The sequence below is a fragment of the Vibrio sp. J1-1 genome (assembly GCF_021728395.1).
GTDB lineage: Bacteria > Pseudomonadota > Gammaproteobacteria > Enterobacterales > Vibrionaceae > Vibrio.
Genome location: NZ_JAKKCM010000008.1, coordinates 57,672 through 173,014 on the forward strand (window position 1 = coordinate 57,672; position 115,343 = coordinate 173,014).

At 43.1% G+C, this 115,343-nt stretch carries 90 protein-coding genes and 3 pseudogenes (2 of these 93 cut by a window edge); 53 read left to right on the forward strand and 40 right to left on the reverse strand.

Going from position 1 to position 115,343, the window contains the following annotated elements; translation table 11 throughout:
• The 3 genes in view from L3V31_RS14215 to L3V31_RS14225 are tightly spaced (at most 43 nt apart) and all read right to left on the reverse strand, a layout consistent with a single transcriptional unit that may run on beyond the window.
• On the reverse strand, positions 1–500 hold the 5' portion of the coding sequence (locus L3V31_RS14215) for an energy-coupling factor ABC transporter ATP-binding protein (RefSeq protein WP_237316713.1). 220 nt of this gene lie to the left of the window's left edge; only the first 500 of its 720 coding nucleotides appear in the window; the start codon lies at positions 498–500; its stop codon lies beyond the left edge, outside the window.
• Between the two features lie 43 nt (positions 501–543).
• Positions 544–1,242 (reverse strand): ABC transporter permease, encoded by a 699-nt coding sequence (locus L3V31_RS14220; RefSeq protein ID WP_237316715.1) that lies wholly within the window; start codon positions 1,240–1,242, stop codon positions 544–546.
• A gap of 6 nt (positions 1,243–1,248) precedes the next feature.
• A complete protein-coding gene (locus L3V31_RS14225) occupies positions 1,249–2,067 on the reverse strand; it encodes a substrate-binding domain-containing protein (protein WP_237316717.1) in 819 nt (272 codons plus the stop codon).
• A 320-nt stretch (positions 2,068–2,387) separates the two neighbouring features.
• Here L3V31_RS14225 and L3V31_RS14230 point away from each other — a divergent pair, with 320 nt between their 5' ends.
• The 3 genes from L3V31_RS14230 (at position 2,388) to L3V31_RS14240 (ending at position 7,605) form a co-directional block, all read left to right on the forward strand.
• Positions 2,388–3,839: a sigma-54 dependent transcriptional regulator gene (locus L3V31_RS14230; protein ID WP_237316720.1), complete on the forward strand. Its 1,452-nt coding sequence runs from the start codon at positions 2,388–2,390 to the stop codon at positions 3,837–3,839.
• A complete protein-coding gene (locus L3V31_RS14235; RefSeq protein WP_237316722.1) occupies positions 3,829–5,871 on the forward strand; it encodes a cache domain-containing protein in 2,043 nt (680 codons plus the stop codon). Before L3V31_RS14230 ends, L3V31_RS14235 begins: the two co-directional genes overlap by 11 nt.
• A 141-nt stretch (positions 5,872–6,012) precedes the next feature.
• Positions 6,013–7,605 carry an ABC-F family ATPase gene (locus L3V31_RS14240; protein ID WP_237316724.1) on the forward strand — a complete coding sequence of 531 codons (1,593 nt, stop codon included), beginning with the start codon at positions 6,013–6,015 and terminating at the stop codon, positions 7,603–7,605.
• Positions 7,606–7,922: 317 nt separating this feature from the next.
• Here L3V31_RS14240 and L3V31_RS14245 read toward each other — a convergent pair whose 3' ends face one another.
• On the reverse strand, positions 7,923–8,753 hold the full coding sequence (locus tag L3V31_RS14245) for a formate dehydrogenase accessory sulfurtransferase FdhD (protein ID WP_237316726.1): 831 nt from the start codon (positions 8,751–8,753) through the stop codon (positions 7,923–7,925).
• A 330-nt stretch (positions 8,754–9,083) separates the two neighbouring features.
• Here L3V31_RS14245 and L3V31_RS14250 point away from each other — a divergent pair, with 330 nt between their 5' ends.
• From L3V31_RS14250 to L3V31_RS14295, 10 genes are all read left to right on the forward strand, one after another.
• Positions 9,084–9,554 (forward strand): DUF3305 domain-containing protein, encoded by a 471-nt coding sequence (locus L3V31_RS14250; protein WP_237316727.1) that lies wholly within the window; start codon positions 9,084–9,086, stop codon positions 9,552–9,554.
• Positions 9,544–10,158, forward strand: coding sequence for a DUF3306 domain-containing protein (locus tag L3V31_RS14255; protein ID WP_237316729.1), 615 nt, complete (start codon positions 9,544–9,546; stop codon positions 10,156–10,158). The genes L3V31_RS14250 and L3V31_RS14255 overlap by 11 nt, the downstream gene beginning before the upstream one ends.
• 304 nt (positions 10,159–10,462) lie before the next feature.
• Complete coding sequence (locus L3V31_RS14260) at positions 10,463–12,124, forward strand: 4Fe-4S binding protein (RefSeq protein WP_237316731.1); 1,662 nt, start codon at positions 10,463–10,465, stop codon at positions 12,122–12,124.
• A 9-nt stretch (positions 12,125–12,133) separates the two neighbouring features.
• Positions 12,134–12,760 (forward strand): molecular chaperone TorD family protein, encoded by a 627-nt coding sequence (locus L3V31_RS14265; protein ID WP_237316733.1) that lies wholly within the window; start codon positions 12,134–12,136, stop codon positions 12,758–12,760.
• A 73-nt stretch (positions 12,761–12,833) separates the two neighbouring features.
• Positions 12,834–13,034: a transcriptional initiation protein Tat gene (locus L3V31_RS14270; protein ID WP_020333268.1), complete on the forward strand. Its 201-nt coding sequence runs from the start codon at positions 12,834–12,836 to the stop codon at positions 13,032–13,034.
• Positions 13,035–13,044: 10 nt separating this feature from the next.
• A complete protein-coding gene (locus tag L3V31_RS14275) occupies positions 13,045–15,900 on the forward strand; it encodes a formate dehydrogenase subunit alpha (RefSeq protein ID WP_237316735.1) in 2,856 nt (951 codons plus the stop codon).
• 11 nt (positions 15,901–15,911) lie between these two features.
• Entirely contained in the window at positions 15,912–16,520 is a 609-nt protein-coding gene (fdh3B, locus tag L3V31_RS14280) for a formate dehydrogenase FDH3 subunit beta (protein WP_237316737.1), read from the forward strand.
• A 14-nt stretch (positions 16,521–16,534) separates the two neighbouring features.
• The gene (locus tag L3V31_RS14285; RefSeq protein WP_237316739.1) at positions 16,535–17,587 is read left to right on the forward strand and encodes a formate dehydrogenase subunit gamma; all 1,053 of its coding nucleotides are present in this window, start codon (positions 16,535–16,537) and stop codon (positions 17,585–17,587) included.
• Entirely contained in the window at positions 17,571–17,987 is a 417-nt protein-coding gene (locus tag L3V31_RS14290) for a hypothetical protein (protein ID WP_237316741.1), read from the forward strand. The genes L3V31_RS14285 and L3V31_RS14290 overlap by 17 nt, the downstream gene beginning before the upstream one ends.
• 382 nt (positions 17,988–18,369) lie before the next feature.
• Complete coding sequence (locus L3V31_RS14295) at positions 18,370–19,590, forward strand: ammonium transporter (RefSeq protein ID WP_237316743.1); 1,221 nt, start codon at positions 18,370–18,372, stop codon at positions 19,588–19,590.
• A gap of 81 nt (positions 19,591–19,671) precedes the next feature.
• Here the strand turns inward: L3V31_RS14295 and L3V31_RS14300 are convergent, their stop codons facing one another.
• Positions 19,672–19,848, reverse strand: coding sequence for a hypothetical protein (locus tag L3V31_RS14300; protein ID WP_237316745.1), 177 nt, complete (start codon positions 19,846–19,848; stop codon positions 19,672–19,674).
• A gap of 120 nt (positions 19,849–19,968) precedes the next feature.
• Here L3V31_RS14300 and cobB point away from each other — a divergent pair, with 120 nt between their 5' ends.
• A complete protein-coding gene (cobB, locus tag L3V31_RS14305) occupies positions 19,969–20,691 on the forward strand; it encodes a Sir2 family NAD+-dependent deacetylase (protein WP_237316747.1) in 723 nt (240 codons plus the stop codon).
• A 66-nt stretch (positions 20,692–20,757) separates the two neighbouring features.
• Here the strand turns inward: cobB and L3V31_RS14310 are convergent, their stop codons facing one another.
• The 5 genes from L3V31_RS14310 to potA all read right to left on the reverse strand — a co-directional run bounded on the left by L3V31_RS14310 (position 20,758) and on the right by potA (position 25,956).
• Complete coding sequence (locus tag L3V31_RS14310; protein WP_237316749.1) at positions 20,758–21,795, reverse strand: extracellular solute-binding protein; 1,038 nt, start codon at positions 21,793–21,795, stop codon at positions 20,758–20,760.
• 236 nt (positions 21,796–22,031) lie between these two features.
• Entirely contained in the window at positions 22,032–23,063 is a 1,032-nt protein-coding gene (locus L3V31_RS14315) for an extracellular solute-binding protein (RefSeq protein ID WP_237316751.1), read from the reverse strand.
• A 106-nt stretch (positions 23,064–23,169) separates the two neighbouring features.
• Complete coding sequence (potC, locus tag L3V31_RS14320; protein ID WP_237316753.1) at positions 23,170–23,940, reverse strand: spermidine/putrescine ABC transporter permease PotC; 771 nt, start codon at positions 23,938–23,940, stop codon at positions 23,170–23,172.
• Entirely contained in the window at positions 23,940–24,800 is an 861-nt protein-coding gene (gene potB, locus L3V31_RS14325; RefSeq protein ID WP_237316755.1) for a spermidine/putrescine ABC transporter permease PotB, read from the reverse strand. The genes potC and potB overlap by 1 nt, the downstream gene beginning before the upstream one ends.
• Complete coding sequence (gene potA / locus L3V31_RS14330) at positions 24,781–25,956, reverse strand: spermidine/putrescine ABC transporter ATP-binding protein PotA (RefSeq protein ID WP_237316758.1); 1,176 nt, start codon at positions 25,954–25,956, stop codon at positions 24,781–24,783. The genes potB and potA overlap by 20 nt, the downstream gene beginning before the upstream one ends.
• A 342-nt stretch (positions 25,957–26,298) precedes the next feature.
• On the opposite strand from potA, the gene L3V31_RS14335 reads away from it, so the two are divergent.
• The 3 genes from L3V31_RS14335 (at position 26,299) to ttcA (ending at position 29,213) form a co-directional block, all read left to right on the forward strand.
• Positions 26,299–27,102 (forward strand): hypothetical protein, encoded by an 804-nt coding sequence (locus L3V31_RS14335; protein ID WP_237316760.1) that lies wholly within the window; start codon positions 26,299–26,301, stop codon positions 27,100–27,102.
• Between the two features lie 365 nt (positions 27,103–27,467).
• On the forward strand, positions 27,468–28,127 hold the full coding sequence (locus L3V31_RS14340) for a DUF2987 domain-containing protein (protein WP_237316762.1): 660 nt from the start codon (positions 27,468–27,470) through the stop codon (positions 28,125–28,127).
• A gap of 192 nt (positions 28,128–28,319) precedes the next feature.
• Positions 28,320–29,213: a tRNA 2-thiocytidine(32) synthetase TtcA gene (gene ttcA / locus L3V31_RS14345; protein ID WP_237316764.1), complete on the forward strand. Its 894-nt coding sequence runs from the start codon at positions 28,320–28,322 to the stop codon at positions 29,211–29,213.
• Between the two features lie 114 nt (positions 29,214–29,327).
• Here ttcA and uspE read toward each other — a convergent pair whose 3' ends face one another.
• The 10 genes from uspE to ccoN form a co-directional block, all read right to left on the reverse strand.
• A complete protein-coding gene (gene uspE / locus L3V31_RS14350) occupies positions 29,328–30,275 on the reverse strand; it encodes a universal stress protein UspE (RefSeq protein ID WP_237316766.1) in 948 nt (315 codons plus the stop codon).
• 180 nt (positions 30,276–30,455) lie between these two features.
• On the reverse strand, positions 30,456–31,202 hold the full coding sequence (locus tag L3V31_RS14355; protein ID WP_237316768.1) for an FNR family transcription factor: 747 nt from the start codon (positions 31,200–31,202) through the stop codon (positions 30,456–30,458).
• A gap of 90 nt (positions 31,203–31,292) precedes the next feature.
• The gene (locus tag L3V31_RS14360) at positions 31,293–31,970 is read right to left on the reverse strand and encodes a sulfite exporter TauE/SafE family protein (RefSeq protein WP_237316770.1); all 678 of its coding nucleotides are present in this window, start codon (positions 31,968–31,970) and stop codon (positions 31,293–31,295) included.
• 8 nt (positions 31,971–31,978) lie between these two features.
• On the reverse strand, positions 31,979–32,143 hold the full coding sequence (gene ccoS / locus L3V31_RS14365) for a cbb3-type cytochrome oxidase assembly protein CcoS (RefSeq protein WP_014231836.1): 165 nt from the start codon (positions 32,141–32,143) through the stop codon (positions 31,979–31,981).
• 15 nt (positions 32,144–32,158) lie between these two features.
• Entirely contained in the window at positions 32,159–34,522 is a 2,364-nt protein-coding gene (locus L3V31_RS14370; protein ID WP_237316772.1) for a heavy metal translocating P-type ATPase metal-binding domain-containing protein, read from the reverse strand.
• Between the two features lie 4 nt (positions 34,523–34,526).
• Positions 34,527–35,003 (reverse strand): FixH family protein, encoded by a 477-nt coding sequence (locus tag L3V31_RS14375; protein WP_237316774.1) that lies wholly within the window; start codon positions 35,001–35,003, stop codon positions 34,527–34,529.
• Positions 35,004–35,108: 105 nt separating this feature from the next.
• Positions 35,109–36,083 (reverse strand): cytochrome-c oxidase, cbb3-type subunit III, encoded by a 975-nt coding sequence (ccoP, locus tag L3V31_RS14380; RefSeq protein ID WP_237316776.1) that lies wholly within the window; start codon positions 36,081–36,083, stop codon positions 35,109–35,111.
• Positions 36,083–36,256 carry a CcoQ/FixQ family Cbb3-type cytochrome c oxidase assembly chaperone gene (locus tag L3V31_RS14385; protein WP_237316777.1) on the reverse strand — a complete coding sequence of 58 codons (174 nt, stop codon included), beginning with the start codon at positions 36,254–36,256 and terminating at the stop codon, positions 36,083–36,085. The genes ccoP and L3V31_RS14385 overlap by 1 nt, the downstream gene beginning before the upstream one ends.
• Positions 36,257–36,265: 9 nt before the next feature.
• Positions 36,266–36,886 (reverse strand): cytochrome-c oxidase, cbb3-type subunit II, encoded by a 621-nt coding sequence (ccoO, locus tag L3V31_RS14390; protein WP_237316779.1) that lies wholly within the window; start codon positions 36,884–36,886, stop codon positions 36,266–36,268.
• A 13-nt stretch (positions 36,887–36,899) separates the two neighbouring features.
• Complete coding sequence (gene ccoN / locus L3V31_RS14395; protein ID WP_176291519.1) at positions 36,900–38,327, reverse strand: cytochrome-c oxidase, cbb3-type subunit I; 1,428 nt, start codon at positions 38,325–38,327, stop codon at positions 36,900–36,902.
• A gap of 258 nt (positions 38,328–38,585) precedes the next feature.
• Between ccoN and L3V31_RS14400 the strand changes: the two genes are divergently transcribed.
• From L3V31_RS14400 to L3V31_RS14435, 8 genes and pseudogenes are all read left to right on the forward strand, one after another.
• Positions 38,586–38,942, forward strand: a complete 357-nt coding sequence (locus L3V31_RS14400) for a hypothetical protein (RefSeq protein ID WP_237316781.1) — start codon at positions 38,586–38,588, stop codon at positions 38,940–38,942.
• Between the two features lie 113 nt (positions 38,943–39,055).
• Positions 39,056–40,237: an FIST N-terminal domain-containing protein gene (locus tag L3V31_RS14405; RefSeq protein ID WP_237316783.1), complete on the forward strand. Its 1,182-nt coding sequence runs from the start codon at positions 39,056–39,058 to the stop codon at positions 40,235–40,237.
• Positions 40,227–41,957, forward strand: coding sequence for an ATP-binding protein (locus L3V31_RS14410; protein ID WP_237316785.1), 1,731 nt, complete (start codon positions 40,227–40,229; stop codon positions 41,955–41,957). Before L3V31_RS14405 ends, L3V31_RS14410 begins: the two co-directional genes overlap by 11 nt.
• A 376-nt stretch (positions 41,958–42,333) precedes the next feature.
• A pseudogene (locus tag L3V31_RS14415) lies at positions 42,334–42,670 on the forward strand (transposase); the annotation flags it as partial.
• A 182-nt stretch (positions 42,671–42,852) separates the two neighbouring features.
• Positions 42,853–43,266: a BPSL0067 family protein gene (locus tag L3V31_RS14420; protein ID WP_237316787.1), complete on the forward strand. Its 414-nt coding sequence runs from the start codon at positions 42,853–42,855 to the stop codon at positions 43,264–43,266.
• A gap of 153 nt (positions 43,267–43,419) precedes the next feature.
• Positions 43,420–44,829, forward strand: coding sequence for a hypothetical protein (locus tag L3V31_RS14425; protein WP_237316789.1), 1,410 nt, complete (start codon positions 43,420–43,422; stop codon positions 44,827–44,829).
• Positions 44,826–54,737, forward strand: a complete 9,912-nt coding sequence (locus tag L3V31_RS14430) for a hypothetical protein (protein ID WP_237316791.1) — start codon at positions 44,826–44,828, stop codon at positions 54,735–54,737. The genes L3V31_RS14425 and L3V31_RS14430 overlap by 4 nt, the downstream gene beginning before the upstream one ends.
• A gap of 247 nt (positions 54,738–54,984) precedes the next feature.
• A complete protein-coding gene (locus tag L3V31_RS14435) occupies positions 54,985–55,848 on the forward strand; it encodes a hypothetical protein (protein ID WP_237316793.1) in 864 nt (287 codons plus the stop codon).
• Positions 55,849–56,134: 286 nt separating this feature from the next.
• Here L3V31_RS14435 and L3V31_RS14440 read toward each other — a convergent pair whose 3' ends face one another.
• Positions 56,135–57,163: an IS110 family transposase gene (locus L3V31_RS14440; protein WP_237316795.1), complete on the reverse strand. Its 1,029-nt coding sequence runs from the start codon at positions 57,161–57,163 to the stop codon at positions 56,135–56,137.
• A 110-nt stretch (positions 57,164–57,273) separates the two neighbouring features.
• Between L3V31_RS14440 and L3V31_RS14445 the strand changes: the two are divergent.
• The 4 genes and pseudogenes from L3V31_RS14445 to L3V31_RS14460 form a co-directional block, all read left to right on the forward strand.
• A pseudogene (locus L3V31_RS14445) lies at positions 57,274–57,551 on the forward strand (diguanylate cyclase); the annotation flags it as partial.
• Between the two features lie 163 nt (positions 57,552–57,714).
• Positions 57,715–58,023: an IS66 family insertion sequence element accessory protein TnpB gene (locus L3V31_RS14450; protein WP_237316797.1), complete on the forward strand. Its 309-nt coding sequence runs from the start codon at positions 57,715–57,717 to the stop codon at positions 58,021–58,023.
• Entirely contained in the window at positions 58,023–58,391 is a 369-nt protein-coding gene (tnpB, locus tag L3V31_RS14455) for an IS66 family insertion sequence element accessory protein TnpB (RefSeq protein ID WP_237316799.1), read from the forward strand. Before L3V31_RS14450 ends, tnpB begins: the two co-directional genes overlap by 1 nt.
• Before the next feature lie 66 nt (positions 58,392–58,457).
• Entirely contained in the window at positions 58,458–58,700 is a 243-nt protein-coding gene (locus L3V31_RS14460; RefSeq protein ID WP_237316801.1) for a hypothetical protein, read from the forward strand.
• Between the two features lie 297 nt (positions 58,701–58,997).
• On the opposite strand, the gene L3V31_RS14465 is transcribed toward L3V31_RS14460, so the two are convergent.
• Positions 58,998–60,290: a hypothetical protein gene (locus L3V31_RS14465; protein WP_237316803.1), complete on the reverse strand. Its 1,293-nt coding sequence runs from the start codon at positions 60,288–60,290 to the stop codon at positions 58,998–59,000.
• Between the two features lie 1,079 nt (positions 60,291–61,369).
• Between L3V31_RS14465 and L3V31_RS14470 the strand changes: the two genes are divergently transcribed.
• The 21 genes from L3V31_RS14470 (at position 61,370) to L3V31_RS14570 (ending at position 95,585) form a co-directional block, all read left to right on the forward strand.
• Positions 61,370–63,121 carry a hypothetical protein gene (locus tag L3V31_RS14470; protein WP_237316805.1) on the forward strand — a complete coding sequence of 584 codons (1,752 nt, stop codon included), beginning with the start codon at positions 61,370–61,372 and terminating at the stop codon, positions 63,119–63,121.
• A gap of 2 nt (positions 63,122–63,123) precedes the next feature.
• Positions 63,124–63,831, forward strand: a complete 708-nt coding sequence (locus L3V31_RS14475) for an OmpA family protein (RefSeq protein WP_237316807.1) — start codon at positions 63,124–63,126, stop codon at positions 63,829–63,831.
• Positions 63,828–64,913: an HNH endonuclease gene (locus L3V31_RS14480; RefSeq protein ID WP_237316809.1), complete on the forward strand. Its 1,086-nt coding sequence runs from the start codon at positions 63,828–63,830 to the stop codon at positions 64,911–64,913. Before L3V31_RS14475 ends, L3V31_RS14480 begins: the two co-directional genes overlap by 4 nt.
• A gap of 16 nt (positions 64,914–64,929) precedes the next feature.
• Positions 64,930–65,268, forward strand: a complete 339-nt coding sequence (locus L3V31_RS14485; protein ID WP_237316811.1) for a hypothetical protein — start codon at positions 64,930–64,932, stop codon at positions 65,266–65,268.
• An 8-nt stretch (positions 65,269–65,276) separates the two neighbouring features.
• Positions 65,277–67,358: a chemotaxis protein gene (locus L3V31_RS14490; RefSeq protein ID WP_237316813.1), complete on the forward strand. Its 2,082-nt coding sequence runs from the start codon at positions 65,277–65,279 to the stop codon at positions 67,356–67,358.
• Complete coding sequence (locus L3V31_RS14495; RefSeq protein ID WP_237316815.1) at positions 67,358–68,014, forward strand: OmpA family protein; 657 nt, start codon at positions 67,358–67,360, stop codon at positions 68,012–68,014. Before L3V31_RS14490 ends, L3V31_RS14495 begins: the two co-directional genes overlap by 1 nt.
• Entirely contained in the window at positions 68,007–70,022 is a 2,016-nt protein-coding gene (locus tag L3V31_RS14500) for an EH signature domain-containing protein (RefSeq protein WP_237316817.1), read from the forward strand. Before L3V31_RS14495 ends, L3V31_RS14500 begins: the two co-directional genes overlap by 8 nt.
• Positions 70,023–70,175: 153 nt before the next feature.
• Positions 70,176–70,517 (forward strand): hypothetical protein, encoded by a 342-nt coding sequence (locus tag L3V31_RS14505; protein WP_237316819.1) that lies wholly within the window; start codon positions 70,176–70,178, stop codon positions 70,515–70,517.
• Positions 70,518–70,731: 214 nt separating this feature from the next.
• Positions 70,732–74,268, forward strand: coding sequence for a type I restriction-modification system endonuclease (hsdR, locus tag L3V31_RS14510; RefSeq protein WP_237316821.1), 3,537 nt, complete (start codon positions 70,732–70,734; stop codon positions 74,266–74,268).
• Between the two features lie 122 nt (positions 74,269–74,390).
• A complete protein-coding gene (locus L3V31_RS14515; protein ID WP_237316823.1) occupies positions 74,391–75,992 on the forward strand; it encodes an N-6 DNA methylase in 1,602 nt (533 codons plus the stop codon).
• Complete coding sequence (locus L3V31_RS14520) at positions 75,992–77,341, forward strand: restriction endonuclease subunit S (protein WP_237316824.1); 1,350 nt, start codon at positions 75,992–75,994, stop codon at positions 77,339–77,341. The genes L3V31_RS14515 and L3V31_RS14520 overlap by 1 nt, the downstream gene beginning before the upstream one ends.
• A 48-nt stretch (positions 77,342–77,389) precedes the next feature.
• Positions 77,390–78,262: a hypothetical protein gene (locus L3V31_RS14525; RefSeq protein ID WP_237316826.1), complete on the forward strand. Its 873-nt coding sequence runs from the start codon at positions 77,390–77,392 to the stop codon at positions 78,260–78,262.
• Between the two features lie 90 nt (positions 78,263–78,352).
• On the forward strand, positions 78,353–78,844 hold the full coding sequence (locus L3V31_RS14530; RefSeq protein ID WP_237316828.1) for a hypothetical protein: 492 nt from the start codon (positions 78,353–78,355) through the stop codon (positions 78,842–78,844).
• Positions 78,841–79,197, forward strand: coding sequence for a hypothetical protein (locus tag L3V31_RS14535; RefSeq protein WP_237316830.1), 357 nt, complete (start codon positions 78,841–78,843; stop codon positions 79,195–79,197). Before L3V31_RS14530 ends, L3V31_RS14535 begins: the two co-directional genes overlap by 4 nt.
• On the forward strand, positions 79,188–79,886 hold the full coding sequence (locus tag L3V31_RS14540; protein WP_237316832.1) for a hypothetical protein: 699 nt from the start codon (positions 79,188–79,190) through the stop codon (positions 79,884–79,886). Before L3V31_RS14535 ends, L3V31_RS14540 begins: the two co-directional genes overlap by 10 nt.
• 63 nt (positions 79,887–79,949) lie before the next feature.
• A complete protein-coding gene (locus tag L3V31_RS14545) occupies positions 79,950–80,819 on the forward strand; it encodes a viperin family antiviral radical SAM protein (RefSeq protein ID WP_237316834.1) in 870 nt (289 codons plus the stop codon).
• Between the two features lie 475 nt (positions 80,820–81,294).
• Complete coding sequence (locus L3V31_RS14550; RefSeq protein ID WP_237316836.1) at positions 81,295–83,967, forward strand: AAA family ATPase; 2,673 nt, start codon at positions 81,295–81,297, stop codon at positions 83,965–83,967.
• A gap of 5 nt (positions 83,968–83,972) precedes the next feature.
• Positions 83,973–85,265 carry an McrC family protein gene (locus L3V31_RS14555; RefSeq protein WP_237316838.1) on the forward strand — a complete coding sequence of 431 codons (1,293 nt, stop codon included), beginning with the start codon at positions 83,973–83,975 and terminating at the stop codon, positions 85,263–85,265.
• 115 nt (positions 85,266–85,380) lie between these two features.
• The gene (locus tag L3V31_RS14560) at positions 85,381–88,746 is read left to right on the forward strand and encodes an STY4851/ECs_5259 family protein (protein ID WP_237316840.1); all 3,366 of its coding nucleotides are present in this window, start codon (positions 85,381–85,383) and stop codon (positions 88,744–88,746) included.
• Positions 88,747–88,760: 14 nt separating this feature from the next.
• Positions 88,761–94,967 carry a DEAD/DEAH box helicase gene (locus tag L3V31_RS14565; protein ID WP_237316842.1) on the forward strand — a complete coding sequence of 2,069 codons (6,207 nt, stop codon included), beginning with the start codon at positions 88,761–88,763 and terminating at the stop codon, positions 94,965–94,967.
• A 390-nt stretch (positions 94,968–95,357) separates the two neighbouring features.
• Complete coding sequence (locus L3V31_RS14570) at positions 95,358–95,585, forward strand: hypothetical protein (protein WP_237316844.1); 228 nt, start codon at positions 95,358–95,360, stop codon at positions 95,583–95,585.
• Between the two features lie 332 nt (positions 95,586–95,917).
• On the opposite strand, the gene L3V31_RS14575 is transcribed toward L3V31_RS14570, so the two are convergent.
• The 4 genes from L3V31_RS14575 to L3V31_RS14590 form a co-directional block, all read right to left on the reverse strand.
• Positions 95,918–96,376, reverse strand: coding sequence for a hypothetical protein (locus L3V31_RS14575; RefSeq protein WP_025503240.1), 459 nt, complete (start codon positions 96,374–96,376; stop codon positions 95,918–95,920).
• Positions 96,377–96,473: 97 nt separating this feature from the next.
• Entirely contained in the window at positions 96,474–98,900 is a 2,427-nt protein-coding gene (locus tag L3V31_RS14580; protein ID WP_228072089.1) for a hypothetical protein, read from the reverse strand.
• On the reverse strand, positions 98,897–100,441 hold the full coding sequence (locus L3V31_RS14585; protein ID WP_237316845.1) for a hypothetical protein: 1,545 nt from the start codon (positions 100,439–100,441) through the stop codon (positions 98,897–98,899). The genes L3V31_RS14580 and L3V31_RS14585 overlap by 4 nt, the downstream gene beginning before the upstream one ends.
• Positions 100,425–101,879, reverse strand: coding sequence for a site-specific integrase (locus L3V31_RS14590; RefSeq protein WP_158127825.1), 1,455 nt, complete (start codon positions 101,877–101,879; stop codon positions 100,425–100,427). Before L3V31_RS14590 ends, L3V31_RS14585 begins: the two co-directional genes overlap by 17 nt.
• Before the next feature lie 381 nt (positions 101,880–102,260).
• Between L3V31_RS14590 and L3V31_RS14595 the strand changes: the two are divergent.
• A pseudogene (locus L3V31_RS14595) lies at positions 102,261–102,536 on the forward strand (phage protein); the annotation flags it as partial.
• 6 nt (positions 102,537–102,542) lie between these two features.
• Here the strand turns inward: L3V31_RS14595 and L3V31_RS14600 are convergent.
• The 9 genes from L3V31_RS14600 to matP all read right to left on the reverse strand — a co-directional run bounded on the left by L3V31_RS14600 (position 102,543) and on the right by matP (position 108,172).
• Positions 102,543–103,097: a hypothetical protein gene (locus L3V31_RS14600; protein WP_237316847.1), complete on the reverse strand. Its 555-nt coding sequence runs from the start codon at positions 103,095–103,097 to the stop codon at positions 102,543–102,545.
• Between the two features lie 36 nt (positions 103,098–103,133).
• A complete protein-coding gene (locus L3V31_RS14605; protein WP_237316849.1) occupies positions 103,134–103,493 on the reverse strand; it encodes a hypothetical protein in 360 nt (119 codons plus the stop codon).
• Positions 103,494–104,421: 928 nt separating this feature from the next.
• Positions 104,422–104,799 (reverse strand): PH domain-containing protein, encoded by a 378-nt coding sequence (locus L3V31_RS14610; RefSeq protein ID WP_237316850.1) that lies wholly within the window; start codon positions 104,797–104,799, stop codon positions 104,422–104,424.
• Positions 104,800–104,808: 9 nt separating this feature from the next.
• Complete coding sequence (locus tag L3V31_RS14615) at positions 104,809–105,279, reverse strand: GNAT family N-acetyltransferase (RefSeq protein WP_237316852.1); 471 nt, start codon at positions 105,277–105,279, stop codon at positions 104,809–104,811.
• Between the two features lie 100 nt (positions 105,280–105,379).
• Positions 105,380–105,856 (reverse strand): GNAT family N-acetyltransferase, encoded by a 477-nt coding sequence (locus L3V31_RS14620; protein WP_237316854.1) that lies wholly within the window; start codon positions 105,854–105,856, stop codon positions 105,380–105,382.
• Positions 105,857–106,255: 399 nt separating this feature from the next.
• Positions 106,256–106,825 carry a DUF2726 domain-containing protein gene (locus tag L3V31_RS14625; RefSeq protein WP_237316856.1) on the reverse strand — a complete coding sequence of 190 codons (570 nt, stop codon included), beginning with the start codon at positions 106,823–106,825 and terminating at the stop codon, positions 106,256–106,258.
• A 134-nt stretch (positions 106,826–106,959) separates the two neighbouring features.
• Entirely contained in the window at positions 106,960–107,280 is a 321-nt protein-coding gene (locus L3V31_RS14630; RefSeq protein WP_237316858.1) for a hypothetical protein, read from the reverse strand.
• A gap of 120 nt (positions 107,281–107,400) precedes the next feature.
• Complete coding sequence (locus tag L3V31_RS14635; RefSeq protein WP_237316860.1) at positions 107,401–107,712, reverse strand: DUF3634 family protein; 312 nt, start codon at positions 107,710–107,712, stop codon at positions 107,401–107,403.
• A gap of 10 nt (positions 107,713–107,722) precedes the next feature.
• Entirely contained in the window at positions 107,723–108,172 is a 450-nt protein-coding gene (gene matP / locus L3V31_RS14640) for a macrodomain Ter protein MatP (RefSeq protein ID WP_237316862.1), read from the reverse strand.
• Positions 108,173–108,383: 211 nt separating this feature from the next.
• On the opposite strand from matP, the gene L3V31_RS14645 reads away from it, so the two are divergent.
• Together L3V31_RS14645 and fabA are read left to right on the forward strand one after the other, a co-directional pair.
• Complete coding sequence (locus L3V31_RS14645) at positions 108,384–110,024, forward strand: Lon protease family protein (RefSeq protein WP_237316864.1); 1,641 nt, start codon at positions 108,384–108,386, stop codon at positions 110,022–110,024.
• Between the two features lie 70 nt (positions 110,025–110,094).
• On the forward strand, positions 110,095–110,613 hold the full coding sequence (fabA, locus tag L3V31_RS14650; RefSeq protein ID WP_237316866.1) for a bifunctional 3-hydroxydecanoyl-ACP dehydratase/trans-2-decenoyl-ACP isomerase: 519 nt from the start codon (positions 110,095–110,097) through the stop codon (positions 110,611–110,613).
• A 162-nt stretch (positions 110,614–110,775) separates the two neighbouring features.
• Here fabA and rmf read toward each other — a convergent pair whose 3' ends face one another.
• From rmf to rlmKL, 5 genes are all read right to left on the reverse strand, one after another.
• Positions 110,776–110,949, reverse strand: a complete 174-nt coding sequence (gene rmf / locus L3V31_RS14655; protein WP_014231881.1) for a ribosome modulation factor — start codon at positions 110,947–110,949, stop codon at positions 110,776–110,778.
• Between the two features lie 171 nt (positions 110,950–111,120).
• On the reverse strand, positions 111,121–112,851 hold the full coding sequence (locus L3V31_RS14660) for a DUF3466 family protein (protein WP_237316868.1): 1,731 nt from the start codon (positions 112,849–112,851) through the stop codon (positions 111,121–111,123).
• Between the two features lie 7 nt (positions 112,852–112,858).
• Positions 112,859–114,778 (reverse strand): ABC transporter ATP-binding protein, encoded by a 1,920-nt coding sequence (locus L3V31_RS14665; RefSeq protein ID WP_237316869.1) that lies wholly within the window; start codon positions 114,776–114,778, stop codon positions 112,859–112,861.
• The gene (locus L3V31_RS14670; protein ID WP_237316871.1) at positions 114,756–114,998 is read right to left on the reverse strand and encodes a glutaredoxin family protein; all 243 of its coding nucleotides are present in this window, start codon (positions 114,996–114,998) and stop codon (positions 114,756–114,758) included. The genes L3V31_RS14665 and L3V31_RS14670 overlap by 23 nt, the downstream gene beginning before the upstream one ends.
• A 16-nt stretch (positions 114,999–115,014) precedes the next feature.
• A protein-coding gene (rlmKL, locus tag L3V31_RS14675; RefSeq protein ID WP_237316873.1) for a bifunctional 23S rRNA (guanine(2069)-N(7))-methyltransferase RlmK/23S rRNA (guanine(2445)-N(2))-methyltransferase RlmL crosses the window boundary here: on the reverse strand, positions 115,015–115,343 show its final stretch. It continues 1,795 nt past the right edge of the window; the window shows 329 of its 2,124 coding nt (coding positions 1,796–2,124); its start codon lies off the right edge, out of view; the stop codon is at positions 115,015–115,017.

The following is a 115,343-nucleotide window of genomic DNA, read 5'->3' on the forward strand; positions in this document are numbered from 1 at the left end:
AGTGAAGCACTTGGTTCATCCATCAATAAAATCGACGGCTTTAAGATCCATGCTCTTGCCATAGCAACACGCTGCTTTTCGCCACCTGACAATACAGAGATATGTTCATCGGCTAAGGTTTCCAAACCTACCATGCGCAGCGCGTTGATAACTTGCGCTCGCTTATCTTTTGCGTTGTCGTGCTGATATTTCATGCCATAAACAACGTTTTCGTAAACGCTGCCGTCAAATAGGTAAGGAGATTGGTGGAGATAAATGACGTCGACACGACCATTTCGGCGGGTCAGTTTCTTCAGCCAGGTATCTTTCGGCGCGGCTACAGTACCAGTTGATGCTTTTAACAGGCCAGCGAGGATTTTCAACAGTGTTGTTTTTCCGACGCCGTTATCGCCTTTTAGATAAATCGCATCGTTTGGTCCAATTGTTAGTTCGGGAATGTGGAACAGCACGCGCTCTTTAAAGCGCATGGACAATTGCTCGGCGGTAATTTTTATAGTCATAGTACGCCTCTACATAGAATAGAAAACGAGTCGATCATTAGCTTCATGTTCTGAGGTAGCCTTTGCCTCTCATACTCGATAGAAAGAAGTTTAGTGCTAATGCTAAGGATAGTAATACAATTCCTAATGCAACACCTTGCGCAAAAGCACCTTTACTACTTTCCATTGCGATTGCTGTCGGTATATTACGCGTCACGCCCATAATGTTGCCGCCCACCATCATCGAACAACCGACTTCTGTAACGATTCGTGAAAAGCCTGCAATGACGGCTGCAAGTAACGGAAATCGCGTTTCCCAAATCATGGTTGCGGCGACACGCGGAAGGGATACCCCCAAAGTAATCGACGTTTCAATCATACGACGGTCGCTCGACTGCAGAGCACCATGCATCATCGAAACTAACACTGGAAAACAGATCAACATCTGACCAAATATCATCGCTTTCTGCGTAAACAGCATTTGCCAGCCACCCCAAGGGCCAGCTCTCGATAAAAGCATGTACAGCAATAAACCGATGACGACGGTTGGCACGGCTTGAAGCGTATTGACGATCGACAGTAAAAACCATTTACCACGAAAATCGGTGTACGCGAGCGCAAAGGACATCAGAATCGCCGGCAATACCACTAAAGATATTGCCGTAATAGAAACGCTAAAGGAGACCGCGACGATCTCCCAAAGCTCAGCATCGAAATTCACCAGCAGCTTCAGTGCTTCTAGTGTTGTTTCAGCAAGATCCATAATGCGCTATTTACTTTCCGCATTCGCCACAAACAGCGGTTTGCCGTTGAGACGAAAGCTGTTAATTAGTTCCTGCCCATGTTGGTTAACCAGCCAATCACTGAATACTTTAGCGCCTTTATGATTAATGGTTGGGTAACGTTCAGGGTTGACTAAGATCACCTGATAAGGGTTAAACAGCATTTCATCCCCTTGGAACAGGATCTCCAGATCCAATTTGTTTTGGTATGCCAACCAAGTACCTCGGTCTGTCATTGTGTAGCCTTGCATTTCTGATGCCATGTTCAGAGTAGGGCCCATGCCTTGGCCTACACTGCGGTAGCCACCAAAGTTTGGTTCAATTTTTGTTTGCGCCCAAAACCCCATCTCTTTCTTATGTGTGCCAGAATCATCTCCACGAGAAATAAAAGTGGCATCTTTATTTGCGATTTCTTTAAACACATCAAGAACGGTTTCGTCATCTTTGATCTCAGCTGGATCGGCTTTAGGGCCAACAATCACAAAATCGTTGTACATTAGCTTACGCGGCTGAACTCCGTATCCTTTCTCTACGAATAGGCCTTCTGCTTTAGGCGCGTGAGTCATCACCAAATCTACATCGCCATTTTCACCCATTTTGAGTGCTTTGCCGGTACCCGCAGCAATTATGTCGACTTTATAGCCCGTCTCTTTTTCGAATTCTGGAAGCAGGTAATCCAGCAGTCCAGAGTGGTAAGTGCTGGTAGTGGTTGCTAAGCGAATGTGTTCGCCATCTTGAGAGGAAAAAGCAGAGGAACTTACTAGTGTGATTGACGTTGCTGCCAAAGTTAGGGCAATTTTTTTCATTTTTATTTGTTTCCTTTCCAATGATGATTCGGTTTCTTTTACGTTTAACGCGTTAGAAGTTCCAAAGCGATCTTGATTGCTCAAATCACAAGCCTTCCTTGAGAGTCAGACTCAAAGAGTCCAACATATTGGCGACTTGGATACCCCTTATAGCAAACAAGATGCCAACAATATTCAACCTGAAATTGTTCTATTTATGCGCCATTTCATAGACTTGTTTGCATAAATTTTCTCACTGGTACAAAATGTCTCAGTTATTGAGGAGGGTACCCCTGTAGCGTTGGTACACTCTGTCCCACCTGAAACCGTCTGGGGTAAATATGTCTGTGCAACCCAATATTAGTACAAAGCAACAATATAACGCCTTTTCTGTGCTGGTCGTTGATGACGAATCAGGCATGCAAGCCATTTTAAAAAAAGCATTGGGTAAACTCTTTTCTCAGGTTGATACGGCTGGCTGCATTGAAGAAGCAGAGCAACTAAGAAGCTCGCGCCATTATGATTTGATTCTACTCGACATTAATTTGCCCGGCCGCTCGGGAATAGAGTGGGAGGAAGCGTTTACCGATGATGAAAAAAGAGCAGATGTCATATTCATGACCGGCTATGCCGATCTTGAAACCGCGATTCGTGCACTACAGCTTGGGGCTTCAGATTTTATTCTCAAACCTTTCAATCTCGATCAAATGCTTAAATCAGTAACCCGTTGTATGGATCGTCGATTGAATGAGCGTATGCAATATGCGATGAAACGTGATTATCAACGTTACAACAGCTCGGCAATCATAGGTGGCTCAGAGAAAACACGTCAGCTTAAGTTACTTATTAACCAGTTTGCACCATCACGTGCATCGGTATTAATTGAAGGGGAGTCGGGCACAGGGAAAGAGTTAGTTGCTCGTGGTATCCACCAGGCGAGCGGCAGAAGTGGCCCATTCGTACCCGTCAACTGCGCAGCGATAGCGCCAGAGCTATTAGAAAGTGAACTTTTTGGTCATACTTCCGGCGCGTTCACCGGTGCGAAAAAATCGCGTGAAGGTTTATTTAGAGTGGCCAATGGCGGAACGCTTTTCCTTGATGAAATCGGTGAAATGCCATTGTCGATGCAAGCATCACTTTTACGTGTGTTAGAGCAGCGTACAATCAGGCCAGTTGGCTCAGAGAAAGAAATAAGCATCGATGTCCGTGTTGTCGCCGCAACTAACCGAAATTTGCAGGAGGAAGTGAATCAGGGTAACTTCCGTAGCGATTTGTATTACCGCCTTAACGTCCTAAAGATTGAAGTGTGCCCACTTCGAGAGCGTAAAAGTGATCTCTTTGAGCTCATCCCTTTCTTCAGCAACATGTTAACCCGCGAGTTAGGAATGCCCGCCCCTAAGTGGGCGCATGAAGATATGGAAGCGATGAGCGAATACGATTGGCCAGGTAACATTCGTGAGTTAAAAAACCTGATTGAACGTTGCATCTTATTAGGTAAGCCGCCTGCTCATCATTGGCGAGAAGTAAACGGCTCGCACACCTTGCCAAATGTTTCTATGACCGTTTCACATACAGCCGAGCTTCCAACGCTTAAGGAAAGTAACGAGTTTTTAGGCGACGGTTATCCCAATAGCTGGACGCTTAAGGAAGTTGAAAAAGCGCACATTCAACAGGTGGTCACTCTACACGATGGTAACAAATCAGCGGCAGCGCGTGATTTAGGCGTGGCGCGCAAAACATTAGAGCGTAAGTATAAAGAGTGGGACGCAGAGGGTGAGGAATATGCCAACTGAGTGGCAGCAACACAAAGGATTATCTAAGTGGACGCACCGGTTTAAAAGCATGGTGCGTTATCGGTTGTTAATTCTGACGTCAGCGCCTATCTTTATGACGCTGCTTGCGTTGATTGCCATCACCATTTATTGGTCTATTCAATACACGTGGCAGAATGCGCTGCTTGATGTTTCCGAACGCTTGGGGGTTGCAGAAAATAGTGTCGAGCTGTTGCAACAAAAGCAAGCTAACTACGTTAGGGCGTTCGCAGATTCTTATGATTTTCACAACCGTATCAATCAAAATACGCCAGCGGAAGAGCTCCAGGCTTGGGTCTCGACTCAGAAGCATCGTTACGGGTTAGATTTTCTCTCTTTCCAACACATGAACTCAGTAGAAGACAAATTCCGCTTTATGGATTTGACTAAGCGGGAGTCGTTCTTCGATATATTGAATAAAGAAGAACTGGATCAACTTGACCCTGAACTGGCTAAACGGGCAGAGGTGCCTATCGTGAGCGAAGACAGTGGAACGGAAAACCGCGGGTTAGTAAGCCGAACGGTTATTCCTGTGTATAGTCGTTCTAACGATTTAATCGGCTTCTTGGACGGAGGATTACTCCTCAACAACAGTACCGTGTTGGTAGACCAGATCCGCGACCTGATTTATCCCAATGTAAATGACCGATTACGACCAGTGGGTACCCTGACACTGTTTCTGTCTGATTTACGTGTGAGCACCAACGTACCACTAGATAGTGAGCATCGTCTTGGCAGAGCGATTGGCACCAAAGTGAGTAACGAAGTGTCTGAGCAAGTGCTAAGCAAAGGTGAGATGTGGGTAGGCCGGGCTTTCGTCTATGACGCTTGGTATATCACGGCTTACCAGCCCATTAAAGACCAGTATGATAACGTGATTGGCATGCTATATACCGGGTATTTAATGTGGCCATTTGTGAAAGCGTATATGACGAACATCGCGGAAGTCAGTCTTATAACCCTGATGCTGCTTCTGATATCCGGAGTGATGGTGTATCGAGGTTCCCGCGATTTATTCCGACCAATTGAACGTATTCATAAGGTTGTAAAGCTGGTTCAACTGGGTAAAGAAAAGCGTATTGGACCTTTAGGGCTAAATGACGATCATGAGCTGGCACAATTGGCGAAGCAGTTCGATAACATGCTGGACGCACTGCAAGAACGAAAGATAGAGCTGAAGAATGCAGCCGCACAGTTAGAGTGTAAAGTTCAAGAACGTACGGCCAGTCTACGAGAAAAGACCCAAGAGCTAGAGTTACACATTCAGCTACTGAATCAAACCCGGGACAAATTGGTGGTTCATGAAAAGCTCTCTGCCCTCGGAGAACTTACTGCGGGCATTGCCCACGAAATCAATAACCCAACGGCGGTGATCCTCGGCAATATCGAACTCATTCATTTTGAACTTGGTGAGGATGCGAGTCGGGTTCAAGAAGAAATTGACGCCATTCACGTGCAAATTGATCGCATTAGAAACATCACCCGTAGTTTGTTGCAATACAGCCGACAGGGTGGCGTACAAGATGAGATCACCTGGCAGCATGTCAACCCGATCATCGATGAGAGTATTACCTTGGTTAAAACGGGAACGAAGAAGCGTGACGTTGAATTTGTTACCGACCTCCATGCTCATACTTCAGTCGAAATTAATCGCCACCATTTACTACAGATTTTGGTTAACTTACAGATGAATGCGATTCACGCCATGAACGGTAAAGGTAAGTTGGTCGTAACCAGCGATGACTGGATGGAAGGTAACGAGATCAGAGGTGCGGTTATCCACGTTGCAGACGAGGGCTGTGGTATCAAGCCAGAAAACGTGAGTCGTATTTTCTCTCCTTTCTACACAACTAAGCGTGATGGCACGGGCTTGGGGCTTTCTGTGTCTCAAAGTATTCTTAGCCAAACGGGTGGGGAGCTAAAAGTGGAGTCCGAGTGGGGCAAAGGCAGTGTATTCAGTATTTATCTGCCCAAAAAAGCTGATTTAATGCTCGAGGTCACCAACATCGCTTAATCAGTACTGATTACTTACCGTTATATGCATAAATCAAAGGTGTTCTGAATAATTAATAAAAACAAAACTTGCAGTGTGTAGCCTTAACAAGTACCGTTGCCCGGTTTTTATAAATACACTCAAATTGCTAAGGTAAAGGTTTTGATCTCCACAGCGAATATTACTCAACAATTCGGCGCTAAGCCGCTATTCGAAAACATCTCAGTTAAGTTCGGCGAAGGTAACCGCTACGGCTTAATTGGCGCTAACGGTTGTGGTAAGTCAACCTTTATGAAAATCCTCAGCGGCGAGCTTGAGCAAACCAGTGGTAACGTAAGTTACGACCCAAACGAGCGTGTTGCAAAACTGAATCAGGATCAGTTCGCATACGAAGAGTTCACGGTTATCGATACGGTAATTATGGGCCACAAAGAGTTGTGGGAAGTAAAGAAAGAGCGTGACCGCATTTACTCTCTTGCTGAGATGAGTGAAGAGGACGGCATGAAAGTCGCTGACCTTGAAGTTCAGTTTGCGGAAATGGACGGCTACATGGCAGAAGCAAAAGCCGGTGAGCTACTTCTTGCTGTGGGCATCCCAATGGAACAGCACTTCGGCCTGATGAGCGAAGTCGCTCCAGGCTGGAAACTTCGTGTGCTTCTAGCACAGGTTCTGTTTGCTGACCCAGATATCATGCTGCTTGACGAACCGACCAACAACTTGGATATGGACACTATCCGTTGGTTGGAAGATACGCTTAATGCGCGTAACTGCACCATGATCATCATCTCGCACGACCGCCACTTCTTAAACTCAGTATGTACCCATATGGCTGACTTGGATTACGGTGAGCTGCGTGTTTATCCTGGTAACTACGACGAGTACATGACCGCGGCTTCGCAAGTTCGCGAACGTCTGCTAAGCGACAACGCGAAGAAAAAAGCGCAAATCGCTGAGCTACAAACCTTCGTTGCACGTTTCTCTGCAAACGCATCGAAAGCAAAACAAGCAACGTCACGTGCTAAGCAAATTGATAAGATCAAACTGGATGAAGTTAAGGCGTCTAGCCGTCAAAACCCATTCATTCGTTTTGAACAATCTAAAGAGCTATTCCGTAACGCTCTGATTGTTGAAAACTTCAGCCAAGGCTTTGAACACGACCTGTTTTCAAACTTTAACGCTATCTTTGAAGTAGGTGAGCGAGTTGCGATTATCGGTGAAAACGGTGTGGGTAAAACAACACTGTTGAACACGTTGGCTGGTGTTCTTGAACCACGTACAGGCATGTACAAATGGTCTGAGAACTCAAACATTGGTTACTACGCGCAAGACCACGCGCATGATTTTGCAGAAGACTTAAACTTGACAGACTGGATGGGTCAATGGCGTCAGGAAGGTGATGACGAACAAGTAGTGCGTAGTTTCCTTGGTCGTATGCTGTTTGGCCAGGATGACATCAAGAAGTCGGTAAAAGTGCTATCAGGTGGTGAGCAGGGCCGTATGTTACTTGGTAAGATCATGATGCACAAACCAAACATGTTGCTAATGGACGAACCAACAAACCACATGGATATGGAATCCATCGAATCTCTAAACACGGCACTAGAACAGTACAAAGGCACCTTGTTCTTCGTATCTCATGACCGTGTATTTGTTGACTCGCTGGCTACGCGTATTCTTGAAATTCGTGACGGTAAAATCACAGACTTCAAAGGCACTTACTCTGAGTACCTAAAGTCGCGTGGTATTGACGGCTAATACAACGTCTAAAGCGAACCTTTAAACACTAAAAAGACCTCACAAAGAGGTCTTTTTTTACGTTTGTATGTCTAATCCTTAAATTGACCGGTTAGGTAAGCATAAATCCCAACCACAGCGAATGTAATAATCATCGAAACCATGATGCCACTTGGAGTAAGCAAAAAGTTCCAAAGCTGGTCATTGTTCATAGTTCACATCCTTTGTGAATAAACGGTATTAGCGATACTAATCGCAGTAAATATTGGCAATAAAAATACCCAATCACATATTGGCTGCGATCCATGTAAGTTTACACCAAACTTTGCGTTTGCGAATTATTCGTTATTACTGCCTTTTACATCAAACTGAATTTTTTCCGCGCCAGTGAACACTTGGAAACGCAACCCTTTTGCACGTGCGATCGTGGTAATACCGTATTGTCTGGCGAGATCTAACCCCATCTGGGTCACACCAGAGCGAGAAAGAAGAACAGGGATGCCCATTTGAGCCACTTTAATCACCATCTCGGATGTAAGGCGCCCTGTTGTATAGAATATTTTGTCATCGCCCGTTTCCTGATTTAACCACATCTCTCCGGCAAGCGTATCAACTGCGTTGTGACGGCCAACATCTTCCACAAACGACAGCACTTCGTTCCCTTTACAAATTGCACATCCATGCACCGCACCTGCTTTTCGGTATGTATCGTTGTAATGTGTCAATGCTTCAAGCGTTGCATAGATTTCTGACTGTTTAAGCGGTACTTGCGGAACCTGATAGTTCTCTAATTGTTTCATCACGTTTCCGTACATGGTGCCTTGGCCACAACCTGAGGTGACGGTTTTCTTTTTCAATGCGCCTTCTAGATGCTCGGTATTTTCTTTAGTGATCACTGCTGCCGAATGCGTTTCCCAATCAATAATGACTGACTCTATCGCTTCCGGATCAGATAAGAAGCTTTGATTCTTTAAGTAGCCCAAGACTAAGGCGTCTGGACGGGAGCCTATCGTCATCAGCGTCACAATTTCTTTCCAGTTCAGCATTACGGTAAGAGGTCTTTCGCAGGCAATCTGTTTCGTCAGCTTTTCACCATATTCGTCGTATACATCGACTTCGATAGTCTGCAGGGGATTTTCACTGGTTTTAATAATATTTGGTTTTACCACAGTCTTGTCCTGTTCAGGGAAGGAGCTACTCGCTCACAAGGGTTCTTCTGTTTAATAAGAGGTTGAATAGCAAATCTCATTCCAACATAGCGTTTGAGGAAAAAAATGCGAGTGATTCACTCTGCTTAATACAAAAATTGAGAGTTCGCAGGAATGACACATGCAACCCATTGAGTTTCGACTAATTTAGTATTTATATCTATCGCTTCTCTTAGTAGTACAGCGGTTAATTTGGCGCGTTTATTGCTTCATAAACCTAACGTGGTTTGAAAGCATAGGTCAGAATGTCCTTTTCGCCAATCAAATCAAATAAAGCAAGTTGGGTGAGTTATGTCGGACAATAATAAAGAGTTAGAAAACATATATGAGAAAACCGAAGATTCATGGCCTATCGGCGTAGAACTGGTTGAGCATGAAATAATTACAGGAGCCTGGGTAACCACCCAATGGCAACTAACACAATTTGTACTGACGCCTAATAATGAAGACACCACCGATATTTGTCTTCTCCAATTACACAGAGATGAACGTACTGATTACCGATTTAACCTTAGCTCTCAAACCCCAAAACTCTTTCTCGTTATGGATAACCTAGACTCCAATGAGAAGCCAGCGATACAGCTTCTCACTGCCTCTCAAGCCGTAGCTGCTCGATATATGGATGGAGACAATTTAGTTTTATCTAATGACATGCCATTACCGGTACAAGCGTGGATGGAGGCCTTTATCGGACGCCATGGAGAAATGCTAGAGTTGAAAGGTAAGAAGCGCAAAGGAGCGGGTAGAGCAAATGGCAACTAGTCATGATTTTTTAAGCCGTTGGTCAAAACGTAAGTTAGAAGAACCTCAAAGCACTCACGAAGACGCCGAACTCAGTGACGAGACAAATACGGATGCGGTAGAAAGTCCTTCTACTAATAGTGTCTCTGGAAAATATTTGTCTGAAGAGAACTCGGCGACAGAGGAAAGCGAAACGGCTGTTAACGTTGACGAGCAAAAAACCGAAGGGATGTCGATTGCGAACCTATTGGTTTCAGAAGCGTCAGAAAGCGTAAAAAAAGCCGCTTTGCGCAAACTGTTTTTATCAGAAGAGTTCAATGTCCGAGACGGGTTAGACGATTACGATGACGATTACAGTAATTTGAAGTCACTTTCAGAAGGTGTAGCAGAATCACTGCGAGACTGGGTGAAAGATAAAACTGAAGAAGACGCAACAATTGAAGACAATGAGGTGGCTGTGGTTCAAACAGAGGCTTCAGATGCTGATGAAAATGAGCAAGAAATCGTCGAACCTTCTCAAAATGAATCCGAACTGTATAAACATACAGTGGTAGATAAAAATGGCACTTCAGAGTCAGAATCGATATCAGAGCAAGTAGGACAAAATATACCACACAATAAATAGGTACATTTTGACTAAACACTTAAATGGCCGGGTGGGACATATTGTCTCATTCGGCTTTTTTGTTACATGAAACCAATCAAAAACCTAATAAGCCATTGAAAATAAACAAAATTAAAATTGGCATGACGATTGCTAATTGAGTGGTATTACCAATCTTCTTGTAAATGTATCGATTGACTGAGTTTTGCTATGAGCCCTGATGCTCCATACAAAACAGCTTATGTATAAGTTAATCAGCAGAATCTACCGCGCTAACTACAATGAAAGATGGAAGATTATCCATGTTGATAAATGGAAACGAGCAATGTTGAAACAACTATTAGAACAAACGACTTCCAGTAACGGTAAAGCAAGGCTATTTGCTTTTGAAAATACCATCGAGTTGACAAACCTGATCCCACCGACGGTGAGCTACGAAAGTGGCGGTAACACCTTAATTGTCGGTCCGACTGCGATCATTGAAAGTGCTGCTGCTCAATTATCACAAATGAACAGCCTTACGTTGCTGTCTACTGACGGAGAAAAGGGAACCCATAGTGCGCTTTACTATGCAAACTCAGTCCAGGTTTCTGGTTTCCTAGGTACATTTGAAGTACTTATTGAAAATAATGGTTCGACAAACAATCTAGCTAAAGTGGCGATTAATACGGATTGTTTTGACGTCGTTCTCGATCTTTGCCTTAACAGCTGTATGTCTGAAGAAGTACCTGCTCCGGGTTATTACCCAGTCGGTCGCGGTTACCCAAAACTGGCAGAAGCGTTGGAAGAAATTCCTACATTGATGGGGACATTTGATAAGCCGAAGTTTTTCCGCTTAGATACCGACTTGTGTGCGCACAGTTCTCGAGGCGTAAAAGGTTGTGAGCGTTGTGTTGATGCCTGTCCGGCGGGGGCGCTATCCAGTGAAGGTAGTCCGAAAACTGGGCATCGTATCGAAATAAACCCGTACCTGTGTCAGGGGGTCGGGACCTGTGCAACAGCATGTCCTACAGAAGCGATTCATTACGCACTCCCAAATCCAGAAGATACGCAAAAATTCATCGAACGTACGTTAGCCAATTATGAAAAAGCAGGTGGTGTCGATCCTATCGTGCTGATTTGTAGTTCACGCCATGAAACATACAACGTGATGGCTTTAAAAGCGCTTCCAGATAACGTCATTCCAATTGTGGTTGAAGAGCTTCCGTCTGTTGGTATCGATACGTGGTTTGCCGCGCTAGTAAATGGTGCGACCCAAGTTCTGTTTGCAGCTTCACGTTTTATGCCTCCAACTATTCTACGCGTACTCAATAGTGAAGTCGGTATTGCACAAGAGTTTTTAGATCAACTAGGTATTGCAAAAGAAACCATCGATATCCTGTATTTGGAGTCTCTGCGTGAGGGGGCACCGGCACTGTGTACGGATTCCTTCGACTTAGCGGTAGGAGAACTACAAGGTAATAAACGTCAGCGTCTTTTTACTGCGCTGGATGCGTTATCTGCATCGCGTATCCCTGTCGATAATGTCGTTGAATTACCGGGCAATGCGCCTTATGGCTCGGTTTCTTGTGAAAGTAAAGATTGTACCTTGTGCATGAGCTGTGTTGCTGTGTGTCCGACTCGCGCATTACATACTGATGGCCAGTCTCCATCACTTAAATTTATTGAACAAGATTGTATTCAATGTGGCTTATGTGAAAAAGCATGTCCAGAAAATGTACTTACGTTAACGTCTCGTATGAACTGGGTAAAAGAAGACCGTCAGAAAGCAGTCGTAATTCACCAAGAGAAAGCGGCGGAGTGTCTTCGTTGCCACAAACCTTTCGCACCTCAATCCATGATCGACATGCTGCAAAACAAGCTGCGTGGACATTCTCATTTTACTGATGAAGCCGCTATCAACCGTATCGCAATGTGTGAAGACTGCCGCGTGGCCGATATGTTTGAGTCGATGGCCTCTGACCCATTGCAACAACTCAAGTATTAGGAGCTCACAGTGGAAAAGCAGCAAGAACAAACACTGAGAACAGAAATATACCTGATCTTATCCGCGCTTTTTCGTAGTGCGCCAACGGAAGAGATGCTTGAGTTTCTGAAATCTCTGGAAGTGGAACCTTCAGCGAGTGCGATGCAGCAAGCATGGCTTGCACTTCAGCTAGCGGCTGAAAAAGCCGAGCGAGAAGCGATTGAAGATGAATATCAAGATCTCTTTATCGGTATTGGTCGTGGTGAAGTCGTTCCATTCGGATCATGGCACCGTACAGGTTCAATGATGGAAAAGCCGCTAGCGGATATTCGCCACGATTTAGATTTACTGGGCATTGAGCGCGCTGAAAACGTGAAAGAACCAGAAGATCACATTTCAGCACTTTGTGAAGTGATGGCCATGCTGACTGATGAAGAAGAGGGCTTGCAACAAGCCGTGTTTAACAAACATCTCGCCCCTTGGTTTAACGCATTCACTCGCCAGTTAGAAAATGCAGAAAGTGCAAACTTCTATAAACCAGCTGCTCAGCTTTGCAACGCATTTCTAACGCTTGAGCAGGTGCGGTTTAGCGAGAATACAAAGAGCAGTAAAGCCAAATTAAAAATTGATGTGAAAAACGTCACTGATTACGAGTAATCAAGCAGTACAAAGTCATATTGATAGAGAGGCATGATCCTCCAAAGATCTACCGGAAGGTAAGGAAGCAATGATGAAAGATAATAAAGAAATAAACTCAAGCCGTAGGGAGCTATTAAAAGGCTTCACAACCGCTGCCGTTGCTGGTGCTGTCGTCGCTGGAACCACGAAAGTGGCAAACGCGTCGGAAACGGTTGAGTCTTCTGAAAAAGACGTGAAGAAGAAAGGGTACCGTGAAACTCAACACATTCGTGATTACTACGACACACTTTAGGAGGTAAGAGATGAAACTTGTCAAACGCTCCGACAGTGTGAGCAAAGAAACCAACCAGCTTGGCGTTTCGCGTCGCGCATTTATGAAAAACACCTCATTTGCTGCTGGTGGTGCGGTTGTCGGTGCAAGTCTGTTTGCTCCGGGAATGATGAAAAAAGCGCAAGCGAAAACGGTCGACCCTGAAGCGAAAACCGAAGTGAAACGCACGATCTGTTCTCACTGTTCGGTCGGCTGCGGTATTTATGCGGAAGTGCAAAACGGGGTTTGGACTGGGCAGGAACCTGCGTTCGACCACCCATTTAATGCTGGTGGACACTGTGCCAAGGGCGCGGCTCTGCGCGAACACGGCCATGGGGAACGCCGTCTTAAATACCCAATGAAGCTTGAAAACGGTAAGTGGAAAAAGCTGTCTTGGGACGAAGCAATTGAAGAAATCGGCACCAAGGTACTGGATATTCGTAAAGAATCCGGCCCTGATTCTGTTTACTTCTTAGGTAGTGCGAAGCACAGTAACGAACAGGCATACCTATTCCGTAAAATGGCATCACTTTGGGGTACCAATAACGTTGACCACCAAGCGCGTATCTGTCACTCGACCACGGTAGCGGGTGTGGCAAACACCTGGGGCTACGGTGCAATGACAAACTCTTTCAATGATATGCATAACTGTAAGTCTATGCTGTTCATTGGCTCTAACCCAGCAGAAGCCCATCCAGTTGCGATGCAACACATTCTGATCGCAAAAGAGAAAAACAACTGTAAGATCGTGGTGGCGGATCCTCGTCGTACTCGTACTGCTGCAAAATCCGATCACTATGTCTCTCTGCGTCCCGGTTCAGATGTCGCTTTCATTTGGGGTGTTCTGTGGCATGTCTTTGAAAACCAATGGGAAGACAAAGAATTTATCCGTCAGCGTGTGTTTGGTATGGATGAAATCCGTGCAGAAGTCGCGAAATGGACACCAGCAGAAGTTGAACGCGTATCAGGCGTAAGCGAAGAAGACGTTTACCAGACTGCAAAACTACTATCTGAAAACCGCCCGGGTTGTGTTGTATGGTGTATGGGTGGTACTCAGCATACCACGGGTAACAATAACACTCGTGCGTACTGTGTACTAGAGCTTGCGCTAGGCAACATTGGTAAATCTGGTGGCGGTGCCAACATTTTCCGTGGTCACGATAACGTACAGGGTGCAACAGACCTTGGTGTTCTTGCTGATACATTGCCAGGCTATTATGGTCTTTCTGAAGGTTCTTGGCGCCACTGGTCAAAAGTTTGGGACATCGATTACGAGTGGATTAAAGCCCGCTTTGACGACAACGAGTATGGCGGTCAAAAACCGATGCACAGCGCCGGTATTCCTGTATCTCGTTGGATCGACGGTGTGTTAGAAGACAAAGACAACATTCGTCAGCGTGAAAACATTCGTGCCATGTTCTACTGGGGACACGCCGTGAACTCTCAAACACGTGGTGTTGAGATGAAAAAGGCGATGCAAAAACTGGATATGATGGTTATTGTTGACCCATACCCAACCGTTGCAGCGGTAATGAACGATCGTACTGATGGTGTTTACCTGCTTCCTGCTACAACCCAATTCGAGACTTACGGCAGTGTTACGGCATCTAACCGTTCTTTGCAGTGGCGCGATCAGGTTGTCGAACCTTTGTTTGAGTCAAAACCTGACCACGAAATCATGTACCTGTTGTCGAAAAAGCTTGGCTTCGACGATCTACTTTTCAAAAACATTCGTGTAGAAAACAACCAGCCTCTGATTGAAGATCTGACCCGTGAGTTCAACAAAGGTATGTGGACCATCGGTTATACAGGTCAGAGTCCAGAGCGCCTCAAAGCGCACCAGCAAAACTGGCACACATTCCATAAAACCACGCTTGAAGCAGAGGGCGGACCAATTAATGGTGAAACCTACGGTCTACCTTGGCCATGTTGGGGCACGCCAGAGATGGGGCACCCGGGTACTCACATCCTGTACGATACTTCTAAGACCGTTGCCGAAGGTGGTGGTAACTTCCGCACACGCTTTGGTGTGGAGTTTGAAGGTAAAAACCTGCTAGCGGAAGACAGCTACTCGAAAGGCAGTGAGATCAAAGATGGTTATCCTGAATTTACTGATAAGTTGTTAAAACAACTGGGATGGTGGGACGACCTGACAGCCGAAGAGAAAGTCGCGGCAGAAGGCAAAAACTGGAAGACCGACTTGTCTGGTGGTATTCAGCGTGTAGCTATCGCGCACGGTTGTATCCCATTTGGTAACGCAAAAGCACGTGCAATAGTTTGGACATTCCCAGACCGCGTACCCTTGCACCGTGAACCGCTCTACACCCCTAGACGTGACCTTGTAACGGATTATCCAACTTGGGAAGACAAAGAGGCGATTTTCCGTGTTCCAACGTTATACAAATCTATTCAAGAACAAGACAAATCTGGCGAGTACCCGATTGTTCTGACTTCTGGTCGCTTGGTTGAATACGAAGGCGGCGGTGATGAAACTCGTTCAAACCCTTGGTTGGCGGAGCTTCAACAAGAGATGTTCGTCGAAGTGAACCCGAGAGACGCCAACGATCTTGGCTTTAAAGATGGTGATGATGTTTGGGTTGAAGGTGCGGAGAAAGGCCGAATCAAGGTAAAAGCGATGGTTACTCGTCGTGTGAAACCGGGACTGGCGTTCATTCCGTTCCACTTTGGTGGTGAATTTGAAGGTGAAGATCTTCGCTCTAAATACCCTGAAGGTACACAACCATATGTAAGCGGTGAATCTGCCAACACAGCAACCACTTACGGCTACGACCCGGTTACCCTGATGCAGGAATCCAAAGTAACCCTATGTAACATTCGTAAAGCGTAAGGAGTCTGACAATGGCACGAATGAAATTCCTATGTGACACTAAGCGCTGTATCGAGTGTAACGGCTGTGTTACTGCATGTAAGAACGAAAATGACGATGCTCTAGAATGGGGCATACAGCGTCGCCGAGTCGTAACACTTAATGATGGTGAAGCAGGAGAAAACTCGATTTCCGTAGCTTGTATGCACTGTACCGACGCACCTTGTATGGCGGTGTGTCCTGCCGATTGTTTTGAGTACACTGAAGATGGCATCGTACTTCACAACAAAGATCTGTGTATCGGCTGTGGTTACTGCCTGTTTGCGTGTCCGTTTGGTGCGCCTCAGTTCCCTAAACAAGAAGCGTTTGGTGAGCGTGGCAAAATGGACAAGTGTACCTTCTGCGCTGGCGGTCCTGAAACTGAACCTGGTTCGGTTGAAGAACGCCATAAATATGGTGCAAACCGTATTGCAGAAGGCAAGCTACCTATGTGTGCATCACTGTGTTCAACAAAAGCCTTGTTGGCAGGTGATGCAGAGAAAGTCTCTGATATTTTCCGTCAGCGAGTTGTAGAGCGCGGCGCTAAGAATGCAGGTTGGACAGACGGAAATGATCTTTCTTACGATGCAACTAAAAGCTAAGTAAGGAGAGACACATGTTAAACACTTTAAAGCGTGCGTCTCTGGTAATGCTGTCAATTATGACAGCATTACTGCTGACTTTCTCAATGCCAGCGTCCGCAGAAGAGCAATCTTCCAAAGTCGTGCAGCAGGAGATGACACAACTAGCAGGGGCGGACTATTGGCGTCAGGTGAGACAGGGGGAATCAGGTTATACCACCTCCCAATCACCAGAGCATGGTGTGCTAATCAGTAAACCCGGCGAAACCTGGTACATCCTGAAAGAAAAATGGATGTCTCCAGCGGGTGCCATCGCTATTTTCGGTAGTATCGCGATGGTTGTGTTGGCTTATGTCTTTGTTGGGCCACTGATGCTAAGTAAGCCTCGCACAGGCAAAAAGATTAAGCGCTGGTCTCGACTGGATCGTGCACTTCACTGGAGTATGGCGTTTACCTTTCTCACTCTGGCGTTCAGTGGTTTGATGCTCGTCTACGGGAAACACTTCCTGAAGCCATACGTGCCTAGTGAGTTCTGGGGTTTCATCGTGATGCTGGCGAAGCAATACCACAACTATGTGGGACCGCTGTTCTTTGTCTTGCTGATGTTAATTCTGCTGAAATGGTGGCGTAAATCAGTCCCTAACATGACGGACGTACGTTGGTTCATGAAAATGGGCGGGATGGTTGGTAAACACAAAGGTACTCATCCATCAGCAGGCTTCTCAAATGGTGGTGAGAAAGCGGTTTACTGGTTGCTCATTTTTGTCGGTGCAATCGCTGCAGCAAGTGGTTTGGTTTTGGATTTCCCAATTTTTGATCAAACCCGCCGTGATATGGAGTTGTCTAATCTTATTCACGCAGTTTCGGCGCTTATTCTTATCTGTGGTTTTGTTTTCCACATCTATATCGGCCTGTTCGGTATGGAAGGGGCATTAGAAGGCATGGTAACGGGTGAGGTTGACGAAACATGGGCGAAAGAGCACCACGATCTCTGGTATGAAGAAGTCAAATCTCAAGAAGCAATGGGAGAATCAGACGAGGTTAACGCTACAGACAAAGGAGCGAAAGCGAATGAACAAACATCATAACGGGATTTGGGTAGCGTATATCCTGAGTTGCTTTACCCCGTTCACGTTTTTGATCTCAGGCGTTGTCGCTATTATCTATGCTGGCTATCGTTTGGACAAAGGTGAAGACAGTGATGTAGTTATCTCGCACTACTATGGGTTAATTCGTACTTTCTTCCTGTACCTCACGTTCTTTGTTGTCTTAATCGTTACCGTTGCTACCACGAATGGTGTGTTAAAAGGGGTCAGTGACTATTGGGTGCGCAGCACACTGTTAGATAACATCGCTTATGTTATTCCTTACATAGGCAGTGTGTTTGCTGTCGTCGCGATAGGCGTCTGGCTGTGGAGAATGATCCAAGGTATGCATCAATTACGTAATAACAAGCCGCACAGACCTTCTACAGGTCCTAACTTGTAAAACATCGACGACTTTAAACAAAACCGCCTAAACAGGCGGTTTTTTTATTGGGTCATTCATCACTAATAAAGATGCACCCGTTGGCAAAGTGAAATCTCAGTTGCATATAAATGTACATTTAATTAACAAAATGGTGCGCATTAATTTGGTGCAGTTAGCTATTTTTGGTGCATGTTATTGTGCGTTCGACTGTGCCTGAAATCATTCACAAAAACCAGCCGCACAATAAAAACAACGACTTAGTCTAATCTCATTAAACAAGGAAACTATTGGAACACTAATTGCTTTGTTAGACGCTTTACAAATTTGATTCACCATTTTGGTGATGGTTGATTTTCATTGCACAGGATAAGTGCGCACAACACTAACGGAGACAATCATAATGAGTGTAACAGCCGATCAGGTACATGGCGTTGTACAAACTCTCACACAAAGTTCCGACACTCTATTCTTACTGCTTGGTGCCATCATGGTTTTTTTGATGCACTCCGGTTTTGCTTTTCTTGAAGTAGGGACCGTACGCCAAAAGAACCAAGTTAACGCATTGGTTAAAATTTTGGCCGATTTTGGTGTTTCTGCCATCGCCTATTTCTTCATTGGTTATTGGATCGCGTATGGCGGTACTTTCTTTGCCGATGCGCAGACACTGTCTCAAGGTAATGGATATGAGCTTGTTAAGTTCTTTTTCTTACTAACGTTCGCTGCTGCTATACCTGCGATCGTCTCTGGCGGAATTGCCGAGCGTGCTCGCTTTTATCCTATCCTCATTGCGACATTTTTTACAGTAGGAATTGTTTACCCACTGTTTGAAGGCATCATTTGGAACGGTAATTTTGGTATCCAAGATTGGTTTGAAGCAAGTTTTGGCTTTGGCTTCCATGATTTCGCAGGATCAGTTGTTGTCCACGGAGTAGGTGGTTGGATTGCTCTCGTTGCCGTTATTTTCTTAGGCATGCGTAGAGGCCGAATTCGTGCAGGTAAACATACCAACTTTGCACCATCAAACATCCCGTTCTTGGCACTTGGAGCATGGATTCTTTGTGTTGGCTGGTTTGGTTTCAACGTGATGTCAGCTCAAGCTATTTCTGGGATCAGCGGCCTAGTCGCAATGAACTCATTGATGGCAATGGTTGGTGGCATTATTGCTTCGCTTGTCGCAGGTAAAAATGACCCTGGCTTTATTCACAACGGTCCTCTAGCTGGATTGGTTGCCGTATGTGCTGGTTCTGACCTTATGCATCCAATCGGTGCGCTGGTAACGGGTGCTATTGCGGGTGTGCTCTTTGTTTACCTGTTCACACATCTACAAAACAAAACCAAGATTGACGATGTGTTAGGTGTTTGGCCTCTGCACGGCATTTGTGGCGCATGGGGTGGTATTGCTGCAGGCATCTTTGGTCAAACAGCGTTAGGCGGGTTAGGTGGTGTTAGCTTAGTTGTTCAGCTGATGGGAACCGTACTAGGCATATCTATTGCCGTATTAGGTGCATTGGCTGTCTATGGTGCAATTAACGCGGTAACGGGCATTAGACTATCTGAAGAAGATGAATTTAATGGTGCCGACTTAGCTATCCACAAAATCTCTTCAACCAACGAAGACTAATTAGAAATTAAAAAGAGCGGTATTCAGCCGCTCTTTCTATTGATGTATCGTTCTTCTCTATTACGAGCGTATCAATGCGTTCTAGCAGTTTCCTTTTTTAGCTTGGCCAGGAGGACAGAACTTACCATGACCATCGTGCCTGTCATGATCATTGGTACCAACGCTCACTCTCACATCATCAATTTCCCCTTCCACATTGGTCAGTTGACAACCCGCTAAAGTCGTAAGCAAGACAAGAGCCAAAGATAGGTGTCTCATTGCTTTTCCTCTCAAAATAACTATTTATTATCGTTCATTACTACCATTGTCTAATCCATCTTACTACAGCTGTTATTGTTTCAGTGTTAAGCTAATGAAAAAGAACAACAAGGATCAGTTATGAATTTCCCGTATAGAAACATTGTAGTACTTACTGGAGCAGGCATCTCAGCGGAATCCGGAATACAAACATTTCGAGCCCAAGATGGCCTTTGGGAGAACCACCGCATTGAAGATGTGGCAACACCCGAAGGATTTGAGCGTGATCCCGACCTTGTTCAGGAATTTTATAATCAACGTCGTAAAAAGCTACAAGACGAGGCGATACAGCCAAATGCGGCTCATCTCGCTTTAGGTCGCCTGGAGGCCGAGCTAGACGGCAAAGTAACCGTCATTACGCAGAATATCGACAATTTGCACGAAAGAGGCGGGAGCCACAATGTCATCCATATGCATGGTGAATTGCTCAAAGCCCGCTGTAGTGAATCGCATCAGGTCATTGAACACACTGACGATATTGAAACGGGTGAACTTTGCCACTGTTGTCAAATTCCGTCCCAAATGCGCCCTCACATTGTTTGGTTTGGTGAGATGCCGCTGCGCATGGGAGACATTTACGAAGCGCTAGAACAAGCGGACTTGTTTATTTCTATTGGTACGTCTGGGGTTGTGTATCCTGCGGCTGGATTTGTACATGATGCAAAAATGCACGGTGCGCATACCATCGAAATCAACCTGGAGCCTAGTGCAATAGAAAGTGAATTTGAAGAAAAACGCTATGGAAAGGCGAGTGTGGAAGTACCAAAGTTGGTGAATGAAATTTTATCTTTGGAAGAAAAATAAAACCTTCTAAAACAATAAAAGCGGCCAATTTAGTTGGCCGCTTTTTTCTTTATGCTATGACTGGTATTAGTTGTTTACTTTTAGCTTTTGGAAGTACTCATCGTACATCACACTTGCTTCACCAACTTCATCTTGCCAAGTACCGCTGTCCATCACTTCTTGTGGAGGGAAGATACTTTGGTCGTTCACAAATTCTTTAGGAAGCAGGTCGTACGCGGTTTTAACTGGAGTAGGATAACCAATTTCCAGTGCAATCTTAGCCGCATTCTCTGGACGCAGCAGGAAGTCGATCATCTTATGCGCCGCTTCAATGTTCTTCGCACCGGCTGGAATCGCAAGGCTATCCATCCAGAAAATCGCGCCTTTTTCCGGCCAGATGATATCAATGTTCGCACCTTCTTCGCGTGCCATGTAAGCTGAACCATTCCAAAGCATGCCAAGAGAAACCTCACCCGCTAAGTATGGGTTTGCAGGAAAATCAGAGTTAAACACCAACACATTTGGCATTAGCTTTTGTAGTTCTTCGTAAGCCGCTTTGATTTCATCTGGATTTGTCGTATTCGGTGAATAGCCCAGCTTTGTTAATGCAATATGGAAAACTTCGCGAGAGTCATCCATCAGCATTAATTGACCTTCCCACTTGCTGTCCCAGAAGTCGTCCCATTTAGTGACCGTAGACTTATCCAACATATCCGCATTAATACCAATACCTGTTGCACCCCAGATATAAGGAATTGAGAAGTTATTGTTCGGATCAAAAGGCTTGTTTAAGAAGTTAGGATCAATATCGGCAAAGTGGGTTAACTCCTCTTTGTCGATCTCTTGAAGCATGCCTTCTTTACGCATTTTAGATACGAAATAGGTAGACGGTACTACCAAGTCGTAACCAGAACCTTGGGTTTTTAGCTTAGCGTACATGCTTTCATTAGACTCGTAAGTCGAGTAAAGCACCTTGATTCCAGTTTCTTTTGTAAAGTCTTCAAGAACTTCATTTGGAATGTATTCCGACCAATTGTAGAAGTACAGTTCTTGATCAGCCGCCATTGTAGGAGTAGCGAACAGAGCCGCGGCACATAGAGCGCTTGCGTAGAATTTACTTTTCATTTGTTTTCCGTTTTGTTTAGCGATTGGACAAATCAATACTAGTGGTAATGATCAAGTTGAACCAAATTGCATTAAGTACAATTCTGTTTATTTAACCCGATGCCTCTCATTCTATTGAGATGAAACGAGCCGAGCCAAATAAACGTAGCAAGGCATAATTATATCAGTCAATTACAAAAATAGGCAGCCATTGCTGCCTATTTTCATTTAGGGTGATTTGTCTTGGACAAATTCGATTACTGGCCAGCTTTTAGCTTTAGGAAGTAACCTTCGTATTTCACAGTCAGATCGCCAACGGCATCTTGCCACTCAACGCGGTCTAGGTCTTCTTGAGAAGGGAACAATGGAGCCACATCTTTAAACTTCTCATTCGACGCTTTCACTGCAGTCAGGTAGCCAGTGTCACGAGAAATTTGTTCTGCGATTTCTGGGCGTAGTAAGAAATCGATCATCTTATGCGCCGCTTCTACGTTTTTCGCACCAGAAGAGATAGCAAAGTTGTCTACCCAGCCGATACCACCTTCTTTAGGGAAGACCAGTTTAAGGTTAAGCCCTTCGTTTTGAGCTGCCGCCGCGCTGCCGTTCCAAAGCATACCAACACCAACTTCACCAGACATGTATGGCGCACCTGGGTTGTCAGAGTTAAAAAGCAGGACGTTAGGCATTAACTTTTGTAGCTCAGCATACGCTTCGTCGATTTGTTTTGGATCCGTTGAGTTGCCTGAATAACCGAGCTTGCGCAGTGCAATGTGGAATACTTCACGTGTATCGTCCATTAGCATCACTTGACCTTCAAGCTCAGGTTTCCATAGGTCTGCCCAACTTTGGAAGTCGTTTGGATCGTACATGTCGGTATTAACTGCTAGACCAGTTATCGCAACAACGTGAGGGATAGAGTAGTCATTTTTTGGATCGAATGGCTTGTCCAGATAGTTCTGGTCAAGGTTAGTGAAGTTTTTCAGCTTCGATTTATCGATCTTTTGTAGCATACCTTCATCGCGCATTTTCGCCACGAAGTAAGTAGAAGGTACCACTAAGTCATAACCTTCGTTATGAGTTTTTAGCTTTGCATACAAAGTTTCGTTCGACTCATAAGTTGAGTAGATCACTTTGATACCAGTTTCTTCAGTAAATTGTTCCAGAAGGTTACTGTTGATGTAAGGCCCCCAGTTCATAAATACCAATTCATTATCGTCCGCTGCCACTGAACCTGAGAACAGAGAAAGCGCACATGCACTACCAGCTAATAAAGTAGCCCATTTTTTCATTGACGTTAGCTCCAAACCAAACGTTGTCCAAACCATTTTGGACGATAGATAGAAAAACAGAATGATATGTAACCATTCTGTTTCGTGATGTTAACGGATGTTGATTTTACTTTACTTTTTCTCTTGCAAGCAACTGAGAAAGCACCACAAGTACCAAAGAAACAATCAACATAACCGTTGCTAGAGCATTCACTTCCGGTGAAATGCCCACTTTCACCATTGAGTAAATTTTCAATGGTAAGATTTCGTAGGTTGGGCCCGTCACAAACGAACTGATAATTACGTCGTCCAAAGACAGCGTAAAGCTCAATAGCCAGCCCGCAGCAACCGCTGGTTTCGCGAGGGGAAGAATTACCTTCTTCAAGATAACCCATTCACTTGCGCCAAGGTCCTTCGCTGCTTCCAACATTTTCACATCAAAGCCGTTCAAGCGGCTGTAAACCGTTACCACGACAAATGGTAAACAGAAGGTGATGTGCGCAATCAACAGTGTAAAGAAACCAAGCTGTGCACCCAGCACTAAAAACAGCGCCAACAATGAAATTGCCATCACGATGTCTGGTGACATCATTACAACAAACAGCATGCCATTTACTGCGCCTTTCCCTTTAAAGGAGTAACGGAATAGGGCAACTGCCGTCAAACTACCAATAATAGTAGCAGCTGTTGCAGAAAACACGGCAACATTTAGCGAGTGCCACGCGGCCTGCATCAGGCTGTCATTGTTCACTAAGGTTTCGTACCACTTAGTGGTAAACCCGCCCCATTTCATGCCAAATTTATTCGCATTAAATGAGTTCACAATAAGCACGATAATTGGCAAATACAAAAACGCATAGACCAGTGCCATAAAGCTAAATCTAACTGTGCGTCCCATTAGTCTAGCTCCACTTTCTTGTTCAATAACTTACCTGCTCGATAGTAGGCGTATAGCATAATTGCCATTGCAATGGTGAGGGCAATACTGGTTGCTGCACCAAATGGCCAATCACGTGCATTCAATACCTGGCTCTTAATGACGTTACCGATAAGCAAGTTCTTCGCGCCGCCGAGAAGGTCAGAGATATAGAACATGCCAAGCGCAGGGAGAAGAACCAACAAACAGCCGCCGATGATGCCTGGCATCGTCAAAGGCAGGATAACTTTTGTAATGGTCTGAAATTTGTTCGCACCCAAATCTTTCGCCGCTTCGATGTAGGTGTTGTCCAGCTTCTCGATTGCCGAATAAAGCGGCAGAATCATAAATGGAAGCAAGATGTACACGAGACCAATCATTACTGCTGTTTCGGTATACATGATTCGTAGAGGCTTATCGATGATTTCCATTGCCATCAGCGACTTATTCAAAATGCCTTGAGTACCCAAAACAATCTTCAAGCCGTATGTACGGATCAACGAGTTTGTCCAGAAGGGTACAATCACCAAAAACAGCATAAACGGACGCCATTTCTCTGGCATTTTCGCGACGATATACGCAAATGGGTAACCAATCACTAAACACAGTAACGTCGCGATGATCGCCATGTAGAACGAGTGCATGAGCACTTTCGCGTACAGCGGATCGAACAGACGAACGTAGTTGTCTAATGTAAAGGTAAGTTCGATTAGGTTCGCTTCGTCACGCGTTAAGAAACTGGTACCAATAATCATCAGGTTAGGAACCAACACAAACAGTGTTAGCCAACCAACAATTAGGGTAATGATCGCGTTCTGAAGATTAATCTTCTTGGTTATCATTGAGGACAACCTCCCAGCTCTCAACCCAAGTGATAGCGACTTTTTGGCCAAGTGAGTGGTCCACGTCGGGATCATCTTCGTTAAAGAACTCGCTAACCATTACGCGCATTCCTGAATCCAGTTCAATAACAGAATCTAGCGTCATACCTTTATAGGTACGCTCTGTCACGTGACCCACAATGCCTTTTTCTTCTGACTCTTTTATCTCTTCGATACGCAAGTCTTCAGGGCGGAGTAATACTTGGAGCTTATCGCCAGCTTGAGCTTCTTCATCGTAATACACCACCGACTCAATGCCTTCAATGTCAGCGCGAATGCGTTTTTCATCGATGCGTTCTAACATGGTTGCATTGAATACGTTGATTTCGCCGATAAAGCGCGCAACAAACAGGTTTTTAGGCTCTTCGTAAATTTCACGCGGAGAACCATCTTGCTCAATGACGCCGTCACGCATTACGATGATACGGTCCGACATTGATAGCGCTTCTTCCTGATCGTGCGTCACAAAGATAAAGGTAATGCCTAGTTGGCGCTGCAACTGTTTAAGCTCAATCTGCATTTGCTTACGCAATTTGTAATCCAGTGCAGAAAGCGATTCATCAAGCAGCAAGACTTTTGGTTTATTCACCACCGCACGAGCGATAGCAATACGCTGTTGCTGGCCACCTGAAAGTTGATGCGGTTTACGCTGAGCCATTTTTTCAAGGCGCACCATACGTAACGCTTCCATCACGCGCGGTTCAATCTCTGCTGCAGGCGTTTTCTGCATACGAAGACCAAACGCAACGTTTTCAAAAACAGTCATGTGAGGAAATAGTGCGTAACTTTGGAATACGGTGTTGACGTGTCTTTGTTCAGCAGGGACCTGAGTAACATCTTGGTTATCCAAAATAATTTGACCGTTGTCTACCGCTTCAAAGCCCGCGACCATACGTAAAACGGTTGTTTTACCACAGCCAGATGGACCAAGAATCGTTAGAAACTCACCATGATTAACATCCAGATTTAAATTGCTGATGATTTCCTTACCATCAAAACTCTTACTAATGCCAGATAAACGAATAACTGGATTTCCTGCTTGCTGTTTAGCGTTCAACGTCTGTATTTCTCCCACGTTCAAATTTGGGTTTACGCCAATTGATGTGACTTTAGCCATTCACTTTTGAGGCGCGCATCATAATCACCAAAATTGTGAAATCAAAGCATTTTTTAGCCTCTAATCAGAAAAAATTTCACAGGCAAAAGTAATCATTCCTTACCATACTGTTTTTATATGATTACTCCGAATTTCTACAGCGTTTTTTAAGGCTTACCGCTCTGCAACAATTGTTTTCAATTTCATGGCCTTGTGAGTGGCTAATTATCGACCAAATAGTGGATATTGCAAGGATTGAGAGCGAGTTATGATTTTAGACGTGGCAAGAATTCTTTATAATGGCGGACACACAAATTGACTGGTATCCCAGTAAAAATTTCACAAGTGAATCTTGGATAATATATGAACAACGACTTTGAGAACGATTTTAACCTTGGAGGGAGTGTAGAGCGGGCTTTGTCTGGCAACTACGAACTGAAAGCCGGGGCGGTTTTTAGTGAAGCATGGCGCGCCACCATTCAACACTTTTTGTCATTTTCTCCTGCGATTATCGTCTTGCTTTTGGTTCAGGTAGGCATTTTCTATATCGCATTGCAGCTACAACTGGGTGACCCAAGCGTAATTCTAGATGCTATACAAAACCCAGATTCTTTTTCAACCAACATCGTTTCAGCTATTTACGTAGCAAACTTTAGCTATGAAGTGATCAGCGCACCAATTTACGCAGGCATCAGCTTGATGGCAATGAGCCACGTGGCTGGTCTCAAAACAAAGCTTCGCCACGTAGGTAAAGGGTTACAATTCACGGTTCCGGTTATTCTGGCGACGTTAATGAGTCTGACCCTTCAAGGGCTTGTGGGTATGCTTTTGGCTCCGTTATCGTTATACCTTTCTCTGGCATTCAGTCACTCCATCCTACTCATTTGTGAGAAACGAGTGCCGCCAATGCAATCGCTGTTACTCTCATTACGAGCGGTAAATAAAAAGATTTTCGTCGTCGCAACCCTATACCTGGGCGTGATGTTCATGTTTATTATCGCAGCGATGTTCTACGGTATCGGACTTATTTTGGTGTTGCCATTCTTCTTCCACTTGAAGGGAATCCTTTACCGAGAGATGTTTGGCATCAAACTCAAAATTGTAGCGAAACAAAAAAATAATAATGATAACGATCACGACGGCAACTCTCAGGTCTTTGATGCTTAGAGTGACGCTTGAATAGCAATCAATGGCGGCTTACAAAGAGTCGCCATTTTTATATCAACACCAAACCCATGTGAAAGGGCCTATCAGAAGCCCGAACCACAATTCAACTAGAATAAGAATCTGCGTGGGGAACTTCTCGTTTTGTTACTAATCACGTAACTTAATGCGGTAAAGGTGCTATAAGGATGCTCAGAATGGCTCAAACCAATATTGAGCACGAACACGGCGATGGATGAATCAGTGACAACTGCGGCGCAAGAAGTAGTAGAGCAGTAACTTCCTGGCGAAGTTGCTCTACCTTTGATTAAAACGTTTGCTAGCCGATTCCCCACAATGACACAAACTAAAACAAATCAACGGTTCAAATGAAGAAGTTAAGCCTAAGTTTACTTGGTACTGCGGCTCTGATGTTAGCGGCGCCTGCAACACAAGCTCAAGAATACATGTTTACCTATTCGAAGCTCTACACTCAGCTGAAGAATAACAATAAGGAAGGCCACGACGATGTAAAAGTCGGCGTATTTTTCGTTAACGCAGATACTAAGCAGCTGTGTGACATTGAAAAAGCCTGGATGGAGAAAGAGGAGCACTACGAAGAATTCGTGATTCCAGCATCCAAAGAACTTCCGCTTCCAATCGATAAAAACCTTAAATCGGCGAACCCTTTAGTCTTCGTTCAGACTCCTATAGACACTCGTTGTGATTACTCATTGGTGGTTATGACAAAAGAGCCATTACAGGGTAACGTATCTTATGAACAGTTAGCACCATTAATGCCTCAGATGCAAAGTATGCTAGAAGACTTAGGTGGCATGTTTGCTGGCTGGTTTACTCCTGATGTTCAGGGCGTGACGATGGAATTTAGCAATGGCCTGGATAGCACGATTGCATTCTCGAACGGAACAGAAAAGCCAATTGTAAATGGCAAAGTACAAGTTGCTTTGAGCGAGATTGGTGAGGGGGGCACGATTACGCTACCAGAGCCAACCATGCGAGTTCTGCCGTATCTACCTAAAGCGAAATAAGCCATATCGATCTAATTGAAGAGCCGCTACAGCGGCTTTTTTCGTTTTACGGTAAAGAAATCATTGGATTTATCCGTTCTCAATTAAGACAAATATTTAATCCTAAGTAAAAAGACCGTATAATCCACGCCCCATAGAAAACCACGTTAGGAAGTCCTACCGTCGATTTTATCGGCGATGTGAGAGCTCGCAATGAACCAGAAAGATACAAGAAAAGAAACCCTTGAATTCAACAAGCTTCAGAAACGTCTGAGAAGAAATGTTGGAAATGCCATTACTGAATACAACATGATTGAAGAAGGTGATGTTGTCATGGCATGTATAAGTGGTGGTAAAGATTCATTTGCGATGCTCGATATCCTGTTGAATCTTCAAAAAGCCGCACCAATTAAATTCGAAGTGGTTGCAGTAAACCTCGACCAGAAACAGCCGGGCTTCCCAGAACATATTCTTCCAGATTATTTCGAAACGCTTGATATCCCTTACTACATCGTAGATAAGGATACTTACTCGGTTGTAAAAGAAAAAGTGCCAGAAGGTAAGACAACATGTGGTCTGTGTTCACGTCTACGCCGCGGTACACTTTATTCGTTTGCAGAGAAAATTGGTGCAACTAAGCTTGCTCTAGGTCACCACATGGATGACATCGTTGAAACCATGTTCCTAAATATGTTTCATGGTTCGCGTCTAAAAGCGATGCCTCCAAAGCTACGTTCTGATGACGGTCGAAATGTTGTTATTCGTCCGCTGACATACTGCCGTGAAAAAGATCTAATTAAATACGCAGAGCATAAAGATTTCCCAATCATTCCTTGCAACTTGTGTGGCTCTCAAGAGAACTTGCAACGTCAATCGATCAAAGCAATGTTGATTGAATGGGATAAAAAGACACCGGGACGCGTCGAAGCGATTTTCAAATCAATCCAGAACGTAAGCCCAAGCCAACTGGCTGACAAAGAGTTGTTTGATTTTGTTAACCTTCCACTCGATCGCGAAGGTAACCGTGAAGAGTACGAGTTCAGTGAAGCGGTCGTCTCTTCAACTAACATTGATGAGTCTATGTTCATTGATGTGACAAACATCTAATTGAGATGAATTAAGAAAGGAAGGTCACGGTACCTTCCTTTTTTAGTTTTTACGCTCAACTTATAAAAAACCCTCCAAAAGTGGAGGATTTTTTATGACTACCGAATGACTAGATTAAGTGGCTTCGTTTGGATCCAGTGGACTGATGTAACCTTTTGGTTTCAATGCAAGAACGTCACAGTTGATCTTATCAATCACATGCTCGGCCGTATTACCAATAAAGACGGCTGAAAGTCCTGTACGACCCGTGGTGCCCAAAATAACCATCGCTGCGTTTAAACGTTCCGCAGCAGCAGGGATTACATCTTCTGGTAACCCTTGCTCAACGACGGTCTGTTCTTCATCCAGCCCATGCTTTTGGCGAAGGGCTTTCATCGCGGTTAGGTGATGACCACGAACCGCATCTGTGTAAGTCGTTGGGTCAAATTCAGGTAGCTCGATGGTGATATTCGCCGGAGTTACCGGATAAGCGTTCACAAGAAACGGCTCCGCGTTCAAACGACCGCACATCTCTTTCAAACGTTCAACCATCGAGTCATTCAGGTCAATGTGCGTATCGTTTTCTGAGCCAACGTGAACAGAAGCCAGAATATTAGCGTGCTCTGGCCAGTCCGCATTCTTAATAAGCAATACCGGGATAGGGCATTTACGCAGCAAATGCCAGTCTGTAGGCGTGAAAATCACAGACTCTAAGACATCATGTTTTCGAGTGCCCTTAATTAACAGATCGTGGCTACCCGCAAACACTTCACCTATGATTGCTTCGTAAGGACGATTGTGCCAAACCACACACACGTCAAAGTCAAAGCTGTCGTCTAAGTATGGTTGAGCAATTTTGCGCATCCATTGCTCACGCTGATGGATAACGCCACGACGCATCGCATCTCGTTCATCCACCGATAACATTGAAGTCATGTCATACGAAAAATCATAGATGGATAAAAAGAAAGTAATTCGGCTTCTTGATACGCTTTTTTGAGCCAATTGAACGGCTCTTGCGAGTGCCGGCTGATCATCACTATTGATGTTAGCAACAACTAGAATCTTACTGTATATACTCATATCTAAGCCCACTTTTATTGCAAGACCAACTACTGAATATAAAGTAAATCAGTATATTGGAGTACTCACTGTATAATTTTAATGTAGCTTAGTTTGATGAAGTTTTTGAAGACTTTTGAAGGGATTTTGTGAGAAACATGATGTGGCTCAGCTAAAAGCCACATCAAATAATAGGAGAGGTTACTCTGTTGTTACGCCTGCAAGTTCCATCAGCGCATCATGATCTAAGATAGTGATATATTTACCCTTTACACTTAAGATCTCAGATTTTTGGAAACGCCCTAGAAGACGGCTGATCGTTTCAACAGTCAGACCAAGATAGTTACCAATATCACCACGAGTCATCGTTAGACGGAACTCTCTAGGACTAAAGCCACGTTGAGAAAAACGTGTTGATAGGTTGAATAGGAATGCAGCCAGACGCTCTTCAGCGTTCTTCTTGGAAAGCAGCAGGATCATCTCCTGATCGCCTTTGATTTCGTTACTCATCAAACGCATAATTTGCTGACGCAGTTTAGGCATCTTACCTGACAAGTCATCTAGAATTTCGTATGGAATTTCACAAACCATAGACGTTTCTAAAGCTTGGGCAAAACTAGGGTGGCAGTCACCAGTAATCGCGTCAAAGCCTACGAGGTCACCCGCTAAGTGAAACGCCGTGATTTGCTCATCGCCTTGCTCAGTGATTGTATAGCTCTTGATTGTGCCAGAACGGATAGCGTACAAAGACTTAAGCTCATCGCCTGCCTTGAATATCTCTTGGCCTTTTTGAATCGGCTTTTTACGCTCTATGATCTGGTCAAGCTGATCAAGTTCAGATTCATTCAGAGTGAATGGGATACACAACTGACTGATGCTACAATCTTGGCAGTGAATTGCACAACCACCTGATTGGACACGCTTTGTTGCAGGTTTTTCAGAAATCATAACAACCTTTCACTATTTGATATACATCAATATTTTAGCACTGCTTAATCCTAAAGGATAGTAAAAATATTGTGGGTATAGACTTTCAAACTATATGAAACCAAGCATTTGCAAGGCACCTACAACAGTATACGTTCCATAACTAATAAGAATTAATGCAGAGATGTTTCTAAATATTAATGATTTCTGTAGTTTCTGGAAATAACTTGCCCCGTAACTAATAGCAAGCATCGAAGGGAGGGTTCCCACGCCAAATGCTAACATGATCAAACCACCGTTTACCGCACTTCCTGAAACGGCCGACCAAGTTAAGGCTGAGTAGACTAAACCACATGGCAGCCACCCCCAAACAAAGCCAAATGGCAGTGCATGATACGAGCTTTTCAACGGTAGCAGACTTTTTCCAGCTGGAGATATGAACTTCCAAAGGGTCTGACCAAGTTTTTCGATCGCGAGCAAACCTTGCCACCATTTAGCAATATATAAGGCAACTAAAATCATAAATATTGCTGCGACTAAGCGAAGCCATGCGAGAGAGTGCGCTAAACCGCTTAATTCACTCAATCCAGAAATAGCGCCGCCGATAAGTGCGCCAAACAACGCATAGCTGGATAATCGCCCCATATTGTAAAACAGTGGAATGAGAGGGGAACTTTTGTCTTGTGACGAGCCGAGTGAGAGGAGAGAGGCAATACCACCACACATGCCCATGCAGTGACCGGACCCAACGAGTCCGATCATTAACGCTCCAATAAAATCAGGATTCATAGAGAAAGTTACGATTTCTTATTGTCTGATTTGTCTTCTTCATCAAGAAGAATGTTGTGACCTTGACGCTCGAGATCTTCAAACTGATCACTGCGGACAGCCCAGAGAAAAATAGCGACAGCAACACAGACCAGAACGATGGCAATGGGAATTAAGATATATATGCTTTCCATGTTAGCTTTCTCTATTTATTTCTCTTTAAGAAGTCGCAACGAGTTGGATACCACGATAATTGAACTTGCGGACATCCCGACAACGGCAATGTAAGGTGCTACTAATCCCGCAACCGCTAGCGGCAAAATTAACAGGTTGTAGCCCAAAGACCAAGCCAAGTTTTCTCTGATGATTTTTCTCGTACGAAGAGCAAGTAAACGGGCTTCTAACAACTTCTCCAGGTTATCACCCAGTAGGGTCATATCAGCCGATGCTTTTGCTACATCTGTACCACCGCCCATCGCTACTGACAAGTGAGCGCCAGCAAGTGTCGGAGCATCGTTGATACCATCACCAACCATCATGGTAATATCATCACTATCCAGGTTCTTAAGATACGCGAGTTTGTCTTCTGGTTTTGCAGATGCGATCACATGGTCGATACCGATTTCATCCGCAACAGGCTGAGCATTTTGTATTGAATCGCCAGTAAGTAACGTGGTCTTGATACCTGCTTTTGCAAAACGCTGTATAAATGCCTGACTTTCTTTACGAATTGGATCGCGGTAATAAAACGTTGCGACATGTTCTCCGTTGACCGATAGATACACGGCGTTACTTTCATCACGGCCTTCGTCTACGACAAACGCAGCGCTGCCGATTTTCACGTCTTTGCCGTTCCATACGCCTTCGATACCAGAGCCAATTACATTTTTCACATCTGACACAACCACAGCTTCATTCGCGTACTGAGAAAATGAACGGGCAATAGGGTGGTTAGCATGAGCCTCAAGTGCAGCTGCAAGTGCGAGACTTTCAGCCTCAGAGAGCGTACCAAAAACGCTTGTATGGCTGATTTCGATATCACCTTTTGTTAATGTGCCAGTTTTATCGACAACAAGGTGATTCACTTTGCACAATGTCTCAAAAACGTGGCCCTTACGAAGTAAAATACCGAAGTTGCCCATTCTTGACGTCGCACAAGTCAACGCTGTCGGTGTTGCCAAAGAAAGCGCACAAGGGCAGGTCGCAACCAAAACTGACAGCATGATCCAGAACGCATCTTCAGGTTTCGTTTGGTGCCAATAAAACCAAGTGCCAGCAGAGATGATAAGTATCGCACCAACAAAGTAACGCGCCACAACGTCGGCAATTTCGGCAATTTTCGGCTTCGAATGCTGGGCTTCGTCTTGCAGTCGTACAATATTGGAAATAACTGAATCCGCTTTAGAACTCGTCACTTCAAGTTCAAACGATTCATCGCCATTAAGTGTTCCAGCAAAAACAGCGTCGCCTTCCTTCTTAACAACATGAACCGACTCTCCGGTTAGCATGGATTCATCGATATGAATACGACCAGAAATCACTTTTCCGTCCGCAGGAATATGCTCACCTGGCAGTACGCGAATGCGATCACCAATTTTCAGCGTCTTCACTGGAATTTGCTCACCATCTAAGGTCGTCGCAATGGCCGGAATCAACTTAAGCAGGTTACCACTTGCCGCTGCCGCTTTACGACGAGCGCGCATCTCCAGGAAACGCCCGACAAGCAGGAAGAAAGTAAACATCGAAATCGATTCAAAAAAGACTTCTCCTTGCTCGGTAAACGTGGCAACGAGACTGGCGACATAGGCAAAAATGAGCGCGATCGAGACAGGTACATCCATACCCAATGTACGGCCTTTGATGCTTCGCCAGGCGTTTAAATAGAAAGGAAGTGCGGAGTAGAGAAGCACGGGCGTGGCGAATATCAAGCTGACCCAGCGAAAGTAGCTTTTAAACTCTGGCTCAAGGTCGCCAAAAACTTCCAAGTACAGCGCTACAGCGAGCATCATGACCTGCATGGTCGCGAGGCCTGCAACCCCCAATCGGTAAAGGTATTGCTTCATCATTCGATGATAAGAAGCTTCTTGCATGTCAGCTTCAAATGGCGCCGCTTTATAGCCCAGTTTATGAATCACAGAAAGTAATTCACTTAAACGAACTTGCGTTTTGTCCCAAGCAAGCAAAGCGCGGTTCGTCGTGGTATTAACACGAATAGAAACCAAGCCTTTGGTATGGGAGACCTGCTTTTCGATCAACCAGGCGCAGGCCGCACAGGACACACCATCTAAAGAAAGGGTCACTTCAGAAACATTGTCATGATGACGAACAAACTCCGACTGGACGTCTTCATTATCATAGTGAATCAGCGCTTGAAGCTGCTCTGGTACTAGATCTGCCTTTTCTGCTGATGCAGTGCGGTATTGGTAATAAGAGACGAGACCACTATCAATGATCGTTTCTGCCACCGTCTGACAACCAGGACAGCACATATCACGGACTTCACCAAGTATTTCTACCTTAAAATCCGTGTTGGCTGGTACATCTTCACCACAGTGATAACAGGATTTACACATAAGATTACTTCATCAAAACGGTGTCAGCGGCAGGAAACTCAACTTTACCTTGTATCATCCATTGATTGTCGTGTGGTTGTAGCTCAACGAACCAAGGACCGAGGATATCTTCGTCTGGCGTTAATCGGTAATTACCAGAAGCGTCCGCAGTAATTAACTTGGAGAAATCGCGATCAGGAAGCGTACGGTGAGTAAAAGTGGCGGTTAAAGCCGGGTAGTGCGCCAACTCGCCTTTATCAAAGTGAATTACAACCGTGTTGCGATTAGACGAAATATGCGCGTTAAGGTTTAGGTCACGAGCGACATTCATTTTACTGATGTCGATGTTAATTCCTTTACCTTTTTTATAGTAATCCTCAGCAACTAAAGAAACAGAGTTATTTGAGAAGATAACCACTGTCACGATTGTCCAAACAACAACAATAAGGGGAAGGATAATCAGGAACCACGGCCAAAATTGTTTATACCAAGGCTTTACCATAAAAAAGTTCTCAACAGCTAAATGAAAAAATAGGAGGCGTTAAATTTAAAGGAAAGACAGCCCCTATGAAAGGGGCTGTTATTGCTATGTTACTTAATATCTCTGTTACTTATTCTCGGAGTTGCTTAAGCTCCAGACATATGATGCAACCAACTGGATCTTGTCTTCACCTAGAATATCTTTCCAGGCAGGCATGACACCAGAACGGCCATTCATAACAGTTTCAGTAACTGCTGCACGTGAATCACCAAACAGCCAGTATTGGTCAGTCAGGTCAGGCGCACCCACTGCTGGGTTACCTTTACCATCTGTACCGTGACACGCCGCACATACCACAAAGCGTGCTTTACCTGCTGCTGCTTCACGAGCATTCACTTTACGACCAGAAAGGCTAAGCGCGTAGCTAACCACTTCTTGAACGCCTTCTTCACCAAGCGCATCTTTCCATGCTGGCATTTGACCAACACGACCATGCATGATGGTTGTTACGATGGCTTGCGGTTCACCGCCATACAGCCATGCGTTATCAGTCAGGTTAGGGAAACCTTGCTGACCACGAGCATCTGAGCCGTGACATTGTGAACAGTTTTGCAAGAACAAACGTTGACCAACTTTAAGTGCTTCAGGATCGTTAGCAATTTCCGGAATAGGGCGCAAGCCGTTTTCGTTGTGTGCTAGTTTACGGAAAGCTTCACCAAAGTAAGCATCCGCATCATCAAGCTCTTTAGCGTATTGGTTAAGTTGTTTGTTCTCTTGTGCCGCAGCGATGGCTTGCTTTGACTCTTCAAGTGAGCGCACTTCTTGAGCCGAGCTCTCCCAATTCAAAAAGCCTTTAAAGCTTCCTAAACCTGGGAACAGAGCAAGGTACACCGCAGAAAACACGAAAGTACTCACAAAAAGGTAAGTCCACCACTTAGGTAGCGGGTTGTTTAGCTCGCGAATACCATCGTACTCGTGGCCCATGTCAGCCCCTTCCTCGACGCCCATTTTATCTTTGGCGCACCAAGTCAGGAGGATTGCACAGCCCACTAACGTACCGATAGTAATCACGATAATCCAGAGACTCCAGAATGTAGTCATTACTTCTTCACTCCTTGGTTATGTGGGGTCGTTTGTTCTTCGTCAGCAAAGACCAAGTAAGCATCTTCTTCGAAACGTGATTTACGCTTTTTACTAAATGCCCACCATACAATGCCAATAAAACTGGCGAAGAGCACAACGGTATAAACACTATGAATCGTACCGAAATCCATACGTCCCCCTTACTTCATTGCATGACCAAGAGACTGAAGGTAAGCGATGATTGCATCCATCTCTGTTTTACCTTCTACTTCTTTAGTCGCATTCGCGATCTGTTCATCTGTGTATGGAACACCAAACTGATCACGGAACAACTCAAGTTTCTTCTGTGTCAAACTGCCGTCTAAGACGTTTTCAGCTAACCATGGGAAACCAGGCATGTTTGATTCTGGAACAAGTTCACGTGGATCGATTAAGTGAACACGGTGCCACTCGTCAGAATAACGACCACCTACACGAGCCAGATCTGGACCAGTACGTTTAGAACCCCATAGGAATGGATGTTCCCAAACGCTTTCACCCGCAACAGAGTAGTGACCGTAACGCTCTGTTTCTGAACGGAAAGGACGAATCATCTGACTGTGGCAAACGCTACAGCCTTCACGGATGTATAGATCACGACCTTCCAATTCTAGAGGTGTGTAAGCACGTAGGTTTTCTACAGGCTCCGTTGTTTGTTTTTGGAAAATCAGAGGCGTGATTTCAACAAGCGCGCCCCAACTGATAGCAAAAACAATAAAAATAGCCAACAAACCGACATTACGTTCTAGGAATTCATGGCGATTATTAGAATTATTACTCATTCTTTAAATCTCCTTATGCCGGGTGTGGGATAGCCTTAAGGCTCTCTTTAGGTGCAGTTACTGTTTTGTACGTGTTGTATGCCATTAGAATCATACCTGATAGGAAGATTAAACCACCTAGGAAACGAACAAAATAGAATGGGTATGACGCTTGTACCGACTCAACAAAGCTGTAAGTCAGAGTGCCGTCAGAGTTAACTGCACGCCACATTAGGCCTTGCATTACACCAGAGATCCACATCGCTACGATGTATAGAACCGTACCGATTGTTGCTAACCAGAAATGCACGTTAACCAAACCGACAGAGTACATGCGCTCTTGGCCGAACAAGCGAGGTACCAAGTGGTAAACCGAACCGATAGAAACCATAGCAACCCAACCCAAAGCACCAGAGTGAACGTGACCAATGGTCCAGTCGGTGTAATGAGAAAGCGCGTTTACTGTCTTGATTGCCATCATTGGGCCTTCGAAGGTAGACATACCATAGAAAGACAACGACACAATTAGGAAACGCAAGATAGGGTCATAACGAAGCTTATGCCAAGCACCAGACAGCGTCATTATACCGTTGATCATACCACCCCAAGATGGAGCAAATAGTACCAACGACATCACCATACCCAAAGACTGAGTCCAGTCAGGTAGAGCAGTATAGTGAAGGTGGTGAGGACCAGCCCAAATATACAGGGAGATCAATGCCCAGAAGTGAACGATAGATAAACGGTAAGAGTAAACAGGACGTTCAGCTTGTTTAGGGACAAAGTAGTACATCATACCTAGGAAACCAGCGGTCAGTAGGAAACCTACCGCATTGTGTCCATACCACCATTGAACCATCGCATCCACTGCTCCAGAATAAATCGAGTACGATTTAGTCAAGGAAACAGGAACTGCCATGCTGTTCACGATGTGAAGTACTGCTACGGTGATGATAAACGCGCCGAAGAACCAGTTCGCCACATAAATGTGGGAGGTCTTACGTTTTACCAATGTTCCGAAGAACACCACTGCGTACGAAACCCATACAATCGCGATTGCGATATCAATAGGCCATTCTAGCTCAGCGTACTCTTTAGAGGTGGTCATCCCCTGAGGTAGAGTAATTGCCGCGGCTAAGATAATTGCTTGCCATCCCCAAAAGGTGAAGGCAACGAGTGGGCCACCAAAAAGACGTGTTTGACAAGTACGCTGAACAACATAATAAGATGTTGCGAACAGGGCACTAGTACCAAACGCAAAAATTACCGCATTAGTATGCAGCGGACGTAAACGACTGTACGTCAACCACGGCGTATCAAAGTTTAGCTGTGGCCAAACTAATTGAGCGGCAATCAAAACACCAACAGCCATACCAACTATGCCCCATAAAATGGTCACAAGGGTAAATTGGCGAACGACTGTATAGTTGTAGTTTTGTTCAAGCTGCTTTACTTGGCTCATTATGCATGCTTCCAATTTCTAATTAACTACACTTTTACTTCCAACACGACTTGCGTCGCAACACCACCCAAGTAAACTCTAGAATTCAAGTGTTATCATCACTTTATTTCCATTGCTTACTTTAATAAAAAGTGGCATTTTCAGCCCGACACTATACTTGAATTAACAATTCAATGACAGGGTAGTAACCTTAATGAAGCTCGGGAACACATTTTTTATTTAAAAAGTTTGAAGTTTGTAACAAGGATATTGGTATTTATGCCGGCACAAAAGTTAACAAAGGCGAGACTCGCACAAATCTTAATCATGCTCAGTGTTTTAGCTGGCGCATTTTTATGGCGAACCTTTACACACGAGACACCTAATAGCATCGACTGCTCACAAAAACAACGATGTGATTTAACAATATCGGGGGAAAGAATCACAATTAATCGTGACTCAGAGGGGATTTCAATCGAAGCGCTAAAAAGTAGCACTCTTAAAATTGATCTGGATCAATCGGGAGAGTTTATTAATGCAAGGGACATTCATCAGAATATTGAATGGAAGTCTATTTCACCAAACAAAGTTATTAAGCTCAGAGTAAATCAAAATATTGTCTTAGTTCATTTATAAATTGGAGATCAACCGCGATAATTGGAACTTCTTTAAGAAAATTGAACCTTCTTACTTAGTGATAATCGGTGGGGATGGTATAACAACAAAGTCATAAACAATATTAAAAGCTTATGCAGTGCCAATCAGTTTTTACTCATATCACAGATGAATATTTAGCCGTTAAAAAGCTACGTTCTGAATTGACTCAAAAGAACCCAGCTTACGTCATATGTTATTACACAGAAGAGTATGACTCTGAGTTAATACGTGCAGCTCTGCTCAAGAACTTTCCTGATACGCCTTTCCATGGTGCTAGTTCCTGCCAAGCAGTGATGACAGACCAAGGTTTTCATTCCGGGCCAGTTATCGCAGCACTATCTATTTACGATCACGGCCCACATGCTTACGGGACTGGCATTTCTCACTGCACTCAAAATGAAGGCGTGATGCATGCACTGGATATGGCGCTTGAAGATGCCAATCGAGTAGGGGAAATACCAGACTTAATTCTACTCCACGCCACACCTGGAAGAGAAGAATCAATAATCGAATCTATTGATCAAAGATTTGGCACATTAGTACCGATTATCGGTGGTTCAGCAGCAGACAATAATATTAAAGGAAAATGGTCAGTCATTACCGCGCAAGGGCAACAACAATCAGGGGTGAGCCTCACTTTATTTTATTCGTCACAACATGTTGATATCGCTTTTAGTGCCGGACATACCTCGACCAATATCAAAGGTATTGCCACTAAAACCCAAGGACGATGTCTGCTAGAAATTGATGGTGAGCCTGCGCTCGAGCGCTATAGACAATGGACCAATCATCAGCAAAATCAAACAGGTAAGGATAACCTGTTATTCACCAACTCCAGTGCATACCCAATAGGAAGAGTCGCGGGCTACTTGTACGACAGACCATACTACAAACTATCTCACCCCATTAGAGAAACAGAAGAAGGAGGCATCGAACTCTTTACCAATATTAATGAAGGAGATGAGATCACTTTAATGAAAGGGAGTCGGGAACATCTACTAGCTCGAGCCGCCAAAGTTGTGAATATCGCTTTCAATCAGAAATTAGAAGAGTCTCGTAAATTAGGTGTCATCAACATCTTTTGCGCAGGGCCTATGTTGCACTTGAAGCAAGACATGAACAGCGTTTGTGAACAAATCAACCAAGAGTTGGAAAACCTGCCATTTATCTGTCCATTTACCTTTGGCGAACAAGGAAGATTTATTGGTGGCGAGAATGGACATGGGAACCTAATGATCTCATCAGCGATATTCCATAAGCCTTATGAAAGATAAATATTTAGAGACCTACCAGCAAGAAGCTCTTCAGGAAGCGTTGGTTGAGTTACAACAAGCGAAGCATAGAGAGAGATTGCTCGCTGATGAAAACAAAGCCATTCTTTCGGCAATATCTGCGATGAGCGAAGCCAAAAACCGCAATGAGATCTTCTCTGGTTTAAATACAGTCTTAAAAAAATACATTAATTTTGAAGATTTTATCGTTATTACTCGTGACGATAACAGACAGTCTTTCAAAACTTTAATATCAACAAACAGAGTATTCGACACCGTTGATTGGTTACAAGGTAACACAATGGAGCGTGCGCTAAATGGTGAATGTATATTACTGTTCGAACCATTAAGGTTAGGCGAGTTCTCTAACTTAAATATATTCGTTAAGAACCACGTAAACTCAGTCATTCTAACTGGCATTCGCTCTGAAGTGACTCAAAATATAATCCTATTGATTGGCGCACAAAAAGGGCACTTCAGTATTGAAAACAAAGAAACACTTCGACGCTTTCGCCCTTTAATAGAACGAGCGGTCATTGATATAGAGACCAAAGAGAAGTTACAACGTATCGTTGATGTGAGGACGACAGAGTTAGCTAAAGCTCGGGAAGAAGCAGAACTCGCTAACCAGTCCAAGTCCGAGTTTCTCGCCATGATGAGCCATGAAATCCGAACCCCACTAAACTCCGTTCTTGGTATGCTCGATATACTGAGACAATCAACATTGTCCAACGAGCAATTCGAGGCACTGTGTCAAATGGAGAGCTCTGCGGAACTGCTTCTCGCAATCATAAGTGACATCCTAGACATCTCTAAGATTGAGTCGGGTAGCTTTCAATTGCATGAGCAGTGGACCAATCTAAGTGACGCCGTCACCTTTGTTATTTCCCAGCAAAAACAGATAGCTATTAGCAAAAATTTGGATTTCAACCTTGATTGCAGCATACCGCCTGACAAACAATATTGGATTGATTCGACGAGATTATCTCAGGTTTTATTTAACCTCATTGGTAACGCCATTAAATTCACCGATAGCGGTACGGTGAGCATTTCAGTTTTAGAACAGAAAGACGAGCTAATTATTTCCGTTACTGACACAGGTATTGGTATTTCAAAAGACAAACAAGCTCGTTTATTTACTGCTTTTCATCAAGGGGACAGATCGATAACCAGACGTTTCGGAGGGACAGGATTAGGTCTGGCAATCACCAAACAATTAATAGAGATGATGCGCGGAACCATAATAGTTGAGAGTGAGGAACATGTAGGTTCGTCATTTACAATAAAGATTCCGGTATTGACCAGGCTTCATCAGAACCGTCCTGTAAAAATCGAAGCAAACAGCCCAGTCAAAGCGTTGAATTTACTTGTCGTTGAAGATACGCATTCAAACCAACTCGTGATTAAATTAATTCTAAACAAGTTAGGTCATAACGTTCACATCTCAAGCCACGGTGAAGAAGCACTGGCATTTCTGGAAGGTAACAGCGACTCAATCGACGTGATACTTATGGATGTATCGATGCCAGTAATGGACGGTATTACGGCAACGCGCTTGATTCGAGAAAAAGGCATCACCACACCAATCATCGCATTAACAGCACACGCTTTAGAAAGCGACCGTGACAAATGCTTAGATGCTGGCATGGACAGCTTCATTTCCAAACCAGTCCGTAGACAAGACATCTATGAAGCTATTCAAGTGTTTCTAGAAAAGGATTAGTCTTAATATAGATCTTAACAATCGATAGATTATTAAGATCTATATTAAGTATTTTATGGTAAATAGCCATTATGTTTAATGGAAGCCTCAAAACCCTGGATGAAATTGAAATAAAGGAGGGATAGGAGGCTAAACCAGCAAAGATTTGGCGTAGCGTTATACTTCATTTAACTAATCTACGAACCAGACTGTGTACATGGTTGGTTGGCCTTAATGTTTACTACTTTAAGCAGTGAGTTATAGAATTCTGTTCGGCTTTATTTCAAATTTGTGTACATGTACACTGCCATATTTTATGGTAATGGTGTTTTTTCGCACATGGTGTACATGTACAAATTGCCCCTAAATCCACCCAATATTGGCTCCAACTTCACTTAAACATGGTACTTACGGAAAACGTAGAGTCGGGAGAAAGCTGCATTTAGCAGTAGACACCAGTACTCACGATATCGTCGCAGCAGAGCTGAGTTTATCTAATGTCACCGATGCATAAGCCCTTCCTAACTTGCTCAAGCAGACATGTCGAGAATTATTGAAATATCAGGAGATTGTGCTCACTCTCTGAAACTACCATGTATCGTTTGAAACTATTGCTAGGTGAGAGGTTAAGCCTGAGAAACTATAATGCTCGGGTCGGTGACACTTACACCACGACCGAATTACATACCAAGCTTACAGGGCTTGGTATGCCTAAAACTAAGCATATTGTTTAGTAATTAACTTCAGGCGATTTAGCTCTCTGTTTGAATTACGCAACAAAGCCTCTTGGAACTTTAAACATTAGCACATCGTCTGTGGGTTCATGGTGCGCTTACCTTAGATCAACAATATTTTGCTTTACGCTTTACGCTCAACTAACTTTAATTTGTTTATAAATAAACCAAAGGAAGTGGAGATGCCGAGAAGTGGCGGGTATAGAAGCTACATTGATGTGGACAAAATAATCACTGAAAACGATCAACTTGTAAGCACAGGTTCCTGTGCGGCGCTTGTACAACATTACACCAGAGTTGATGTGACCAGCAACTGGGTTGAAGGCGAAGTGGTACTGGGAAGTGAAACCATAAAAAGAGGAACCGCCATTGCGACTTTCGTAAATGGTGCTTATCCCAACCTTCCTTCGGGCAATCACGCAGCTTTTTATGTCGAACAGGATGATACCAGCATCACTGTTGTGGACCAGTGGGAAGCGCTACCAAAACCTCAAAAACGCACGATTTACAAAAAGGGTAAGAATCCTGATGGGACATTTAAAGACCCGAGCAACAATGCAGAAGCGTTTTCCATTATCGAATTAAAACCGGATTAAATACTACATATCTGATTTCAAATATGCAGTGCCTGCCTGTGAAAAAGTATGATCTTACATTTTCAGTAGCGATACTTGAGCTATACATATATCAAAATTAAGGAAGAGCATATCTTGTGGTTTTTAAGATGAGTAAAATTTTGGAGCAGTGGAATGCGACTATTTATTATTTTTTTCGTGCTTTTAAATCTGGTGGGCTGCGAATTAGCTCAGTCTGAACAATTTGTAGTTAAAGAAATTGACAAAGTATTGCTGATATTTCCGCCAGGGCCTTTGCCAGAAGGTAACGCAGAAGTCATTATCCCGGGTGTTATCGATTTGAGTAAATCAGGGAATTGTGAAAAAGTCGCACTTCAAGACGGAGCTGAAAAAATCGGTACTCGGCTTTTTCCCCGCTTTGGACCGAGATCTTCACAGCAATTTGTGGTCACCATTGATCAGTCAATAAGAAATGACAAACAAGCGGTTGTTGCGGTAATCGACGCATATATCACCGCTTATGATTTATCTGCAAATACGGGGCCCTTTGCCTGCCTAAAAAATGGTTCAATTCCCTTGATAAAATCCTTTGTTGTCGATGCCATTCCTTCTAGTTATGAAGACACTTTGGTAACGACCTTTGGTGTTGATACAAGCAGCAAAAGTGTTGAGGTGTTGCCAGGACAATCCTTCTGTGTGGAATATGCCGATGGTCGCTTTAGACAAGATAGAAAGGGTGCCGCCGAGGGGCGTCAGTTTTTCTCTGGTGGTGCAACAAACTGTTATCGTTTAGAAATGGGAACTGGCGGCGTACCAAAAAACAGCTCTCTCACATTTTCACCTTTCTTCAGGGCTATAGGGGGCATAAACGTTGCAGACACAAGTTCAACAGGAGATAACCGCTCTGCTCAATCGCGTCGGGTGGCAGGCACTGTCGATCTGCTAAATACGCAAAGTGTTCGCGAGAAAAAACGATATCGTTTGTTTTATAACGATAGTATCCCCTCATTTAACGAAACTTCACCACCTTCATATCTATTTGACCAGACGCCATTACTAATCGCCACCAGTTGCCCAGGTTCCATGGAGTACCTTTCCTCGTTGGGGGTTGATGACCGCGCAAAAATCTGTGTGGATCCGATATCAGATGACGACTTAGAGCAGATCTTTATACCTGAGCTCAACAAGTTTGAGAGAGAAAACCCTGCGAGTGCTCGTGCATTAAAAACGTGTGTGAATTATGCCAACGATGGTTTAAGTGAATGGAAGCCAGTTTGTTACCTATTTAATGAGAGGGGGATTCCTTTTCCACAAGTGGATATTGTGATCAACGGTGAACCGAGTCAGGTAGAGGTTTATCAAACCCTTTGGAACATACTGGAGCAATCTGGAACGCTTCGTTATCAGACGCTTCTGCAGCAGGGAGCCAATCCAAGAGCTATTTCCCAAATAATGCAGAACGAACTTTCGCAGTTACAACTTTTGCGCCGATACAATGGTCGAACCTATCCCGTATTTTTTGAAACGCTAAACATCGAAGCTCTTCAGCTGCCTCTTCTGCCCGGAGATGAGATAACCAAATGAAATTAATAAGAGTCACCAACAGCAATGTTTTCATTCCCGAGTTTAATATCGGGGAGCCTTTGAGTGCGCGAATTGGTTTTGTAATGTGGAATGATGATGGTCGCACAGAAATAGATTTGACTGATTCATGGGGAGGGGGTGGATATGCGCTTTGGCCGACCTTATCTCAAAGCAATCATAACTGGCGCAGATTTGGTAACAACATTTTAGATGCTTTTACGGCACAAAATCAGGCTCTGCCAGAAGGGCGAGAAGTGCGATTTGGACTTTTCTCTGAACGAGGAATTGCCACTGGAGAAGATTGGATAGAGGTACGAAGAAATTCAACTCCAGGTGTTCCGGATACCGTTTCAAAATCGGTAGGGCTGGCGGTAGGCAATGAATCATTTAAACTGAATATTCAAAGTAATGCGCCAATTACCTTGACTCAAGATGGTTTTTTATTCGGAACGGTTATCGCGCCTCACTCGTTGAGAGTCACCAGGGAAAATGGTGGTTCTCCCGCTGGAATTCCATGGCCAGTAGATGGCGAAGTTACATTATCTGTAGCAAATTCTGATACTGCTGGATGCTTCGAATTTATAAGTACTCTTGATCAGAATTCTCTTGATAACCTGGGAGTACATCTCAGATTCGCGGTTGCAGGTGAATACGACGAGTTTTGGAATTCTGCGCCTATTAATTCGTCCAGATTTACCCTTTTTACCTATGATGGGCCTTTTGCTAACCAGCACACTGTAAAAGTGCAGATGGATTTACAACAGCCATACGAGAAATCTCGCACTTCCATGGCTTTTGTCGGAGCAGGTGCTCATGGAACGTCCAGTATATCTCTGGCTATTCAAAGTTACTTCGAAACAGCCGATGGTCATCGGGTTGGTTTGATCCCTCTGGAGGATTCTCGACTGGTTTTAGAGCGGTTTGTGGATGAATATCTCGATGGCGAGTTGCCAAACCAGAGGGCTCGAAACTACCTGACACCCGACGGACAATTTGAGTTATTAATTGATGGTGACGATGGCAGTTCATTATGGCCTGAAAGACACAAACTTTTAACAGGGCTGTCCAGAACGGAGTTCTTGGAGTTTTCCCCCCGAAGAGCCGATGATTTACCCGGAAACGTGATTCGATTCACATCACGGCAGGCGGCTGCCGACTTTCGGACTATTCCAGATGGATTCGGCTCTGACGAGGATTTGACTGGTGATATCTTATCTAACCAATTAACGACCTCTTGGATAGACTTACCTGGTAATATTGGCCCCAGACTTGTGGCATCCCGTCAGCCTGAGAGAATGGCATTACATGGTCGAAAGGTCGAAAAAGGTTTAGGTTCAGATGAAGATGTTGGTCTCCTGTATTTTGAGCCAAACAACGTTGACCATAATGTTCCCATTCCGGCAGTTCCATTGTTGGGTTTGAGCAATACTAAAGACTCAAGCAACACCGCCATTGACTTGGAAAAAACTGTGCTCTCCTCTCAAAGGAGTAAATTATTAAGAAAGCAAGCAACTGGATTGGGAAGTGAGAGTGCAGAAAAAACGGTATATACGCCTCAAGGATTCCGCGTCATATTAAGAGAGGATGGCACCTGGGGTGAGTTATTGATTGCTCATATCCCGATTAATAAAAATAAGCACTCAAAAATCTCTCTCGAAAATATAAATGAAGACTTTGTGGACCTGCTCATGCAAAACAGAGTCTTTATGGTTACCAGCTCTACTCAAGATATAACAGGAACAACAATGTTCAACTTGAAGGGGGCATTTAATGTGGCTGGTTGGGGCTTTTCGGCAAATCTTGGCAACAATCCTGGTGCATCCTCAGCCTCTGCGCCTTCCGGTGTATCGATGCCGACAGCTTTAATCGTTAAAAGCCATGATAAAAGTATCGCAGACTTGGTGAAGGACCCACAGCTTTGGACCAATCGAAGTCAGTTAGGCTCTGAATCCCTTATCAATTTGCAAGCAGCACTTACTGACTATATTAAGGCGGCAAGAGAACTTGCAGACAAAGAAAAGGTGACTAATCCGGGAGTAAAAAGTCGCTATGGTTCATTTTTGGATGCGATTGATAATCCCGACTGGAATGGCTTTTTATTGGTGAATGTGAATATCGATACTTCAAACTTACCACTACAAATTAAAGGCTTGATGGGTGGAGTTAACAATAAACAGTTGACTGCTCATCACTTTGGTATTGAGCTGACAAGGAATGAAAAGGGAACAAAAGACCTTACGCCAAAAAGAAGTTCTATATTTGGTCTTGTGGATTATCCTGCGCCGGGGTCAGGACCAGCTCCTCAACCTAAGGATCCGCATCTCAACCAACCCGCGCTGAATGATTCCCGCTATGATTTCAAACTACAGAAAATGTCGGTGTTGTTTGAAAATGGCGAAGTCACTCGATTTGATTGCCGTATTGCATTATTCATTGGAGCCTTATTCACAGACTCAGTGAAATCCGAGCAAAATAACTCAGAGCATACCGGGCGCATTTTGAGTTTTGATGGTCAGTATGAGGGGCGCTTTGTTGACGGCACTAGGCGTGACACCTATACCTTTATTCACAAGAAAGACTACGAGTTTGAACTCGATACATTTATTTTTGAAAAGCTGACATTAACTAAGCTGCAGTTCATTACCGAAAGTTCCAAAGCCATTGGCCAGGGGAGGGAAAAAATTAAAACCAGAGTGGCACTCTGGGGGAATATGGATTTTCAGGAAGTTAGTGAAGATGTAAATTTCCCAGGCATCGAAAAGTTGGACTTCGATGATCTGGGTATCACTTTTGAGTTCGAATTGGGAAAGAACATAGAATTACCTGATCTCCTACCCAATTTCGATATTGGGCCAGTCAGATTTGAACTGCCGGAAAAAGGATTCGGATCCGGTTTTCTTCCTAGCCTGCCATTTAAATTAAAGTTTTTCCAAACAGCTCCCCGCAATGAACCCATCAGTTTAGGCGAAGAAGGATATTTCGGTATGTCTTTTGATGGTTCTTTACCACAATTTCGTTTTGGTTTGGGTTTTGATGTGGATTTGGGGGCATTAGGAGCGCTAGCTTCTTCTCTGGAAGGCATCAGAATGACGCTTCTGTTTGGCTGGATACCAAAAGTGGAAAACGGAGGTGAGAGAGGCTTTTCAGTTGGCCTTCGATTTGAAGGCGGGGGAGGTCAAAACCTCGATATTGGCCTACAGGGAATCATGCGCCTAACAGCCGAAGACTATGAGTTTGGCAAGGTGGAAGCAGATAATAACAAGAGCTATTTCATGGTGTCTATCAAAAAGGCACATTTATATCTTTTAGGCAAAAAATTGCCGAAAGATGATGGCTTTACACTGTTTTTGTTCGTAGACCCTGAAAATCCTGATGTGGACAAAATTGGTTGGTTTATGGGGCTTAATAATCTGGGCTCACCTGATGGTTTTGACGTCAAGTATCTGGGACTTGGGCAGCGAGTAGACGCATACAACAAGCCAGGTGTCCCTTCCACAGTTGAGGTGGTAGAGCACTTAAAATCCCATGGTGCTATTCGCACAGCTGAACAAGTAAAACAAAAGCTAGCTGAGAGACAGGTACTTTATGATGCAGACAGAGGTTGGACAATTGGACTGCAGACGCTGATTTACGATGCATTTGACCTTGATCTTGTGTTTATGGACCCAGAGATGTATGGCGCTAGATTGAGAGTACCCTCTAGTAACAGTCCGGCACCGTTATTGTTTGATGTCGATATCTTATATCGAAAAATTACCGACGATCTCGGTGTTTACTCAACCGAAATTGTCTTACCAGATCACATCCGTCAAATTGAGTTTGGTGCAGCATCAATAACGGTACCAGCTATAGGTTTGGATATCTGGACTGATGGTGGCGTCACTGTTGACCTGGGATACCCATCAGAAAATCTTGATTTCTCGCGCTCCTTCACTGTACAAATTCTGCCCTTTTTGGGATCTGGCGGCATGATCTACAGTCGAATCAATGGTCTTGGAGCAACTACATTTCCACAACCTGTAGATCCAGATTGGCGCTACAGTCCAGTAATGCGTGTGGCTTTTGCTGCTCGAGTTGGTTTAGGTAAAGAGATCCGCAAGGGGATTCTCCGAGCCGGTTTATCACTGGCTGTATTTGGCATGATTGATGGAACCTGGGGAAAACTGCGTTATGTGGGTTCACAAGATCCAGCACCTACCACTCAAGCGCCGAAAAGTTACGTTATTGTTTCTGGCCGCTATGGACTAGTAGGTGAAATATTTGGCTATGTTGATTTTCGTATTGTTCGTGCTGGTGTGAGTGTTCGGGTATGGTCGAGTGTTGGTATTGTGTTAGAAACCTGGAATCCAACTACTCTGTATTTTGAAGCGGGTGTCAGTGTTCGTGTCAGAGTGGTGATTGCTCGAATCAAGGTTTTTGGCAAGAGAATAGAGATAAAAGCGAGCTTTAGTTTTCGTTCAACCATTCGTTACGATTGGAAAATTGGTAGTCGTGACAGTCGGTATGACAGTGTCTTCGGAGCTGGTTTGGGGCTAGAAGAGGCACGTCCAGTTTTCGGCAGCAACTATTTATCCGCGCCACCGATCTCCTGGGACTATTCTTTCAAAGTTTGGCAGCAGCAGGAAGACTTGACCGTTTGGTTTACTCCCGATGTAAGTCTAAACGATGACGGTGTCCCTCAGGTGGTTTTATTAATGATGTGCGAAGGGGGACCAGAGGCCAGTGGCGTAATAGGAGAACGGCCATTTGACAAAGTCATACAGTCTTTGCTTGTTTGGGCTATACGAGAGAAGTTCAAGGATCTCGGTGAGTTTAGTGGTTCGGTAGTAGATTGGGAACTATCTATAGAACACGTGGACCAGTTAGAGCGAGCACTCGCACAGCCGATTGCATTATCCAGAAGTGGAAATGGAGCAAATACACCTTTAGATTACACTACGTTGCAGAAATTCCTGAAAGGGAATTTTAATCTGACAATTCGCGAGCACCCCAAAGGGGGGGCTGGTGAATCAAAAGGTGGAGCACAGTTTCCGGTGCCATCGGAGCTGATTCTACAAATTGAAGACAATGGCAGTCCACATGAGGTTAAGTTGTCAGATTTGCGCAAAGTTTCTGAAAACTACCAGGATGAGCTGGATGAGTATTTCGAGAAAATGCTGGTCCTGATGGATGAGCGAAATACCGACCCAGGGCTGGGTTCCGATGACGAAAGGTTGGCGATAGAAATCCTGTTTGAAGATTATTTTGCTCTGCTTATTAAAACTGCGGTAGAAGAAGTGAAGCAGGCCCATCTGACATTTAGTGAGAGTCATATTGCTGTGTCACGGTTACTGCAGAAGATGACACTTAATCCAGAAATCGACCCCAATAAGCCGAAGCGAGATGCGTACAGCAGAATTGCCGCCTCCGCCGGAAGATATCAATTTTATGGTCTGCGGGTAAAAAATCCTGATGATCCGCAAGATACCATGGCCTTTTTTGATTTGGTACAGTTGCAAATACCATTGCGAACCACATTGCAAGAATGGTCATCTGCGGTTGCTAATCAACTGGACTATAGATTGAGCTTGTCAGCTGCTCCAGAAGCCTGGTTTAGTGTTAACGCTGCCCAAAGCAAGCTTGATATCGATGTCCTTGAAGCAATGCGTTTAATCGATATTCATCCCGATTGGGTTGATGCCAAAGTGCTCAATATTCTGCGTGGACAAAACCGCCGCTATGGGTTCTCAGACCCCGTTAAAATCTCGTCACAACAGAACCAAAATGGTGCTCTGGGTGGAACACTGTGGCCTATTACTGAAATGTTGCGAGCAGATTTGCATAACCGTCTAGGGAAACTTGGTAAAGGTCCATTACCTTTGGCTTTAAAAGTCGGCAACGCAAATAGTAATGAAGATCAGGACAAAGATATCAGCAATTGGCAATGGACCACGCAAATCCCGGTTCACATAACGAGGGTAGAACGAGTTGACGGAGGCGGTCAATTTGTACCTAACACTTATATGATTGGGGGCGTTAGTGAAGCCAATCGCTACGTATTGGATCGCCTCTTAACCGATAAAGATGGCAGATGGTACGAACAACCTGATAAGCTGGATGTTTTCCTGCTGCATGAGGATCTGCAAAATGAGGGGGCCCTTAAGCATCTGCCGTTGAATCGCAGTGGCTCTTTTGCTTTCAAAACCAATCTTTCTCGCATCTCTCGCCCCCATGGAGTTGTGGAAGATAGTTTTGGCTCTGATGAAGACACAGAAGATAACTTTGCAGCGAATTTTACGGCAGCAGAAAAACTCGAACTGTTGGAAATTATCCGGCAAGGCAGTGTTGTCAATTCTGGTGGATACTTTCTTCACATTGAGACCAAAGATGGTGGCGGGCTGCCTCCCGCTATTTTTGATTCCAACAATGATCGCACTTACTTGACCCTGATGATTGTATTCAAAGGTGAGAATCTACCTGCAAGAGATTATTTCACCAACCTGTATATCCCCAATGGTTTAACCGACAGTGCGATTACTGATGCGTCAGATAGCGCTTCTAAGAGCTTTTTGTATGCTGAATCTGGAGACAAAGTGTATGAACCAGTTATAGAGCCTGGACATATTCCATTAAACGTCGTTAGGGCGGCACCCTCTCGGCGCTACATTAAGTCAGATGGTACTCGCGGCACACTTGCACAGGCTGTGGCTGATGTAGACGTTGATATGTTGTCCGAAACAGAAAGGGTGGCAGCGCTCTTCGCGGCAGGTGATACCGAAGTTGAATTGGAAGAGCGATTCAATTTATTGGAATGGGAAATAAAAGGCGATGCAGACTTTGTTGCTCAGTCTGGGGACAGTGTGCTACCGATTGGTCCGGCTGACTTCGAAGAGAGTGACGAAATTCCAGACTCATTTAACAGCGAAGACTGGCTGTACGAGCAGTTAGTACCCGTCCACAAGTTCGCTCAACAAAACGATGGTCTTCCTCCAGATGAACGAGACATATATGCTGGTGTTGGAAAGACAATAACGTTTCGGGTTGGTTTCAGGGATATTTACGGAAATCGCTTAAATAGAAGTACATTTCGCCCCATTAACATAAAGTTGGAGTATTTTGATCATCTCCTAAACCCATTGAAACTTCCTGCTGTGGCGGCGGCCTATGGTTGGGGGAGCAATGGTTCTCTAGAAATTATGTTGTCTGCAACATTCGACCCCAATACCTTTGCGCGTGAAATGGATGACGGAACTCTGGCTTTCTTCGATCCTGATGTGGAAAATGATCCCGAAAACGATGCTTTGGGTGATAAATTAGTTGAATCCCAAAGACTATACCGCAGGATGCAACAGCAGCTCGACGATCCCAATATCACTGCTGGTATCGAAACCAGTCTAAGTACCGACAGCATTAGTTTAAGTCGTGATAAAATCGACAAACTAAGAGAGTTCTGTGTCGAAGGGTACGATGTTATCGAATCACTTTTGCAAGGGGATTCACCTGCAAGCAGACCATCTTGGAGCCAGATTGTAAAAGTACTGCAAATGCCAGAAGAGGACTTTGTAGAAATCAAGGTTGCTCTTTGCATTGCCCGGCGTCAGTCTAATGTTATCCGCATGCCTGATGCACCTGAAAGAGCTTACTTGCCAGCCTGGAAAAATGTCACAACAATTGCTCCTAAAACAGCAGCGGCTTCAGAAGAGGGAAGCGAAAAGCTGCTGGACTATGCGATTGCTTTCAAAACAGCATTCGATGGGTTCGAACTTACCACAGGTGTAGGAACACAGAGCACGCGTTCTTTCTGGGCAGTCTCTTCTAAAGTCATTCAACTCCAAATTGATTGGCAAGCCGCCAGTGAAGGTCCCGCTATTTTTGCACCACCGCCGCTCTCAACAAGCTTGCTCTCAGCAGAATTTGAGTATGACGAGCCTCTCAATACAGCGACAACGACGAAGCTCAAAGCCTCGGTACGCGACGCAGATGTTGATGATTACATGCGCTTGTTTATCAGAGATATAGCGAGATTTTTATCGCCTGAAATTGCAGTGCCGGCCAGGAAAGTATCTGAAAGTGTATTGGATGAAGTACTGCGGTATAAGCGGGTACTTGCTAGCAAACTGGCTGCAAAAATCACTACGGTTCTAATTGATGAACGACCATTTATAGATGAGGCTTCGTTACCGGCAAAGTCTGTGTTTAAAGATAGACTCATTACTGATCTACCCAGTGCTTACGATGTTGATTCAGTGCTAAGTTATCCACTGAAAATCAATAGTGCTTTTAAAGACCAAGATGCACCTAGTGTTTACGGCCGCATCGTTCTTGCCAGTCAGGATATCACTAGCTTGCCAATTATGTTCCGACCTGTGAAAGTTCAGTTAGATAGTAATAGCCCATGGTTGGTGGCACTATTTGATTCAAAACGGGAAAAGCGTAGAGCTGAAGAGACACTTAATCCACAATTTCGAATCACCCATGTGGAACGGACATTTGATGGCAAAGACTATCGTCCATCAGCTTGGTTGAAGCTTATTGAGGAAATGGAAATTCCGCTTACACCGGCAGCATCAGGTCAACAAAAACCTGTCAGGATACCCGTGCCACTGAGGCGGTTTCCCGTTACGCCAACATTAATGGCGCAAAGCTTTACGTCTCAAAAAATAAAGGAATCAGATTCACTTATAGATTGGTTTGAACAAGCTCGGGCGTGGCATTTTCAAACGGATTATGGCAGACCAGATGTCGACCAAGATACAGTGTACTTTGATGTACGCTATAACAATCAAGACACCGTTATTCCGCAAGGGGATGTGGCTACAGACAACGAACCTCAAAATTGGGTTTCACTCCTGTTTAAGAGTCTCGTTGTCTACAGGACCCACCGAGATGAAATTTGGACTTCTCTTAATAAATTACCTACAGGACAATCTTCGCTACAGGTGCAAAATGCGGTAACAGCGTTCGCGAATCTTGCTAAAGCAGTGACCGAGGCATTTCAGCAGGATCTGGGGCTTGAAGAGGATGGAATTCCAGGGCTGGTTGACAAATTCAAAATTGATGAAGATCCCATTGCAAATGGAAGCAAACGTCGAATTGACTTGATCTGGGAGACTCCTGCACAGGAAAGACGCGCCAAAGAGTTAAGTATTACGCCATTGAGCAATACCAACCAGTTAATACCCACAGAATCGCCGGTGTACACAACTGATAGTGTGCAAGTGGTATATAAGCGTAAGCCAGAGCATCCGAAATTTGGGGAAGGCGAATGGATACGCCGTAGAGTAGGATTGATTGGACTTGATATTCTCTCTACAGAGAATGCATGGAGTGGCCTGGAATTGAAGCGCAACGAGGATTTGGTTGATGGACGCACAACCAATCCAAAATTTGTTTACTCCACCTCGGCGGTTCGATTTGGTCAACATTTGACCCCAACCTTAAAACGCTTTGAATCTATTGATATAAGTGAGGGAGTAGATCGCACGTTGCAAGAGCACCTTAAGCAAATGTTGCAATTCACGTTGAATGTGGCAAAAGCGCAAAGTGATATGAGGAGCATGGCACGATGTGATATTGGCTGGGGTTATGACAATGAATTGCTCGCTGAACTGGTTCCCGAAGTGGACTCAAATACGCTAATTACCCGTACTCCAATACCGAGTCAGAGATTAGTAGCCAGAAACATAAATTTACTTGGAACTGTAGCAGGTTCTGAGGAAACCATTGAATCAGTTGCGGATTCGGTTCAAATCGCAGCTCAAAATACGGTGCTGAATAAGGTATATCCTACTATTGAATCTGGCACTGACGAGGGCAAGCCAAGGGGCGCTTTGGTTTTCGATGTGACAATTTATGCGCATATCGAGGGAGAAGATAAACCTACTTTTCAGTTGTTCAATTTAACCCTGCCTCTGGCACGCATTGTGTAGAGGACATAGTATGCCTGGACACATCATGATCTCTAGAAAACAGGACCCTAGTATGTCTGATTTAGGTACTTCTAGGGTATTTGTTCCTGAACCCATCTCTGAGGGACCCAATAGCAAGTTAATACGAATTATAGGTTTACCAGTCGTACAGCCAGACCAGTTTGGTAACTATGTGCCTGAAGTTCATGGAAACATTGATGCATTCGACGCCGTGCATACGTTTGCAGCTGTTTGGAGAGTCGATAATATGTTACGGCGCGCATTCAGAGCAGCAGACGAGAATGTACCTTCCGGTTGGCAATGGGGAGACTCGCCTTTAGAGGTCCACCCTCACTTCAGTCAACGGTCAGGTGCTTGGTATCGTAGACGGTCAAAACGCATTGAATTTAACTACTTCAGTTATGAGGCGAAAGTCATATATACCTGTCGTTCCTACGATATTGTTGCTCACGAAACAGCTCATGCAGTGTTGGATGCAATGAAACCAGGCTGGTATCCAGGCAGTAGCTCACTGAAACAAACACTGGCAATCCATGAGTCTTTTGCTGATTTAGCAGCCGTATTCGCACTTTTAGATCAGCCGACAGTATGCACCGATATTATTGCCTCTTGTCGGGGAGACCTGCATGCCAAAACATTTCTCTCCTTGTTCGCGGAGCAATATGGCGCAACAAAGCGACCCCTGCAAGGATACATGAGAAATGCCGATAACGACTTACGCCTGGGAGATGTGGATAGAAGTAGACGATATGAACTTTCGAAAGTTCTGACTGGTGCAATTTACGACATATTTGTCGACGTTTTTGAACTCCACATATCAGACCCTTACTGCAATTTTGCAGCTACTCTCAACAGAGTTGGAGAGCTGGTATTACATAGACTGGTCGATGCCATCATCAAAGCTCCCGAATCAAATGCCACGTTCAAGGATGTTGCCGAAATAATGATAAGCAATGAGCAAGATGAGTGTTTTCGCCAAATAATCAGACGCCAGTTCGGTTGCAGAGGTATTTTATTAGATTCGACAGGAGATACTGATGCAGACCACTTATCTGATGCAGAGCTAAGTTTAGAAGAATTCTGTAGTTGTCCTAACGACTGTGATTCATAGAATAGATAACTTCGAACACAAAGCATATCGCGATGACATTCTTTCAATCGCTAGAATCTCACTTAGTTGACCATATATGGACGCCTCAGCTTTTACAACACTTTTGAATGATTGGTTCACTACCATATATTCGGCGTCGTTACAGGCTATTTCGCCTGCGCCTTGATGTAAATCCGAAACCTATTGCCTAATCACTACATCGGCATTTAATGCCTTGGTCAACTCAGGTTACAATAGGCACGGTTAACCGTTTATTCATCAGTGTATGTAAACTTTCTTGAGGTTATTATGCAAAGGCTTTGTTTACGTCAAAGTCATGGCTTCCTGTTAATATTTTCCATGCTATACGAGCTAGTTTATTCGCAAGTGCTACCACAGCTTTATGTTTACCTTGTCTGACAGCTAAAGCGTTGAACCATTGCCCAAGTTTATCTTGCCGTTTGCTGGCAAAACGCCCTACAGCCCTCGCGCCATGAATAAGTAACACACGCAGATCGGCGCTGCCATTTTTTGTGATGCTCCCTAAGCTGATTTTACTACCAGAACTTGATTGAGTTGGTACCAATCCGCACCATGCAGATAACTGCCTGCCATTTTTGAATTGTAGACCTGAACCTATCTCACTAATAAAACTCGCTGTTACTAATGGCCCAAATCCAGGAATTGAAAGCAGTGCTTCGTAGCGAGGTTGATTTTGACAAAGAGCTTTAATATCACGCTCGATTTGCTCTATTCGATAATTTAAAGCGCATAAATCATCATATAGGGACTTAAGAAGGCTACGGAGAGTATACGAAAGATCGTTGCTTCCATCTTCTAAAGCCTCTATCAGGGACGCTTGCAGTTTTATTCTTCCGACACTAAAAATAACGCCAGATTCACCTGCTAAACTGCGAATTTGGTTTACTGTCGCCGTTCTGTTCTGGACTAAGCGGGCCCGAACACAGCGTAATGATTTAATATCTTGTTGATCTACCGTTTTTATAGGCACTTTATGGATATTAGGTCGAAAAGCTGCTTCACATATAGCAAGAGCATCATTCGCATCGTTCTTTTGGCTTGAGACAAATGGCTTAACATGTTGGGCTGGAATTAGCTGAACATCGAAGCCTAACTCTTTGAACTTCCTCCCCCAATAGTGAGAGGTCCCACATGCTTCCATTGCAATTAAAGTTCCTTGAGGAAATTGCCTTACTTTATCGAGTAGCTTATTGCGTCTAACTTTTTGATTACTCTTAATTGAATGATCTACAAGACAAACACAGACCTGAAATACATTTTTGGCTAAATCAATTCCAACAACTTTTATATCCATAATGGCAGCCCTTTAGGTTTACTATCAGCATCAAGTTTGGCAGATACCGCGAAACTTGAGTGCTGAGGCGTCCATCACATCACTACAGAGTTGGTTGCGTTACGCATTCCTCTTTTCGTCACTCGAATGTTCAATGGAAAGTAAGCGTTGGGATGATGAGTGAAGGCGTGGATATCCCTCGGCTGCAGGCTTGTTGTCATATTAGCTCAATCAAAACAGAACGTTACTTTAGACGAATCCTTGGAAGAATATTGAGAGTTGACGATTCAACCAACCAAAAAGCATGATTGTATACCTTTGCAAAAGACAGCTTGGTCAAGTTCGAAGAGTGCTTGTAGAAGAAGACATTCCAGAATCTTGCATGTTTGTTGGCATTGAAAACTCAATTGGTCCATGTGGTGTAGATTCTTCTTCGTAAGAAACTAGCATTACTTTGAATAACGAATAAACATCTTTCTACAACTTGAATGGTAAGCGCTTAATTCTCGACACCATTCCCATTTAAACCCAAGCCCCGATAATGACTGCAGTAATTACCTATGGACGCTTTTATGTCATCTCTACAGCAAACTTGGAAGCATCATGTCGAAACTTGGCAAACCACCAAACTATCTCAAGCACAATACTGCCGAACCCACAGTCTAGACCAATCTCAATTCAGCTACTGGAAACGTAAATTCAACCGCGTGAACTCCGTGACTAAATCCGTTACCTCTAAGTTCGCCCTCGCACAGGTTGAAACGGTTACCGAACAGCTCAGTTCATCGCTGACGGTGACACTCCCAAGTGGTGCTCAACTTGAGGGCATAGATGAACACAATGCTCACGTCGCCGCCAAACTCATCGAGTACATGAGCTAATGCGTCAGCCCACGTTAAGACCCGCGTTGACACTACCGAAAGTCTATCTCTACCGTGACCCGATCGATTTTCGCAAGTCACATCGAGGCTTGAGTGCACTCGTTGAGCTAAAGCTAGGCCATAATCCCTTTAGCGGAGAGCTGTATGTCTTCACCAATAAACAGCGCAACAAAATTAAGTGCCTGTTCTGGGAGGACAACGGCTTCGTGCTTTATTACAAGTCACTTGCTGAAGAGAAGTTCAAATGGCTAAAGCGTACCGATGAGTTAGTTACCCTCACAGGTCAACAGATAAATTTGCTGCTTGATGGCTACGATATCTCCTTGATGCAAGGGCATAAAAAGTTGGAATACGAGTCATTGTTTTAGCGACTTAATCGTCTGTTTTTGGTACAATAATCCCTGTTCCCATAAGGCATTCAAGGCGATTTTACTGTGACTTCTTCCACTGGCCATTTAGCTGAAATCGAGCGACTTCGAGCTCAGTTAGCCGAGAAAGAAGCACAGCTCCAAAGCCAATCTGCTTGTATTGATGTGTTAGAAGAGGTGGTGCGTCACCTTAAAATTAAACGCTTCATGCCGAGCAGTGAGAAAACCAATGCTGACCATTTCCTGTTGTTCGATGAGGCAGAGCTCTGTGCTGACCCAAAGCTTGAGCAACATGAAAAAGACAACTAAGACCAGAGCAAAAGCAACGATTTAGCACCTAAACCTCGTGGTCGCAAGCCACTATCTAGCGATTTGCCTCGTGAACAAATCTTCCTCTACCTGACGGATGAACAAAAGAAAGGCGCTAAAAGCACTGATCTGCTCCAGCCAGACTGGACACTTCATTAAGCGACTTGGACTGCCCCCAGTATCCTTGACAGTTTTCAGCCTCATTTTGAGCAGAAGTGCCTGAGTCCTTAGTATAGAAGCACTGATTAGTTCTATCTTGGTTTTCAGCGAAGTGTACAATACAGCTCTCGGCGTAAATCAGAACATGTTAGATTCGAATATATTATCTTCTGACCCCTTGGCTGCTATGTATTCTTCGTGTGCTTCGTCCCAGTCTATTAGCGGAAATTCCCTTTTAATTTTCCCAATGAAATCATCGTCTTTTAGAGTTTCATAGGTCACGTCTTTATATGTTATATCTAGCTCTATTTCTTTGAGAAGTGACTCTACACTAGGAGTACACCTTTGCAGTTCTTGCGCAATCCATACTCTCAACTTTTCATCGTTAATTTTTTCAGTGGGAATAGAACCAAGAATTTTGTCTGGTATGTTTTCACGAACAATTGGTAGATAATACTCTATGACATCCTTAAGCGATGCGGAAATTCTAGCCTCAAGTTTTTCTTGTATCCTTTGACAGTAATATTCAATATCCTGTTTTAGTAATTCAATTTTTTTCTCAAAGAGGGGCTTACTTTGCTTAAGTATAACTCGGCCTTCTTTTTTTCCGAGAGTTCTTGTGAAATTATCACGGATTTCTTTTAACTTTTCATCTAGATTTTTAGATGAAATTTCATCGCCTTCTGGAAGTAAATTGAATGTAGTCTTGATTCTATCCTTAATGGTGTCATTTGATTTGCTATTACCTAATAACGATTTTGGAATGGATATTTTTTTTCTTTGTATAGAAGCGCCAGTCATACTTATATCAACGTATTGTAGATATGAGCTATAGACTCTTACCTGCCTAGATGTATCGAATGGAATTGGTGGAGCCTTTTCCAGCTTATCTTTAATATAATTAACTTGTGAATCCTGAGTAGGATTATCTTGAACAACAGTGGGAGTATTTTTAATTTTATCTCTTTCCGCATCGCTACTTGCTTTCATTAACGCAATTGCTTTTGCTGCTGGAGATAACTTTGAAGCCGCAGCTGCAGATTGTTCTTTACTTAATCGTAACGCATTGAAGCCATCTGATGATGGCACTCCACTTTCGAGTAATAGTGCTGTTGGTGTGAAACTATAACCACAGCCATCTATTATAATTAGAGCGAATCGAAGTTGACTCACATGATGCACCAAAATATTATTATCACGTAGTATGTCGATTGATCTGATGTCACCGTACCCCATACGAAATACCGCTTCATTTACATCTAAACATACAGTAATCATTTCGGGCTTTATAGTTCTTGCGGAGTTTGCAAGTGCTTTAGCTACGTTAGTTTGAATTCCTGGACTTGCTAGAATAATGCTTTCCTCGGCAACGCTAATCATCTCGACTAAAGTGTTACTATCTATGTTGATAAAAATTTCACGTTCTTCCATTAGATCGTACCTCTTTCCATTGAGAGTTCATTTTCCTAAGCTAGCATGATAAATAAGAAATTTAATAGTGACTTAGCTCTTGTTTTGGTGAAAGTATAACAATTAATTTGGGGGCGACATGGAAAAGACTAGAATACAGTGAACCAGAAATTTTATTTGCCAAATGTATTTAGATATGAAGTAAGAGAAAATGAAAGCTGTGCAAAGATACGGAATAGTATCTGGTGTTCAATTTTCGTTCACAGTATTTGTTAATGCTCTATAAGGTATATTTTACGTGTACGTTATCTAGAAGATAACCGGTACCTTCAATCGCCTTGTTCCATCATTCAACTAAGATATTCATGCTCGACGTATATCTAACAGTTTTTTGCGAATCCGTTCAAAAATCGAAACTAAAGGCTTGTCTTGATTCTCTATTGGCGCTTCCCAATGTTTGGTGGGAGAGGTGTTATTGTTAATCGCACTTTTATTTGTCGACTTGCTTGAGGTCGACTTACTTTTTGTTCTTTTATGATCTGCAATTTCTTTCAAAAGTAACGTTATATGATTTCTGAGAGCCGTATTGCGCTTTCTTATACGTCTGTATCTATCTGCTTTAGCGTGACTCGGTCGCCCTTATGCTGCTCAACAAGAGCTTCAAGGGCATCGATCTGAAGACTTATGAACTTTCTCGACATGAAAAGTACACCACTAATGTAAGTAAACATAAGAAGATAGTTGCTTAAAAAGATTAGCAGATACCGCTAACTATTAAGAAATTACCCTATGAATCCGATGTGATTTTTGTTCGGTAGTTAACAGTTTTATGTCACGTGGTTAATAGTTCTGGCTTTAAGACACGAATAAATTTGAACATCCGAGATGCAGAAGTGATTAGTTGTGTTGCAACTTATAATGATATTCATGTTGTTGAGTTTAAGAGGGATTGGCTTGCGAAATTATGTCTAACTAAATGATGCTTCAATGGTTTCTCACTACTGTATCAAATTCATATGCTCATATTCTATGAAAGCCATAGATTGTGTCATGCTTTTGTCCTAGTATTGTAAATTTATATACAACAAATTTACTAAAAGATGACAGAATTATTTGCAACGTTCATAGCGTCCTATACGGCTGGTTCTATTTCAGATGCCTTCATATACGTGATCTTACTGCTTCTAGCATTGTCGAGTGTTCTTGCATTTCTAGGCAAGGCCCCCAGGTTCACTGCAAGTACCACTAACATTCTTACCTCTCTCGGCATCCTTGGTACTTTCGCGGGCATTGTCGTTGGTTTGATGGAGTTCAATCCGTCGGATATTGATGGAAGCATTGAGTTATTACTTGCGGGGTTAAAGACTGCCTTTTTGACCAGTTTGGTCGGTATGGCTGCCTCCATAGTTTACAAAGCGATTCTTGGTGCAATTCCGCGAAAAGAGGAATCCGCTGTCAAGAGTGTTGGGCCAGAAGAAATCTATTCTGTTATGTCTGCTCAGCTAAATGCATCTAACGAGCTGTTATCAGCAATCAAAGGTGATGAAGATTCATCGTTGACCTCTCAGATTAAGAACCTTCGCACAGACATCAATGATGGGCAAAAGTCTTTAGGTAGACATCTGGAAAGAGCCGCAGAGAACAGCGAACAGTTTCAACTTAAATTGTGGCAAAAGATGGATGAGTTTGGTGAGCTACTATCGAAATCAGCGACAGAGCAAGTTATTAATGCGCTTAAAGAAGTAATTGTTGAATTCAATGACAAGCTAACTGAACAGTTCGGTGAAAACTTTAAGCGTTTAGACGAATCGGTTAAAAAACTGGTTGATTGGCAAGAAAATTACAAAAATCAATTAGAAGATATGGCAAACAAATACCAGCTAGGAGTTGATGCAATTTCTTCGACGGAAAAATCTGTGGCGAGTATAAATGAACGTGCTGAATCCATTCCCGCAACTATGGAAAAACTTCACCAGGTAATGGAGTTAGGTCATGGGCAAGTCACTGAACTTGAACATAGACTCGAGGCATTTAAAGATTTGAGGGACAAAGCAGTAGAAGCAATGCCTCAAATAAAAGAGCAGATGGATACGACTATGTCTGTTATTGGAGAATCAGTTAAAGCAGCATCAACTCACTATGAAGCTATGTTGCAAGAGTCACAAAATATCATTGATAACTTTAGTTCCACAGCTACTCAAAGTGTGGAGAATATGCGTACCAATCTAGAGAGCGGCGCTGAAAAAGTATCAGGTCAATTGATCGAAACGTCTCAAACGTTAAGTGGAAAATTAGCTGAAGCTTCTTCGGATATTCAAGAGCAAGTTGGCACAGCAACTGGTGGATTGAGTAATGTTACCAATCACCTAACCGATACAACAGAGCAAATTAGACAGCACCTAGAAGATTCAATTACAGAGCTTAACAGCCAGCTACGTGTGCTTGTTGCTGACATTAAGGATGATGCGCGTGAAACGGGCAATGTGCTGAAAGAAGCAAATCAAGAGCTGCTAAGTAGCACGAAAGAAATTCAGACAGAAACAACGTCAGCAATTACCAAACTTCATGACCGCTTGGAAACCACATTAGAAGATATATTCCAAGTGCAGGCGCAAGCTATACGAAGAACATTTGATAGTTTGGAAGATCAAGTAACGCAGTCTGTAGGAAAGACTGGCAGCGCAGTTGAAAAACAAGTGGAAGTCCTAGACTTGCAAATGCAGCAGGAAATTAACCGAACAATGAATGAAATGGGCGAAGCACTTGCGACGATCACGCAACAGTTTACTCGTGATTATCAAAAGCTAACGCGTGAAATGTCTAATGTTGTTAATAGTAAAATTGCAGTCTAGTCATGGAAAAGTTATTCGGAAAAGCTAAAACAACGGGTGACAGTGGTGAACACTGGATGTCAGTCTCAGACCTCATGGCTGGTTTGATGATGGTGTTTTTGTTTATATCGGTTGCTCTAATGCGTGATGCAATGTTAGAACGCGACAAAATAAAAGAAGTAGCTGAAACCTATCAAAAAACACAGCAAGCTATTTATATTTCATTATTGGAAGAGTTCGCTAAAGACCTAGATAAGTGGGGGGCTGAAATCGACAGAGATACGCTGAGCGTTAACTTTACTGCACCGGAAGTACTATTTGCGAATGGTGAAGCAAATTTAACTGAGCAGTTTCAGGTTATCTTGGACGATTTTTTCCCTCGTTACCTTAAAGTTCTTGAGCAGTACAAGCCAATTATCCAAGAAATAAAAATTGAAGGTCATACTTCGAGTCGTTGGAATCATGATTCAAGTGACTACGAGGCTTATTTCAATAACATGCGATTATCACAATCGAGAACTCGTGCCGTTCTTGGTTACATAATGAATCTCGAAGAAGTAAGCCGCGAACATTACGGGTGGGTAAAAAACAACGTAGCAGCGGTAGGTTACTCATCCTCTAAAGCAGTTGTGCATGATGGTGTTGAAGATGAGAAGCGATCCCGTCGGGTTTCTTTCCGCATAATTACTAATGCAGAAGAGCAGATCTTAAAGATCTTGGGGGAGGGATGAAGTTAACGCTTAACCTTAGCTCTTTAATGCACGCGATAGAAGTGATGGAGCCAGAAAAAAAAGGTACGTTCACCTTGGATCTTCAAGAAAGTCATATCGATAAGATTTCTGCTGAGTTAGAACAGGGTAAGGACGTTGAGCTTAAGGATGTTGAGCTTGAATCTGGCCTTCTAAGTTATAAAGGGCGTCACGTAACCCTTTATATCAAAGCGAACGGTTCAAGTGCTCGCTTCCACGTCTCAGACTGTAAAACGCTCCAGTCAATGAGAGCTAGCGGCCGTTTTGAGCGTTATGTTGTCACTAACAATACTTCCGGTGAATTTATTGTTGACTCAGGCCATGGGGAAACTAAAGCCAGATTGAAGGTCTGTCAGAACTGTTTACGTAAGCTCAACTATAAAGGTTGCAACACCACTACAGATATCAGTTCAATCGTGAGAACCTTTGATATGGGGGAGTTCTTCTCTACATATAGTTCGTTTTTCCCACATATGCCCTCACGTCAAGCTGAGACCGCAGAAACAGGTTATAGCGAAGATTGGACGAAGGTATCTTCTCACTATCGTGTCGAAAAGGATTTTACTTGTGAGCAATGCAACGTGAAGCTTAGAGCACATCGACACCTTCTACATGTTCATCATATCAGTGGGGTAAAATCTGATAATCGGCCTAAAAACCTCAAAGCTTTATGTATCGATTGCCATAGTAAACAGCCTATGCACTCTCGTATGGCGGTAAGCCATTCGGAAAGGCAGCTCATTAATAAGCTCAGAAATGAACAGGGCTTGCTTGAGGATATAGGTAGTTGGAAAAGATTATTTGAATATGCTGACCCTGGGGTTCATGGTGTACTTCACGCTTGTAAAGACTTTGGAACAAAGTTACCAGAAGTTGGTTACTACGTGGGCGATGGCTTTGGCGACATTGTTGCAAAAATTGAATTGGCTTGGCCTGCTCATAAGTTTGGTATTGCTATCTCACAAAATGATATTGATGACGCGATCCAAGAAGGCTGGCACGTTCTAACGATTAGTGAGTTTTTGGCTGACTATCGAACTCAAGCACATAACTTACGTTGGTAATAAAGCGGGATAGATAATGAAACTACGTATTGACGAGTTACTTGAACGTATCATCTGTATTAACCATGCTTGGAAACTAGCTCGAGATGAATTCGGTACAGACTTTAGCGCCACAAAGTCTTTTCGTGCTACTAAATCATCTTTGCAAGCCACTCTTCTGAGAGAATTTCCTGAAGACGTTTTCTTAGTTGTCGCCACTGATTCTGAAGAACATGGCGAGCCAATATTTAGCGTCAGATTAACATCTCCAATACCTTTAAATGGTGTTCTTAGGCATGATGCTGAGCACTTACCGCAAAGACTAGCCGAAGAGCTCTTTACACCAAACGAACTATCCCAACTAATTAGACAGTAGACTAAAAAATGCCTCAATTACTCACAAACTTATTCAGTGACCCAGTGACGACGATAATCATTGCCGCAACTATCGGGTGTTTCCTATTCTTTTTTGTTAGGGAATGGATGACAACAAACAAAGAGATACGCCGTTTAGAGCTGATTTCTAGCATCTCAAATAGAAACTCAAGTGCAACACTAAAAGCGGATGCACTGACGTCAGAAGAACTTGTTTGGGTCACTGATCACTTAGTATACGAAGTCGAAAATGATGGGTATTTGATTGAGCAAAAGAATGGCAAATGGCTTTCTAAATCTCCCGTCTCTCAAATGCTGCCACATTATGATACCAACAGGTATAAGTTAGTTCCGGCATTGCTGACAAGTATTGGTATTACAGGAACCTTCTTAGGTATTACTTTAGGCCTAAGCGAATTTACAATGGCTGGTGAATCAAAAGCGCTTCTCGCGTCCGCCGCCCAGTTACTCGAAGGGATGAAAACCGCTTTTTATACATCTTTGGCAGGTCTATCTCTATCGGCAATTTTTATGGCTGTGATGAAGGTATCATCAAGCAAAATTGCAAAAGCACAGCGAGCTTTCACAAGCACCATTTCCCAGCACTACATGGAAGCGAGTGCTGTTATGTATCTAAAAAATATTTCGAATGAGAATCAGCAAGAAGCCCTACAAGCTCAGTTGAAATCCGCGCAAGGAATGGAAGAGCTTGCCAGCAGCATGCGTGCAGTTGTCGGTGAGCTTTCAGAACTTGGGCAAACGTTGAATGGTGAATTGATCGGACAAACAGTCTCAACAGCTGTGACTAGCTCGATAGAACAGCAGCTAGTTCCAACCATTGAAGGTATCAAGAGTGAGCTCGCATCACTGAAAGACATAAAAAAACAAAGTCAGAAAGAATTAGTTGAACTGTTGGTCGATCAAATGAAAAAAGATCTAGTCCAGCCAGTCGTAATTGAACTTGAGAAAACAGCAGACGCCGTAGCGAAAAATAACGAAGTATCCGAACAGCTAAACAGCAATGTTGAGAAAGTAATAACACGCACTGCTGAAGCTGTTGAAACGATTGATAAGTTCCAACAAGAAACCATGGTTAAGCTACAAAGTTTCGCGGAATCACTAAAAGAAATTCTGAGTAGCTTCAAAGACGATACTCAAGGAGCAATGACATCGATTGCTCAAGAAGTTCAAACAATGCTTGATAGTGCAACGGACGGGATGGAGAAGCAACGCTCTGCGTTCGAGCATAGTGCGCAAAGAGCGGCATCTGCGTTCGAAGGTATCAAGGACAATATGGATAATGCATTGACGGAACGTCAAAATGCGGAGAAAGCTCTATTTGAGAATGTAGAGCAACGTATTACAACACTTTTAGTTGAGTCACAAACCGTCTTTGACAAGCAGACAAATGTTCTTGAGAAAGTCGGTTCAGACGCAAGTGACTTGATGTTGAACGCAAAAACTGAGCTTATTTCTGGCCTTGGTGACATTGATACTAAAGTGCTCAACATGTCGAACACGGTTCAAACTGAGCTAGAAGCGTTTAGAAAGCAATACCAAGAAAATTTGTCGGATTACTTTACGCAACAGAATAACCTTTTAGAAGACAGCCTAGGTAAACAGCGAGATGGTTTGAATGGTGTTGTTAATAACTTCCGTGAAGTGTTTGAGAGTGAGTATCAAACCCGTCATAACCTTCTTAAAGAACTAACGCTGCAACATGAGAACTTACAGAAGTCTGCAAAGACAATTGAACAAGTAGTGAAAGCAGTAGGGTTAAGTGATTCTGCAAGAATGGCCGAGTTGCAAGACGCAGCACAGACGATGGGTCGTGAGATTGGGCAACTTAAGTTGGAATACTCGAAAGCTTCTGCAGCGTTCAATGATGTAACTGAGAACCTACCTAAGGCTATGGATGATTACTTCACACGGGCGAATCAAAGTTTTGAGACCTTCTTTAATGACTTTGATGCGGCAGCTAGCTCTATCCACAATAAGTTATCGCAGGCCGCTGGCTACTTAATCAACTCTCAAGTTCAGCGCAGAGAATTTGAAGCTGACGAAAGAGCTGCATCAGGAGCTGAAGCTTAATGCGTAATTTACGAACGGCAATACAAACAGCTGATGCAGAAGAGTCCGGAGTTTGGTTATCGGTAGGTGACCTAATGTCTGTTCTGTTGATGATATTTGCCTTGCTTTTGATTAGTGCACTGGTTCAGATCTCTGAAGTCCATGAAAACAGCCAGAACACGCGTATTGTCATCATTAAGGGCATTAACGATGCGCTAGAAAGTGCAGGAATAGAAGTGCAGGCAAACCCAGAAACGGGTGATATATCTATCCTCGATTCCATCCTGTTTGACCGAAACGAATATCGATTAAAGACATCGGGTAAGGAGTTTCTTGATCAGTTTGTGCCGATTTACTCAAACGTGATCTTTCAGTCAGATCGAACGGCGGATGAAGTTAGCCGTATTGTAATTGAAGGCCACTCAAGCTCCGAAGGTGCCTTTAATCGAAATATGGAGCTGAGTGTATTAAGGGCGAATAGCGTTGCAGAATATATTAATGACATGACTTTTGAGCATAAGCGTCCATTCTTTGAAAAAGCTGTCATTTCGGGTCGAGGTCCTATCGAAGCAAACCAAGAGCACACAGATCCGTCAGACCGTAAAGTAAAGTTCAGATTCCAGTTTAAAGATGACCAATTCTTGGGCTATTTTTCTGAGGTAAAGTCCGTTGAGTAGCAAAGGGTTTACTTTTAATCAGCCTGTAGTTCTAGGAGCTAATAGCCTAGATAGAATGTCGTTTGATGATTTCTTTGATATGGGCGAACTTGACGGAAGTTTACCTAGTTTCCCTCCGAAGACGATCAAACAAATTATCCAGCTTGTTGATCAGGGCAAGAGTGATCAAATTTCAATTTTGGAATGGCTCGATACTATTGATAATCATAAGCAATGGGATGAGCTAGATGCGGGAGAAGTTAATAATGCATGTAGAGCAATTTGGTATGCGATGTGCACCAACGCTACATTGGGTGATATTGCATTTTTCAAAGTGGCGTTAGCGTTAGACGGGAAACCGACATCTATAATTCCTGATCTAATTGAAAGCATGGACATTGTACGAGGTGTTTCTGAGCTGGCTGAATTAGAGAGAGAAAAAATTGATTGGTTGCAAGCGATAAGAAGCAAAAGCTATCAATCTATGGTGCAGTACTGTTTTGAAAGGAAGAGAACTCCCAAGGAGTACGTAAAGTACCTGCGTCTGCCTAAAGCCAACTCGTATGAGCGTCAGTTACCAGTACAACTTATCAAGGTTGTACCTCAACAGCTTACCTATGATACAGACCGATGGTTACATCGCTGCTTCACTAATCTAAAAACCAACAAGGATAAATTGGCTTTCTGCAATACCGCAATTAGTCACTTTGAATATTTTGACTATGGTGATCATGTTGAGCAGATCTTAGAAGAAAAATGTTTACCGACAGGAGATGACACTTATTGGTACTCATTATCTGAACAAAGTAAAAGTATTCTAAAAAAGAAGTTCAATATATCCAGTTATTACGAGTTGCGGAGTATATCTAAGCTGCTTACATCCGAGCAGGCGAAAGAAAGCTGCTCCTTTGAAGACCATGAAGTGAGACAAATCCATAGTCGAACGATGTTTTGGTCAAACTATAGCTCCCGATTTAATCGGATAAGAGCATTACTTCCTGAACTAACATTTGATTACCTTGTTAATCAAGGATACGAGCCTTCTGATCAAGTTGAGAGGCTGTCGAAGGAGTCGGTTTATCAATGTGAAGTCCTGATTTTTGAGTTAGACAAAATTATTGCCGTTGAGTTTTTGAGAGGAGATCTTAGTGAAACTCGCTTCTTCAAAAATACGGAATGGCATGCAAAGAGGTTGTTTGAGTCTGCAGACCTAACCATTCAGGCAATTAGGGAGATGACGCAACTAGACGTTCATGACCATCTGACTTCCTGGCAGTACTTCTGTGAAAAACTTTTGCGAACTAAGTTCAAGTTGTTACCGAATGACGATATTCCATTCTTTAAAGGGCTACCACCGGCGGTGAATAGTTATAACCAGATTCGCGGTTTGCCTAGGCCAGAGCAAAGTTATTTAGATGAAAGGGCGAGAAAACTTGAGTTGTGGTTAGAGCGATTTTGGAATACGGAATTTAGCACCTCTAAATATGGTGAACAGTCAGGTTTAGACCAAAAGAGCAATGTGTATTTGTCGAAGGCACACATTGCGAAACAATTGGGCAATAATGAGCAGCATGAGCTTTATATTAAGAAGTCTGCAAATCAAGGCAACCCTGAAGCCATGAATCAACTAGGTCAAATATTGCTTAAAAACAGTGACGTAGGATTACGTCGCCACGGGGAACGTTGGTTAGCAAAAGCAGCCGTTCAAGGGCATGTTAATGCTCGGACATTGGTGAAAAAATTCAATATCAAAGTTGAACATGATGCGGATTATTATCAACAGCGATTAAAGGCGCACCGCGACGACATAACGAAAGGACATTACAAGTTGGACGCAACTTTAAAGATTGCTGCCTTGCGTAACCTTAGTGTCTTTGACTTAGAGCGTAAGTTTCGCTTTATAGAGCATAATGTTGGTGACTTAATCGTAATGTTGAAAGAGCTAGAGTCCCGCAGCGGTAAAGAAGTCACACAGTTTAAGGCCACTGTGACTGACCGGCTAGATGAAATCTTCGAATCGTTTGTTTAAGTGATGACTAATTGAATCACAATGGGCGAACGGACGACATTATCTGATGATGACTACAACCATGTAATCTGAAACTTTCATAAGCTTACTAACACCACTGGTTTTTGATTCAGGTTAGGCTGTGAACTCACTCAACCACTGAAAGGTTACTTAATGAAAAATAAAACCATCAAAGCTCTTAACGAAAAACTAGGATCACCGGTACGCGAGACTAAAAAAGCGCTCGCGTGGAACGTTACATCTGGCTATGGGATTGTTGTTCAGATTGATCAACCAAATTCTAGCGAATATGCACTGGTTTGGCTGCCTTATAACTCCGATGCCTTAGAACAATTAAAGATGGAGAAAGCAATCTACCCGGAAGATAAAGGTAGACACAGCAATACCTATGCTAGCCCAGGGTTGTCGAGAGGTGACATCGCAATTAGGTTAAAGGTTCAAACCAACGATGAACTCGATAATCTATTGAACTATGTTTTCGAACCATTTAATTAAGCTTGTGTAGAATTCGGAGGAAGACATTGTTGGTTTGTTTCTAAGTTATAAAAAAACCAATGAGAATATGTTCATATCTGCCTAACTCGTCATTTTATAAAGGTTTTTTATAGTATGATGAGGAAAATGCTCGTTTAGGTTGGCACTTTCGAAGCAAACGCTGGCCAGTAGATAGTCAAAGGCGAGCGAGAATAAATATCTGTTGGTTAGAACTATGCAAAAATCAAACTTCGAATTTCTCAAGGGCGTAAATGACTTTCTGTTTGCCATTGCTCGTGCAGCTGAAAAAAATTATCCAGACGACCCGAATACTACTCTGGTAAAGCTAAGAATCTTTGGCGAGGCGACAGCGAAGCATCTCGCCAAGCTACTGGATATTGAAATCCCTGAAAATCAGAATGATTTGTTAAGGGAACTGGGAAAAATCCATTTCGTTGATGATTCAATTCTTGGTGTTTTTCATAAGCTAAGAAAGATCGGTAATCAGGCAGTTCATGAATACCATGATGACTTGCAAGACGCTGAAATGTGCCTGCGGTTGTCATTCAGGCTTGCTGTTTGGTACTACCGACTTGTCTCTAAAAACTTTGATTTCCCCGTACCTCAATTTGTTTTACCGACTTCCGAAAATCATGAAAATTACGAGCTAGAAGTTTTAACATTGAAGCAAGAGCTCGCATTAGCACGTCAATCTGAAACACAGACTAAAGCTGAGTTAGAGGCTCAACAATCTAAATTGACGGCTTTAAGTGGTTATATTTCTGTTCTTGAAAGTAAACAAGAAGAGACTGAAGAACAAACACAAGCTCGTATTGCTGCATTGGAAGCTAAGTTAGCAGAAAAAGATCAAGAGCTTTCCAAGAAAACAGAAGCAGAGCGTAAAGCTTATAAACAACAAATCACTAATCAGGCCGCATCTCGTAGTCTAGACCTTTCAGAAGCAGAAACTCGTTATCTAATTGATACCCAGTTACGAAAAGCAGGCTGGGATGCGGATACAAAGTTACTGAATTTTTCTAACGGTACTCGTCCTGAGAAAGGACGTAATATCGCTATTGCTGAATGGCCAACCGGCAAAGATGAAACCGGCAAAATGGGCTTTGCGGATTACGTGCTATTTGCGGGTTTAAAGCCTGTTGGTGTCGTTGAAGCGAAAAAAGCCAATAAAGATGTGGCAGGAAAGCTGACCGAAGCCTACCGATATAGCAAATATTTCGATTTTAATTTTCTTCGTCACGAATTAGAAAATGCAGCAAACGATGATGACTCATTAGCCCAAGTGGCTGAAGCGTTACCTCTTTATCTGCCAACATGGGCTGATTCACATGGTAGTGAACGTTTTAAAATCCCTTTCTGTTTCTCGGCGAACGGGCGTGATTATCGCGCAGCCGTAAAAACCAAAAGTGGTATCTGGTATCGCGATGTTCGTCATGCCACCAATATGTCTCAGGCTCTGCCTGAATGGCATCGCCCTGAAGAACTGTTATCTAAGTTAGAAAACGACACTCAACTGCAAAATCGCTGGTTCAAAGATAACGCTGATATGAGTGATCTTGGTTTGCGTTACTATCAGGAAGAAGCGGTTCAAGCGGTAGAAAGCGCGATTGTTTCTGGTCAGCAAGATATTCTATTGGCAATGGCGACAGGCACAGGTAAAACCCGTACCGCTATTGCTTTAATGTACCGCTTAATTCAGTCACAGCGTTTTAACCGTGTCTTATTTTTGGTTGATAGAACATCTCTGGGCTATCAGGCGCTTGGTTCGTTTGAAGATACCAATATTAAAGGCGATACCTTTAATGCCATCTTTAACATTAAAGGGTTAACCGATCGTTTCCCAGAAGACAGCACTAAGATTCACGTCGCGACTGTGCAGTCGTTAGTGAAGCGTACCTTGCAAAGCGACGAAGTGATGCCTGTTGGGCGTTACGATTGCATCATTGTTGATGAAGCGCACCGTGGCTATATACTGGATAGAGAGCAGACTGAAGGGGAAGAGAAGTTCCGTAATCAGTTAGATTTCATCTCTTCATACCGCAGAATTATCGATCATTTCGATGCAGTAAAAGTGGCACTAACGGCAACACCAGCATTACATACCGTCGATATTTTTGGCGGTGAAAAGAAACAGCCTGTCTATCGTTATAGCTACCGTAAAGCGGTTATTGACGGTTTCTTATGTGACCAAGAGCCGCCGATCAGAATTATCACTAAGTTGAGTGAAGAGGGCGTTTATCTTTCTCAAGGCTCAGAGGTTCAGCGTCTGTCTAATCAGGGAGAACTGATTGACGATACGATGGAAGATGAACAAGGTTTTGAAGTCGCAGATTTTAACCGCAACTTAATCGCATCGAACTTTAACAAAGTGATTTGTGAGGAACTGGTTAAACACATCGATACGACAAGCCCGCAAAAAACATTGGTCTTCTGTGTGAACAACACTCATGCCGATACCGTAGTAGAAGAGCTTCGTACGGCATTTAAAACTAAATATCCTCAGTTAGAACACGACGCGATTATTAAAATCACCGGTGATTCCGATAAAGATTCCACCAAAGTGCAATCCATGATCACCCGTTTCAATAAGGAACGTTTACCAAACATTGTGGTGACGGTTGATTTGCTCACCACGGGTATTGATATTCCAAGCATTTGTAACCTGGTCTTTATGCGCAAAGTACGCAGCCGTATTTTGTATGAGCAGATGAAAGGGCGCGCTACCCGCTTATGCCCTGAAGTCGGTAAGAGCTCATTCCGTATTTTTGATACGGTAGATTTGTATTCGACTCTGCAAAGCGTCGATACCATGCGCCCGGTGGTGGTTCGCCCGCAAGTAGAACTGCAAACCTTGGTTAATGAAATTACCGACTCGAAAACCTATAAAGTGATAGAGGCTGACGGGCGTAGCTTTGCTGAACATAGCCACGAACAACTGGTCGCTAAATTGCAGCGCATTATCAGCCACGCTCAGTTTAACCGTAATAAATCTAAACAGGTTGATGGTCAAATTAAGCGTCTTGATGAATTGTGTGGTGATGCGGCTGGGTGTGATTTCGCCAGTTTTGCAAAAACACTGAAGCAGAAAGGACCACAATGGTCTGCCGAAGTGTTTAACAAAATGACAAATCTGGTCAGTCGTTTGGATAATCTGAAGAACGAGATTAATGCGCTGCGTGAGATGCCTATCTTTACTGATTTACCTGACGAAGTGACGGAAGTTTCTCAGCGTTGGGGAGAGTTTGATAAAGCGGAAGATTTCCTTGAAGCATTTGACCAATTAGTGGAAGTGTCAACTAACCAGCAAGAAGCATTAGACATTATTGTTAATCGTCCTCGTGATTTAACCCGTAAAGGATTGATTGAATTACAAGAGTGGTTTGATAGCCAAAACTTCAATGATGCGAGTTTACGCAGTGCATGGAAGGTGGCTAAAAATCAGGATATTGCCGCTAAATTGATTGGTCATATTCGTCGAGCTTCGATTGGTGATGCATTATTGCCGTTTGATGAACGTGTCGACTTAGCCCTAAACAAAATTAAAGCCGCCAATGAGTGGAATGAAGAACAGCTTAATTGGCTGGAACGTTTATCCGCGTCGATCAAAGACAAAGTAGTACTGGATGAAGACACCTTCAAAACCGGTAACTACAAGCGTAAAGGTGGCAAACGCAAGCTGATGAATGTGTTTAATGATGAATTAGACACCATTCTCTCTCAATTTAATCAATTTATGTGGGATGAGCCCGCCTAGCTAAGTACAATCACCCGCAATGAATTTATTAATGCCTTCTCTTTCTATCGAGAGAGAAGGTAAACAGAACTAGTTAGACTCACTTAGCTAACAATGAGCAGCGTGAGCATTAGAGAACCAATATGAATAACAACGATTTAGTAGCCAAACTCTGGAAACTGTGTGACAACCTGCGTGACGGCGGCGTTTCTTACCAAAACTACGTTAATGAATTAGCTTCATTACTGTTTTTGAAAATGTGTGAAGAGACAGAGCAAGAGGGTGACCTGTTACCAGAAGGCTATCGTTGGGCAAATCTAAAATCGAAAATTGGTCAGGAACAGCATCAGTTTTACCGCAATATGTTGGTTCAGCTGGGTGCTGACGACCATGCCATTGTGCGAGCCATTTTCCAGAACGTAAACACCACCATTACTCAGCCAGCGCAGTTAACTGAGTTGGTTGACAATATGGATAACCTTGAGTGGTTCGATGGCAGTCAAGGTAAAAGCCGTGACGATTTCGGTGATATGTATGAAGGCTTGCTGCAAAAAAACGCGAATGAAACCAAATCAGGCGCAGGTCAATACTTCACGCCTCGTGCACTGATTAACACCATAGTGAAAGTAATGCAGCCACAGCCGCGCGAAATTATTCAGGACCCAGCAGCAGGCACGGCTGGTTTCTTGATCGAAGCAGATAAATACATAAAAGCTCAAACAAACGATTTAGAAGATTTGGATGACGACGATCAGCAGTTCCAAATGACCAAAGCTTTTGTCGGTTTAGAACTTGTACCTGAAACGCGCCGTTTAGCACTGATGAACTGCTTGTTGCACGATATTGAAGGTGACGTAAACGAAGGTGCCATTCGTCTTGGAAACACATTAGGTAGCGCTGGTGAAAGTCTGCCAAAAGCCAATGTGATTTTAACCAATCCGCCATTTGGTAGTGCGGCAAGTACTAATATTACCCGCACCTTTGTCCACCCAACAGGTAACAAACAGCTCTGTTTTATGCAGCACATCTATGATGCATTAGAACCAGGTGGTCGTGCGGCTGTGGTGATTCCAGATAACGTGTTATTTGAAGGTGGTAAAGGTACGGAGATCCGCCGTGACCTAATGGATAAATGTAACCTGCACACCATTTTGCGTTTGCCTACGGGTATTTTCTACGCCCAAGGGGTGAAAACCAATGTGCTGTTCTTCCAAAAAGGCACGCCTGAGAACAAACATCAGGATAAAGGCTGTACCAAAGAAACCTGGGTATTCGATATGCGAACCAATATGAATACTTTTGGTAAGCGTCGCCCACTGACAGAAAAGCACTTTGATGCCTTTATTGCGGCCTACGGCGCAGATAAAAACGGTCAGTCACCTCGTGAAGAAGGCATATACGAAACGCTAGGCAATATTTTTGCTGAAGGTGAAACAGCAGAAAGTTTGAGCGAGAAAGCGCACAAGGTAGATAGCGCTCGCTGGCGTAAATTCAGCCGAGAATACATTCGTGACCAGAAAGGCGACAGTTTAGATATCTCATGGCTAAAAGATTTAGAAGCAACCAGTGCTGAAAACTTACCAGAACCAGAAGTACTGGCAGGCGAAGCAATGGCAGAACTGACTGAAGCAATGTCTGAAATTTACCAGTTGATGCAGGCTTTAGGCGCAAATGATGAAGCGCAAGCACAGAAGCAACTACTGGAAGAAGCGTTTGGCTTATCTGAAAAGCCGGAGGCTGAGTAATGAGTGAGTTGCCGAAAGGGTGGATAGACGCCAGAGTTTCAGAAGTAGCTAAAGTTGAAAGTGGCGTAGGTTTTCCTAAGAAATTTCAAGGTATGGAAACTGATCATTTGCCAGTATACAAAGTTGGGGATATTTCTAGGTCTGTTCAAAGTGGTGAGTCATCCTTAAACTCTTCATCTAACTATATTGATGAATCAACTAGATTAGCAATGAAAGGTAAAATATATCCTGAAGGTAGTACGCTTTTTGCAAAAATCGGAGAAGCGTTAAAGCTTAATCGTAGAGGATTTTTATCTAGAGCTGGATTAGCTGACAATAATGTTATGGGCGTTATTCCTGATAAGCTTACTAAAGGTAAGTATTTGTATTACTTACTTAAAACGGTTGATCTGTCATCTTTTTCAAGATCATCTGCTGTTCCCTCCATTAGAAAAGGAGATGTAGAAGATCTAACAGTACCACTTCCCCCACTACCCGAACAAAAACGCATCGTTGAAAAACTCGATGAAGTATTGGCACAGGTTGACACCATCAAAGCCCGTTTAGATGGTATTCCTGATTTGCTAAAACGCTTCCGCCAATCGGTACTCGCTTCCGCAGTTTCAGGGAAGTTGATACCTGTCAATGAATCGAGGATCGTAAAAGTAGGGGATATATCAGAAGACATTAGATATGGCACTTCCAAAAAGTGTGATTATAAGGGAGGAAGTACTCCTGTAATTCGTATTCCTAATATAGGTGACAGAAGGCTAGATATATCAGATTTAAAATCGGCAGACTTTACTGAGAAAGAACTTGATAAATTAACGCTTCAGTCAGGGGATATCTTGGTGATTCGTTCTAACGGTAGTTTGGACCTAGTAGCTAAACCAGCAATAGTTGAGCCTCAGTACGAAGGTTTTCTATATGCGGGTTACTTGATTCGAATTAGATGTGATAGAGAGCTAATCTTACCTAGTTTCCTACTAAACGTGTTGAGCTCTAGGGTTGTTAGGGATGTTGTTGAACTAGGCGCACGTTCAACAAGTGGAGTTAATAATATTAACTCGAAAGAATTAGCGGCTTTGGAGTTTGTACTGCCTTCAATGGATGAACAAAAAGAGATTGTCCGCTTAGTCGACCAATATTTCGCATTCGCTGACACCATCGAAGCACAAGTGAAAAAAGCGCAGGCGAGGGTAGATAGCCTGACTCAAAGCATTTTAGCCAAAGCCTTCCGTGGTGAACTTGTCCCGCAAAATGATGACGACGAACCTGCTGAAGTGCTGCTAAAGCGAATTGCTCAGGCTCGTAAAGAGGCTGAGGCATTGGCGAAAGCCGCAAAGAAGGCTGGAAAGAAAAAAGCCTAGTGTACTAATGGGAAGGTCCAAACTAACAACAGGTAAGTGTGCAGTGGCATGAGTGAATCGAAGAACAACAAATGGTTTAAATCAGTGGTGATTCTGGTCATTTTTGCCATTGCAATGAGCCAGCTTTTAGAAAGAACCTTAGTTTGGAATTATCAGGAAGACAGTATTACAGGTGCTTTCACCATCTATGGCATAGCAAGAGCGTTAAACGCCGCGATATCCATGCTGCAGGGCACCGATATCAGTGTTGTGGTTGTGTCGGTATCTGTCGGTGAGTTACTTGACCCCATTAACGATTTGATAGAGCGATTCTCATGGATTGTGATGATGGCAATCGCATCACTGGGTATTCAGAAAGTTTTGCTATCTGTCGTGGTATCAAAGGCTGCGAGTCTATTATTAGGAGCGGTTGTTGCTGGATATCTCGCGACACTGTGGTACAAGCCATTCGCTAAGTATCGTAATGTCAGCTTCAAAGCCATCTGTATTCTGTTCTTTATCCGTTTTTCTCTATCAATGGTCTTCATATGTAACTTTGCGCTGGATGTTTACTATTTTAGCGATCAGAAAAATACAGCAGAGGCAGCGTTGGTTAATACACAAACGGTTATCGCAAGTAATGCAGCTATTGCTATAGAGAACGATAGTGAGGAATCTGATGGCTGGTTTGAAAAGGCAAAAAAGACCTTTAATGAAACAAAAGGGAGTTTTACTGACGTTGAGGATAAAGTCGCTGGTATTACCGGCAGTGTAGAAAATTCCATATCATCGTTATTAGACTTGATTGTGTTTTATATATTGCAAACCGTGCTACTGCCAATCGCGTTTTTGTTTGCTTTTTATAAAGTCTTGAGGCTGATGTTAGCTATGGATTTCACAACGACAAAAGGTTCTGAAAGCGAACAACGATTGGCTTGTTAATAGGGAGAAATAGCAGCTCTTCTTATGGGGTGTAGTTAAACTTACTCGCTCTGGTAAACAGATTATTTTAATAAAATGTTGGATAGGGATATGCAAGATAATAAAAATTTAGGTGCGTCAATTTGGAAGTGGTTAAAGTTCACTGTGAAGTGGCTTTGGCTATTGGCTATGTTTGTTCTGGGAATCGCGGCGTATGCATTTCTGCCGTTGGAGATATTTGAGTATTCATATTCGGTGTCAGAACTGGACCTGATTGAAACGATATTTATCGTTTTATTGGTGATGTTTGCTTACCACTATATAAAACTATGCCGCCGTACAGAAGCGCCGTTTATTCGTAAAGTCATTACCCCTTGGGTACATCAGGCGTATCTGCTTTTAGTTTTAGTTCTACTGGGGATTGTCGCAGTACAATTTTCCGAATTGGAATTTGATGATTTTGAAACAATGCCATTGATGGATTTTGTCAGCTATGTATTGATGTCAATGACACTGTTGTATAGCTATAAGCGAATGAATAAATATCCTGGCAAGCAAGTGATAGCAGTAGAAGCAGTCGCTAAAGAAGGAGCCGTAGAATGAAACGTATCTATTTTTTAACAGGTCTCCTTTTATTATCTGTAGGGCAAACGAGTTATGCCTTTGAGCACACTTCAGCGAAGCCGGGAGATGTGGCATTTTTGGTATCGTCATGTCGGGAATATATAGAGTTATATAAAAAGAAAGATGACCCACGTTTTGGTGCTTACCTCACAACATCAAAAGAAGAGAGTTTTCGCGCAGGTTACTGTCTGGGAGCGGTAATGCACACGAATAATACCTGTCGTTACGGGTATGGTTCTCAATCGGTTTATCGATCGGCAGAAGTGATTGCGTCAATTGAAGATAGTTATTACTCAGAAACCAAACTGTTGGAAGATACTGTATGCCGTTAGTCAATACCAATCAGGCGGTGCAGCAGTTGTTTGGTGTTGACGGTAAACAGCTCCGTTCTAAAGCTAACAGTTATTTACGCAATGGTACGATTCCGTCATCGGCAGTGGTCGATGACGGATTTTCTGATTCCGATTTGGGTATGCGAGGTAAAAAGCTGCTCAAATCACAAGCAGTAGATTGTTTGTTTAATGCCTTAGTGTTGGATGCTTTTTTCAATGATACTAAGCATGTTAAAGAGATCTTTGAAAAAGAATCAACCAGAACTGAAGCTGCCAAACTGTGCGAAGAAGTTTTGCTCAAAGCGCAATTTGTGGATATCAACTCAAAGTTAACCAGTGAGGCTCAGCTATTCCTTCACCAGCTTAGTGATGCAAAGTTTGTCCTGCGTGATACTCGACTAATCAGCCCGTTTGTAGAGCAGCGACTACCGCAAATGGATATCGCTATGCTGAATACTGGGTTGCTCTACCATTTACTTCGTTCCCAGCGTTTAGCGCTTTCTCATAAAGAGTCACTGCTTCTTTGCTTATTGGAAGACGATCTTGCTGGTGCTGTGAGTATCGCTGACCAATTAGATGCGGCATTACTGGCCGATGATCAGCTATTAGCCGCTTTGGTTATGCGGGTTCGCCAAGATTTTCAGGAAGCGCAATCTTTTAACTCTCTATTAAATATTCTGCCTAACTAAAAAACGCTTTTTTGTGCAGTGCACAAATCAACACTACTCCTACTGACCAAAAGGAGTAGTGTTATGAACAAAGCAAAACAACTTGTAATCAATTATCACATCACTGAAAAATGTAATTACGATTGTCATTACTGTTACGCCAAATGGGCGAAACCCAACGAACTTCATCGAAACCTAGATGACATGAAGTTAGTGCTAAATAGACTGGCTGATTACTTTCTTTCCCCAAATTCCATTCATCGACAACTCGGTTATCAACGCGTTCGCCTGAATTTTGCCGGTGGTGAGCCATTGCTGTTAAAGCAACGCTTTATCGATGCGCTAGACTACGCTTTAGAGTTAGGCTTTGATACCTCGATAATTACCAACGGTCATTTAATTACTGACGAATTTATTGCTCAGCATTCTCATAAACTTCAGATGTTAGGTATTAGCTACGATGCCTGTAGCCTTAATGTTCAGCAGAAAATAGGACGAGCAACCACTTCAGGAAAGGTGTTGTCTCCAGAACGCTTACAGTCAATCTTTCAACAAGTTAAAACGGTTTCCCCTAAGACAGAGCTAAAAATCAATACAGTCGTTAATCAATTTAATACAGAGGAAGACTTCAACGCTTTAATGGAAGCTATTCAGCCTAACAAATGGAAAGTTTTGCGAGTTTTACCGGTATTTGATTCCATCCAAACCATTAGTGATCAGCAGTTTGATGCTTTCGTTGAACGTCACCAATCGGTGTCTCATTTGATGTCAGTTGAGAATAACGACTCAATGACAAATTCCTATCTAATGCTTAGCCCAGACGGTTCATTTTTCCAGAACGGTAATGGTTCACAAGGCTATTTTAAGAGTCGTCCTTTGATTTGCACGCCAATAGAAACCGCTTTAGCTGACACGGGCTTTGATGTCGCCAAGTTTGCGCAACGTTACAAGTAGGAGGCTATATGAACGCTAAATATGTGAGCGTAAACGGTGGTTCAAAAATAGAAATTGTCGCCTCTAAGGTGTCACCGGTAATAATGGACAAGGCAAAGACGTTAGTGACAAAAATATTTTCTGACGAGGTTCGTCGAGGTGCAAGACCTAAGGTGATACGACGAAATAAAAGATGGTTAAGTTATAGGATAAACAGGCGATACCGTTTGTTAGTAAAGCGCAGGTGTTCGACTGTTGGCCCGTACTACTGCATGAGCCACAACGAGTTTGATAAGTGGGTGAACCACCATTAACACATAAAAATTGAGTTAATGATATCCAACGAATTCTACATTATGAGATCTGATGCAATCATTTGGGCGATACTTGTTTTAAAACGAACTTCGTAATGTAAAGTAATTTATCTTATGCCTACGATTTAGTATTGAGGATAATTCGTAGGCATAAAGTTTGTGGTTCCTGTGACAGTAGGCTAGTGAAAAAGAACGATAAAACGAGAACAAAAATGACCGCTGAAAACAAACAAAACAGAATCAAAAAGCAAAAAGAATTGTGGGATGCGTTCTTAAAGCGCTGGCCAATTGAAAAGCTTAAAGAACTGACGTTGGAACAATACGTTTCAACGGATGATCAAGATACGTTTACCTATTGGTTAGAGACGAAAACCAGACCGATAGGCTCTATTCAAGGTAATACATCTGCGAAGTTTGGTATTTACAAGCGAAACAGGGAAGGTAAAGAGCAAAACGGCATAGCTCACGGGGATATTTATACTTGGCGTACACGTTATGGAGAGAATGAGCAACAAGTTTTCGACTATGTTAAGAAAGAACTAATTAAAATTTTTGAAGCGGTAAAACGTGGCGACCTAGAAACTATTGACAAGATAGACTTGGCTCCGATGGTGAAATGGAAAGTCGCGTTTTTATATCAAGACCCAAATAATCCTATTTTAATAAACACTTTTTTTAAACCAAGGTTACAGATACTAACGTCAAGTAATAATAGCGCTTCATTTCCTGAACTGTACCGCAAATTAGTTGAAATGAAGGGGAGTGAAGATCTTCTAGAGTTTGGCATTAAGTGTTGGAAAATCGTACATCAAAAACAAAAAGAGATTGAGCAGAGAGCGATTTTAAATCAGTTTTCCCATGTTGGATCCTTTCAAAATAATCTAGCGAATTGGTCAGAAGATACGAAAGAGTCATTTTGCTCACTAATTAAAGACGCTCATAAGAATAGCCTAGATGTGTTTACTACTGATATCGCTGATAGTGCGATGATTCGAATTGGCCGTAAAGAATTACACAGCGAACAAGCAAAAGCAGTATTCGGTCTTTTTACGCCTACTAACGAAGGCATTAAGTTTGAGTTTGCTGGTCAATTTATAGAGAACTCTGGTGTTGAAGATGTTTGTAACCAGTTGTACCAACGTTTATGTCAATCTAAAAAGTTTGCAGAGTTCAAGAAACTATTCCCCGTTAAACGAAAACCATATTGGCCGAGTGATTATCTAGATAATGATAATGAAAGCCCGGAAGACGACGATGAAATTGGAAAGAATAGACTGATGCTAAACCAACCACCGCTTAACCAAATTTTATATGGTCCTCCAGGTACAGGTAAAACCTATCATACGATTGAAGCTGCGGTGAATGCTTCTGAGCCTGAATTTGCTTGGGACACTAGGGAAGAGTTAAAAGCTGAGTATGATCGTTTAGTTTCTGATAAACGAATTTGTTTTGTTACCTTTCACCAGAGTTATGGATATGAAGAGTTTGTAGAAGGGCTAACAGCAGAAACTACGGAAGACAAACAAATAGCCTATAGCGTAAAAGACGGTATTTTTAAGTCGATATGTGATGATGCCTCTGTATCAGAGAAGCAAGTGAGCTCTGAAATAAAGAGTACTGGCCGAGTCTGGAAATTGTCGATTGAGGGTACACATAAAAACGAAGCGAAAACTTATTGCTTTGAACATGACATTGGAGCAATAGGCTGGGCTGAAACAGGTGATCTTTCTGTTGAGGAGAGAAATGAGTATTTCTCCAATCTAGGCTCGAACAACCAAAATTCTTTGCTCTATTTTACCAATGAAATGGTGAAAGGCGACTTGGTTTTATGTATTGATAGTGCGACATCAGTTGAAGCTGTGGGAGTCGTCACTGGTGATTATCAATATAACGAATCTGGTGTTCCTACTAGAGAAGACTTTTGTCATCAGCGAGATATCAAATGGTTAGCGAAAGGCTTTTCCGTCGATTTTAAGTCTATCAATGGTAATAAGCAGTTTAGTCAGCCTACTTGTTATCCATTGTGGCGTTTATCCGTTAATGATGTCTTAAGTCATCTTCAATCTTATGACGTCGATATACATGAGTTCGATGATGAAAATAATACACAGCCAAAAAATAACTATGTTCTAGTTATTGATGAAATAAATCGTGGCAATATCTCAAAGATTTTTGGTGAACTGATTACTCTTATCGAGCCTTCAAAACGTAAAGGAGCATCGGAAGCTCTTGAGCTTGTCCTACCAAATTCCGGCAAGCCATTTTCAGTCCCAGACAACTTGTTTTTAATTGGCACGATGAATACCGCTGACCGATCTTTAGCTATGATGGATACAGCGCTTCGACGCCGTTTCGATTTTGTTGAAATGATGCCAAAGCCAGAAGTCTTCGAAGATACAAATAAGCTTCAAGGTATTGATCTACAGAAGTTACTTCAGGTGCTTAATCAACGTATAGAAATACTCTATGACCGTGAACATACATTAGGTCACGCATTCTTTATGCCTGTCAAAGAACTGGTGGATGCTGGTGAAGAAGAGCAGGCGTTTTCTGCATTAGTTTCCGTTTTCCAGAATAAAATCATTCCTCTACTTGAGGAATACTTCTTTGAAGATTGGAGCAAAATTCGTTTGGTTTTAGCAGACAACCAGAAAAAATCTCAAGAGCTTCAGTTCGTCTCTAAACAAGTTCAGAACACTCAGCAGTTAAACGATTTATTTGGCAACAACCACAAGTTGGAACAATATGGTCAGTCCATCACCAAATACACGCTAGCTGATAAAGAGGCTGATGTTTGGAACAAACCTGAGTCATATATTGGTATTTATACGACGTTAGTTAGTCCAGCCGAGTAACTGCTATGCATACGACGGTTTTTGAATACGGCTATTTGACGTCACAAGAAGTCGATCAGGCTGTACTTAAGACTTCTCGAGTATCTGAGAATACCTATAACTATCTCAAAGAGGTTTGTTTAGGTTCTGATGAGGGAAGTGTAGGGAAATGCCTGAACTTAACCAAGCGTTATGGCTATGAGTTGATTCAGGTAAAAAACTATGTGGGTGTTTTGTTTACACCCACTGGCGAACATATCGAAGTTTTACCGAAGGTTGGTAGCAAACAAAAGGACTCAAAACTATCAGTAGAAGAATCACGAGAGATGCTCTTGATGATGCTTCAACATTTGGGTTCTTTCCGTCATGTGTCGACCAACCAAGCGAATATAGCGAGCAAAAAAATGCCTCTGTTAGAGGTGTTTATTAGCCAGTTTTTGCAAGCGGTAAATTCGCTGGTGAAGAAAGGGCTCAAAAGTGACTATGTCACGCAGGTTGAAAACCTTAATTATAAAAAAGGCAAGCTGTTAACTGCTCAGCAGGTAAAACACAATCTGGTTAATAAGCATAAGTTCTACGTTGATTACGATGAGTATCTGATTAACCGTCCGGTTAACCGTTTAATAAAGACGGCTCTTCATAAACTCACACGCTATGCCATGTTGGCATCCAATCAAAAGCTATTAAGAGAATTACAGTTTGCTTTCGCTGAAGTACCAGAGAGCAAATTCATCAAACAAGATATCAATGCCGTTAAGTTAGATCGCGGAATGCTTGATTACCAAGTTCCTCTGGCGTGGGCAAAGCTAATCGTGGACGGTTTTTCTCCATTGAGCATGAAAGGAGATCATGGTGCTATATCTTTGTTGTTCCCAATGGAAGCGGTATTTGAAAGCTACGTAGTTTCGGTTTTGAGAAGTGAGCTGCCTGATGGAGTGGAACTCACATCCCAAGCTTGCTTTGAGTATTTAGTGAAACACAACGAACTAAGTCAGTTTCAGCTTAAGCCCGATTTGCTAATCACCTCGCCGGGTGGTTCTAAGATTGTGCTCGATACCAAGTGGAAACTCATTGACCTGGAAGAATATCATTATGGTATTTCGCAAGCGGATTTGTACCAAATGTTCGCCTATGGGCAAAAGTATTTAGGTGGGAAAGGGGACCTATTCTTGATCTACCCTGCACATGAGGATTTTACTAAGCCGATAGAACACAGCTTTAATTTTAGTGATGACTTAAGGCTTTGGGTCGTGCCGTTTATTTCTGATTTACAGGGGAAAAGTCGTCTAATTTGGCCTGAAACTTTTTCGTTCGATTGATTGATTTCGTAAGCTTACAAACATCACTCATCTTTTAAATAACGTAAATTACTTAATATAAAAATAGATTTTAAGCGGTTTCACCAAAGGATATAACACTACGTCAAGGCTTATTATGCAAACATACAAACACATTCTTACTTCATTTCTCAACCAGAGAGAATTGAACAAGCCAAACGCTCAACCTCTTTATAGTTACAAAGTCACGGCTGAGGAGTTTGAATTACTTAAACAGTCGTTGATTGCTAGTGTTGCGAGTAATGGAATCCACACATATTCGAATAAACCAATAAGAGAGTGGTCCGGATGTTTTGTATTGTATGCAGCAGAGTGGTGGCGCACGTCATTTCAAGGAGGAGTATGGGCTTGGGAACCTGTGTTGGAATCTTTAGGTTTACCAGCCAACGCAATTTCGCCGACACAAAGAAGTGAGATAGTTGTAAAGGGCTTAAGCTTTTGGGGAAGAAAGGTTTTAAGCAACACGAAGGGACGCATGTTACTTGGCACTGTGGCTGTTGAAGGTGGTTTACCGCAAACGCTAATTCAAGACCCACATAGTAAGCTTGCTCATTACTTCGAACAAGTCATCCAAGATTATGGCCAGTTTGCTCACTCTCGCTTAAATGCAGCCTCAATTGCGAAAGCACATGCGCATTACATTGCAGCATCTTATCGTGATGAAACGGTTTATAGTATTGTCGCACAAGTCGCTGAGTCTATTTACTCTTTGGTTGATAAACATGGCTTAGAAGAGCAGAGTGATCCGCTACATTATTTGAATACGGTCGATGCGAACTGGTCACAGAGTTTACCGTTGAATATGGAGCCTGAGGCTGCTCGGACCTTATTAGGTAACGCGCTTGGCCTTGCTGTCGAAGTTCAACGCCGTTTACCAAATTCAATTAAGGTTTTGCGTTCTTTACGTAAATCCTATTCTCATTACGCTTCTATGCTGGATGAGTTCGAGCTGGGCGCAGAAGAGGTGTACCAGTGGAAGACTCAAGTTGATATCACGCTCAAGTCTCGTCTTAACGCTCAATTTTTACAGCAGCTGTTTGGTAGTGTGAATCTACCTAAGCGCTTAAATCTGTTTGCAGTCGGTCAAAAGAGTTTGTTATTGGCAAAGGCGATTAAACGCGGTACTGATTCTGAGCACTATTTACTTGATGTTTATACGACGTCACTTCCAGAAGATTGGGTCGACCGCGACATACAGTTAAAAGTAACGGATGACTTTGGAAATACATGGTATGCCCCGGTGCTGGGTGGTGCTGGATTAGATGTGAATGAACCTTGGGTATTCACCCAACACAATGATGAATGGCTGTTTAAAGGTGCTGGGAATGTCACGTGTGAGGAATCAAACGCTTTAGTTTCAGTGCCTGAACCATTATCACATCTTGAACTGGGCAGTGTCGGCAGTATCAAAAATCGAATTCTTTATGAAGCTAATACTCAAACTAGCTCCGAGTTTTACTTTGGAGAGTATTGTGTGTCTCTGCAGCAAGAGGATACACATTCCCTAGAATACAACTTAGTCGGTCAATCGGTTTCTTATCAAACAAACCCAAGTAAGTGCTTTATTGGCTTGCCTAGTCTTGTTGCTATTGATGAAGCTGGTCGACAAACGCCTATAGCGAACACTCAGCTTCGTTGGCGTAATACGATGTTGGAACAATGGCAAACTATGAGCACTGTACCTTTTGGTAAGGTCGATATTGCTTTATTCGAAAATAATAAACCCGTTAAGCGCTTTACAGTGGGTTTATTACCGGATGATTTTGTTATTGATTTCCAGCCAAGCCATTCGGTACAAATCGGCCAAATTGGTTTTTACTCAGAGAATCAATTGCCTTCTATCGCATTAGAGGATAATGAGCTGCTCGATGTATTGCCGAGTTCTGTTCTATCTCATGCTCAAGAAGACCAGAATGAAGCAAAGCGTAGTTTGGATATGTTGAGCAGCCAAGCCCATCCTCCTGCACAGATTAATGTCCGTTTATGGTGGCAAGATCAAGCAAAGTCTTTGTCGATGACTTTGCCATTTCCTGCGAAAGGCATCTGTTTGATTGGTACTCTAGGAGAAGCCGTTCGCAATGCAGACGCCATCTTAGTCGATAGGCTCAACCGCTATGAGTTGTTCAGTTATGGTGTAAATGATTCACTAGATGTGGAATTTAAACTACAAGCTAGAGATATTCACGGTGCACTTTCTAAATCAGCATACGTTAAACGTTCTCTGCCAAAAGGCGACGCCTTGTCTGCTGGCCTTTCATTAGCGACATTCAAAGAAGATATTGACTCTCTGTTTGCTTTATCAACTTCATTAGACGCGATCGTTAAAGTTTCCGTACTCGATAATGCACATACGATATTCAATTTTAATGTTAACGCGTATGGCAACACGCTCACGCCTAACCGGGAGCTATGCACAGTTGAAATTGATAACGACTACTTTATCGGGGCACTTTCTATGGTGCCACTGGATAATCCGACCTTTGCTCCGGTTACTTTAGCCAAGAATGATGAACAGTGGCATTTCCCTGATGAAGATGCAGCGCCAGGAGCTTGGCTTATTTATGCCGATGAGGCAGAGCAGGGAGTGCGACCGTTGATGTGGAGTAAAGATCTCGAACTCTTATCGTCGCCAGGCAATAGGCTGGAAGAAGCAGCAGCGATTGGCTCACGTAAAGATCGTTTAGATAAATTCTCAGTCGTTTGTGGTCAGCTAGCGATTGAGTTTAATGCTCCTGAGTGGGCATATATCAAAGGGCTGTTGGCTTTTGATAGCGTTCCATTAACCACATTTGATTTATGGCGCGGTGCAATCACTAAACCTGAGTTTATGCTTGCAATGTTGTTAAGCGCGAATAAGAAAGAAGCCGAGCGTATTTGGCAATTTAGTAAGCAGTTTCCTTTCTTATGGCACTCACTTAAAGCCCGAGATGCAATCGCGGTGATTAATGCGTTCTATGATTCGCGTATCGAAGAGTATGGAACAGACTTTTCAGGCATCATTTGTGATCAAATAGAATCAAAATTGGACGACTTAGTCACTAGATATCACGGCTTACAAAGCCTTAAGAATCTATTGATGTATAAAATTGACTCTAGCCGAGATAAGCCATCTCTTAATCCCGCAGCCTATAAACAGCAGTTATTTGACCTACGAAATGCGTTGAACAATCAATATGATGAATCTCATTGGCCTTGTGCATTTGCAGATCACATTTTGAACAATGTCATTAACTCGGTAAATGAGCAACTATCCGGAGTCTGCTTCACCACTAAAAACCTCTATCGCAATAATGTCATGAATGCGCCTGTATTACTCGCATTATCGACTTGTGGTTCTGCTTCACTTCGCGTGACTCCAGAAGTTGTGCATGCAATGAGGCAGTATAAAAGCTTCGATCCCGACTATTTTGAACAAGCATTCGCTCTTACACATCAAATGATTTTCGGCCTAGTGAATAGCTAAAAGGTAACCCAACCATGCAATATTTTGAGTCTTTAGTTGACCAACTTACCAAACGTGCGGCACGAGCTACTTTAGGGCAATTTGGTCTGCGATCTAAGCCGTTACGTGAATTCTTGTGGCAGTCGTTTTCTCAACCTCCGGGTAAAGACGGAGCTTTTCTTGCCGATCCTGTCTTTGAGGCAACATTCGGCTGGAAACCACATACAGAAAGTATGCGAGATCTTTCAGGGGGACTTCTAAACCGCGCAATTGTAAAGGCGATGGCAAACCCACCTAAAGAGCTTGAAGAAGATTACCTATTTGATAGTAGTTGGTACCCATATTTTCACCAGTATGAGGCTTGGTCACACTTATTAGAGACCTCACCTAAGTCTGTTATTGTAAGTAGTGGCACGGGTTCGGGTAAAACAGAGTGTTTTTTGGTTCCGATTCTTAATGACATTGTCGACAGAAACAGCAAACCAGATGGTGTTGAGGCTCTGTTTCTATATCCACTCAATGCGCTAATTAACAGCCAAAGAGAGCGTCTGACGGCATGGACTCACCAGTTGGGGGATCAGGTTAAGTTCTCACTCTTTAACGGCGATACGCCGGAGTCCGTCAGTGCCGCAGAGCGCAAAAAACATCCGAATGAGCAATTATCTCGCAGAGAACTAAGGGAAAGCCCAGCTCAGATTTTGGTGACGAACTCGACGATGTTGGAATACATGTTAGTTCGTCAAAAAGATGCCAATATCTTGAACCGTTCCCAGGGTAAACTACGTTGGATCGTATTGGATGAAGCGCACACCTATATTGGTTCTCAGGCTGCTGAACTATCGTTGTTGTTAAGACGTGTGATGCATGGATTTGGCGTAACACCAGACCAAGTCCGATTTGTAGCAACATCTGCAACTATTGGTGGTGCGGATTCTGACGATGATCTAAAGGTATTCTTGGCGGATGTGGCTGGTATCGATATTACACAAGTTCACTTGGTGAAAGGCAAGCGCGAAATTAAGCCTCTGATGGAATTAGAGCAGATCAAAGCGATGAGTCTTGACCATGTGGTGAGTATTGAAAACGAGCAACAACGCTACGATGTATTACAAAACATACCGCCGCTGCGAACGTTAAGGCAACGCCTTAGTTCAACAGATAATAGAATGACTCTTAACGAAATAAGCAAACTATTGTCTGCAACAGAAGAGCCTCTATCTGAACAAGTTTCTCTACAATGGCTCGATATATGTGCTTCGACGAAGAACGCGAATGGCGATGCATTCATCCCGTTTAGACTCCATCTTTTTCATCGTGTGGCCGGTGGCCTCTGGGCTTGTTCAAACCCTGACTGCTCATCCAAAGTTGGTACACCTTTAGAATCTGTCGACTGGCGATTTGGTATGGTCCATATGTCGAGACGAGATAAGTGCTCATGCGGCTCACCAGTGTTTGAGATGGTCAGCTGTAATGGTTGTGGTACAAGCTTATTAGCTGCGACTGAAAAAATTGACTCAGAGACAAGTCATGCTCAGCTTCATTTGACGAAACCAGACTCATCTATAGATGACTTCGCTCTGGATCTCATAGGAGAAGAAGACTTAACCAACGAAGATGACGAAGAGGCTTCTAATGAGTATGACCGTTTTGGTCTTATCTCCCCGTTAAGTTTTGAAGAAACAGGTGAATATTGGATTAATAACCTGAGAGAAGTGAAAGCAGCTAAAGTGCCCGGATCGCACTTGATTCATCGTGTAGAAGGGTATCGTAAAAGCGATGGTGCTTTATCTCTCCGTTGTCCGTGTTGCCAACACACGAAAATTAAGAATTTTGAGTTTTATCGCCATTTTATAAATGGTGCTCCGTTCATGTTGTCGACGGTTATCCCTACGTTATTAGAATATTGCCAAGATGGTAAGAAAGAACAATTAAAAGGCCCTTGGAACGGTCGTCGAATGATCACATTTACCGATAGTCGTCAGGGTACTGCTCGCTTTTCTGCCAAAGCACAGCAAGATTCTGAAAGGCAGTTTTTACGTTCAACGATTTATCACTTGATTTTGGATAAAGCGATCCGAGAAAGCGGGGCGGGGGCGGGTTCGGCTTCTAGTCCAGAGCTGGAGCAATACCAAGCGATGCTCAAAATGGCAATCGAGAATGGCAATGAAGGTATGGTTGAGTTCGTTGAAGGTAAAATCTCGGAACTCGTTGGTAGTACCTCAAAGCCAGTTACGGTCAGTTGGCTAGAAGTGGAAGACTTCTTAGCGGAACAGAAAGAAGTGCAGTTGTGGATCAAAAAGTTCTATGAGCATTTTGATGACCGAATGGACATGGTTGCGAATCCTAAGTTACTTGCTCGTTTATTGCTTTTAAGAGAGTTTAATAGTCGACCGAAAAGACAGAATACGCTAGAAACCATGGGATTAGTCTGTATGGAGTACCCAGTGCTGGATAAAAAGGTGAATTCAGCTCCAAGTGAATGGTTGAGGCATTTTGACAGTGCAGATGAAGCGCGTGCAGAGTGGGTAAACTTCTTGACTGTCGCAGTGAATTTTCATGTACGAAGCGTGAAAGCTGTGAGGTTGACCGAAGAGCAGATCAACTGGATCGGTGCTAAATACTCTCCAGCTTTCTTAGTAGGGCAAGATGAACCTACCCATATTTGGAATGTAGAGGCATGGCCAAAAATTAGGCGTAATGGTTCACGACAACCAAGATTAGCAAGGTTGGTTGCAACAGCTCTAAATATGGAGTTGGATGATGCTAATTCTCGGGCCGATATCAATGAAATTCTACGCCAAGCATGGATGGCTCTGCAGTCTTCCGTATTGACACCAAGTGGTGATGGCTATCGTTTGGAGCTTGAACAACAAGTCAGCTTTTCTTTATTAGCGGACAAGCATCAATGTCCTCACACCCAAAAAATTATTGATAAGCCTTTGCTAGGGGTTACTCCGTATTTGAATGTATCTGGAGACCGCAACGAGCACTTGTGTAAGTCAATATCTACACCATGTTATCCATACCCGTTTGGACGAGATCCAGACAGTGGAGAAACTGTTGATCTAACCAAAGTTCGAGATTGGCAAGAGCAGCCTGAATTGATGAATGTACGTAAAGAAAATGCTTGGTCTGATATTGCTGACCGCGTTGTCGAGCGTACACCTTACTTTAGGGTTGCAGAACATTCAGCACAGCTCAAAGCAAGTCAGTTACGAGAGTATGAAAAAGAATTCAAAGCAGGGAGAATCAACGTTTTAAGCTGTTCTACAACCATGGAGATGGGGGTCGATATTGGTGGTATATCAGTAGTCGCGATGAACAATGCTCCGCCAAACCCTGCAAACTATTTACAACGTGCAGGCCGGGCTGGTCGCCGTGGTGAGAGTAAATCTATTGCACTTACGTTATGTAAGTCGACACCACATGGCGAACATATCTTTTCGAATACACGTTGGGCATTTGATACGGATATTAAAGTTCCAAATGTATCTTTATCCAGTGATTACATTGTTCGTCGACATGTGAATTCGTTATTACTTGCAACATTTTTAAATCGATTCTTAAAGTCAGAGAATTCACTGAAGCTGAATTGCGGGAACTTCTTTAAGTCTGATCATGGCTCAGCGGCTTCTCAAGCTGAGCAGTTTGTTGACTGGTGTGTGAATGGTGCATTAGAGCTTGTACAAGAAGGCCTTGATACTTTGCTTCGTCGTACTTCTCTCGATGCGACATCACGTATCGAAATACTAGATGCCTCTGCTACACACATGAAGCAAATTGTTGAACGTTGGGTAGCTGAGCATCAATTGTTAAAAGATCAATCTAATAGCTTGGAGGACAACCCTAATTCACTCTCGACTGCGCAAGCTGCAGTTGAAAGTCAAATTCAACGCTTAGAAGGCGAGTTTTTACTATCTGAGTTAGCTCGGAAAGGCTTCTTACCTGGCTACGGTTTCCCAACGGATGTTGTTTCTTTAAATACGGACCACGTCAAAGTGATCGAGAGGCGTAAGCGCAACATTAAAATGAAGCAAGATCAAATTAGCGATAAAACATCCCGTAAAGACAATCTTTACAGCGCAAAAGGTTTCCCATCTCGCGATTTGTCTGTCGCAATTCGTGATTATGCGCCGGGTAATGATGTTGTTATTGATGGGCGTGTTTATCAGTCTAAGGGTGTCTTGTTGAATTGGCATAGCCCCGCATCCGTTGATCAAGTCAAAGAAATTCAAGCGTTGAGATGGGCATGGCGATGCGACAAGTGCGGAGCAAGCAATACTTCTTCTTTAAGACCTGATAAATGTGAATGTTGTGGTAATGAGTTTGATTTGAGTGATGGCAAAACGAAAGAGCATATCCATCCATACATTCAACCCGCAAGCTTCGCAGTGGATATTAGAGATGAGCCCCACAATGACATTTCTCGATTGAACCACGTACCTATCAATGACCCTTGGGTAACGGTAGATAGTTCAGAGTGGCGAGAAGTGAGTGTGAACCCCGGCGCATCGTATCGTTCTAGTCATAATGGGCATGTGTATTACTACAGTGCTGGGCCTGTTAACAAAGGTTATGCGCTTTGCCTTGAGTGTGGTCGCATGGAGGCAATGCCAGAAAGTGAAGATAAATCGCCGAAAGACGTATTAATGGGTCACACTCGTTTAAGAGGAGGTAAAGGACATTTAACTCGTTCGAGTGAAGTATTATGTGGTGGTAACGATAGGGAGTTTACTGCTAAGGGGCCTTTGAAGCTCGGACATAGTACTTACACAGACGTATTCGAATTATTGTTATTCAATGAGTTGGGGAAACCACTAGTAGATAGAAGTATCGCTCGTTCAGTCGCCGTATTGATGCGAAATCAGTTGGCAGAGAAACTCGGTATCAATAATGATGAAATTGGCTGTACAACTAAGCCAGTGAATCATGAGGGACGTGAAGTGCAAGCGATCGTCCTATTTGATAATGCAGCTGGCGGTGCAGGTTTCTCAATTCAAGCTTCGGACTATGTTATCGAGCTATTAAAAGGGGCAAAAAAGATAGCTTCAAGTTGTCACTGCGATAAGGCATGTCATCGCTGTTTAGTTGATTATTCGACTCAGCATGTCCTTGATCTACTAGACCGACATAAAGTTACTGCATATTTGAATAACGGTTTTTTCAACAATCTCAGTCTTCCTACGGAATATGAATTATTCGACCATCATAATAGGCGTGAGCTACGCCCCCTAATGATCGCAATAGAAAAAACACTTGCCAAGGACGATGACTCTGACCTCTATGTCGAATTACCTATCAGTCAGTTGAGCGATTTAGGAGGTTGGCAGTTATATCAAGCATTCAGCCGTTGGGTTGCTGAACGTAAGGTAAACCTGATACTTGCAGAGACTAAAGTTAAAGAGTTGTCACTAGAGCAAAAAGTGACGCTATCTTGGTATCAAAACCATCCTAATGTGAAGCTTTTGAGTAGATCCTTGAATGGCCAGTCCGAACACGTTGTTCTTGCATCTGTAACTAATAAGTCATGTTGCTACCAATGGGGCATTCGTGAAGACGATCATGAAACACTGGTTACTGGCGTTGGTTCTTTAGGGAAGTTAGCTGACTTCGATATTACACGTCTGCATCAAAGTTCTGATGTAGAGAAAATAGTCATCGATAGTGAGTTGGATGGAAAAGCTTCTGAGTTCGGATTTAAGTTCTGGTCCCACGTATTTAAACGTTCCCCGGCATTGATGGCACTAATGGAAGATCAGGTTATTGAATCTGTAACGTACTCAGATCGTTACCTTGCGGCTACCTTACCATTCTCGCTCTGCTTTAATGCCCTGAAGTTTATAGGAGAGCATTACAAAAGTTGCCAGATAGAAATCAACACTGGTGAATTGGCGAGAGGTTACAGACCAGCAACGGTACAAGATAACTTTTACGACGATTATTCACGAGATAAGGTTGTTAGTTTGGCGCTAGAGAGAACGGCGGCAAATATCAGTTTTAAAACGGCTCCGAAGTACAAGCTACCACATTCAAGAACGTTAGTTTTATCGTTTGATAATGGGCGTCAGGTGACATTTTGGCTCGACCAAGGTTTTGGTTATTGGTATGCAGACAAGCGTTTGTCTGAAAATCATTTACCGCATAATCTTTATGATGAAGAACACGCAAATATTATTGTGAAAGGACAATCTCAAATATCCTCAGGAGGTTTCCCAACGGACGTCTTTATCTCATTTGCCTAGTTCGAGCTATCTGAGTTGGAGGCAGAGCAGTACTCAGCAACCTCATCGTGGTACTTGCGCAGTAAACCGGGTGCGGTCCCAAGCCCAAAAGATGGGTTTGGGAAGTTGGGCGCATAAGGCATATATTCAATATCGGAAGCACGGCGAGATTGGGTCCAATTACAGGGTTTATTGGTTGGTTATTCCTTAGTGTGTAAATATTACAACTTCTCGGTTCCGTTATCAGGGCCCGCTGGGCTGGACCTAGGCGTGGAGCTACCAGAAACCATCGCATTATCGATTCTAACAGAGTGCCAAGCTGCAGTTGCTAGAAAAACTGCACGACCACTAGGTAACATACTAACAGTCGATCCTTGCAATTAGTTACATCGTAACAAAAAGAAAATCGCGGTGATGATCATAGTTGCAGGAGAAGGAGAGTGCAAACGCTTTGGAGGATGCAGGCTACTGAATGAACTTGATAGCGACCATAGCTTGTTATCTCATGCTGTTGAGCAAGCGTTGGGAACTAAGAACGTTTCGGTATTCGTTCTTACTGGCCGTTGGCATCGTGAGATTGAACAAGCTCAGCAAATATGCATATTAATTTCAATAAATACAGACAGTTATAAATTATAGCATTGGGTCATATTAGTAATCTCCACTAAATTTAACGATAGTTAAAATTAGTGGAGATTACCTATTTTATGGTAAATAGATTATGTTTAATGGCTATTCCACAGCAGGTTTTAGTGTATTAGTAACGTGCTACGCTAGTCTACAAACCAGCCGATATTCAATTTACATATTTACGATAAACGCCTTGCAAATGACTCGTTATAAATACTCACAACGCAAAATGATTAGGGTAGGTTAGACATTAATTTCAGATAGTTATAGTTCACTGGCTTCAAGTATTCGTCTATTACAGCAGCCACCCATGCAAGTGTGCTTATTAAGGTTAGATAATTTTATAAATCATTATCGTGCCCCTCACTTTCGTGAAGTTCCCGAATAAGGTATGGAGACAGACAACGCTCGACATTTCGGACTTTGGTTTGTAAGCGGATGATTTTAACCATACTAATAATGGACTTCGTGTTCACCTGGAGCATCTTGCGAGATTCTTCTACTCGCTCAATAAGGCGAGCATTTGCTTTTTCTAGATCTGCTCGTGTCATTGATGTGGTTTTTTTCAATGTCTCCCCGAGAGAACCTTTGACCGCATCTTTCTGCTGCATACTAAAAGCGTCAATTAATTCTTTACGACTGGTTAGCGTTGACCTTGTATTAATTAACCCCTTACTTTGCAATCGCCTAAATAGATTCGCCTGCGTGATAGGCGCGTTCTCAAATCCTTCATCACACATCAGGATAAGTTCCTTCTCGATCGCTTTATCTAGTTCTAATCCTTTTAGTTTCTCGCTCATCTTTAACTCCTGAATAGTTTAATGAAACTTCGTATAATCAAAACTACCACTACTAATATACTGTTTAGGTTTTGTTGCTATGCGATCTTGGCTTTATCTATATATCACGCTGCTCTAGCGCGAACAGTGAAGACAGCATCTTTGGTTTCTTCATGTTATCCAGCTCTAGCAGATTTATTTGAACCTTCTCGCTTTCGAAAATTTGTGACTCGCCTAGATGATATTTGATGTTTTCCATACGAAGGTTTAGGTTCTCTATGATTTCATCAGCCTCTTCTACCTCCATAAGACCCGTCATTTCCATTTGGTTGATGATCGCAATTTCAGACTCAATACACGCTGCCAATTTCTCAATTTTAATTAGCTCGTCGTCGCGACCCGTGAGCGTGAAATATGGGCATGGAGATCCATCCTGACACTTCAAGTTGTAAGGACACTGGAATGTGGTGAGCTTCCGCTTACAACTACCGATATACATCGCATAAAGTTCAGTGTGACGCATCACCGTTTGTTGCTTATCAGCGTCCTCCATCATGGCAAACAGATCATCAAACTCCGAGAATACATTGCTGTCTGAATGGATTACTACATCCACCACGAATGAAGCTTTATCTTGCGTGGTTGTGTGAGTATGCATGGTTTGAGCTAAGGCGTTGGCGGTGGATAATTTGGGGTTAACGCCCATAATGCCTTGCTTCTTGATGCTTTCAAGAGCTGTATCCTCTTTGAAAAACGATTCCGTGTTACCCACCGTCACGAGTGCAGATGATACCGCTTTTTCCGCGATGGCTAGGTGCTGATAACTTTCATTTTGAGCGAAGTCTTTACGCCCCATGAACATCGCTTGAAGGTGCTCGGATACACCTACAATCGCATAGAATGTGTTGATGCCGTGTCTTGGAGTATGACTGTGCATAACAGTAACCTCCCCATTTTCATCGGTCAGGTTGTATTTCGCGAAGACGCTGCGTTTACGATTATCAACTGCGCCATAACCAAGAAATGGTATAAGAACGAATTTATCGATCAATTGGGGCACTACCTTCATCACACCAGTTCGTTTGGTCGCGGCACTGCCTTCAGGAATAATGAACAGCAACTCCTCATACGGTATCGAACTGACAGATTTGGTTTTTGAGTCTGTTTGGCGATAAATGAAGTCATTCGATATGCGGGCATCACTATCGATTGTATGTCGGATAAAGCAGTCAATGTCAGACTGCTTATAGAGAATTTCTTTTGCGTTGTTTCGGCCAAGCTCAACGACGGAGTGTGGCTCGATACAAAGACCGGAGTTAGTAATTTTCTTCTTAGTGAAATCCCTTTTACTCGCACGACCACGATCAGAAGCCGATGTTGAGGTTGATTCGTAGACGTCAGCCACAACGTCATCCAGGTTAACAAAAGGCTCACTCAGTTCAACCACGTTCTCATTACGTTGGCGAGTAAGCCACGCTTTAGGAAGGTGGGACTTAAAGCTGGTATCACGTACATACTCAATTTGTGAACGCAGATTTTCTGTTAACACTATGGTGTCTACCCAGAGTTCTTCTACAATCTGCACGGCCAGGGGTTCTACCCAATGGGTGCGATGACCCGCGCCTTTCTCACCAAGGTATACGATGCCAACATAGAACGTAGGTAGCCCTCGTTTTTCCATTAGTGCCTTGGTGGCTTTGTCTTCGATTTCTACAACTTTGAAGCAATTGTAGCGGAGGGCTGCAGCTTCCATATGGCGAAATCCAGTGACCATGAGTAGAAGCACGAGGTTTAAGACGATCCGCTCACCATCATGTTGCACCATACCACGCAGCGCCACCACGTTTAAGAAGGTTTGGATGGATAGATTTTTCTCATGCTCGTCCTGATCCAAGTCTTCGGCGTACTTAGCCTTTTTGGCTTTTTTGCCTGCTTTGGTCGTCTTTGTTGCTACACCTCTCTGTTTCTTTTTAACTTCAACTTGAGTCAAAGTGAACCCCATATAATTTAGATTATTAGATATAACATTGGCGTCATCGTAGTCTTTTGCGGCATTGGTAATAGCGCTGGGGCCCGTGCGAGATTGAGCGAGCATATCTGTTGCGTCTTGCAGCAACTCAGAAGTGATGTTCACAGGGTGCGGGTCAATACCCGCCATCACCATGCGAACATAGGTGCGCTTTAATAACATTTGCTGGGCATACACTGATGCTCCTGATGGATTGCGACCTTTATAGAGAGAAATGCAATAGGCTTTCAGGAACTCAACATAAGTCTTGCAGATCTTAAGGCATTTGAATTTCTCTTCATCCGATTTAATAAGTCCGTTCAGTCGAAGGGAGTTGATTTCATTAAAGTTGACTGTCGTCAGCGCTTTTGCCAAGAACCCGTGAGAAGCTGAACTGTATCTCCAAATATTTGTCTCCCACGAATAATGCTCTTTGGGATCATTAATACCAGCATTGACTTCTGGCAGTAAAGCTTCTTCAAAGAAGGACTTTTGCTCAGCGATGAATTCGTTGAAGTGTTGATAATTGTCTTTCATCGTAAACCTCCCTTGAGGCGATTAATGACCATTTCAATTTCATTTTTGGTCTGGGTTGCACTGTCTACCAGTGGGTTATTTCTGTTGCCTGCGTCATGGGATGTTTTGACTAGTTCCAATAACTCGTTAGTGATGACTTCAAGAACGGTCTGATGTTTACTAAGGCAGTTGAATGGACGGAAGTAGAAGCAACCATAGCAAGAGCGCACCTTAGCGAGATGGCATTTATCCTGTTTGCGGCTGCAGCCGCCGATGCGAAGGATCAGTTTGCCCTTGAGCATCCCAGAGACCGTTTTCCCACTCCATTCAGACTCACCAATGAGGTAGCCCGTGAGCAGTAATCCCATCATGTCCTTCCAGACAGGATTTTGACCAAGCGACTTGTGTTTCAACAACGCCAACTCAGGCGTAGACATGATGTAGTACTGGGCAGCTACCGTCGTGGTTTGACCAAGAACCATTGAAATTTCTTCGGCGCTTGCACCTAGCATCGCCATGGAGTGACCAATGTTGTGTCTAAAGTCATAAGCGGTATAGATGGGACGATTCGCTTTGTTGAGTCTGATTTTTTCCTTAGTCTCATCCGTTTGAATGAACAGTAATGCATCATTTAACGCCCAATGAATTTCACGCGATGATGGAGTCTCCACCTCATTGTTATACGGGAACAGAGCATCGTCGTCACCAATACCAAAACGTTTTTTGTATTCATCAATCATAACGCCAATTTCTTGACTCAAAGAGACTTTAGGTTCATCCACAGGTACCTCTTGCTGCTTAGCTAAGGGCACTGACACTTCATATAGCTTCAAGGAGGTGTTGTGATTGGCTGCTATGAGCTTGACGGAACTTCCTTTCATCATGGCAAATTGCTGTGGACGGGGACCAATGGCAAACGCCAGCCCCAACGCAGCGAGATTTTTTAATTCCTTATCCGATAACGACTGAAGACCTTCATCAGTGCTAAACTCAACCAAGCGATTCGCAATGAGGTTTTTTAAGTGAGTTGGCATTGTGTCTTCTACTTCTTTATATCGAAGGAATGGGTCATTGACACGCGGGACTGCTAGTCGACTCAATACTTCTTCGTCATCAATATCGAAATTAGGGAAACCCATACGAATAAGGTACTTAGTGATCGCTTTAACTTCAAAGTACCCCTTCGCTTTACCAGATTTCGCCTTGCGTTCAAGGTACTTGCGGAAATAATCAAATGACATTTGTTCAGCTCCCTTGAGGAACTTCTTTACAACAAAAAAGCTGTCCAATAAGGGGGCCATATGACTTTCAGCATACATAACGGATAAAATCTTGAGTAGTTTGTTGCCGTGCTCATCTAAGTCAAAGATATTCGTGTAGGGTCGACCTAAACGGACATATTCCCAACGATCACTTTTCGTTTGAACAAAAGGGGTATCAAACTCAGAGGCTTGCGTTATTTCCAATACGCTTGGTAGTGTCTGGTTTTTGATGAACTTAACCTGCTCCTGGGTGAGGTTAGCTCTATGCTTTTCATAAGTTTTCTTAACTGAATGCGGCATCCCACACATCCTTATCTAAATCAGTTTCTATCTCTGACCAGCAGTTATTTCGATACACTTCCATGACCGTTTTACTTGCTTGTTCTTGAACAAATCGCTTCGCATACTTAGCAGGCATAACTGATTTTTTAGACCAACCACCAATCGCCCTCAATTCATTCTTTGCGTCTTCCATCAAGCCCGTCACATTCACCACGCCTGATTCGATGTACTGACTCTTTTTCCTTTCATAAACGGCAGCTAATGTCGCGTATGCCCATGTGTGGCGGAGCCAGTGGGGGGTGATAGCTTCCGTGATAGCCTCTGAATACTGCGGGTCGAAATGGTCTGGAAACTGTTTTTCAAACGCTTTCACGACCTTCGAGAATTGAGATTGAAAAGTCGAGTAGGACACGGGCTTGTAAGGCTTCATCGAAGCGGTGAAGATGAAGTCGTGGTCACTGGTGCATGGGCGTATAAACTTGTAATAGATTTCAATCTTCTTGTAATCCTCAGCGGCTATTTCAACATCCCGAATACTGTCTGCGGTCTTGATTTGCGGCTTATAGTGACGAGCATCTTCCATTTTTGAATCGTTAAAGTCATCATCCTCTAAGTTACGAACGCGCATAATCACCTTGCTTGGGTCAACCCTTGATGGCAAGAAGGACTGTTTACGCAGCAGTAATGACTCTCCAATGCGAAGGCCGTATCGGACTAGGAGTGTGATCAGCAGGTAATTACGCATTTGCACTTCGTAACTTATGATTGGATTAAGAGGGTTTTCCTTAATCAATTTAAAGCTTGCTTGTACACTACCATCTCGAAGTTTGACTGGGATGGCTTTCTTAATATCTGGTGTGAGAACACGGATAAAGTCCCGATATTGCTCCGATGTTAAACTTCGGAGCGTACTGTAGGCGGCAATTTTTTTATTAGATTTCTGCCACTTAGAGAACTTACTTTTTACCTGTTTGAGTCGTAATTTCACTTCGGTTCGGTATCGACTTAGTACATACGGGTCTTCATCACGATAGGCTGTATTCAGATAAGTAACAGACAGAAATTCAATGAAGTTACAAACAACCTGACAGTGCTTAGCGGCAGTGCGCTTCTTTTTGGTCAGGTTTTTCTGTCTTGCGCTAGGCGACGGTAGCATGACCACATTGGTAATTTGCTTACCCGCTAGAAGATAGTCCCAAAAAGGAAGCAGCTCGTGCGTAAGCATTTCAACGTCATGATAATCACTGCGATGAAATGAGAAGTCGAGAGAGACACCATGCTTTGCTATCCAGAAATCATAAAACAACTTAAGTGAGTCGAGATAGCTCTTTTGTGTTCCGAGTGATTTCTCCAATAATTCTTGTTCTGTCCACCTCAACGCCAAAAGTGGGGGCATAGTGGTGACGACATCAAGTAAGCAATAAAACTCGCCACCACAATTTTCGACCTTATACATGCACAGATTACCCATCATAGATTTCACTGATATGTACAAGATTAGTTATAGAGATTTCGCTTTGTCAAGAAAAGTGGATTTTTACGAACTCGTTGATATTTAGTAGGTGGATATTAAGGCATGTACTAAACCCTAATCAAATCAAATTTAACATAATATACATAATGCGCACTAAAGGAATAATTCGAGCTAGGATTTAACAATTGGTACTGTCCGACGATTTGTTTCATAAGTCTCTGATAACCAAGCTGTAATTTTTTATTCTGTCAGTTTTCATACTTCAAGTTACTTGTACTATTCGTAATGCTTGTTTTGCACAATCTACGAAAAACGCCGAAAACCATCACCGCCACATAATGTTGCGGTCTGTATCGGCAAAACAAATCACTTGGCTATTTACCTAATGACCTTCGTTGGGCTGGATTTAAAATCTGTGAGAAACGCGCCATCCTCATCACACCGTCCGGTCGTGAGTTCAGTCCTAAGGAATTGGAAAGCTTTGTGTATTGGCGTGACGAAAATCGTCAGTACGTGGAAATGTACGGACACATAGGACAACCTAAGGTCTATCCCGCAAAAGAAAGCGTCTTACCGTTTCGTGGCGGCCATCGAATGAAAGCCGCCAAATGGATACCTTCGAAAAACAAAATCAGATAACAACCGTCACTTTCTATCTGAGGTGGAAATGCCTTTAAGGAAATCAATGCAACTCTTAACAATGTCTTCAATAAACTTATCTCTAGGGTTTGACACAACATCAAACCCATGACGATGTACATTGATTTTATCGCCATATAACGACTCAGCTTCAATAGTTAAATAACAGTCTTCTAGCTGGTCTTTCTCATCGGCGCGTATTGTATATTTATACAGCAACTCTTCAGAGTTCGCGCCGATTGCAAATGGTAAAAATGTATTTCTTTTTGTGCTACTTGGGCTTTTTTCTCCTAGTACCTTTTCAAAACTATGGTTTTTTGATATTTCAATTTTGTTTCCATTTTTCAAATGCAGCTCAATTTTGTTTATTATAGCTGCCCCATTTCCGTTATTAGTTAGTATGAGCTCCTGCTTTACGTGATCATGCTCACTTGCACTTGACGTAAAAACCGTATTAAGAACAGGTTGCAACGCTTTTCGATTGTGTTGTCTTTGAATGACCAAAGTAGATAACGCAACCAAAAATGCTAAAAATATGATGATAGTTTCCATTATTTCCATAGATGGTTCTTCCTTCGACCGTTTAAATTGGGATATTTACATGGACATCCAAGTTCCAGCCCCTTTGGCATACAGCTTTAAACTGTCATTCTCGCACCTGAACTGATGTACTAGGTCTGAGTCAACGTAATAAGTAATGACAGGGTTACCTTTATCACTACCGATATAGCTGAGCCTATCGATATCGTACATTGTCTTTCTATTAATCAATGATTTACATGCCGCAATACTGGTTGAAGTAGGCTCTTCATAATTAGATTCTGAACTGCTTGGTTTAGTGCTTTTGTTTGATGCACTCGCTACTATTAAAAGGAGGATAACAAAAGCAATAATGCCAAATAGCCTTTTGTTTTTGCTTGAGGAATTAGTATTTTCCCACGGATTTTCTTTACTCATTCGCACCCTATAAGTATTAGTAAAGGAAGCATAATTCTGCTCTTACGGCATAAGATAAGCAACATTGCACTGGGTGTAGTGCTGCATAGTTAACAATAAACAAAAAAGCCGAACCCCATCGCTAAGGTTCGGCTTTGTTTTTTGGCTTCGCCTAAAAGAGAAAACACTATATGGCGTCGAGGTCAATCGACATGCCCAAGGTATCGGCTCCCTACTCGCTTTGTAAATTGCCAATAGTCTGGTTTCGAGGCTGTTCTCAACATTAGGTTTCATTTCTATTGGGAACTTACCACCAGGATGTGCGTACGCAAATTGTTCGTAGAAAGTTCCCCGTTCCTAACTAGTGTGACATGTGACAGTCGTTACAACACCAATAACAACCGTTTGACTGGTAATATTTTTTCTTTGCTTCAATTACTGCTTCAGCACAATTATCAAATAAACCTAAATAAGACTTAGATTGAATTTTATCAAAATGAGGACACCCCGAATTATGGACTTCATGGTCACCAATATTATGGACCTCGTGGTCGCCACTATCTTGAGCTATATCGTTTACGTAATATGCTAGTTTCATTGTCTAGCCCATCTTGTTAAAAGTGATATTCAAGATAAATATAGCTGAAAAAACCATACTGAGAATACTCGCCATAACGACACGTTTTAACATCTAGGCTTACAGATCTTAGTCCTACCTAAGGCTTATAAGAGTCTCATCAATGTTAAGTTACGTGGTCACTAATTCTTGTGGGTATTAGGGTTTTTATTGATATTCTGTGAAGTTAACTCTATGACTTCCCTGCTCTTTTATTATGTTTAGGAGTGACGATTCATGCGAACAGTAGACGATTCTGAGCCAAGTAACTTTGGCTACTTGCCGATTGAGATTCGTTGATCTGGGTTTAAAGTCTGTGAGAAAGCTCGCTTGTTAGCCCATTACACATTGGCTGATGTGTTTATTAAAAGTCACCAGGTCAAAAGAGCCTTTAATCTCAAACAGCACTTTACCAACCTCGCTGAGGTAAAGCTCGATCTCACAATCCAGATCCAATGTGCCTGACGTTTCAACAGAGAACGCGTTTACCTTGTTATATGGCAAAGATGTATAGTCCACTTTTGAGCCAGTAATCCCTTGAACGTTCGCAGCAATAACTCGTTTGTTGGTGAAAACCACTTGATCGCGGATACTTTTGAAAGCGGCAATGATTTCTTCGCCATCAATCAGAAACTTGTAGAAATCTTCTCTCACCTTCGATTCTTCAATCGGCTTTAGCTTAAACACCGATGAGTTTTCAAAATCGATCATGACTATCTCCTATTCAGGTATGCGTTTTTGAGCCAGTTGCCCTCGTGTATCCATCTCACCAACGTCTTTCCAGCCATGTTTACGATAGAACGCAACACCTTGGCTATTGGCAGGTAAATACCTTAACTGGACATACTGGCATTTGGCAGATTTTAATTGCGAAAATATGAAGTCTTGCAACTCACTACCCAAACCTTGGCCTCGAAATTTCGGTTTTAGGTAAAAGAGGTTTATGTAGCCATATTTTAAGCCTTCATCATCAATCAAATCTTTTCTAAACTCGATTTGACCAATGGTTTCATTGTTCATGATCACATGATAAAAACCAGCATCGGAAAAGGACGCCAATTTGTAAAACCACGCTGCCGCTTCTTCAGTATTAAAACCATCAACATTGCCATAACTGACTGCATAAGCATCTTTACGAAACGCTATACACAAATCTAATTGCTGTTCGATGTTTACGGGCACAAATTCCATTTCTCGCTCCGTTTTTGGTAAGAATCTGACATTAAACTAGATAATTAATGGTTTATGCTAATACTTAATGGGCCAAACAAAGCTTGACACATGCTAGACGCTAAAATTGCTTTTCCATGCGTAATAATTTCCACGACTTACCGTTAAAATATCTGGTACCCGACTCAACCGTTGACGTCTTAAAGCCCAGAGATTCATAACATTTCCTTGCCGCCGTATTATGTTCAAATACTGCTAAACTCAGTGTCTCGGCAGACAAGTCTGTTCGTGCTTTATCTATTGTAAGCATCATCATTTCCTTCGCGAGTCCTTGGCCGCGAAATTCTTCGGATATAAAAACTCGACAGATCCGGTAATGATATTCTGTTACTTTGTACAGTTCGATAAACCCTACATTGTTGCTATTCAGGGTGGCAAGGTAAGGATGAACTTCAGCTTGAGCGCAGTGTCGTTTGATCTGTGTTTGAGTTAATGGAAAAGTGTATGCTGGCCCGCCCCATAAGTAATTCAACTCATCGGTCTTAATCCATTCCACCAATTGTTTAAAATGAGATTGTTTAAACTCGGTTAACTTCATACTTCCCCAGAAGGTCCAAAGCGCTATCGTTAATCAACTAGGAGAATAATACCGTCTGCAGGTAATCGTCACAAACTTCTAGTTTATAGACCGTTTAACACAACCACGCGACCTGCTCTAAAATCAGAGATTAGATCCATAACTAAAAGCCGAACCCCATCGCTAAGGTTCGGCTTTTATGATGGCTTCAGATTTGGATAGTAAATACGACTCAAATGTGTAAGCCAGTCGAGGCCAATCGACTCAACTATGTTATGAGCAACTGGCACATTGTGTAAACCGTCATTTGCAGGGTTACGAAGCATGTCGCAAGGTTTCGCATTCGTTTTCACTGTTGCTGTTAAGCTTTAGAGCCAAGGCCAAATGATTCGGTGTTCTTAATAAACAGAACATAGCAGCCTAACTAGGTTGAAGGACTGTCATGAACGGGTTACAAGCGATTCCAGTATCTCTTTCTATCACTTTAGCGACATTTATTGGGTCATAGTTTCCTGTAGCATCAAATCTGAGCAACTTGTGATGTCCTTCTAGTGCTGCATTGACGTACAAGTCTCGTTCTTGACGCCTTTTCTGTCTGTGAGATGAGTCATCCAACTCTATAACAGCGAGTATCTTGGTGTTTCTGTCAGTAATGACATAATCCATGCGCTTAGCCCAGGTTCGAGAATTGTCCTTAAAGTTTACCGGCTGTACTAGAGCCATCAATGAAACCTGACAATGTATGACATAATCCGAAGGCAATATTTCTTGTAGAACGTTGTAGAAGTTTCGCTCGGTCTTAGAGCTTAAGTAGACATGCTTTTTGTGTGGAACACTCAAGCATTTGGTTTGAGGAGCATTCATAGCTCGATGACTATTTGAACCAATAAAGGGCTTAACCTGCTCTCTGCGTTGGTTCTTACTTGCTTTCTTGGATGAGTAAACAATCAACACTAGGAATAAAATAATAACTATAATGATTTCAAACACTCTCTAAATCCTTTTACTAAAACGAAGTTAAAAAAGTCATTGCCGCATAGAAACCGACTACTGTACTGGGACGAATAGAAAACACTGCCGCGCCACTAAACTTACATATCAATCTAAGGTAATTTCATTTGAGGCTAATTCGTCGTGATATGGAGTCGGATATACTTCTCGGGATACTTGTATCTAAATCGCTTACCGACTTTTAAATTGGATTTCACGAACCGACACACGGTTTGATCGCCAGTCCCTGATACTCGCTTAATAGAAGCTTTACTTCCCTTGTGCTCCATTTCTATCATGACATCGCAATAGCCCTGATAATCATCGAACTTCTTAGTAACTTTTCGCTGAAGCTTATTTTTAATCTTCTTCGCAACCGGATTGACCTGTGAATCATCCGCAAACGTCGGAGCACTATAGAGTGCCAAGGCTAAAAAAGTGACAACGTATCGCATGCATAACCCCATATAACCATATGACTAATATGGAGTTATGTTAGTTTTCTAGGTCTTAAATACAATAATGGGACGCGATTTTGCGTCCCATTTAACATGGTGAAGTAATTGATATGTAGACTAAGCGCTCTTTTTGCCTTTGGAGGTTTTAAAGCCTTGGTGAGGAAAGACATTGCGAATTCTTTGCTGGGTCTTCTTCGGTACGTCTTTAGAAAAAACCAATCGCATACCTGTGCGCTGATTATAAACTTTCATCTCACCGGTGAACGGATTATGTTCACTGATGTCTTCTAAGTTGTGTTTAAAAGACGGGGGAATATGGCCTTTCACTTTACTGATACGCCCTTCGTCAAACGAAACCTTGAGTACCGGTCGATCAACCGCAATCAGCCAAAAGATAACAACAGCAGCAATCAATATTACGTATAACATTTAATACTCCTTAACTGGATAGCAGCTTACTCAAATCTTCTTTAATTGAAGTTACCTTCTGACTTGCCTTTTCACTTCTTGATGCTTCGGAAAGTAGATATTCGATTGCATCAGATAACGTACAGCCTAGTTCGTTCGCTCGACTGGACAGCTTTTCCCAAACCCGGTAATCCAAATCGATGGACTTCTTCTTAGTATGAACTTGTTCAGCATTGAAATGGCGTTTGCGTTTTGCACGTATCGCTTGCTTGAGTTTGTTCTCAAGCTCTTCTGACATGTGGATATCAATCCATGTCAGTACTTGTGTAGGTTCGTGCTCAATGCGTCTTAGCTCGGCGACTGCGGCATCTGCTTCACTGGAGTCAATGTGGCGCGTTATCGCCTCTCCATCCTTCCACTTCTTGATCAGATAGTTCCACTTCCACCCACATTCCAAATTTTCAAGTTGCTGATATTTCATCCTTTCCGACCCATAATTCTCACCTAGTGACAGCGTAACCCAGTTATTTAAGATCAGCAAACAAATCTCTAAGAAGTATCGATGCTGATCACTCATTTGTCTAAGTTTTACGCAAGCTAAACCCCTCTGTGCTGTGATTGTAGAAATTGGGACTAGGGAGTTATTAGCGGTTTCGCTATAATGGCGCCAAATTAAATGATGATGAATTTTAATGAACCGACTTAACTGGCAAGACGTTACGCCTTCGTTCGATGAATACGAAGCATTATTGAAGTCCGCTTCGACATTACCAAAGAAGACATTTGTTGATCTACAACCTCGAATGTCAGCCACAATCTCTCGCTTCACAAACATTGGTGGCCTTACCCGTATCCTACTGATTAATTGCGTTGATAATTCAATATACCGTGGCTTTATCAGTAAAGCGGTCGAACATAGTGCTTCTTCGCCAGTGGTTACAACTGAATCGCTCGACGCGAAACATTTATTTGATCGATACAGTATCTCTGAGAATGGTGATGTCACATTAGAACAGGGACTCATTGCTAAAGCGGATGGCGGTTACCTGATGGTTCCTGCCAATTTGATTCTGGCAAACCCTGGTTACTGGCCAAGTATTAAAGCGGCATTTCAAAAGCAACCATTTGTACCAATGAACATGAGCCCTACGCGCGTTGCGGTGTCTACCGTTACATCCAACACGTATGACGTAAAGCTCATTGTAACGGGTGACAGAAGCCAGTTAGCAGAACTTGAATATGTCGATGAGGATTTCTCGTCAGGCCTTTGTATGTATACCGAGGTTGAGGAAGACATCCACTTATCTCAGGACAATTTATCTTCGTACTTAGGTTTTGTGAATTGGGTGTGTACGGAGTACAACCTGCCAAGTTTAGATACAGACGCCTATAGAAGACTTATGCTCGCTGGTATGCGTGAAATGGAAGACCAGCATTATCTTCCCCTTGGAGTAATGTGGCATTGCCAGCTTTTAACCCTTGCCAGCCAATACCGTGATACTGATGTGATTGACTTCAAGGCGATAGACCTCGCGATTGATGACAAATACTATCGTGAATCTTATCTACCACAACGCGCTGTGTACGACATACTTGATGGTCAGGTGATCATTGAAACAACCGGTGAGCAAGTTGGACAGATAAATGGCTTAACGGTCATTGATATGTCTGGTCACCCGGTCTCTTATGGCGAGCCTGCACGTATTTCCTGTGTGATTCACTTTGGTGACGGTGATGTGTCAGACGTTGAGCGTAAAGCTGAACTCGGTGGCAACTTGCACGCCAAAGGCATGATGATCATGCAGGCGTTTCTGAGCTCGGCGCTAAATCTTGATGAGCCGTTACCCTACGCTGCTTCAATTGTGTTTGAGCAGTCTTACAGTGAAGTCGATGGTGACAGCGCCTCGCTGGCTGAATTGTGCTGTTTGGTAAGTGCATTGTCTGGATGTGCCGTGGATCAACAGATCGCCGTCACGGGGGCCGTAGACCAATTTGGTCGAGTTCAAGCCGTTGGTGGTCTCAATGAAAAAATCGAAGGCTTCTATCAGGTTTGTAAGCATCAAGGCTTTACCGGGCATCAGGGTGTGATTCTACCTAAGACTAACCTTAAGCACTTAGCCTTACATAAAAGCGTCATAGAAAGCATTCAGAATGGAGAGTTCAACATTTGGTCTGTATCTACTGTCGATGAAGCCATTCCTATCTTAATGGGTAAACCATTCCGTGGCGAAGAAGACAGCATTATTGGAAAAATTGCTGAACGTATTGAAAACTTTGAAAGACATGAACACACGGATGGATTTGTGCAGCGTATCAAAAACTGGTTTGTTTAGTACTGATCGGAGTTGTTTAGCGTACACGTGTTCACTAAGATGCATCTGTCAAAAATTGGAGTGATTGATAATGCAAAACAAACGTGATTCTTATAATCGTGATGATCTTCTAGCTTCGAGCCAAGGTGAGCTTTTCGGCCTAGGTCGCCCACAACTACCTGCGCCAAACATGCTTATGATGGATCGTATTACCAAAATGTCAGAAACAGAAGGTGACTTTGGTAAAGGCTTAATTCTAGCGGAATTGGATATTACTCCAGATCTTTGGTTCTTTGATTGCCACTTCCCAGGTGACCCGGTAATGCCAGGTTGTCTTGGCCTAGATGCTATGTGGCAGCTTGTTGGCTTCTACCTAGGCTGGATTGGCGGTGAAGGTAAAGGCCGTGCTCTGGGTGTAGGTGAAGTGAAATTCACAGGTCAGATCCTGCCAACAGCGAAAAAAGTAACCTACGAAATCCACATGAAACGCGTCGTAAACCGTAAGCTTGTTATGGGTCTAGCGGATGGCCGTGTATTAGTAGACGGTAAAGAAATCTACGTAGCGAAAGATCTTAAAGTTGGTTTGTTCCAGGACACTTCTAGCTTCTAAGTAGAGAATTTCTGCAATTTCTTAAAGGCTCCGATTGGAGCCTTTTTTGTATCCCAAGTTTGTTGTACTTCGCGATACCAATTTCTGTCATTCTCTCATGCTCAGAATGCAGAAAAGGCTCTTTAAAGAGCCCTTTCAAATCCTTCTAGTTGTATGTGGGAGTTATTTATAGAGACCAGAGTTTTTTTCGTCTCTGGCATCACGCCAACCACCTAACCAATACGACCGAGCATCAACTTGTTGATATGGGCAAGCCTCTTGGGACCTTCCATTCAACCCAGCTTTATAGCCTTGAGATTGAGCTCGTTCTAGGCGATCACGCTTTTGTCTCTTCATAGTTAATTCCTCATACAGATCCATTTGAAAAATTGCTTCTGTTTTTGTGAAACTTTAATGGAGTTTTTATGACTCCAACTACAAGAATCGATCAACTTTGAAAATTTCTCAAGACATAAAAAAAGCACAGACTCAAATTTGTGAGTCTGTGCTTGTATTAAAATTTTTTAACTATTTTCTACGGAACCCAAATAAGCCAAGCATGGTCAAAGTTAACCAACCAAGGCCGGCACCTTCACGTGTCGCACTTTCTTCTTCCACGTTTCGAGAAACAATATCATCCTGCGTTTGATCAGGAATAGGCATTAATTTAACCGCGACAACCTCTTCTGTAACATCACAAGATGCGTTGTGCGCTGTAGAATTATAGCCACCGGAACACTTCAATGCAGTACCCGAAACCACGCCTGCATCATTGATGTCTGTTGCATCAATGATACGGAACTCGTTGTTCGCGTCAGAGTATTCACCACCGTTAGTCAGCGTATCCAAGAGCCAAGCCTGACCACCAAATAATGATTCAGCACGCTCGCTTGCTGTACCGTCTGCATGATACGGGTAAATAAATCCGCGCTTACGGCGTGGCTTACCATCATCCTCACGTGTAGTGTCAGCATCTATTTGACCAACAATTTCATTGTAAGCGTTGATGCCACCCATTTTACCGCCAGCACCATTAAAGAAGATGCCAGAAGTTAGGTATACAGCACTCAAGGAGTCAGAACGAACATCTGGAACGATAAACAAACGATTTGGATATGCTCCGGCTGTTGGGATGCTGCGTTTTGCCTCACCAATACCAACAAAGTTTGAGTTAACCGCTGTCAGACGCGAGTTCGAATGAATGGTATCACCATCTTCTCGCTGACGTGCGCCACTGACCACTTTATTCGACCATGTGACGTTTTCTATCGACGTTGCAGACTCTAACGTACCAACAAATACCGTCGCATTCATGTAGTTGTTGTCAGAATACGTGTTGTAACCCACACCATATACGGTCGTGTCATCAACGATAAAGTCACGCATGCTGCCTTGAGCCAGTCGATTATTGTCGCTTGAAGTATTACTTGGCCACGATAGCTCAGAGACGTTACCTTTCTGATCCCAGATAGCAGCTTTAGAGGTATGGTGCGTACCATTATTATTGCTTGCTGTGCGCGATACACTGCCCGATGTGAACACACCGTCTGTTTTCCATGCGTGGCTTTCTACAACAGCAGCCTGATCTTCTTCTGTAATGATGTTAGGAACAATGGGAGCAACAACCGTGTTGCGCGTTTCTAACGCAGATGGATCATCTGTACTAACTACGCTTTGGTTGCCAACCGCTTGACCACCTGATGTTAAGCTATTGATAACATTGTTATACTCGTTTTCATAAGCAGAGCTGTCACCTTCCACAAATACCAGTGCATTCGAGGTAAAGTCTTTGTAGCGTTCGTTCTGCCAAGGCACAATGTTTACCGCAGACCATGTCTCGCAGGTGTTGTAGCCAAGGTTGTAATAACAGTAAGTTTCAAAATCATCGCGATCGTCAACGTAAGCAAATCGAGAGTCCACTCCAAATGGCACTTCTTCACGATAGCTAATACCGTCTACTGCCTGACCTGCCGATAAAGGCGTTGTACGAGTCTCAACGGCCAGCTTAAATTGCTCAGCAGTACAACTCGCGGTAGCGTCAAAGCAGCCTTTTGCGAATGGCACTGGTTCTACTGCATTTGGGTCAACATAAACGTCACCCTGCTGAATCGCGACACCATAAGCCGTTTCATAATCGACGATGTCACCATTTACCTCAGGTGAAACTTCGATAACTTGATACAATGCAGCGTTTGCACTCATTGATGAACCTACCATCATCGCGATGGCAGTTAGTTTGAATTTGTGACTACAATTCATTGAATTCTTAACTATCCTGTTGCATTGCTTCGAGTTCTTCCCATCTCTCGAATGCGATTTCCAACTCCTGCTCGAGAGCAGTAAGCTGTTCCAATACCGGTTGAGTTTGCTCTACAGATTTAGTGAAAAATTCTGGATCATTCACTTGTTCTTGCAACGTCTCAATATCCGACTCTAATTGTTCTAGTTTAGCTGGAAGAGCTTCTAGTTCTCTTTGCAGCTTATATGATAATTTCTTCGAGTTGTTCTTAGGCTGAGGTGTTTTGGGAGTTTCCTCAACCACTTTTTCTTTACTCGCTGCTTTTTCAGCCGACTGACGAGCGACCAGTACCTGCTCACGTTGCTGTCTCGCATCGTGATAACCACCAACAAATTCTTCAATGACTCCATTTCCTTCGAAGATCCAACTTGTTGTCACCGTATTATCAACAAACTCACGGTCGTGGCTTACTAACAGTAGCGTACCCTGATAGTTGGCAAGCATTTCTTCTAAAAGTTCCAACGTTTCGATATCCAAATCGTTGGTTGGTTCGTCAAGAATAAGTAAGTTGTTTGGTTTCAGCAAGATACGAGCTAATAATAGACGATTTTTTTCACCGCCGGAAAGCGCTTTGACTGGTGTCCTTGCTCGTTTTGGTGCAAATAAGAAATCTTGCAGGTAACTCAGAGCATGACGTTGACGACCGCCTACCATCACTTCTTGCTTACCGTCTGCTAGGTTATCAATGACCGTTTTCTCGGGATCGAGAATTTCACGATATTGGTCGAAGTACGCGACTTCGAGTTTAGTACCACAATGTAAACGACCAGACTGTGCTTCTAACTGACCTAAAAGCAACTTGAGTACCGTACTCTTACCGCAGCCGTTTGGTCCAATTAACGCAATTCGATCACCGCGCATAATATTGAAGCTAAAGTTATCAACGATTTTTTTGCCTTCATAAGCAAATGATACGTTTTCAGCTTCAAAGACGATTTTACCGGAGCGAGAAGCATCATCGATGTTCAGGTTAACTTTACCCTGCACATCACGACGCTCATAGCGCTCTTCACGGAGTTTTTTAAGTGCGCGTACACGGCCTTCGTTACGAGTACGACGTGCTTTTATTCCCTGACGAATCCATACTTCTTCTTGAGCAAGTTTCTTGTCGAATTCTGCGTTCTGCATCTCTTCAACACGAAGCATCTCTTCTTTTTCTGTCAGGTAGCTTTCGTAATCACCCGGAAATGAAGCAAGCTGACCACGATCCAGATCCACTATGCGTGTTGCCATCGACTTAATGAAAGCACGGTCGTGAGAAATAAAGATGATTGAACCTTTAAAGTCTTTCAGGAAGTTCTCTAGCCACTCGATCGTCGTCACATCAAGGTGGTTAGTTGGTTCGTCCAGAAGCAGTACATCAGGATCACACACAAGCGCACGAGCCAGTGCTGCTTTACGTTGCCAACCACCGGATAAATCCGTAAGTTTTGTTTCTGGGCTCAGTTTCAGTGCGGTTAAAACATTGTTGACGCGATCATCAAAACGCCAAGCGTTAGAATGATCAAGTTGCTCCTGAACCTTTGATAAGCGATTAATGTTCTTTTCACTTGGGTCTTGAGCGACCAGATCAAGAAGATCGTGATAGATCTTCAATTGTTCGCCTACTTCTGCTAAGCCACCCGATACGTATTCGTAAACGGTGCCTTCTTGGTTGCGTGGTGGATCTTGCTCCAAACGAGAGACAACGACGTCTTGAGTAACTTGGATTTTTCCGTCATCCAGTACAATGTCCCCAGCAAGCACTTTCATCAACGTGGATTTACCGGCACCATTTCTCCCTACTAAACACACACGCTCGTTTTCTTGTAAGGCAAACTCTGCATGGTCGAGTAACGGATGATCGCCAAATGCCAACTGTGCATTATGAATGGTAAGTAATGCCATTATTTTCCAACCAATTTGTAAGTTGCTCTGAGTCAAACGGCCAGTTCAGCTCAGAATCTTGATATTTTAGTACGGGTATCGTGACGCCGTAACGAGAAAATAGTTCATCATCGAACGCAATGTCGACGATATCAGTCTGATCTGCCAGACCGGCCTGACTTATCAGAGAAAATGCCATCTCACAGAGATGGCAGCCCTCCGTGCTATACAATGTCAGCACATCAAAATCCTTTTGTTTACTCTGCGTGTGTCACTAACCAGCAGTTATGAATTTGTTTGTTGCGCGCAAAATCAAGCGGAAGCGTTTGAGCGGAAATGTTTTGCGCCTTAAGACCCAGTTCAGCTAATGCTTCTTCATCCATCTTGAAATGACGCTTATTGTTTGAGAACACAATCGTGCCTTCATTTCTTAACAGACGCTTTAGATTCTTCATCAATTTGATGTGGTCACGCTGAATATCAAATGACGTCTCCATACGCTTCGAGTTCGAGAACGTCGGCGGATCAATAAAGATAAGATCGTATTCGCCTTTTGCGTTTTCTAACCACTGAAGACAATCCGCTT

What these genes read in the sequence shown, in the direction of transcription:
- L3V31_RS14220 (WP_237316715.1), bottom strand. Translation starts at nt 1,242, where the DNA reads ATGGATCTTGCTGAAACAACACTAGAAGCACTGAAGCTGCTGGTGAAT.
- L3V31_RS14225 (WP_237316717.1), bottom strand. Translation starts at nt 2,067, where the DNA reads ATGAAAAAAATTGCCCTAACTTTGGCAGCAACGTCAATCACACTAGTA.
- L3V31_RS14230 (WP_237316720.1), top strand. Translation starts at nt 2,388, where the DNA reads ATGTCTGTGCAACCCAATATTAGTACAAAGCAACAATATAACGCCTTT.
- L3V31_RS14235 (WP_237316722.1), top strand. Translation starts at nt 3,829, where the DNA reads ATGCCAACTGAGTGGCAGCAACACAAAGGATTATCTAAGTGGACGCAC.
- L3V31_RS14250 (WP_237316727.1), top strand. Translation starts at nt 9,084, where the DNA reads ATGTCGGACAATAATAAAGAGTTAGAAAACATATATGAGAAAACCGAA.
- L3V31_RS14255 (WP_237316729.1), top strand. Translation starts at nt 9,544, where the DNA reads ATGGCAACTAGTCATGATTTTTTAAGCCGTTGGTCAAAACGTAAGTTA.
- L3V31_RS14260 (WP_237316731.1), top strand. Translation starts at nt 10,463, where the DNA reads ATGTTGAAACAACTATTAGAACAAACGACTTCCAGTAACGGTAAAGCA.
- L3V31_RS14270 (WP_020333268.1), top strand. Translation starts at nt 12,834, where the DNA reads ATGAAAGATAATAAAGAAATAAACTCAAGCCGTAGGGAGCTATTAAAA.
- L3V31_RS14275 (WP_237316735.1), top strand. Translation starts at nt 13,045, where the DNA reads ATGAAACTTGTCAAACGCTCCGACAGTGTGAGCAAAGAAACCAACCAG.
- fdh3B (WP_237316737.1), top strand. Translation starts at nt 15,912, where the DNA reads ATGGCACGAATGAAATTCCTATGTGACACTAAGCGCTGTATCGAGTGT.
- L3V31_RS14285 (WP_237316739.1), top strand. Translation starts at nt 16,535, where the DNA reads ATGTTAAACACTTTAAAGCGTGCGTCTCTGGTAATGCTGTCAATTATG.
- L3V31_RS14290 (WP_237316741.1), top strand. Translation starts at nt 17,571, where the DNA reads ATGAACAAACATCATAACGGGATTTGGGTAGCGTATATCCTGAGTTGC.
- L3V31_RS14295 (WP_237316743.1), top strand. Translation starts at nt 18,370, where the DNA reads ATGAGTGTAACAGCCGATCAGGTACATGGCGTTGTACAAACTCTCACA.
- L3V31_RS14300 (WP_237316745.1), bottom strand. Translation starts at nt 19,848, where the DNA reads ATGAGACACCTATCTTTGGCTCTTGTCTTGCTTACGACTTTAGCGGGT.
- cobB (WP_237316747.1), top strand. Translation starts at nt 19,969, where the DNA reads ATGAATTTCCCGTATAGAAACATTGTAGTACTTACTGGAGCAGGCATC.
- L3V31_RS14310 (WP_237316749.1), bottom strand. Translation starts at nt 21,795, where the DNA reads ATGAAAAGTAAATTCTACGCAAGCGCTCTATGTGCCGCGGCTCTGTTC.
- L3V31_RS14315 (WP_237316751.1), bottom strand. Translation starts at nt 23,063, where the DNA reads ATGAAAAAATGGGCTACTTTATTAGCTGGTAGTGCATGTGCGCTTTCT.
- potC (WP_237316753.1), bottom strand. Translation starts at nt 23,940, where the DNA reads ATGGGACGCACAGTTAGATTTAGCTTTATGGCACTGGTCTATGCGTTT.
- potB (WP_237316755.1), bottom strand. Translation starts at nt 24,800, where the DNA reads ATGATAACCAAGAAGATTAATCTTCAGAACGCGATCATTACCCTAATT.
- potA (WP_237316758.1), bottom strand. Translation starts at nt 25,956, where the DNA reads ATGGCTAAAGTCACATCAATTGGCGTAAACCCAAATTTGAACGTGGGA.
- L3V31_RS14335 (WP_237316760.1), top strand. Translation starts at nt 26,299, where the DNA reads ATGAACAACGACTTTGAGAACGATTTTAACCTTGGAGGGAGTGTAGAG.
- L3V31_RS14340 (WP_237316762.1), top strand. Translation starts at nt 27,468, where the DNA reads ATGAAGAAGTTAAGCCTAAGTTTACTTGGTACTGCGGCTCTGATGTTA.
- ttcA (WP_237316764.1), top strand. Translation starts at nt 28,320, where the DNA reads ATGAACCAGAAAGATACAAGAAAAGAAACCCTTGAATTCAACAAGCTT.
- uspE (WP_237316766.1), bottom strand. Translation starts at nt 30,275, where the DNA reads ATGAGTATATACAGTAAGATTCTAGTTGTTGCTAACATCAATAGTGAT.
- L3V31_RS14355 (WP_237316768.1), bottom strand. Translation starts at nt 31,202, where the DNA reads ATGATTTCTGAAAAACCTGCAACAAAGCGTGTCCAATCAGGTGGTTGT.
- L3V31_RS14360 (WP_237316770.1), bottom strand. Translation starts at nt 31,970, where the DNA reads ATGAATCCTGATTTTATTGGAGCGTTAATGATCGGACTCGTTGGGTCC.
- ccoS (WP_014231836.1), bottom strand. Translation starts at nt 32,143, where the DNA reads ATGGAAAGCATATATATCTTAATTCCCATTGCCATCGTTCTGGTCTGT.
- L3V31_RS14370 (WP_237316772.1), bottom strand. Translation starts at nt 34,522, where the DNA reads ATGTGTAAATCCTGTTATCACTGTGGTGAAGATGTACCAGCCAACACG.
- L3V31_RS14375 (WP_237316774.1), bottom strand. Translation starts at nt 35,003, where the DNA reads ATGGTAAAGCCTTGGTATAAACAATTTTGGCCGTGGTTCCTGATTATC.
- ccoP (WP_237316776.1), bottom strand. Translation starts at nt 36,083, where the DNA reads ATGACTACATTCTGGAGTCTCTGGATTATCGTGATTACTATCGGTACG.
- L3V31_RS14385 (WP_237316777.1), bottom strand. Translation starts at nt 36,256, where the DNA reads ATGGATTTCGGTACGATTCATAGTGTTTATACCGTTGTGCTCTTCGCC.
- ccoO (WP_237316779.1), bottom strand. Translation starts at nt 36,886, where the DNA reads ATGAGTAATAATTCTAATAATCGCCATGAATTCCTAGAACGTAATGTC.
- ccoN (WP_176291519.1), bottom strand. Translation starts at nt 38,327, where the DNA reads ATGAGCCAAGTAAAGCAGCTTGAACAAAACTACAACTATACAGTCGTT.
- L3V31_RS14400 (WP_237316781.1), top strand. Translation starts at nt 38,586, where the DNA reads ATGCCGGCACAAAAGTTAACAAAGGCGAGACTCGCACAAATCTTAATC.
- L3V31_RS14405 (WP_237316783.1), top strand. Translation starts at nt 39,056, where the DNA reads ATGCAGTGCCAATCAGTTTTTACTCATATCACAGATGAATATTTAGCC.
- L3V31_RS14410 (WP_237316785.1), top strand. Translation starts at nt 40,227, where the DNA reads ATGAAAGATAAATATTTAGAGACCTACCAGCAAGAAGCTCTTCAGGAA.
- L3V31_RS14420 (WP_237316787.1), top strand. Translation starts at nt 42,853, where the DNA reads ATGCCGAGAAGTGGCGGGTATAGAAGCTACATTGATGTGGACAAAATA.
- L3V31_RS14425 (WP_237316789.1), top strand. Translation starts at nt 43,420, where the DNA reads ATGCGACTATTTATTATTTTTTTCGTGCTTTTAAATCTGGTGGGCTGC.
- L3V31_RS14430 (WP_237316791.1), top strand. Translation starts at nt 44,826, where the DNA reads ATGAAATTAATAAGAGTCACCAACAGCAATGTTTTCATTCCCGAGTTT.
- L3V31_RS14435 (WP_237316793.1), top strand. Translation starts at nt 54,985, where the DNA reads ATGTTACGGCGCGCATTCAGAGCAGCAGACGAGAATGTACCTTCCGGT.
- L3V31_RS14440 (WP_237316795.1), bottom strand. Translation starts at nt 57,163, where the DNA reads ATGGATATAAAAGTTGTTGGAATTGATTTAGCCAAAAATGTATTTCAG.
- L3V31_RS14450 (WP_237316797.1), top strand. Translation starts at nt 57,715, where the DNA reads ATGTCATCTCTACAGCAAACTTGGAAGCATCATGTCGAAACTTGGCAA.
- tnpB (WP_237316799.1), top strand. Translation starts at nt 58,023, where the DNA reads ATGCGTCAGCCCACGTTAAGACCCGCGTTGACACTACCGAAAGTCTAT.
- L3V31_RS14465 (WP_237316803.1), bottom strand. Translation starts at nt 60,290, where the DNA reads ATGGAAGAACGTGAAATTTTTATCAACATAGATAGTAACACTTTAGTC.
- L3V31_RS14470 (WP_237316805.1), top strand. Translation starts at nt 61,370, where the DNA reads ATGACAGAATTATTTGCAACGTTCATAGCGTCCTATACGGCTGGTTCT.
- L3V31_RS14475 (WP_237316807.1), top strand. Translation starts at nt 63,124, where the DNA reads ATGGAAAAGTTATTCGGAAAAGCTAAAACAACGGGTGACAGTGGTGAA.
- L3V31_RS14480 (WP_237316809.1), top strand. Translation starts at nt 63,828, where the DNA reads ATGAAGTTAACGCTTAACCTTAGCTCTTTAATGCACGCGATAGAAGTG.
- L3V31_RS14485 (WP_237316811.1), top strand. Translation starts at nt 64,930, where the DNA reads ATGAAACTACGTATTGACGAGTTACTTGAACGTATCATCTGTATTAAC.
- L3V31_RS14490 (WP_237316813.1), top strand. Translation starts at nt 65,277, where the DNA reads ATGCCTCAATTACTCACAAACTTATTCAGTGACCCAGTGACGACGATA.
- L3V31_RS14495 (WP_237316815.1), top strand. Translation starts at nt 67,358, where the DNA reads ATGCGTAATTTACGAACGGCAATACAAACAGCTGATGCAGAAGAGTCC.
- L3V31_RS14505 (WP_237316819.1), top strand. Translation starts at nt 70,176, where the DNA reads ATGAAAAATAAAACCATCAAAGCTCTTAACGAAAAACTAGGATCACCG.
- hsdR (WP_237316821.1), top strand. Translation starts at nt 70,732, where the DNA reads ATGCAAAAATCAAACTTCGAATTTCTCAAGGGCGTAAATGACTTTCTG.
- L3V31_RS14515 (WP_237316823.1), top strand. Translation starts at nt 74,391, where the DNA reads ATGAATAACAACGATTTAGTAGCCAAACTCTGGAAACTGTGTGACAAC.
- L3V31_RS14520 (WP_237316824.1), top strand. Translation starts at nt 75,992, where the DNA reads ATGAGTGAGTTGCCGAAAGGGTGGATAGACGCCAGAGTTTCAGAAGTA.
- L3V31_RS14525 (WP_237316826.1), top strand. Translation starts at nt 77,390, where the DNA reads ATGAGTGAATCGAAGAACAACAAATGGTTTAAATCAGTGGTGATTCTG.
- L3V31_RS14530 (WP_237316828.1), top strand. Translation starts at nt 78,353, where the DNA reads ATGCAAGATAATAAAAATTTAGGTGCGTCAATTTGGAAGTGGTTAAAG.
- L3V31_RS14535 (WP_237316830.1), top strand. Translation starts at nt 78,841, where the DNA reads ATGAAACGTATCTATTTTTTAACAGGTCTCCTTTTATTATCTGTAGGG.
- L3V31_RS14540 (WP_237316832.1), top strand. Translation starts at nt 79,188, where the DNA reads ATGCCGTTAGTCAATACCAATCAGGCGGTGCAGCAGTTGTTTGGTGTT.
- L3V31_RS14545 (WP_237316834.1), top strand. Translation starts at nt 79,950, where the DNA reads ATGAACAAAGCAAAACAACTTGTAATCAATTATCACATCACTGAAAAA.
- L3V31_RS14555 (WP_237316838.1), top strand. Translation starts at nt 83,973, where the DNA reads ATGCATACGACGGTTTTTGAATACGGCTATTTGACGTCACAAGAAGTC.
- L3V31_RS14560 (WP_237316840.1), top strand. Translation starts at nt 85,381, where the DNA reads ATGCAAACATACAAACACATTCTTACTTCATTTCTCAACCAGAGAGAA.
- L3V31_RS14565 (WP_237316842.1), top strand. Translation starts at nt 88,761, where the DNA reads ATGCAATATTTTGAGTCTTTAGTTGACCAACTTACCAAACGTGCGGCA.
- L3V31_RS14575 (WP_025503240.1), bottom strand. Translation starts at nt 96,376, where the DNA reads ATGAGCGAGAAACTAAAAGGATTAGAACTAGATAAAGCGATCGAGAAG.
- L3V31_RS14580 (WP_228072089.1), bottom strand. Translation starts at nt 98,900, where the DNA reads ATGAAAGACAATTATCAACACTTCAACGAATTCATCGCTGAGCAAAAG.
- L3V31_RS14585 (WP_237316845.1), bottom strand. Translation starts at nt 100,441, where the DNA reads ATGCCGCATTCAGTTAAGAAAACTTATGAAAAGCATAGAGCTAACCTC.
- L3V31_RS14590 (WP_158127825.1), bottom strand. Translation starts at nt 101,879, where the DNA reads ATGTATAAGGTCGAAAATTGTGGTGGCGAGTTTTATTGCTTACTTGAT.
- L3V31_RS14600 (WP_237316847.1), bottom strand. Translation starts at nt 103,097, where the DNA reads ATGGAAATAATGGAAACTATCATCATATTTTTAGCATTTTTGGTTGCG.
- L3V31_RS14605 (WP_237316849.1), bottom strand. Translation starts at nt 103,493, where the DNA reads ATGAGTAAAGAAAATCCGTGGGAAAATACTAATTCCTCAAGCAAAAAC.
- L3V31_RS14610 (WP_237316850.1), bottom strand. Translation starts at nt 104,799, where the DNA reads ATGATCGATTTTGAAAACTCATCGGTGTTTAAGCTAAAGCCGATTGAA.
- L3V31_RS14615 (WP_237316852.1), bottom strand. Translation starts at nt 105,279, where the DNA reads ATGGAATTTGTGCCCGTAAACATCGAACAGCAATTAGATTTGTGTATA.
- L3V31_RS14620 (WP_237316854.1), bottom strand. Translation starts at nt 105,856, where the DNA reads ATGAAGTTAACCGAGTTTAAACAATCTCATTTTAAACAATTGGTGGAA.
- L3V31_RS14630 (WP_237316858.1), bottom strand. Translation starts at nt 107,280, where the DNA reads ATGCGATACGTTGTCACTTTTTTAGCCTTGGCACTCTATAGTGCTCCG.
- L3V31_RS14635 (WP_237316860.1), bottom strand. Translation starts at nt 107,712, where the DNA reads ATGTTATACGTAATATTGATTGCTGCTGTTGTTATCTTTTGGCTGATT.
- matP (WP_237316862.1), bottom strand. Translation starts at nt 108,172, where the DNA reads ATGAAATATCAGCAACTTGAAAATTTGGAATGTGGGTGGAAGTGGAAC.
- L3V31_RS14645 (WP_237316864.1), top strand. Translation starts at nt 108,384, where the DNA reads ATGAACCGACTTAACTGGCAAGACGTTACGCCTTCGTTCGATGAATAC.
- fabA (WP_237316866.1), top strand. Translation starts at nt 110,095, where the DNA reads ATGCAAAACAAACGTGATTCTTATAATCGTGATGATCTTCTAGCTTCG.
- rmf (WP_014231881.1), bottom strand. Translation starts at nt 110,949, where the DNA reads ATGAAGAGACAAAAGCGTGATCGCCTAGAACGAGCTCAATCTCAAGGC.
- L3V31_RS14660 (WP_237316868.1), bottom strand. Translation starts at nt 112,851, where the DNA reads ATGAATTGTAGTCACAAATTCAAACTAACTGCCATCGCGATGATGGTA.
- L3V31_RS14665 (WP_237316869.1), bottom strand. Translation starts at nt 114,778, where the DNA reads ATGGCATTACTTACCATTCATAATGCACAGTTGGCATTTGGCGATCAT.